The sequence below is a fragment of the Prevotella sp. P3-122 genome (assembly GCF_002251365.1).
GTDB lineage: Bacteria > Bacteroidota > Bacteroidia > Bacteroidales > Bacteroidaceae > Prevotella.
Genome location: NZ_NPJH01000002.1, coordinates 1 through 115,343 on the forward strand (window position 1 = coordinate 1; position 115,343 = coordinate 115,343).

General features: G+C 46.9%; 103 protein-coding genes, 2 tRNA genes, 1 other RNA gene and 2 pseudogenes (1 of these 108 running past the window's edge). 81 read left to right on the plus strand and 27 right to left on the minus strand.

What is annotated here, in order from left to right; genetic code table 11:
- The coding region (locus CIL02_RS00010) for a transposase (RefSeq protein ID WP_094398443.1) at positions 1–239 on the plus strand (239 nt) is incomplete at its 5' end.
- A gap of 265 nt (positions 240–504) precedes the next feature.
- Here CIL02_RS00010 and thiL read toward each other — a convergent pair.
- The 4 genes from thiL to sppA form a co-directional block, all read right to left on the minus strand.
- Positions 505–1,626, minus strand: coding sequence for a thiamine-phosphate kinase (thiL, locus tag CIL02_RS00015; protein WP_094398444.1), 1,122 nt, complete (start codon positions 1,624–1,626; stop codon positions 505–507).
- Between the two features lie 61 nt (positions 1,627–1,687).
- Positions 1,688–2,497 carry a purine-nucleoside phosphorylase gene (locus CIL02_RS00020; RefSeq protein WP_094398445.1) on the minus strand — a complete coding sequence of 270 codons (810 nt, stop codon included), beginning with the start codon at positions 2,495–2,497 and terminating at the stop codon, positions 1,688–1,690.
- Positions 2,382–3,572: a tetraacyldisaccharide 4'-kinase gene (lpxK, locus tag CIL02_RS00025; protein ID WP_094398446.1), complete on the minus strand. Its 1,191-nt coding sequence runs from the start codon at positions 3,570–3,572 to the stop codon at positions 2,382–2,384. Before lpxK ends, CIL02_RS00020 begins: the two co-directional genes overlap by 116 nt.
- Positions 3,573–3,674: 102 nt before the next feature.
- Positions 3,675–5,444 (minus strand): signal peptide peptidase SppA, encoded by a 1,770-nt coding sequence (gene sppA / locus CIL02_RS00030; protein WP_094398447.1) that lies wholly within the window; start codon positions 5,442–5,444, stop codon positions 3,675–3,677.
- A gap of 1,491 nt (positions 5,445–6,935) precedes the next feature.
- On the opposite strand from sppA, the gene CIL02_RS00035 reads away from it, so the two are divergent.
- From CIL02_RS00035 to CIL02_RS00105, 15 genes are all read left to right on the plus strand, one after another.
- Positions 6,936–8,042 (plus strand): DegT/DnrJ/EryC1/StrS aminotransferase family protein, encoded by a 1,107-nt coding sequence (locus tag CIL02_RS00035; protein ID WP_094398448.1) that lies wholly within the window; start codon positions 6,936–6,938, stop codon positions 8,040–8,042.
- A gap of 5 nt (positions 8,043–8,047) precedes the next feature.
- Positions 8,048–8,701: a transferase gene (locus CIL02_RS00040; protein ID WP_170934961.1), complete on the plus strand. Its 654-nt coding sequence runs from the start codon at positions 8,048–8,050 to the stop codon at positions 8,699–8,701.
- A 61-nt stretch (positions 8,702–8,762) separates the two neighbouring features.
- Positions 8,763–9,428 (plus strand): hypothetical protein, encoded by a 666-nt coding sequence (locus CIL02_RS00045; protein ID WP_094398450.1) that lies wholly within the window; start codon positions 8,763–8,765, stop codon positions 9,426–9,428.
- Between the two features lie 21 nt (positions 9,429–9,449).
- A complete protein-coding gene (locus CIL02_RS00050) occupies positions 9,450–10,412 on the plus strand; it encodes a hypothetical protein (protein WP_094398451.1) in 963 nt (320 codons plus the stop codon).
- A gap of 44 nt (positions 10,413–10,456) precedes the next feature.
- Positions 10,457–10,681, plus strand: coding sequence for a hypothetical protein (locus CIL02_RS00055; RefSeq protein WP_094398452.1), 225 nt, complete (start codon positions 10,457–10,459; stop codon positions 10,679–10,681).
- Between the two features lie 50 nt (positions 10,682–10,731).
- Complete coding sequence (locus CIL02_RS00060) at positions 10,732–11,133, plus strand: hypothetical protein (RefSeq protein ID WP_094398453.1); 402 nt, start codon at positions 10,732–10,734, stop codon at positions 11,131–11,133.
- A gap of 156 nt (positions 11,134–11,289) precedes the next feature.
- Positions 11,290–12,348 (plus strand): glycosyltransferase, encoded by a 1,059-nt coding sequence (locus tag CIL02_RS00065; RefSeq protein ID WP_141210060.1) that lies wholly within the window; start codon positions 11,290–11,292, stop codon positions 12,346–12,348.
- Positions 12,349–13,333: 985 nt separating this feature from the next.
- A complete protein-coding gene (locus CIL02_RS16915; RefSeq protein WP_141210061.1) occupies positions 13,334–13,687 on the plus strand; it encodes a capsular polysaccharide synthesis protein in 354 nt (117 codons plus the stop codon).
- An 11-nt stretch (positions 13,688–13,698) separates the two neighbouring features.
- Positions 13,699–14,676: a glycosyltransferase family 2 protein gene (locus CIL02_RS00075; protein WP_094398456.1), complete on the plus strand. Its 978-nt coding sequence runs from the start codon at positions 13,699–13,701 to the stop codon at positions 14,674–14,676.
- Positions 14,677–15,124: 448 nt separating this feature from the next.
- Positions 15,125–15,814 (plus strand): glycosyltransferase, encoded by a 690-nt coding sequence (locus CIL02_RS16495; protein WP_256387539.1) that lies wholly within the window; start codon positions 15,125–15,127, stop codon positions 15,812–15,814.
- 243 nt (positions 15,815–16,057) lie between these two features.
- Positions 16,058–17,479, plus strand: coding sequence for a lipopolysaccharide biosynthesis protein (locus CIL02_RS00085; protein WP_240513466.1), 1,422 nt, complete (start codon positions 16,058–16,060; stop codon positions 17,477–17,479).
- Complete coding sequence (locus CIL02_RS00090; RefSeq protein ID WP_094398459.1) at positions 17,476–18,273, plus strand: glycosyltransferase family 2 protein; 798 nt, start codon at positions 17,476–17,478, stop codon at positions 18,271–18,273. The genes CIL02_RS00085 and CIL02_RS00090 overlap by 4 nt, the downstream gene beginning before the upstream one ends.
- 32 nt (positions 18,274–18,305) lie before the next feature.
- Positions 18,306–19,244, plus strand: coding sequence for a glycosyltransferase family 2 protein (locus CIL02_RS00095; protein WP_094398460.1), 939 nt, complete (start codon positions 18,306–18,308; stop codon positions 19,242–19,244).
- A gap of 105 nt (positions 19,245–19,349) precedes the next feature.
- On the plus strand, positions 19,350–19,907 hold the full coding sequence (locus CIL02_RS00100) for an acyltransferase (protein ID WP_170934962.1): 558 nt from the start codon (positions 19,350–19,352) through the stop codon (positions 19,905–19,907).
- A gap of 35 nt (positions 19,908–19,942) precedes the next feature.
- On the plus strand, positions 19,943–20,158 hold the full coding sequence (locus CIL02_RS00105; protein WP_141210062.1) for a glycosyltransferase family 4 protein: 216 nt from the start codon (positions 19,943–19,945) through the stop codon (positions 20,156–20,158).
- Between the two features lie 44 nt (positions 20,159–20,202).
- Here the strand turns inward: CIL02_RS00105 and CIL02_RS00110 are convergent, their stop codons facing one another.
- Positions 20,203–21,339 carry an IS630 family transposase gene (locus tag CIL02_RS00110; RefSeq protein WP_094398463.1) on the minus strand — a complete coding sequence of 379 codons (1,137 nt, stop codon included), beginning with the start codon at positions 21,337–21,339 and terminating at the stop codon, positions 20,203–20,205.
- 199 nt (positions 21,340–21,538) lie between these two features.
- On the opposite strand from CIL02_RS00110, the gene CIL02_RS00115 reads away from it, so the two are divergent.
- The 14 genes from CIL02_RS00115 (at position 21,539) to CIL02_RS00180 (ending at position 38,755) form a co-directional block, all read left to right on the plus strand.
- Positions 21,539–22,498: a glycosyltransferase gene (locus CIL02_RS00115; protein ID WP_094398464.1), complete on the plus strand. Its 960-nt coding sequence runs from the start codon at positions 21,539–21,541 to the stop codon at positions 22,496–22,498.
- Between the two features lie 254 nt (positions 22,499–22,752).
- Positions 22,753–23,937 carry a glycosyltransferase gene (locus tag CIL02_RS00120; RefSeq protein WP_094398465.1) on the plus strand — a complete coding sequence of 395 codons (1,185 nt, stop codon included), beginning with the start codon at positions 22,753–22,755 and terminating at the stop codon, positions 23,935–23,937.
- An 867-nt stretch (positions 23,938–24,804) separates the two neighbouring features.
- A complete protein-coding gene (locus CIL02_RS00125) occupies positions 24,805–25,176 on the plus strand; it encodes a GxxExxY protein (RefSeq protein WP_094398466.1) in 372 nt (123 codons plus the stop codon).
- Between the two features lie 287 nt (positions 25,177–25,463).
- Complete coding sequence (locus tag CIL02_RS00130; protein WP_240513467.1) at positions 25,464–26,357, plus strand: hypothetical protein; 894 nt, start codon at positions 25,464–25,466, stop codon at positions 26,355–26,357.
- Between the two features lie 136 nt (positions 26,358–26,493).
- A complete protein-coding gene (locus tag CIL02_RS00135; RefSeq protein WP_094398467.1) occupies positions 26,494–27,639 on the plus strand; it encodes an EpsG family protein in 1,146 nt (381 codons plus the stop codon).
- Between the two features lie 49 nt (positions 27,640–27,688).
- The gene (locus CIL02_RS00140; protein ID WP_094398544.1) at positions 27,689–28,552 is read left to right on the plus strand and encodes a glycosyltransferase family A protein; all 864 of its coding nucleotides are present in this window, start codon (positions 27,689–27,691) and stop codon (positions 28,550–28,552) included.
- Positions 28,553–29,038: 486 nt separating this feature from the next.
- Positions 29,039–30,142 carry a glycosyltransferase gene (locus CIL02_RS00145; protein WP_094398468.1) on the plus strand — a complete coding sequence of 368 codons (1,104 nt, stop codon included), beginning with the start codon at positions 29,039–29,041 and terminating at the stop codon, positions 30,140–30,142.
- A gap of 47 nt (positions 30,143–30,189) precedes the next feature.
- Positions 30,190–31,332, plus strand: a complete 1,143-nt coding sequence (locus CIL02_RS00150) for a glycosyltransferase family 4 protein (RefSeq protein ID WP_094398469.1) — start codon at positions 30,190–30,192, stop codon at positions 31,330–31,332.
- A gap of 9 nt (positions 31,333–31,341) precedes the next feature.
- Positions 31,342–32,016 (plus strand): hypothetical protein, encoded by a 675-nt coding sequence (locus CIL02_RS00155; protein ID WP_094398470.1) that lies wholly within the window; start codon positions 31,342–31,344, stop codon positions 32,014–32,016.
- Between the two features lie 342 nt (positions 32,017–32,358).
- The gene (locus tag CIL02_RS00160; protein ID WP_094398471.1) at positions 32,359–32,997 is read left to right on the plus strand and encodes a sugar transferase; all 639 of its coding nucleotides are present in this window, start codon (positions 32,359–32,361) and stop codon (positions 32,995–32,997) included.
- Positions 32,998–33,096: 99 nt separating this feature from the next.
- On the plus strand, positions 33,097–34,080 hold the full coding sequence (locus CIL02_RS00165) for an Rpn family recombination-promoting nuclease/putative transposase (protein ID WP_094398472.1): 984 nt from the start codon (positions 33,097–33,099) through the stop codon (positions 34,078–34,080).
- A 173-nt stretch (positions 34,081–34,253) separates the two neighbouring features.
- The gene (locus CIL02_RS00170; RefSeq protein WP_094398473.1) at positions 34,254–35,507 is read left to right on the plus strand and encodes a DegT/DnrJ/EryC1/StrS aminotransferase family protein; all 1,254 of its coding nucleotides are present in this window, start codon (positions 34,254–34,256) and stop codon (positions 35,505–35,507) included.
- 198 nt (positions 35,508–35,705) lie between these two features.
- On the plus strand, positions 35,706–37,652 hold the full coding sequence (locus tag CIL02_RS00175) for a nucleoside-diphosphate sugar epimerase/dehydratase (RefSeq protein WP_094398474.1): 1,947 nt from the start codon (positions 35,706–35,708) through the stop codon (positions 37,650–37,652).
- 8 nt (positions 37,653–37,660) lie between these two features.
- On the plus strand, positions 37,661–38,755 hold the full coding sequence (locus CIL02_RS00180; protein ID WP_094398475.1) for a nucleotidyltransferase family protein: 1,095 nt from the start codon (positions 37,661–37,663) through the stop codon (positions 38,753–38,755).
- On the opposite strand, the gene CIL02_RS00185 is transcribed toward CIL02_RS00180, so the two are convergent.
- Together CIL02_RS00185 and pflA are read right to left on the minus strand one after the other, a co-directional pair.
- Positions 38,746–39,009 carry a hypothetical protein gene (locus CIL02_RS00185; RefSeq protein WP_094398476.1) on the minus strand — a complete coding sequence of 88 codons (264 nt, stop codon included), beginning with the start codon at positions 39,007–39,009 and terminating at the stop codon, positions 38,746–38,748. The genes CIL02_RS00180 and CIL02_RS00185 overlap by 10 nt on opposite strands.
- 299 nt (positions 39,010–39,308) lie before the next feature.
- Complete coding sequence (gene pflA, locus CIL02_RS00190) at positions 39,309–40,043, minus strand: pyruvate formate-lyase-activating protein (RefSeq protein ID WP_094398477.1); 735 nt, start codon at positions 40,041–40,043, stop codon at positions 39,309–39,311.
- A gap of 204 nt (positions 40,044–40,247) precedes the next feature.
- On the opposite strand from pflA, the gene CIL02_RS00195 reads away from it, so the two are divergent.
- A complete protein-coding gene (locus tag CIL02_RS00195; RefSeq protein ID WP_094398478.1) occupies positions 40,248–42,800 on the plus strand; it encodes an endonuclease MutS2 in 2,553 nt (850 codons plus the stop codon).
- Positions 42,801–43,302: 502 nt separating this feature from the next.
- Here the strand turns inward: CIL02_RS00195 and CIL02_RS00200 are convergent.
- Positions 43,303–43,376, minus strand: a tRNA-Thr gene (locus CIL02_RS00200).
- 1 nt (position 43,377) lies between these two features.
- An RNA gene (gene ffs, locus CIL02_RS00205) (signal recognition particle sRNA small type) lies at positions 43,378–43,476 on the minus strand.
- A 170-nt stretch (positions 43,477–43,646) separates the two neighbouring features.
- Here ffs and CIL02_RS00210 point away from each other — a divergent pair.
- The 10 genes from CIL02_RS00210 (at position 43,647) to CIL02_RS00255 (ending at position 52,895) form a co-directional block, all read left to right on the plus strand.
- The gene (locus tag CIL02_RS00210; RefSeq protein ID WP_094398479.1) at positions 43,647–44,171 is read left to right on the plus strand and encodes a DUF4199 domain-containing protein; all 525 of its coding nucleotides are present in this window, start codon (positions 43,647–43,649) and stop codon (positions 44,169–44,171) included.
- Positions 44,172–44,255: 84 nt separating this feature from the next.
- Entirely contained in the window at positions 44,256–45,212 is a 957-nt protein-coding gene (locus CIL02_RS00215; protein WP_094398480.1) for a glycosyltransferase family 2 protein, read from the plus strand.
- 14 nt (positions 45,213–45,226) lie between these two features.
- Positions 45,227–45,709, plus strand: a complete 483-nt coding sequence (locus CIL02_RS00220; RefSeq protein WP_094398481.1) for a DUF6452 family protein — start codon at positions 45,227–45,229, stop codon at positions 45,707–45,709.
- Positions 45,657–46,352 (plus strand): DUF6048 family protein, encoded by a 696-nt coding sequence (locus CIL02_RS00225; RefSeq protein ID WP_240513468.1) that lies wholly within the window; start codon positions 45,657–45,659, stop codon positions 46,350–46,352. The genes CIL02_RS00220 and CIL02_RS00225 overlap by 53 nt, the downstream gene beginning before the upstream one ends.
- Positions 46,353–46,356: 4 nt before the next feature.
- Entirely contained in the window at positions 46,357–47,373 is a 1,017-nt protein-coding gene (locus CIL02_RS00230; RefSeq protein ID WP_094398482.1) for an FAD:protein FMN transferase, read from the plus strand.
- On the plus strand, positions 47,370–48,041 hold the full coding sequence (locus CIL02_RS00235) for a Crp/Fnr family transcriptional regulator (RefSeq protein WP_094398483.1): 672 nt from the start codon (positions 47,370–47,372) through the stop codon (positions 48,039–48,041). Before CIL02_RS00230 ends, CIL02_RS00235 begins: the two co-directional genes overlap by 4 nt.
- Positions 48,042–48,131: 90 nt before the next feature.
- Positions 48,132–50,222 carry a M3 family metallopeptidase gene (locus CIL02_RS00240; protein ID WP_094398484.1) on the plus strand — a complete coding sequence of 697 codons (2,091 nt, stop codon included), beginning with the start codon at positions 48,132–48,134 and terminating at the stop codon, positions 50,220–50,222.
- A gap of 48 nt (positions 50,223–50,270) precedes the next feature.
- The gene (locus CIL02_RS00245; RefSeq protein ID WP_094398485.1) at positions 50,271–50,729 is read left to right on the plus strand and encodes a dCMP deaminase family protein; all 459 of its coding nucleotides are present in this window, start codon (positions 50,271–50,273) and stop codon (positions 50,727–50,729) included.
- Positions 50,716–52,368 carry a S41 family peptidase gene (locus CIL02_RS00250; protein WP_094398486.1) on the plus strand — a complete coding sequence of 551 codons (1,653 nt, stop codon included), beginning with the start codon at positions 50,716–50,718 and terminating at the stop codon, positions 52,366–52,368. The genes CIL02_RS00245 and CIL02_RS00250 overlap by 14 nt, the downstream gene beginning before the upstream one ends.
- Positions 52,365–52,895 (plus strand): 5-formyltetrahydrofolate cyclo-ligase, encoded by a 531-nt coding sequence (locus CIL02_RS00255; protein ID WP_094398487.1) that lies wholly within the window; start codon positions 52,365–52,367, stop codon positions 52,893–52,895. Before CIL02_RS00250 ends, CIL02_RS00255 begins: the two co-directional genes overlap by 4 nt.
- 16 nt (positions 52,896–52,911) lie before the next feature.
- Here the strand turns inward: CIL02_RS00255 and CIL02_RS00260 are convergent, their stop codons facing one another.
- Positions 52,912–53,202: a DciA family protein gene (locus tag CIL02_RS00260; RefSeq protein WP_094398488.1), complete on the minus strand. Its 291-nt coding sequence runs from the start codon at positions 53,200–53,202 to the stop codon at positions 52,912–52,914.
- Entirely contained in the window at positions 53,189–54,313 is a 1,125-nt protein-coding gene (locus CIL02_RS00265; protein ID WP_094398489.1) for a DNA replication/repair protein RecF, read from the minus strand. Before CIL02_RS00265 ends, CIL02_RS00260 begins: the two co-directional genes overlap by 14 nt.
- A gap of 130 nt (positions 54,314–54,443) precedes the next feature.
- Between CIL02_RS00265 and CIL02_RS00270 the strand changes: the two genes are divergently transcribed.
- Both CIL02_RS00270 and ribH read left to right on the plus strand, forming a co-directional pair.
- Positions 54,444–55,139, plus strand: a complete 696-nt coding sequence (locus CIL02_RS00270) for a tetratricopeptide repeat protein (protein WP_094398490.1) — start codon at positions 54,444–54,446, stop codon at positions 55,137–55,139.
- Positions 55,139–55,615 (plus strand): 6,7-dimethyl-8-ribityllumazine synthase, encoded by a 477-nt coding sequence (ribH, locus tag CIL02_RS00275; protein WP_094398491.1) that lies wholly within the window; start codon positions 55,139–55,141, stop codon positions 55,613–55,615. Before CIL02_RS00270 ends, ribH begins: the two co-directional genes overlap by 1 nt.
- A 129-nt stretch (positions 55,616–55,744) precedes the next feature.
- Here the strand turns inward: ribH and CIL02_RS00280 are convergent, their stop codons facing one another.
- From CIL02_RS00280 to CIL02_RS00290, 3 genes are all read right to left on the minus strand, one after another.
- Complete coding sequence (locus CIL02_RS00280; RefSeq protein WP_094398492.1) at positions 55,745–56,302, minus strand: DUF4738 domain-containing protein; 558 nt, start codon at positions 56,300–56,302, stop codon at positions 55,745–55,747.
- A 178-nt stretch (positions 56,303–56,480) separates the two neighbouring features.
- A complete protein-coding gene (locus tag CIL02_RS00285; RefSeq protein WP_170934964.1) occupies positions 56,481–57,023 on the minus strand; it encodes a DUF4738 domain-containing protein in 543 nt (180 codons plus the stop codon).
- A 225-nt stretch (positions 57,024–57,248) separates the two neighbouring features.
- Positions 57,249–57,713 (minus strand): DUF4890 domain-containing protein, encoded by a 465-nt coding sequence (locus tag CIL02_RS00290; protein WP_094398494.1) that lies wholly within the window; start codon positions 57,711–57,713, stop codon positions 57,249–57,251.
- A 166-nt stretch (positions 57,714–57,879) separates the two neighbouring features.
- On the opposite strand from CIL02_RS00290, the gene CIL02_RS00295 reads away from it, so the two are divergent.
- The 4 genes from CIL02_RS00295 to CIL02_RS00310 all read left to right on the plus strand — a co-directional run bounded on the left by CIL02_RS00295 (position 57,880) and on the right by CIL02_RS00310 (position 62,657).
- The gene (locus CIL02_RS00295; RefSeq protein WP_094398495.1) at positions 57,880–58,548 is read left to right on the plus strand and encodes a DUF4230 domain-containing protein; all 669 of its coding nucleotides are present in this window, start codon (positions 57,880–57,882) and stop codon (positions 58,546–58,548) included.
- Entirely contained in the window at positions 58,532–59,176 is a 645-nt protein-coding gene (locus CIL02_RS00300) for a DUF4230 domain-containing protein (protein WP_094398496.1), read from the plus strand. Before CIL02_RS00295 ends, CIL02_RS00300 begins: the two co-directional genes overlap by 17 nt.
- Positions 59,177–59,180: 4 nt before the next feature.
- Positions 59,181–60,530: a sodium:alanine symporter family protein gene (locus tag CIL02_RS00305; RefSeq protein ID WP_094398497.1), complete on the plus strand. Its 1,350-nt coding sequence runs from the start codon at positions 59,181–59,183 to the stop codon at positions 60,528–60,530.
- 105 nt (positions 60,531–60,635) lie between these two features.
- Complete coding sequence (locus tag CIL02_RS00310) at positions 60,636–62,657, plus strand: M13 family metallopeptidase (RefSeq protein ID WP_094398498.1); 2,022 nt, start codon at positions 60,636–60,638, stop codon at positions 62,655–62,657.
- A gap of 146 nt (positions 62,658–62,803) precedes the next feature.
- Here the strand turns inward: CIL02_RS00310 and CIL02_RS00315 are convergent, their stop codons facing one another.
- The 10 genes from CIL02_RS00315 to CIL02_RS00365 all read right to left on the minus strand — a co-directional run bounded on the left by CIL02_RS00315 (position 62,804) and on the right by CIL02_RS00365 (position 75,926).
- A complete protein-coding gene (locus CIL02_RS00315) occupies positions 62,804–63,820 on the minus strand; it encodes a LacI family DNA-binding transcriptional regulator (RefSeq protein WP_094398546.1) in 1,017 nt (338 codons plus the stop codon).
- Between the two features lie 340 nt (positions 63,821–64,160).
- On the minus strand, positions 64,161–64,796 hold the full coding sequence (locus CIL02_RS00320) for a response regulator transcription factor (protein WP_094398499.1): 636 nt from the start codon (positions 64,794–64,796) through the stop codon (positions 64,161–64,163).
- A 280-nt stretch (positions 64,797–65,076) separates the two neighbouring features.
- A complete protein-coding gene (locus CIL02_RS00325; RefSeq protein ID WP_371588750.1) occupies positions 65,077–67,557 on the minus strand; it encodes a DUF5686 family protein in 2,481 nt (826 codons plus the stop codon).
- Between the two features lie 94 nt (positions 67,558–67,651).
- Positions 67,652–68,350, minus strand: coding sequence for an HAD family hydrolase (locus CIL02_RS00330; protein WP_094398501.1), 699 nt, complete (start codon positions 68,348–68,350; stop codon positions 67,652–67,654).
- Complete coding sequence (locus CIL02_RS00335) at positions 68,347–69,300, minus strand: CDP-alcohol phosphatidyltransferase family protein (RefSeq protein WP_094398502.1); 954 nt, start codon at positions 69,298–69,300, stop codon at positions 68,347–68,349. Before CIL02_RS00335 ends, CIL02_RS00330 begins: the two co-directional genes overlap by 4 nt.
- 30 nt (positions 69,301–69,330) lie before the next feature.
- Positions 69,331–70,155, minus strand: a complete 825-nt coding sequence (locus CIL02_RS00340; RefSeq protein ID WP_094398503.1) for a hypothetical protein — start codon at positions 70,153–70,155, stop codon at positions 69,331–69,333.
- A 2-nt stretch (positions 70,156–70,157) separates the two neighbouring features.
- Positions 70,158–70,880: an NTP transferase domain-containing protein gene (locus CIL02_RS00345; protein ID WP_094398504.1), complete on the minus strand. Its 723-nt coding sequence runs from the start codon at positions 70,878–70,880 to the stop codon at positions 70,158–70,160.
- Positions 70,881–71,097: 217 nt separating this feature from the next.
- Positions 71,098–71,730, minus strand: a complete 633-nt coding sequence (locus tag CIL02_RS00350) for a GIN domain-containing protein (RefSeq protein ID WP_170934965.1) — start codon at positions 71,728–71,730, stop codon at positions 71,098–71,100.
- Between the two features lie 386 nt (positions 71,731–72,116).
- The gene (locus CIL02_RS00355) at positions 72,117–72,587 is read right to left on the minus strand and encodes an HU family DNA-binding protein (RefSeq protein WP_094398506.1); all 471 of its coding nucleotides are present in this window, start codon (positions 72,585–72,587) and stop codon (positions 72,117–72,119) included.
- Positions 72,588–73,667: 1,080 nt separating this feature from the next.
- Positions 73,668–75,926, minus strand: a complete 2,259-nt coding sequence (locus CIL02_RS00365) for an inorganic phosphate transporter (RefSeq protein ID WP_094398508.1) — start codon at positions 75,924–75,926, stop codon at positions 73,668–73,670.
- Between the two features lie 199 nt (positions 75,927–76,125).
- On the opposite strand from CIL02_RS00365, the gene CIL02_RS00370 reads away from it, so the two are divergent.
- The 16 genes and pseudogenes from CIL02_RS00370 to CIL02_RS00440 all read left to right on the plus strand — a co-directional run bounded on the left by CIL02_RS00370 (position 76,126) and on the right by CIL02_RS00440 (position 95,154).
- Positions 76,126–77,019, plus strand: coding sequence for a serine O-acetyltransferase (locus CIL02_RS00370; protein ID WP_094398509.1), 894 nt, complete (start codon positions 76,126–76,128; stop codon positions 77,017–77,019).
- A gap of 38 nt (positions 77,020–77,057) precedes the next feature.
- Positions 77,058–78,602 (plus strand): class I SAM-dependent RNA methyltransferase, encoded by a 1,545-nt coding sequence (locus CIL02_RS00375; RefSeq protein ID WP_094398510.1) that lies wholly within the window; start codon positions 77,058–77,060, stop codon positions 78,600–78,602.
- A complete protein-coding gene (locus CIL02_RS00380; protein ID WP_094398511.1) occupies positions 78,592–80,748 on the plus strand; it encodes a DPP IV N-terminal domain-containing protein in 2,157 nt (718 codons plus the stop codon). Before CIL02_RS00375 ends, CIL02_RS00380 begins: the two co-directional genes overlap by 11 nt.
- A gap of 54 nt (positions 80,749–80,802) precedes the next feature.
- Positions 80,803–82,110 carry a S28 family serine protease gene (locus CIL02_RS00385; RefSeq protein ID WP_094398512.1) on the plus strand — a complete coding sequence of 436 codons (1,308 nt, stop codon included), beginning with the start codon at positions 80,803–80,805 and terminating at the stop codon, positions 82,108–82,110.
- A 308-nt stretch (positions 82,111–82,418) separates the two neighbouring features.
- Positions 82,419–83,687 (plus strand): phosphoribosylamine--glycine ligase, encoded by a 1,269-nt coding sequence (purD, locus tag CIL02_RS00390; RefSeq protein WP_094398513.1) that lies wholly within the window; start codon positions 82,419–82,421, stop codon positions 83,685–83,687.
- 107 nt (positions 83,688–83,794) lie between these two features.
- The gene (locus CIL02_RS00395) at positions 83,795–84,733 is read left to right on the plus strand and encodes a hypothetical protein (RefSeq protein ID WP_094398514.1); all 939 of its coding nucleotides are present in this window, start codon (positions 83,795–83,797) and stop codon (positions 84,731–84,733) included.
- A complete protein-coding gene (locus CIL02_RS16585) occupies positions 84,709–85,173 on the plus strand; it encodes a YqaA family protein (RefSeq protein ID WP_240513469.1) in 465 nt (154 codons plus the stop codon). Before CIL02_RS00395 ends, CIL02_RS16585 begins: the two co-directional genes overlap by 25 nt.
- Positions 85,174–85,203: 30 nt before the next feature.
- On the plus strand, positions 85,204–86,037 hold the full coding sequence (locus CIL02_RS16590) for a metal ABC transporter solute-binding protein, Zn/Mn family (RefSeq protein ID WP_240513471.1): 834 nt from the start codon (positions 85,204–85,206) through the stop codon (positions 86,035–86,037).
- The gene (locus CIL02_RS00405) at positions 86,034–86,741 is read left to right on the plus strand and encodes a metal ABC transporter ATP-binding protein (RefSeq protein WP_094398515.1); all 708 of its coding nucleotides are present in this window, start codon (positions 86,034–86,036) and stop codon (positions 86,739–86,741) included. The genes CIL02_RS16590 and CIL02_RS00405 overlap by 4 nt, the downstream gene beginning before the upstream one ends.
- 136 nt (positions 86,742–86,877) lie before the next feature.
- Positions 86,878–90,210: a protein O-mannosyl-transferase family gene (locus tag CIL02_RS00410; protein ID WP_094398516.1), complete on the plus strand. Its 3,333-nt coding sequence runs from the start codon at positions 86,878–86,880 to the stop codon at positions 90,208–90,210.
- Positions 90,210–90,821, plus strand: coding sequence for a polysaccharide deacetylase family protein (locus tag CIL02_RS00415; protein WP_094398517.1), 612 nt, complete (start codon positions 90,210–90,212; stop codon positions 90,819–90,821). The genes CIL02_RS00410 and CIL02_RS00415 overlap by 1 nt, the downstream gene beginning before the upstream one ends.
- Positions 90,799–91,770 carry a tRNA epoxyqueuosine(34) reductase QueG gene (gene queG / locus CIL02_RS00420; protein WP_094398518.1) on the plus strand — a complete coding sequence of 324 codons (972 nt, stop codon included), beginning with the start codon at positions 90,799–90,801 and terminating at the stop codon, positions 91,768–91,770. Before CIL02_RS00415 ends, queG begins: the two co-directional genes overlap by 23 nt.
- 3 nt (positions 91,771–91,773) lie before the next feature.
- Positions 91,774–92,112 carry a hypothetical protein gene (locus CIL02_RS00425; protein ID WP_240513472.1) on the plus strand — a complete coding sequence of 113 codons (339 nt, stop codon included), beginning with the start codon at positions 91,774–91,776 and terminating at the stop codon, positions 92,110–92,112.
- Positions 92,109–93,050 (plus strand): DMT family transporter, encoded by a 942-nt coding sequence (locus tag CIL02_RS00430; protein WP_094398519.1) that lies wholly within the window; start codon positions 92,109–92,111, stop codon positions 93,048–93,050. Before CIL02_RS00425 ends, CIL02_RS00430 begins: the two co-directional genes overlap by 4 nt.
- Before the next feature lie 267 nt (positions 93,051–93,317).
- Positions 93,318–93,656, plus strand: a pseudogene (locus CIL02_RS00435) (phosphoglucosamine mutase); the annotation flags it as partial.
- Between the two features lie 79 nt (positions 93,657–93,735).
- Positions 93,736–95,154: a glycosyl hydrolase family 28 protein gene (locus tag CIL02_RS00440; RefSeq protein ID WP_094398520.1), complete on the plus strand. Its 1,419-nt coding sequence runs from the start codon at positions 93,736–93,738 to the stop codon at positions 95,152–95,154.
- An 80-nt stretch (positions 95,155–95,234) separates the two neighbouring features.
- On the opposite strand, the gene CIL02_RS00445 is transcribed toward CIL02_RS00440, so the two are convergent.
- Entirely contained in the window at positions 95,235–95,681 is a 447-nt protein-coding gene (locus CIL02_RS00445) for an SDR family NAD(P)-dependent oxidoreductase (protein ID WP_240513473.1), read from the minus strand.
- A gap of 39 nt (positions 95,682–95,720) precedes the next feature.
- A tRNA-Met gene (locus CIL02_RS00450) sits at positions 95,721–95,793 on the minus strand.
- A gap of 199 nt (positions 95,794–95,992) precedes the next feature.
- Between CIL02_RS00450 and CIL02_RS00455 the strand changes: the two genes are divergently transcribed.
- The 7 genes from CIL02_RS00455 (at position 95,993) to CIL02_RS00485 (ending at position 107,258) form a co-directional block, all read left to right on the plus strand.
- Positions 95,993–96,589 carry a TetR/AcrR family transcriptional regulator gene (locus tag CIL02_RS00455; protein ID WP_094398522.1) on the plus strand — a complete coding sequence of 199 codons (597 nt, stop codon included), beginning with the start codon at positions 95,993–95,995 and terminating at the stop codon, positions 96,587–96,589.
- 65 nt (positions 96,590–96,654) lie between these two features.
- Positions 96,655–97,413, plus strand: a complete 759-nt coding sequence (gene fabG, locus CIL02_RS00460; protein ID WP_094398523.1) for a 3-oxoacyl-[acyl-carrier-protein] reductase — start codon at positions 96,655–96,657, stop codon at positions 97,411–97,413.
- 86 nt (positions 97,414–97,499) lie between these two features.
- On the plus strand, positions 97,500–98,195 hold the full coding sequence (locus CIL02_RS00465; RefSeq protein WP_094398524.1) for an RluA family pseudouridine synthase: 696 nt from the start codon (positions 97,500–97,502) through the stop codon (positions 98,193–98,195).
- The gene (locus CIL02_RS00470; RefSeq protein ID WP_094398525.1) at positions 98,192–102,805 is read left to right on the plus strand and encodes a translocation/assembly module TamB domain-containing protein; all 4,614 of its coding nucleotides are present in this window, start codon (positions 98,192–98,194) and stop codon (positions 102,803–102,805) included. The genes CIL02_RS00465 and CIL02_RS00470 overlap by 4 nt, the downstream gene beginning before the upstream one ends.
- Positions 102,802–105,102: a BamA/TamA family outer membrane protein gene (locus CIL02_RS00475; RefSeq protein WP_094398526.1), complete on the plus strand. Its 2,301-nt coding sequence runs from the start codon at positions 102,802–102,804 to the stop codon at positions 105,100–105,102. Before CIL02_RS00470 ends, CIL02_RS00475 begins: the two co-directional genes overlap by 4 nt.
- 195 nt (positions 105,103–105,297) lie before the next feature.
- The gene (locus CIL02_RS00480) at positions 105,298–106,218 is read left to right on the plus strand and encodes a nucleotidyltransferase (RefSeq protein WP_094398527.1); all 921 of its coding nucleotides are present in this window, start codon (positions 105,298–105,300) and stop codon (positions 106,216–106,218) included.
- On the plus strand, positions 106,218–107,258 hold the full coding sequence (locus CIL02_RS00485; RefSeq protein WP_094398528.1) for a bifunctional oligoribonuclease/PAP phosphatase NrnA: 1,041 nt from the start codon (positions 106,218–106,220) through the stop codon (positions 107,256–107,258). Before CIL02_RS00480 ends, CIL02_RS00485 begins: the two co-directional genes overlap by 1 nt.
- Positions 107,259–107,401: 143 nt before the next feature.
- Here CIL02_RS00485 and CIL02_RS00490 read toward each other — a convergent pair whose 3' ends face one another.
- Positions 107,402–108,343, minus strand: coding sequence for a hypothetical protein (locus CIL02_RS00490; RefSeq protein WP_094398529.1), 942 nt, complete (start codon positions 108,341–108,343; stop codon positions 107,402–107,404).
- Positions 108,344–108,915: 572 nt separating this feature from the next.
- On the opposite strand from CIL02_RS00490, the gene CIL02_RS00495 reads away from it, so the two are divergent.
- The 11 genes and pseudogenes from CIL02_RS00495 to CIL02_RS00545 all read left to right on the plus strand — a co-directional run.
- The gene (locus CIL02_RS00495) at positions 108,916–109,353 is read left to right on the plus strand and encodes a DNA-binding domain-containing protein (protein ID WP_094398530.1); all 438 of its coding nucleotides are present in this window, start codon (positions 108,916–108,918) and stop codon (positions 109,351–109,353) included.
- Positions 109,354–109,506: 153 nt separating this feature from the next.
- Positions 109,507–110,262, plus strand: a pseudogene (locus tag CIL02_RS00500) (IS4 family transposase); the annotation flags it as partial.
- Between the two features lie 72 nt (positions 110,263–110,334).
- Positions 110,335–110,754, plus strand: coding sequence for a nitroreductase family protein (locus tag CIL02_RS00505; protein WP_240513475.1), 420 nt, complete (start codon positions 110,335–110,337; stop codon positions 110,752–110,754).
- Positions 110,684–111,055, plus strand: a complete 372-nt coding sequence (locus CIL02_RS00510; RefSeq protein WP_094398531.1) for an MmcQ/YjbR family DNA-binding protein — start codon at positions 110,684–110,686, stop codon at positions 111,053–111,055. The genes CIL02_RS00505 and CIL02_RS00510 overlap by 71 nt, the downstream gene beginning before the upstream one ends.
- Positions 111,056–111,100: 45 nt before the next feature.
- On the plus strand, positions 111,101–111,850 hold the full coding sequence (locus CIL02_RS00515; protein ID WP_094398532.1) for a YbjQ family protein: 750 nt from the start codon (positions 111,101–111,103) through the stop codon (positions 111,848–111,850).
- A 51-nt stretch (positions 111,851–111,901) separates the two neighbouring features.
- The gene (locus tag CIL02_RS00520; RefSeq protein WP_094398533.1) at positions 111,902–112,336 is read left to right on the plus strand and encodes a LexA family transcriptional regulator; all 435 of its coding nucleotides are present in this window, start codon (positions 111,902–111,904) and stop codon (positions 112,334–112,336) included.
- Between the two features lie 12 nt (positions 112,337–112,348).
- Positions 112,349–113,644, plus strand: a complete 1,296-nt coding sequence (locus CIL02_RS00525) for a Y-family DNA polymerase (protein ID WP_094398534.1) — start codon at positions 112,349–112,351, stop codon at positions 113,642–113,644.
- Positions 113,641–114,141: a hypothetical protein gene (locus CIL02_RS00530; RefSeq protein ID WP_094398535.1), complete on the plus strand. Its 501-nt coding sequence runs from the start codon at positions 113,641–113,643 to the stop codon at positions 114,139–114,141. Before CIL02_RS00525 ends, CIL02_RS00530 begins: the two co-directional genes overlap by 4 nt.
- Positions 114,138–114,716 (plus strand): hypothetical protein, encoded by a 579-nt coding sequence (locus CIL02_RS00535; protein ID WP_094398536.1) that lies wholly within the window; start codon positions 114,138–114,140, stop codon positions 114,714–114,716. Before CIL02_RS00530 ends, CIL02_RS00535 begins: the two co-directional genes overlap by 4 nt.
- 88 nt (positions 114,717–114,804) lie before the next feature.
- The gene (locus tag CIL02_RS00540) at positions 114,805–115,296 is read left to right on the plus strand and encodes a GNAT family N-acetyltransferase (RefSeq protein WP_094398537.1); all 492 of its coding nucleotides are present in this window, start codon (positions 114,805–114,807) and stop codon (positions 115,294–115,296) included.
- A gap of 19 nt (positions 115,297–115,315) precedes the next feature.
- Positions 115,316–115,343, plus strand: the 5' end (the start) of a protein-coding gene (locus CIL02_RS00545) for a CidA/LrgA family protein (RefSeq protein WP_094398538.1). The gene runs 350 nt beyond the window's last position; the window shows 28 of its 378 coding nt (coding positions 1–28); it begins with the start codon at positions 115,316–115,318; its stop codon lies off the right edge, out of view.

Here is a 115,343-nt window from a genome sequence, read left to right on the forward strand (position 1 = left end):
CTATGGCTCGATGGTACAACAAGGTTGAGGAGGCGGGACTGCACTCGTTCAACGTTATTGCCGCTACCTTCTACGAACATTATGATGAGATCCTTAACTTTTACAACAATCGTTCTTCAAACGCATTAGCGGAATCATTCAATGCTAAAATCAAACTTTTTAGAGCCAATCTGAGAGGCGTCGTTGATAAGAAGTTCTTCCTCTTTCGCATTGCTAAACTTTACGCCTACCCACACTAAATAGCTACTGAGCCGTTATTTGTCCTGCTGTTATCTACGCTTTTGCGCTTACAGCGCGACCATCACTTACATGAAATAACCCAGGGTGTCACTACGCTCTACCCTGGGCTATGCGCTTTTGCGCTTACAGCGCGACAATTACCGACATGAGCTTCAGAATTAGGATATTCATTTTTTGCACATCAAACTGTACACCCTAGTTAATAACCTTAGTTGTGATACCACGAGACGCAATTCAACGCAGCTCCATTCTTGTCAATTCCGGCTATTCTCCATTGCCATCTCTCAGTGGGTTCCAGCCCTGCGCAGTGATGTCGTACTCCGCTCCATCCCTTGCCACAAGCTGTTTTCCGAGTTCTTTTCTTGTGATATGTCCTATCATTCTCACGCCCTCTATCGCAGCCACCTTCTCATGGTCGCCAATTGGAACAGTAAAAAGCAGTTCATAGTCCTCGCCTCCATTCATGGCACACGTAGTGACATTCATGTTCATCTCCTCAGCCATGACAGCAGTCTGATAGTCTATAGGGAGCTGTTTCTCGAAAATCCTGCATCCGCAACCACTCTGCTCACAGATATGCAGCAACTCCGAGCTTAGTCCGTCAGAGATGTCTATCATTGCCGTCGGATGTACATTAGCCCCGCGCAATTTCTCCCTAATGTCACCACGGGCTTCCGGACTAAGCTGTCGCTGCAACAGGTATTCCTTGCCAGAGAAATCAGGCTGGAAGTCATTAAGTTCCTGTGCCTGCTTCTGCAGTTTCGCCACCAGTGCGTCATCACCAGCAGCCTTTGCAGCCTTTATTCGTCTGTTCATATCATCAATCCGCCCATAGTACACAGCCTTCTCCCTCTCCAGGAGCTGTAGCCCCATATAGGCAGCGCCCAGGTCACCGCTGACACATATCAGGTCAGTATCTTTCGCACCATTACGGTAAACAATCTCCTCCTCAGCGGCCTCACCGATGCACGTTATGCTTATGGCCAATCCGGTGAATGACGATGTGGTATCCCCGCCAACGACATCCACATTCCACTTGTTGCATGCGGCACGTAGTCCATAGTAGAACTCGTCAAGGTCTTCAACCTTAAACTTCTTGCTCACCGCTATGCTGACCGTCATCTGCCGAGGCGTTCCGTTCATGGCGAATATGTCACTGATGTTCACCATTGCGGCCTTATATCCCAGGTGCCTCATATCAATATATGTAAGGTCGAAATGTACACCCTCCATCAGCATGTCGGTAGTCACCAGCACATGCTTGTCAGGATAATGCAGGACGGCACAGTCATCACCCACGCCGTACTTTGTTGAGTTATTCTTTCTTTCTATATTATCCGTGAGCCGGTGTATCAGTCCGAACTCACCAAGTTTGGAAATTTCCATTTAAGAATTATCCTTTCTATTATTCACCTGTCATTTGGGTTGTGAGGCGTTCCCTTTGCCCTCACGATCTCCTAATAATCTCTCTCATTATCTCTGTCATCACCGGTTGTGCTGCGTTGGCGGCCTTCTGCACCTCCTCATGGCTAACCTCAACAGGAGTATCAAATCCACCGAGGTCAGTTATTATGCTCACTCCAAACACCTTTATGCCACAATGTCTTGCAACGATTACCTCAGGTACGGTGCTCATGCCCACAGCATCACCACCCAGCAGACGGTACATCCTGTACTCAGCCGGTGTCTCGAAAGTCGGGCCCTGCACACCTACGTACACACCATGTTGTACGCTAATGCCTTTTTCCTCAGCAATCTTGTCGGCCAACGCTATCAGCTCATGGTCGTAAGCCTCGTGCATGTCTGGGAAGCGCGGTCCGGGAGGACAGTTCTTGCCACGCAGAGGATGCTCAGGGAAGAAATTTATGTGGTCATTGATAATCATCAGGTCACCAATCTTGAACTTCGGGTTCATACCACCAGCCGCATTCGACACAAATAGCGTCCTGATACCCAGCTCATACATCACCCTCTCAGGGAAAGTGACCTCCTTCATGCTATATCCCTCATAGAAATGGAATCGTCCCTCCATCGCCATGATATCCTTTCCTCCAAGCTTACCGAATATCAGTTTGCCCGCATGTCCCTCAACTGTAGACACAGGGAAATTAGGTATCTGCTCATATGGGAACTCGTACGTATCAGTTATCTCGGAAGCTAATTGTCCCAGGCCTGTGCCCAGTATTATCGCTGTCTTTGGGCTTGTGGTCATTCTTTCCCTTAGCCAGGATGCTGTTTCTTGAATTTTTGTGTACATAGCTTATAATTTTATTGTTGAAATCTTCTTCCTGCCCCAACATGAACCTCACACATATAGGTTGCACGTAAAGGGCGTTTCTGACCTCTTCAGCCAGTCCGTCCGTCTCCTCCAGCCTCACCGCGTCCTTCTCCGTTGTAATGATGATGCGTGGCAGCGGCATGGTTGCGAACATCTCGTTGATGCGGTCGGCATCCTTTCTGCAGAAGGCGTGATGGTCGCCGAAGGCCATCATAGTTATCGACTTGCACAATGGAGACAGGTCGTTTACCATCTGCTTTGGCGAGGCAATGCCAGTGAGCAACATCACGTTCATGTCCTTCAGCTGCTCATTAGTCATTGTTCCGCCATTATCGCTATCAGTCTTCCATACCTTCACTAGCTCTCCATACTCTATAGTTGTGAAGAACAGGTCCTGATACGGATACAGGTCCATGGCCTTGGTGAGAACCCTGAACTCCATTGGCTTAAGGTCCTTCGGACACTTCGTGATAATCACCATGTCCGCCCTGGCCTTTCCGTTCATAGGCTCGCGCAGCCTGCCTGCAGGCAGCAGTTTGTCGTATATAATCAGCCGGTGATAGTCAACCAGCAGGATATTTATTCCAGGCTTCACATACCGGTGCTGGAAAGCATCATCAAGCAGGATCACGTCTACATCACTTGTCTCACTGTCGCCCGTCAGTCTATTGATGCCATTCCTTCTATCCCTATCGACGGCCACGTACACATTGTCAAATTTCCGAGCCATCTGGAATGGTTCATCACCAATATCACTCATCGTCACCGTACGGTCTGCCAGGATATACCCCTTAGACTTCCTCTTATATCCCCTTGAGAGCACGGCCGTCTTCACCCTGTCCTTAAGCAGGTTCACGAGATACTCCACATGAGGTGTCTTTCCCGAGCCGCCAACAGTAATGTTGCCTACCGAAATCACCGGTATGCTATACGACTTCTGTTTGAGCACCCCCAGGTCGAAGAGCTTGTTTCTTACAAGCACCCCCACCCCATATAGCCAGCTCAACGGCATCAGCCATTCATTTACCTTTATAAAGTCACCTTCTGTCCTCACTCAGATTTATAATTTTTCACAAACACGAACCTCCGACCTTAGCCTTTAGTCCTTAGACCTCCGACCTTTGACCTTAGCCCTTCGTCCTTCGACCTTCGACCCCTACTTCACATTAATCCAGTATGGCAACCGTGCCTGCAGTCTATCAGAATTATTGACATTTTGCAGCATCATCACCGGCTCATAGAGCACACCAAGTGCAGCACGCATCTTTCCGTCCAGATACGATCCGGAAGTCTCGTTCATCAGCTGGTCCCAGAAGTCAGTCTGTTCGGGATAGTTGCGTGTATAGTAGCTCTTGGCCTTGGCAAGCTGTGCAGCCTTGGCAACAGCCTTGTCCAGACCGCCAAGCTCGTCCACGAGTTTTATCTTCAAGGCATCCTCGCCCGTAAACACATGTCCTTGGGCTATAGCCTCCACCTGGTCAACAGTCATCTTCCTGCCGTCAGCAACACGCTTGCGGAACAGCTCGTAACCGCGGCCTATAGATGCAGTGAGATAGCCTATTTCCTCGTCGTTCATCGGACGCGAGGACGTTCCGAAGAGGCTGTTCCTGTTGGTCTTCACAGCATCAAATTTCAGGCCGAGCTTCTGCGTCAGCAACTCGCTATTGTCAGGAACGATACCGAAGATGCCTATACTGCCCGTCAGCGTAGTAGGCTCTGCGAATATATAGTTTGCATTGCAGCTCATGTAGTAGCCACCCGAGGCAGCCTTGCCGCCCATGGAGACAACAACAGGCTTCTCCTTGCGGAGCAGCTCCACCTGGTGCCAAATCTGCTCAGATGCATATGCCGAGCCACCACCGGAGTTCACCCTTATGACGACAGCCTTCACGTCATCATCCTTGGCCAGCTTCTCCAGGTCACGGCACACGTCAGCGCCTACAATGGCAGTCGTATTTGACAAACTGCCACCAACCGACGTCTGTACGATGTCACCATAAGCATAGTATACGGCAATCTCATCGTCACCTCGCTCGCTCTCGTCCTTCACGTTCACCATGTCGGCAACGCTAAGCTGGCAGATATCCTCATCATCCTCTACCTCGAGCATCTTCTTTACCTCAGCCTTTACCTGCTCGGCATAGCGCAGGCCGTCGACCATCTTCTCCTTGACAAGCGTCTGCGCATCGGCCGTCACCAGCGAGTTGTCGGCCAGCTGATTGAGCTTCTCCACACTAATCTTCCTGCTTTCCGACACACCCTTGCACACATTAGCCCACAAGCCGTCAACATACCTCTGGGTCTGCTCACGGTTGGCCTCACTCATCTCTGAGCCAGTGAACATTTCTGTAGCGCTCTTATACTTACCAACCTTTATCACCTGCATCTTTATACCGAACTTGGCCAGCAAGTCCTTCACGAATATTGGCTCCACGCCGATACCGTGCCAGTCGATGCTGCCCTGCGGGTTGACATACAGCTTGTTGGCTGTCGTAGAAACATAGTACGCACCCTGAGTGTATATATCACCATATGCCACAATCCACTTGCCGCTCTTCTTGAAGTCAAGCAACTGGTCGCGTAGCTCCTGTATCTGAGCCATATCTGCCGACAGGGCGCCGCACTCGATGTAGATACCCTTGATGTTTTCATTTGCCTTAGCCTTCTTGATGGCGCTAAGCGTCTCTTCCAGCCCAAGATTGTTGAATGCATTTCCAGTGAACTGGCCGAAGACGTTCTCCGAAGCCCTCTCCTCCATCACTCCGCTGAGATTGACCACCAGCACGGAGTTCTCCTTCACATTCTTCGTAGCCTCACCAGATGCAACCATACCGACAAGACTCATCACGCCGAAAATGACGAAAACGACAAGAAAAAGGAGCAAACCAACGAAGGTTGCCAGCACATACTTGATGAAATCTTTCATATTAATATCATAATTAAATTGTTTTGAGCGCAAATATACGTAAATATATTGATATTTCAACCTTTTTCCGTCAAAAAAAACATTCGCTCTACGTTTTCTCCCCTTTTTCTCCTCATTATGCTCCTCATTTTGCCCTTCGCAAAATGTCAACCCTTCCTCTAACGTCCCGATTTTCCATTCATTCACGATAAATAATCAGGAAAACTATTTGATGTTTCCGAAAAAAGAACTACCTTTGCAACAAATTCACATCATAGCTAATAAAGACTCTGCGAAAACGAAGCCAAATAAACAGGATGACCATGTATGTCAAGACATCCATTCTGGGCAAAACGGGTAAGACTCAATAAACGTAGGCTAATACAAACGGAACAGGCAATCCATTGCCTCACCTTTTCCCATATTTGTCAGGACTTATGTTTTCTACAGCTGGAGAATTAGGTTAGTTATCCGGACACCCCACCCTACCGCAACCCACAAGGATGACGGGAGGAAAAGTCTTGTCCCTAACCATGCCCCACACCAGAGTCTTAAAAACACACATTCCTCACATATCCATCCGTCAAGGACAACTCCAGTCCTGCACATACCGATTCCCAGGCAAAAGCCCCATCCGCCTGCGGACATCCGTGTCATCCGTGTTATCCGTGGATAAAAAGCATCAGCAATCAGTCATCAACAATAATCCACGTCCGCCTGCGGACATCCGTGCCATCCGTGTAATCTGTGGGCTTTAATGCCCCCCAACAGCCTTCATGTCCCACGGATTCCACAGATTCCACAGATTTTATCTGAGCACATCCCATGTCCTGACTATCCGTGCCATCCGTGTAATCCGTGGATAAATAGCAATCAGCAATCAGTCATCAACAATAATCCCCGTCCGCCTGCGGACATCCGTGTCATCCGTGGATAAACAACATCAGCAATCAGCAATCAGTCATCAATAATCAGTCATCAGTCATCAACAATAATCCCCGTCCGCCTGCGGACATCTGTGTCATCCGTGTTATCCGTGGATAAATAGCAATCAGCAATCAATAATCAATCATCAGTCATCAATAATCAATAATCAGGTTCATCCGAAATATGGAGTGATGTCTTATATATTTATGGAGAGTCTAATATATATGTCATAGTCTACGAATACGTTTGCACCATCGATAAGGTTAATAACCTTACGCATGAAAGGTTATTAACCTTACGGCCTTAAGGTTATTAACCTTATCAGCAATGAAAACAATATCCCCTGGCCATGCAACAATAAGTGGTAATCATTCTAAACGTATGATGAGCCGTTATTTTCGCGTTCCACATATAACTATGAAGCCGTTGATTAAGTCTATCCGCAGTATTTTTACAGAAACTCTTCTGTTATTATTCTGTGAGTCATCTACGGACGTTCATGATTAAGAACGGCAAAGTACGTTGTCTGCTAACAGCTCAATTTCGGAGCGACCCTTCGAAATAAAAGAAAAAACATTATATAAAATGGATAAATCATTGATAACAGTAACATCCCCCTTACTTCCAAATCTTGACGAGTTCCATGAAGAACTCAAGAAAATTTGGGATTGTAAGTGGATAACAAACAACGGCAGCTACCACAAGAAGCTGGAAGCAGCTTTGGCAGAATACTTAGGAGTGCCTTACGTAAGCCTATTTACTAATGGCACTTTGCCATTGCTCACCGCCCTTCAGGCTTTGAGAATCACTGGAGAAGTAATTACCACACCTTATTCTTTCGTTGCGACAACCCACTCTATATGGTGGAACGGTTGTAAACCAGTGTTCGTGGATATCGACCCAGCAACTGGTAACATCAATCCCGACCTGATTGAGGCTGCTATTACTCCAAAGACCACAGCCATTATGCCTGTGCATGTGTATGGCAAACCTTGCGACACCAAGCGCATTCAGGAGATTGCCGATACATACGGACTGAAGGTGATATATGATGCCGCCCATGCCTTCGGTGTAAAGGTAAATGATGAGAGCATTCTCAATGCCGGAGATATGTCAACATTGTCGTTCCATGCCACCAAGGTGTTTAATACCATCGAGGGTGGAGCGATGATAATGCATGATGAAAAGACAAAGAAACGCATAGATGACTTGAAGAACTTCGGCATTCACGATGAAGTAACCGTTGTAGGCCCTGGTATCAATTCCAAGATGGACGAGATGCGTTCAGCCTACGGACTTCTCAATCTCCGTCAGGTGGATGCCGCCATTGCTGCCCGTCAGCAGGTAGCAATCAAATATCGCGAAGCCCTTCTCGATGTGGAAGGCATCACCTTCTTCGATGACATGCCTGGAGTAAGGCATAACTACAGTTACTTCCCCATCTTTATCGATGAGAAAGCCTTCGGCATGAGTCGCGATGCACTGTATGCAAAGATGAGAGCAGCCAATGTCCTTGGCCGCAGATACTTCTATCCGTTAATCAGTGAATTCTCCACCTACAGAGGCTTAGAGTCTGCACGACCAGAGAACCTGCCAAACGCCCATAAGATGGCATATAGTGTGTTGTGCTTGCCCATGCACCACGCATTAAGTGATGATGATATTCAGAGAATAATAGATTTAATTCGATGAAGAATATGCCAAAGGAAATATATTTACTAGGAGTTGGTCATAGCACGCCATTCTTTGCAGAATTAGCAGAAGCATGCGGATATAGAGTGGCAGGTCTTTATCATTACAATGACGATAGAACAGGTCAGACTGATCATGGATTCCCAATACTAGGGTCCTTCAATGATTTGTACTCTTCAAATATAGAGGGTAAGAACTTTATGCTTACAATGGGTAATATGGAAATTAAAAGGGAAGTAAGTCGGGAATTATTACATAGGAAGGGTGTAATACCTTCTCTTGTTCATCCTAATGCAGTTATTTCTCGTTTTGCTAAAATATCTGATTGTGGAGTGTTAGTATGTTCTTCTTGTGAAATACACTCAGATGCTATAGTTGGTGAGGGATGTGTCTTATGGCCACAAGTAGTGATAGGACATAATACACAACTACATGAGTATGTATTTTGTGGTCCTAAAGCATATGTGGGTGCTTATATTGAAGTCTATGACCAAGCCTTTATAGGACAATGTTCTGTTTGTATTTCAGGTAAAATCGATTCTATAGGAGAGTCTGCAATTATTGGTGCAGGTGCTGTAGTAACAAAAAGCGTACCACCCAATGTTATAGTCAAGGGAAATCCTGCAAAGATAACAAAAGTACAGCGGGGGGAGGGGTAAAATGTATTAGTGTAATGTGCTTGATGTCTTCTATAGATTTTAATGAACACAGGAGGGCATCATGATGAAAGAATTATATGCACTAGGTATTGGTTTCACAACGCCTGTATTTATAGAGATAGCAATTGATTGCGGATATACAATAGCTGGCTTATATCATTATAATAATGATAGAACTGGAGAAATGGATCATGGATATAAGATACTAGGATCATTTGAAGATCTATTTAGTCAAGATATAACTGGCAAGTTGTTCCTCCTGACCATGGGAGATATGAGAATCAGAAAAGATCTTACAGACCGAATTTATAGTAGAGGTGGAATTATTCCAACTCTTATACATCCAACAGCTCGGGTTTCAAAATTTGCACATGTATCTCAGAATGGAGTTTTGATAGCCCCCAACTGTATTGTACAGGCTGACGTAACGATCGCAGATGGAGTTGTGATGCGCGATCAGGCGTTAATTTGCCACACTACAAATATTGAATCATTTGTTTTCATTGGACCTCAAGCATTAGTAGGAGCCCTTCTCAATATTAAAGAATTTGTCTTTATAGGTCAGAAATCGCTGCTAATATCAAAAAAAGCAAAAATAATTGGTCCAAATAGTATTGTGGGTGCAGGTTCTGTCGTCACAAAATCATTCGAAAGCGGGACTACTGTAATAGGTAATCCAGCAAAATTGTTAGAAACTAAAGGAACGAGTACTGAAGTGAATCCATAAAGTTAGATATAACACAACCAGATGGCAAAGCATATTTCAGCAAATCGTGTAGCCGAATCGAAAGAACTTGTCTTATGGAAGAAGATTAAGAAACCTTTCGAAAAAGCCAAGGGCCTTGCAGGAAATAAAGATGTGGTTGATGTCTTCAAATACTGCTATCCTAATCTGTGGAAAGAAGTGTGTGAAATTCATAAAGAGATGGTTTTATGGAATTCTTCACGGAAGAAAAAGCATCTTGGCTCTGTTTATTCTTTCGCGTCTCCTGAGTTGTTCCTAAAAAGTCATTTATCTGTCAAGGCAGATACAAGCCTTATTAGAGGCAAATCTATAAAAGAAGCTGAAGCATGCATTGAATCCGTCAGGAAGCAGTCCTTGTCAAAGCTCCGTAGCCGAGAACAAAGTGAAGCGAAAAGAGAGCGATATAAACAGCACACTCAACCTCGTTATGTTTACCAACATATAAAGGCGTATTACAATACTCGCAAGTTGAATCCTGAAGATATTGACACTAGATATCTCATTGTTCACGAATTGGCAAAATATAAGTGTGAAGGTACAATACAGTTCCTAACAAAGCTTGTAAGATGCGAAAAGAACTTGCCTCTCCAGCACTATGCATGGCTGAAATTAAATGAACTTGGGGTTACTGGTGTTCACAAGGGACGCAGGAAGGGGAAAAAGAAATTGACCCATACCAAAAGATTCGTTCCCATACTTTCTCCGCAGGATTTGTTAAAGGCTATATATAATTCACCACTCGAACAAATGAAACATTACGATCTATTTTTATCTCACTCATACAAAGACAAGGATAAATTGATAGAATTGAAAGACTCCTTGAATGCTATGGGTCTCAATGTTTATATGGATTGGGTAAACGACAAAGATGAACTATTGCGGGATTTGACATGCGCAGAAACGGCAAAGGTTATCACAGAGAGAATAAAAGCAAGTAAGGCTATTCTCTATGTACATACCAATTAAAGAAGGGACTAAGGTCAACAGCAACTTGGCCTTTGTATTCCACATTGGCAGCAATCAGCATAGTTCTTTGCTTTGTCTTTGCCAATTCCCCAAAAGAGAACAATAATGTGCAGGAACCGGAAGAGCCATTGCGTCAGCTTGTAGTAAAGCAAGACTCTATTGCTCATGCCGTAAAAGCTTTTATCGAGAAGTATGAACCAGTGACTGTCGAAAACAAGTCATACAACAACTCCTCCTTCTTTAGAGCAAACAATGTTGATTCTTTTTGAAATTAAAGTTGGGGCAATAGCGTCACTCAATATTTCGGATGAAATAAATCATGGACATAGAATATAAAGATAAAGGATATTGCTCATTTAAATTGGGTGATAATTTAAAAAAGAATACTGATTGTATACCTGATGGATATGGGGTCTATATCTTCCGTAAAAATACAAAAGGTGGAGATATCCTATATATTGGAAAGAGCGGTACTATATTACAATGTGGAGTTTTTAAGGCGCAAAATTTAAGAAATAGGTTAAATAACAAACAAGCAGGGATACGAAGGCAAGATTTTTTCACCCAAATGATAAATAAAGATATAGAAATAAAGCAAATAATCATTGAATGGTATATTATAGATGAGCAGAAATATCTTCCTGGATTAATAGAAGCTCTATTGTTACAGGATTATTTTACGCATCACTCTTGTTTGCCGATATGGAATAATGAATTCTAAACAGCTAAATTCTCATTTATGTAACAGCAAATAGAATATAAATTAGGAGATAACAGACTCCGAATCTTTAACTCATTCCATTGTAGGCACTGGAAAAGTGCACATAAAGGTGATAGGCCCTAAATTGAGTATTTTTAAATCAAATAGTAAGAAACTATGTTGGAAACAAATATTAAAACATGCGTATACTGCATAACATACAACCATTCACAGTATATTACGGATACGATGAAGGGATTTGCTATGCAGGAGACAGACAGTCCATATATATGCTGTATTATCGATGACGCCTCAACAGATGGCGAACAAGATGTAATATTGGAATTCATAAACAGCAATTTCGCTGTTGACAAGCAAGACGAAACATACAGAAGCGAGACAGACAAAGCAATCAAACTACTCGCTCAACACAATACAAACAAGAACTGCTTCTTCTACGCCATACTTCTAAAGGAAAACCATTACTCCAAAGGCCTGCCGAAAAGACAATACGTTCAGGAATGGTTAGACAAATCAACATACTTATCACTCTGCGAGGGCGATGACTTCTGGACAGACCCGACTAAGCTGCAACAGCAAACCGATTTTCTCGACACGCACATTGAGTACACAATGTGTTTCCACGACGTGGACATTGTTGCAGAAAAAGGCAGGACAAAATATGACGTATTCGGAAAGCTGGAAGACAGAGACTACACCATAGAGGAAACAATAAAATACTGGAAAGTTCCTACCTGCTCAATGGTTCTAAGAACATCTATATGGAATAAGGTTCCAACGAACCCGAAATTTAGAATGGGAGACAACTTGGTGGTTTACACTTGCCTTACATACGGAAAAATCCGTTGCATTCCAAACAAGATGGGAGTATACCGTCTTACTCCTACCAGTTGGATTGGCGGCCAAAGCAGTAAGAAGCAACGCTACCTCTACATATCCCACTACAAGGGGCTACTTGAGTCACTCCCTATATGTAGATGTCAAGCCATGTACGAGAATATGGAGAGTCAGTACTTTCAGCTAATGACAATATTAAAAATGGAAGGCAACAACGAGGAGTTCAACCGCATAAAAGACGAATACCTCAACTACCCAGGCGAATGCCACATTGACAGTTTTACCAAATACTACCAAAAGGAAAAACTCAGAGTATTGGCAAAGAAATTATTAGGAAACAAGCTTAGCCTGATAATTGCCAAACTGAAAAGAATATAATAGCAGGAAACACAGGACCTTGCAAGGAATATTTAATTAACCCACAAAGATGCAAAAAGAGTCCAGGGTATACAAAAGCCTCCTAAATGCCAGGATAAGCTTAATATTCTACTTTATCAGCATAGCCATATCATTCTTCTCAATTTAGACATAAGAATTATGTGCAGCAGTGAAAATTTAGAAATAAAGTAAAAACCGAATACCATGAAGCTCGCTTCTTTTGTTGAGAAGCAACGCTATGCCATAAATAGAGTACTTACATCCGTGTCATCTAAGTAATCTGTTGACACTATTCGATAACAAGTTATATTCGTGGCTCCACACAAAACCCGTCCTCTTGCGGACAACCATGTTCATCCATGTAATCTATGGGAAAATAGCATCAGCTATCAACAATCAGAAATCAGTCATCAGCAATCAATAATCAATCATCAATCATCAGTCATCAACTTTGCGACCTTGGCGCCTTGGCGAGAAAAAAATCACGCAATAAACATCTAAGAAAGAACTCTCGCAAATGCACAGAGGACGCTAAGAAGTGCACAATCAAAGTTTGAAAATGTTGTTTAAATAAAAAAGAGATGAAGTTAACGTGCATTATCATGCATTGGCTACGCAGAGGACGCTAAGGCCTCGTTGTAAAAGTCTCGTTCCTTGCCTTGCCATCAGCTCTTAAAAATCTTCGAGTTAAAGTCTATATGAAATGTTCTATGCGGTTTTAGCTTGAAAACAAGAAAGTTATGTTTAAATAAAAATCAATCCTTTGATATCTATACCTGTATCCACAGTGCAGTGAAACCAAGGGACTGGATTTAAAAATAGTCCACATAACTGGTTGATATGACGTGGCGGGGTATTGACGTTTTCACTATAGCACATACACGACTATCATAATGTTCCTGTTCATGCAAATTAACACAATAAAAATATCGAGGTTGATGTAGAATTGGGTGAAACCGATAGTAAAAGATTTAAACTATATATTATGTTTCAAGAATTCAATAAAATAAGGTCTTGTACATCCATATGGCTTGCATTAAGACTAAGCTTTTTATCTCATATTATAAGAGATAAAGACACGCGTACGGTTTATATTCAGAATCTGAGGTTATCTTTTTTGAAGCATCAGTATTCGTCTCTGCTCTCAGAGCTGGAATCGGATATGCGGAATTATTCGCCTTCTGCCGATATGACATTATCAACTATATGGATATTTTGGTGGCAGGGTGAGGATTCGATGCCTCCTTTAGTCAAGGCATGTTATCTGCAGGCAAAAAAGGTCTTTCATGATAAGAAGGTTGTGCTTCTAAACCATGCTTACAAAATAACATTGGAATAAGTTAAGTCAAAATGAATGAGACAACAAACTATAGATCAACTTCTTTAGATGACCCAATAGTCTCTGTAATTATACCAATCTATAATGCAGAGAAAACGCTGCAGCGTACCGTGGATAGCATTCTTAAACAGACATTTCATGATTTCGAATTGATTCTTGTCAATGATGGCAGTAATGATGGTTCCTTGTCAATCTGTTATCTTTATGCAAGTAAAGACGTTCGAATTAAAGTCGTTAATCATAAGAACATGGGATTGAGTCTTGCACGTTCATCTGGCATCAAGGCTTCAATTGGACACTATATTCTTTTTGTTGATGCAGACGATTGTATAGAACCGGACACGTTAGAGGCCCTTTATGGAGAAGCTAAGAAAACAGACGCAGATATGGTCATTTGTGATTATTTCGAACATTTGGACAATGCGGTCAAGGAAGTGAAACAACGTCCAAATTATTTTAGCGCAGATAATGTCCTTGGTGAAATCATACGCGGCGAAATGTGGGGGCTGATGTGGAATAAGCTGATACGCAGAAGTATTTTTCAACAATTTCACGTGCAATTTTCGGCAGACATTATCCTCTTGGAAGATATGTATATTAATGCTCAACTTCTTTTACACCCTTTGAAACTCGCTTATGTGGATAAAGCTTTGTATCATTATGACCGTACTGCTAATCCAAACAGTATTACAATGAGCAAGGAACCGAATTTCAATAAGACGGCAAATGGGCTTGTTACCCTTTTCCGTGAATTATTTATAAACACAAAGTTCTGGCCATTGTGGGTGGAACACCAGTTGCCTTGGATATCTTATCTCTGTTTATATTATCAGTCTTTTTCAAGTACCAAGTACCAAAAGGAGTTTCATTATCTGATAGATTATAAAGTAACAGGAGTAAATAGATTTGTATTATTGGGACTTAATCATTATCGGTTGGCAATTATCGCTATAAGGTTGCGCAAAATGATAGGCAGGCTACTTCATTAAATAATAGAGTTCTCAATCAAACACTAGTATGAAGATTCTATATTTACAAGACAAATTTGGTACAGGAGGTATCAATAAGATAACTTCTTTAAAAGAGAACTACCTTGTTGACAAGGGCTTTGACATTCACAATTTGAATGTCTTGGATAAGGAATGTGTGCCTCGCAAGGGGGTGTATTCTGACAAGATAAATTTTCATTCTATAAGTATAGATCGATTGACGCGGTTAAGAAACATCCCTGTCATTGGAAGGATCCTCCGTTTCGTTTATTTATGTTTTAGGTTGTTGAAGTTGTACAGGGAGATCCGTCCGGATATTATAGTGAGTACTATGCCTCGTTTAGAGCCAATGCTTGTCGTTTGGCTGACAAATCATATTGCTCGCATTCAAGAGTTCCATGGGTGGTATAATAGTGTGAATCAATTATCTTTGTCAGAAGAGAAGGAGATGCAAAGGAGGACGAAATATTACCACCTGGTAGCCTTGACACAGCGAGAAGCCAACCATATAGAGCAATTGCTTCAACATAAATGTTTGAATATTCCCAATGCAACATTTTTGCATCCTTCGACTGTCTCTACATGTACAAATAAGCAAGTCTTGATATTAGCAAGATTTGATCCTATAAAGGGCATAGCCACTTTCCTAAGAAATTGGCTCAAGGTTCAAGATATTCACCCTGACTGGGAACTATACCTTGTAGGCGATGGGCCTGAGAAAGAAAAGATAAAACACGAGATAAAAAAATATAACTTACGGACTGTTCATATACTTCCATATACACTTCATCCGTCTGAGGAGTATCTAAAATCTTCAATCTTTCTACTGCCATCAGTTTCTGAGGGTTGGCCGTTGGTCATTATTGAAAGTATGGCCTACGGCGTACCTGTTATTGCGTACGATTGTCCGTGCGGTCCCTCTGAGATTATCCAATCAGGGATAGACGGCTTTGTAACTGAATATGGAAATCCTGAAGCAATGATAGAGAAAATATTGTACCTCATTGAACATCCTGATGTTAGAATATCGATGGGGAATAATGCAAAAGAGAATATTCAACGTTTCAACATAGATGATATTATGGAGAGATGGATAAAACTGTTCAAACAATTATCTTGTGAGGCTGGTCATCGATAGATACAAGCTATAGTTAAATTCATTCATCTGCTTGTCTTAAGATTCAGCTTAATCATCCGCATAATCAATTAAAGCCTTTTTGAAGAAAGGTATTACATCCATAATCTGATATTAATGGTTCAACAGTCACGCATATATAAGAGTCTGCTCAATGCGAGGGTAAACCTATTTTACTATTTCGTTTTTATCCTCCTTTCTTTCTTTTCCAGGAAAATATTCCTTAACTGTCTGGGGGCAGACTTCATGGGCTTGGGTGGGACATTGTCCAACATTCTTGGGTTTCTCAGTCTGGCAGAAATGGGCGTAGGAGCCGCCGTGAGTTACAATCTCTATAAACCCATAGAACAAGGAGATAGGAAAAAAGTAGAAGAATTGGTTTCCGTCTTTGGCTATCTTTACAGGAAAATAGGGTTATTGATATTAGTTGCTGGCTGTATTCTTAGTTTGTTTATACCTCTAATTTTCAAAAAGACTGTCTTTGATTTTGGACTTATCTACTTTGCTTTCTTTTGCATCCTGGGGTCTTCCTTGTTGGGTTATTTCATCAATTATCGGCAGATCCTTTTGACTGCAGATCAGAAGCAATATGTGGTCTCGATCTATATACAGGGAGCCTCAGTGGTAAAATGCTTATTACAAATGTTTTTTGCATATAAATTGGGCAACTATTATGTATGGATTATCTTAGAGTTTCTTTTTTCTTTTATAGGCTGTGCGGTTCTCAACTATAAAATTAATAAGACATATCCATGGTTGCACGCTTCGGTTGCTAAAGGGAAAAAAGTTTTTTCTCAGTATCGATATTTGATTGGATTTACGAAGCAGGTGTTTATTCATAAAATCAAGGATTTCTTGTTAAACCAGAGTGACCAAATCTTGATTTTCGCTTTTGTCTCGTTGAAGATGGTAGCCTACTACGGCAACTACACTTTGGTTGTAACAAGGGTTTCTTCCATGTTTGACTCTGCTTTAGGTAGTTTTACGGCAGGTGTTGGCAATTTAGTGGCAGAAGGTAATAATAAGAGATCACAAGAAGTTTTTTGGGAAATAGTTGCTCTACGCTTCTTTGTAGCTGGATTTCTTATTTTTTCAGTTTACAATCTTTTAGAACCCTTTATATCTCTCTGGTTGGGCAAACGATATTTGTTGGATCATACTATTCTCATTTTATTACTTGTAACAGTGTTCATCTCTCAAACACGTGGAGCCGTTGATATGTTTAATACAGCTTTTGGACATTACGCCGATACGTGGGCAGCTTGGGCAGAACTCATACTTAATATTGCAACAACGCTTGCAACTGCTCCTTTTTTAGGTATTGCAGGTATTCTGTTGGGGAAAATAGTGAGCACGTTTATTATAATCATTGTTTGGAAACCATATTATCTTTTTAAGGTGGGTTTTCGTAGTAAAATGTCTGTTTATTGGATGCAGGAGATGAAATTCTATATTTCATTGATGGCATCAATTATTATTTCAACTATGTTGTTCAATCTAATTACAATTAATGCTGGAGATTCTTTTCTTAATTTGATTAAAAAAGGAGTTATTACAGTTCCTATGTTTTGCATTATTTATCTGGTTCTTCTATATTCGTTGACTCAGGGAACCAGAGATTTGACGCATAGGATCATGGGTATGGTTACTAAAAAAATATCAAAATGAAGTTGTCTATTATAACTGTTAACTTCAATCATAAAGAAGGTCTTAAAGATACGATTCTCAGTGTGATAAATCAAAAATATTTTGATGATTACGAGTTTATCGTTATTGACGGAGGTTCTTTTGATGGAAGTAAGGAACTTATAGAAGAATATGCCAGCCATATAGACTATTGGGTTTCGGAGAAGGATGGAGGCATATACAATGGGATGAATAAAGGTATACGAGTTGCTAAGGGCGACTATCTCATTTTTATGAATTCCGGCGACACATTCTATAATGACCATGTCTTGAAAGATGTTTTCTGTGTTGACCGTAATGCAGACTTTATCACAGGAAATCATGCTGTGGGTTCTGATATCCATACCTCTCCTCGAAATGTGACTTGCCGTTATATGTTCATTACGGCTCTTTATCATCAAGCAACCTTTATAAAGGCAAAGACCTTTAAGGATCAGCTTTATGATGAGCATCTGAAGATAGTAGCTGATTGGGCACATATGTTCAAATGCTTGATTCTTGAAAATGCCACTTACCAGCATATTGATGTCGTCGTTTGTCTATGCGAGGAAGGTGGGGTCTCTTCCACTCAATGGGAGAAGGTGTTGAGTGAGCGTAAGAAGTTCTTACAAGATACTCTGCCTTCGCGTATCTACAACGATTACGAATCATTTTTTTCAAATCAGCAATTTAGCACGTGTCCCACAGATATAGTTAAAAGTGTGTCCGCAGTTTGTAATGGTGGCCTAAAAGAAATTATATTGCGTAGACTTCTCAGACTTTTGGTTAGACTGTAGTAAATGAATATTGATTAAATAAAATATAAATCATGATTTCTGTTATTATCCCTGTCTATAATGCTGAAAGCACATTGCGAAGGTGTTTGGATAGCATACTAAATCAGCTGTACAGTTCTTTGGAAATCATTTTAGTAGATGACGGGAGCAAGGATAATAGTGGTCGCATATGCGATGAGTATGGAGAACAAGATGATAGAATTATTGTCATTCATCAAGGAAACAAAGGCGTTTGTTTAGCGAGAAACAGAGGATTGGATATCGCAAAAGGAGAGTATGTGGGATTTGTAGATTCTGACGATTATATCGATCCGGATTATTTTAAAATACTCCTTGATAATATGGGGAAAAGTAAAACTGATATTTGTTTTTCAGCATTAGAGGAGGTTCCTAACATTGCTCCATCAACCTTTATATCAAATAAAAATGACTTAGTCTCTCTCATCATAGGACAGAAGTTCGGTAACAATGCTGGGCCTTTCAATAAGCTGTTTAAGAATTCTATTATCGGTTCTCTCAGATTTGATAAAGATATATTTGTGGGAGAAGATACGCTCTTCGACGTAGAATATGCCAAAAAGTGTAGAAATGGTGTATTCGTAAATAAGGTAATGTACCATTATGACCAGCGTACATCAAGTAGTTCTTACATGAGCGATCCTTCGAAATTATTTAAGTACCTGACTTATGCAGAGTCCAGAAAAAAAATGCTTCTTGATACATCCACGCTATCTGATAAGTGTCGTGAGATGTTAATACATTCTTATTTGAATAGTATCCTTAATTGTTATTACCAGTCTCGCTATTTTCACAATCAGAAAGAAGAAAGAAGAATGTGTCATGTTATGAAAGAGGCATTGAAAACTTATCGACATGATAATTTGCCGATAAGACAGAAATTTACCTACTGGATGATGGGATATTTTCCTTCCATTTTCCCTGTTTGGAATGCTATCAATACAAGGCTATAAGAAAAGATGAATCGATTAATTTATTATCTTCGTATTTACCCCAAGTCTCTTCTCTTCTGTCTCCGATATCTACCTTTTCGTCAGGCGTTTCGGATTCCGATCCTTGTGAGCAAACTGAAGGTTGGGACGTTACACAGGGGCGACATCGTCTTTACCTCGGAACCACGGCGGGCAAGGGTCGTATTGGGGTTCACTGGGACAGAGCGAAGAGATAGTCGTGCAGCTTATCTCTCTGTTCATGAAGGTGGAAAACTCGTGCTGGGAGAGCATATAACGATAGAGAGGGGTACGGCTATCGTCATCAACGGAGCGCGGCTGGCGATAGGCAACAACTTCTTCTGCAATGGCGACTGCTTCTTCACATGTGACCGCGACATCACTATCGGTAACGACAATCTTTATGGCTGGCGGGTCGAGATGAATACCACTGACGGGCACGACATCTTCGAAAATGGTCAGAGGAAGGAGCGGAGCAAGCCGATCACCATTGGCAATCATGTATGGATCTGCTCTGGCAGTCATATCGGCAAAGGGGTGGTGATAGCCGACGACTGTGTCGTGGCACAACGGTCACTGGTCATCAAAAAACACCTCACGCCACACACACTCATCGGCGGTATGCCGGCAAAGGATATTAAGAGTGGGATAGCATGGAAGGGTTAGACAGCAGAGGTTCGGCTGAAGAATCTAAATGCACAATGAATGTACGAATGATGAACATTGCTTTTATCATCGAGTCGGACTATAACTCCGGTGGTATGGAACGGATGCTCAGCACCATGGCCAACAGGCTAACGGAGTGGTTTGACATCACTACCATCACGGCGTTCAACGAGGGGAGAGCACTCTGTGATTACACCTTTGCTATGGGAAAATTAGACAAACAGAAAGGTAGAGTCGCTAATTTTTTGTAAACTTCGTATTTGTGTTATCTTTGCGAACTATTAGTCTGTAAAGTCTAAAAAGTGACAATAGGATACAAATGTTTGAGTTTGATTCTGGCATCGTCTGTTGTGAATTGCCAGTCCACCCCTTTCTGCATAGCATTCCTATCAGTGTGCCATTTCTCGAGTTCAGAGTTCAAGTCTTCCAAATTATCAATTCTCCGTTTCCCGAGGCATTGTTTAGATAACGCAGACAACTCAATCTCTGCTATGTCGAGCCAACTTCCATGCTTGGGTGTATAATGGAATTCGAATCTTTTGGCGAGTCTTAGTGCTTCTGCTGGCGGAAATGTCTCATAGAAAGAACTTTTGTCATGGGTGTCGAGATTGTCACACACCATGATAATCTTTTCAGCATTAGGATAAACTTCGTTAGCAAGCCATTTCATCTGTTTGGCCCAGTCAGTCTTTGTTCTATGCTCTAATGCTTTAGCATGGCGAAATCCTGCAAGAGGCTCTGTAAAAAGGAATATACTACAAGTACAATTGCGGACGTATTCACTATCTTGGATGAGAGCACCATTCTTCTTACGACGTCCTTGGCGCGCATCTGCCAGCAATTGTAGAGGCTTTTCGTCCATGCAGACAACAGGAAACCGTTCGTCATACGGACGGCTATATACTTCCAGCACATCCTCCATGCAAGCGGCAAAATCAGCGCTTTGTTCCTTTGGTATACACCATTCCTCAACAAGGTGTGGCTTGAGACTATTCTCTTTCAATATCTTTCCCACTGTTGTATGGCTTATCTTGTCTATGTAATTCATCTGTACCATCCTTTCTGACAACAGGCGTAGTGTCCATCTGCAATATCCTTCAGGAGGATTGTGACAAGCCATGGCTATCACGTGTGCTTCCACTTCGCCTGTAATCTTGCTCTCCACCGGAGGCGTCTTACGTGTCTTGCGATATATGCATTCTATACCACTGACTTCATATTCTTTCAAAACCCGGCTGACAGTCTGCTTTTTTGTGCTCAACAAGTCTGCCAACTCTTCTGTTGTATATTGTTTCTTGCCTTTTCTGTTGCTATTGAGTAGAATTTGTGCGCGCCGTATCGTTCGAGCTGGGGATGTACCCTTGGAAAGTAATTGTTCCAGGAACTTTTGATCTTTCAGGGAGAGTGTTATGATGATTTTCTGTCTTGACATAGTTGAGTGTAACCCTTTGGGCATCAACTATAAATGTACGGAAAATAATTGACATAGACAAATTTAATGCTCTAAAATTTAGCGCGTTAGACAACATTCTCCTTCCGCTGATAAACGTCCAGTTTGATTGCTGGTTAAGTAACTTGTTTTGTCACTTTTTAGACTTTACAGACTACTAGTGATTCAAAATAATAACAAAATGAAAATAAGTATCATTGTACCTGTATATAACGTTGAGAAATATCTCAAAAGATGTGTGTATTCACTTCTCTGTCAAGACCTACCGTCATCTGAGTACGAGATTATACTTGTTAACGACGGTTCTACAGACAACAGTGTATCTATAGCTAAGTCCTTCGCTAACAAGTATGACAACATCAGGCTTATTTCACAAGAAAACCAAGGGCTTAGTGGTGCTCGTAATACAGGATTAGCCTATGCTTCTGGAGAATATATTTTTTTTGTTGACTCAGATGACTTTGTAAAGCCAAATATCATCGGCAAGGTATATAACAAATGTATAGAAAACAACTTAGATATCTGTTTCTATGGATATGAGCTTTTGGACTCGGACCTAAATGTTATTAAATTATCTAAGCCATTACGCAAAACAGACAGAGTTTATACGGGATTTGAACTACTTCATCACACAAATGACATAGGTTCCGTGTGGAAATGTTTTTATTCTCGAAAACTTATTAAAGAGTACAAATTATCATTTTACCCGAAAATCACACATGAAGATTCAGACTTCAATTATGCCGCCTACGCAGTAGCGAAAAGAGTTATGGGTATAAACCTTATAGGGTATTCATATTATTGGAACGACAAATCATTATCTCACGAACGGGTTGTACCAAAAATTGCACATAACATTAAAAGCGATATAGTTGTTGCAAAAAGACTAAAAAACATAAGCAATAGAATCCCGACTTCAAAACGCATCATCAAGGACTACCTTCAAAGATCAAACTCTTTGGTTTTCTCTATTATTATACAACTATACAGGGAGAAATTACTATCAAAAGAAACAAAAAAGGAAATCTTTTCGTTCATGATCGAACAAGGACTCTTCCCAATAAAAGGCAGAACAGCATCTGTTAAGACTACACTTCTGGTGCCATTTGTCAACGCTTATTTTAGTATAATATGGAAGTAATTTATATGCTGTTTTTCCTTCAAAGCATTTGAAGACAACAGTAAACAACTTAACTTTACAGATATATAGTTATCCACAGAAACAAAGAGCGACTAACTTGAAGACAATATGCATAAACAACATCAAGACGGCTTCGAATAAGATGTTCTGTAAGGTATACCAAAAGGAATAGCGCAAGGCATAGACTAAAAAATGTTACATTCAAGGCTATTCTCGCATTAAGATTGCGGACAACCTTAAGACAAAAACAATAAATGAAAACAATACTGATTTCGATACATACACCGTACAAAGAGAATGTACGCGGCATATCGGCCCTACCCTACCACATGATGGTGAAAAGGGAAAAGGGCATGAAGGTGGAGGTGTATTCGTTCAACTGCAACAACCTCAGCAGGGAACAGATTGCTGTGGCAGAAAAGGAACTGGACGTTAAGATACACCTTATACCACAGCCAGCATGGTTCAAGTGGATATTCAAGCTGCATCTGCTGTTCGTAAGGGTGTTTCTGAAATATCCGTTGCACAACTATATCACATTGCCAAAGAACTATGAAACGGAGATAAGGTCGAAGAAGCCGGACATGATATGGGTGTACGGCGAGGAGTTGTCGAGGATTTCAAGGATGTTCCCCGACACAGAGGTGGTACATACCCTGCCCGACTCAGAGGCTCTATACTACCACAGGATGCTGGGATGCCGTTTCGTGATGAACGACTGGAAGAAATACTGGCGGTGCGCCATAATGTACAGGAAGTTCAGAAGGATGGAACGGGACTTTGCAAACAGGGCAAACATTACATACCATCTGGTTGGAGAGGAGGATGCCAGGTTCCTGAGGGATATGAACCCAGGCATAAGGGCGAGGTTTATCCGCCATCCACACTACGAGGTTCATGACCCAGAGCATGAAATATCATTCCATAAGGGCCAGACAAGGCTGCTCGTTGCCGGACAGTACAACTACTACATGCAGCAGGATGCGGACGAGATGGTGGCGGCATTGGTATCGGCCAACAACAGGGAGATGTTGCAAGAGCACTTCGTCATCACCTTCCTGGGCCGTGGCTGGGAACAGCACGCTGTAACGCTGAAAGAGGCGGGATGGACCGTCAACCACGTGACGTTTGCACCAGACTATATCGAAGAGGTGCGCAAGCACGACATACAGATTACGCCAATCAGCATCGGCACAGGAACCAAGGGAAAGGTGCTGGATGCTCTGGCCAACGGATTGTTGGTCATCGGCTCATGGTATGCCATGGAGAATATCGCAGTGGTGAACGGCGTGTCGTGCGTGGTGTATGACTGCCCTGCAGACATGCCAGGAATACTCTCTGATATTGTTGACAACAGAGAAAAATATGAGGAGATGGCGAGAAAGGGGCGTGAAGCTGTGCTGAGGGAGCATAAGAGGGGAATGAGATTACCCAGATAACCAAACCAGGGGTTGCATGCAGACGAAATCTGTGGAAATCTGTGAAATCTGTGGGACAAGAATAAGTGGAGGTAATTAGGTCCACAGATGACACGGATGTCCGCAGGCGGACGGGGATTATTATTGATGACTGATTGCTGATGCTATTTATCCACAGATGACACGGATGACACGGATTGGTTAGGACAAGGGATGTATGGAGACGAAATCTGTGGAAATCTGTGAAATCCGTGGGACAAGAATAATTGGAGGTAATAAGGCCCACAGATAACACAGATTACACAGATAAGTAGGACAAAAGCATGCCAACAGACGAAATCTGTGAAATCTGTGGGACAAGAATAAGTGGAAGGAATAAAGCCCACGGATGACACAGATTACACAGATAAGTAGGACAAAGGATGCCAAGAGACGAAATCTGTGAAATCTGTGGGACAAGAATAAGTGGAAGGAATAAAGCCCACAGATGACACAGATTACACAGATAAGTAGGACAAAAGCATGCCAAGAGACGAAATCTGTGAAATCTGTGGGACAAGAATAAGTGGAAGGAATAAAGCCCACGGATGACACAGATTACACAGATAAGTAGGAAAAAGGATGCCAGGTGACGAAATCCGTGGAAATCTGTAAATCCATGGGACAAGAATAATTGGAGGTAATAAGGCCCACAGATGACACAGATGACACGGATTAGTTAGGACAAGGAATGCCAGGTGACGAAATCCGTGGAAGCTGTAAATCTTTGGGACAAGAATAATTGGAGGTAATAAGGCCCACAGATTACACAGATTACACAGATAAGTAGGAAAAAGGCTGCACGGAGACAAAACGCGTGGAATCCGTGGAACAAGAATTATATTACTGATGACAGACAACGAAATAACATTCAGAATACGTGGAGCAATATTTGACGTATATAACGAGTTAGGCCCTGGCCTACTTGAATCTATATACGAAGAAGCATTAATAGTTGCCTTAAAAAATCGGGGGCTAAACGTAGAACAACAGGTATCTGTGCCTGTAATATTTCAAGGCAAAAGATTACCATGTGATTACAGAATAGACATTCTTGTTGAAAAGAGAGTAATTATTGAACTAAAGTCAGTACAAGAAGTTAAGAATGTATTCCATCTGCAATTGCTTACATATATGAAAATATCTAAGATTCACATAGGTATACTTGTAAATTTCAATTGTGACAACATCAATAACAATATATTCCGTAAAATCATCTGATTAAGCTTATTTTCAAGCTCATCACTTGACGGAATAACAAAGCCCACAGATTACACAGATGACACGGATTAGTTAGGACAATGAATGCCAGATGACGAAATCTGTGGAAATCTGTGAAATCCGTGGGACAAGAATAATTGGAGGCAATTAGGTCCAGGGATGACACAGATAATCAAATTGAGAGATATTTGTAGAATTGGTGGAATACTTGGGATAGGCAAGAATAAAAAGGAAATGAGAAACTGTATGGCAAAATAATTGTTTTAAAGAACGAATAATTCAGAAAAATGAGAGACAGATTATTAAGATACTTTTTATCATGGTTATATTGGTTTCCTATTATCAGGCACAATATTGCCTGTAGGAAATCACTACTTAAGCCTTTATATAAAAAGAGATGTGAAGATGGTTTATCTTGCAATGAAGGAGACAGAAAGATAATATACATGGTATTACCAGAGACCACGTTCTCTGGAGGTCTATCAGACAGGCTAAGGGCTACAGTTGCAATATACAAACAATGCAATACTAAGAACTTACCATTCAGAATTGTCTTTGAGCCGCTGCACCTTCAGGACTACCTGGTTCCAAACAAATATGACTGGAGGATATCATCAAAGGATATATGTTTCGACACTAACAAAGTTTATCCATGCACTCTCCTCACATATCACGCAAGCACACGAAACAGATACCAGCAGTTTGTACAAAACACCATACTCAGTTACTATCTGAAGCAACCTTATCAGCAGATACATGTTTACTCAAACATGATTTGCAAGGATGAGGAATACGGAGCGTTGTTCAATGATCTATTCAAGCCGTCAGCAGAGTTGCAGGAACTTATCGATTATCATCTGAACAAAATAGGAGGCAGCAATACGTATGTATCATTGACTTTCCGTTTCCGACAACTTCTCGGAGATTTCAAGGAGGGAGGAGAAACTCTTCCCGAAGCTCAAAGAGAACCATACATAGCAAGATGTCTGAAGTGCATAGAAAAATCACGACAGATATCCAGAAAAAAAGATTCTCGTTACACCCGACTCCTCCACATTCCTCACAAGGGTAGTGGAAGACGAAAGGATATCGGAATATACCTATCTAATTCCAGGCAAAGTGGTACATATAGGATTCACATCAGACGCAAGCAAGCAAACTTACATGAAGTCATTTGTTGACTACTTTATGCTTGCTAATGCCGAAGAAATATTTCTCGTAAGAGACAAGAAGATGTATCATAGCGGCTTCCCATATAGAGCTGCATTACTTAAAAGAAAGAAATACTCAGAAATAAGTCTTTAGAAAAGCAATAACATGGTTTTATACTTATTATTCTATATAGTTGCTTTATACGCATACTTAACGACTGTAAAGTCGAAGCAGAAGAATGTAAACTTCCTGTTTTACTATTTCGTATGCTCTACCATATTCGTGGGTATCTCCGACATGCTTGGAGGATATGACAGGTATATATATGCGGATTTGTTCAATGATGTGACAAACAACATAGACAACGGAGGCAACATATTCCAAAGTTTTATCTTTGAGTTGTACGACAAGGAAATAGGCTATGACTTCCTGAATGTTGCAATAGCTATCATTACAAAAAACAGGTATATCTTTATTTTTATCGTAACAGTAATGATATACACCCTGCTATACAGGTCTTTCAAGCAGTATGTGGAGAACTACCCGTTTGGGGTGATGTTATTCTTGGCGTTGATGTTCTTCTTTACATTCACCTACCTGAGGCAGATGTTAGGGGTGGGCATAGCATGGTTATCCATTAAATATATCATACAGAGACGGCCTTGGCCATTTGTAGGTGTAATGGCACTGGCATTCCTGTTCCATAACTCGGCGTTGATATTCTTCCCAATGTACTTCATACCGGTAAGGAAGTTCACTAAGAATACAATCATTACTGTAATGGGATTGTGCCTGCTTATTGGATTAACTCCATTACCTTCAGCTATGTTTGCCGCATATGGAGATGTTTCTGACTCTGGCGAACGTGCTGCAGGGTATGTTGAGGACACGAGCGGCTTCCGTATAGCCTACCTCATAGAGGCATGCTTCTTCCTGTTCTTTATATTATCAAAATACAGGACCATCCCCAATGAGCCTAAAAGAGTTGTGCTGCTGAATATGGCTCTGGCTTTCTGCGGAATTCTATTATTCTTCATCAAATCAGAGAACGGTGGACGCTTGGGATGGTATTATCTTATGGGACTATTCGCAACATTGAGTTACATAGCATCAAGATGCAAAAAGACCGCCATACATAACGTCGGCTTAATAGTTGTATGCTTCTTCCTGTTCGTTAGAATTCTTGTGGCATGGGGAATACAATTGTACCCATACAAGACCTTCTTCACAAACGGACACAGAGAAGGTGACTTCATATATGAAAAATATGAATATGACCAAAATTACGACAAAGACAAATTCTACAAATAAAATGGTTCACCAGAGTTATCCTGAATCAGCTGGGGAAAAAACAGAAACAATGATAACAATATTCACACCTACATACAACAGGGCAAATTTCTTGGCTCCGCTATACGACAGCATCAAGAATCAAAGCAGCAAGAACCTTGAATGGGTAATCGTAGACGACGGGAGCACGGACAACACTCACAGCGCTGTTGCGGAGATAATCAGCTCGCATGACGGTTCCTTTCCTATCAGATACTTCAAGAAGCCGAACGGAGGCAAGCATACGGCAATCAACATGGGAGTGAATGTAGCAGAGGGTGAATTGTTTCTGATTCTAGACAGCGATGACGAGTTGCCTCCTACTGCGATAGAGACGATTGAAAAGAGATACAAGATGATAATGGCCAACAAGACCTTGTCAGGGGTCTGCGGATACATGGCACATAGAAACGGAGACATAATAGGTAAGCCTATAATAAATACTACAGCATCATCTCTTGAGTTGAGATACAAACACAATATTACGGGGGACATGTGCGAAGTATTCAGAACGTCTGTTCTGAAGGAGTTTCCGTTCCCTGAAATAAGCGGGGAGAAATTCTGTCCCGAGGCATTGGTATGGAACAGGATAGCGCAGAAATACAGGCTACTGGTGTTCCCGGATGTTATATACCTACGCGACTATATTGACGGAGGGCTAACGGACAATATAGTAAGAATACGCATGAACAGTCCAATAGCAAGCATGATGACGTATGCGGAACTGAACGGGTATGACGTGCCGCTAAAGGAAAAGGCGAAGGCTGCGATAAACTTCTGGCGGTTCAGGTTGTGCTGCAAGGGACATAGTAACGGCCAACGGATAGGTGCCGCGTGGAATGTGCTTGCCCCAATAGGTATAATAATGCATTTGCGGGACAAGTGGGTTCATTAGAGGAATACTGGTATTTGTAATTCGTAACTCAACTTTCGGAAGTTATTTTAAACCACAGAGTTTAAGAGATATAGAGTATTTATACTAATGAAAGAGGGTGAATGCCAAGGCATTTAGAGCTCATAGAGAGCTGCGCATAATGTTTGCCGCATGGAAACTCTGTGTCCTCTGTCGCTTGCGACCTACTCTATAAAACCACAAATCTCTTTTTACCTTACCCTTCGGACGGTGACCGTTGGTTCTCTTAAACTCTGTGGTTTAAATAAAACCCTTATACATAGAGAATTATCACATACGAAACTAAAATTCGTAACTGACAAAGGGGGGTACTGGTGACCCAAGATATGATGCAACAAGGGGTAACAGAATTGCAAAAGAAATAAAAAAGCGGAATAAACATTTGGTTATGTGAAATACAATATGTATTTTAGCGTAAATAAACATAAAAGGAGTAATATCAGAACATAGGTAGCAGAATCTACAATCATGAGAATACTACAAGTTGTCACATCACTACATATCGGCGGTGCTGAGCACTTGGTCACCCAGATGGCGATAGCGATGACAGAGTTGGGGCACACCGTAGACGTCTGTGTATTGGACGGCGAAGAAACCATATTCACCAAGGAACTACGCGAAAAGGCAATCAGGGTGATAAGCCTCGGTACATCGGTATACAACCCTCTCCATATTCTGAAACTTGCCAAGCTTATGAGGAATTATGACCTGGTACATACCCACAACTCTTCTCCCCAGCTGTTTGTGGCTATAGCGAGCATGATTTCGAAACCAGGTCTGTGCACCACAGAACATACTACGTCGAACAGGAAACGCAACTGGAAATGGTACGCACCGATAGAGAGCTGGATGTACGGGCGGTATGACCATGCCGTATGCATCAGCAAGATTGCGGAGGACAAGCTGCGCGAATACATGGGCGGCAAATGGACACGCCCAGACTCTGACATATATAATAAGGTGTCGACAATAAATAATGGCGTAGACGTGAATGCCATCTACAAAGCAGAAGCGGACAAAGAACTCACAAGACTGAAGGGCAACAGGACAGCGATAGTTATGGTGGCAGGGTTTAGAGAGGCCAAAGACCAAGACACCGTCGTAAAAGCAATGGCTCTCCTGGACAAAGAACAATACGAGGTATGGTTCGCTGGTATCGGCGTAAGAGAGAATGAGGTAAGGAAACTGGCAGAGGAAACAGGAGTAAAAGAACGTGTCCGTTTTCTTGGACTTCGGTCGGATGTGCCAAACGTGCTCAAGGCTGCCGACATTGTCGTAATGTCATCACACTGGGAAGGACTGAGCCTCAGCAATGTAGAGGGTATGAGCGCCGGGAAACCGTTTGTTGCCTCTGATGTGAACGGGCTAAGGGAAGTAACGAAAGGATATGGAATGATGTTCAGGCACGAGGACTACAAAGAACTGGCAGAAATAATAATGTCATTGGGCAAGAGCAACGAGCTATATTACACGACTGCCAGGAATTGCCTTAATAGGGCTATGGAATTTGACCTGAGCAGGATGGTAAGGGAATACGAGAATGTGTACTACAGAATAATCAACTCGAAATAGGAAGAAACGGGAACAGAGGTGTCCCATGTGGTTTTCAAGTTACAAGTATGAAAAGAGAGAAAAAAATTATAAGAGCGGTAACAGTATCCATGTCGGTGGACTTTTTCGCATCCATGATACCAGACTTACAAAAAAAGGGATTCGAAATAGTAACAGTCTCTTCAGATGGGCCAGAACTGGAACACATAAGGTCGTTAGGGGCTAAAACCACCATAGTTGACATGTACAGAAGGATGTCGCCTGTCAAAGACTTCCTGTCTTTAGTAAAGCTAATTAGAGTTTTTGCAAAAGAAAAGCCCTTAATCGTTCATTCCATGACGCCCAAAGCAGGACTTCTCTGTATGGTGGCTTCCTGGATTACAAGGGTACCTCTACGCATTCACACTTTTACAGGATTGGTATGGCCAACCGCAAGTGGTATAAGTAAGAAAATACTTATGTTTACAGATTGGCTGACATGCACTTGCGCTACTCACATCATACCTGAAGGACAGGGCGTAAAGAATGATCTTCAGAGCCACATCACCAAGAAACCAATGAAGGTACTTGGATATGGCAATGTTAGAGGCGTTGACATGGAGAGATTCTCCGAAAGGAAAGAGATAACAGAACTTGCATCTCACATCAGGGACAAAGAAGCCTTCACTTTCCTGTTTGTTGGAAGAATAGTTGGCGACAAGGGTATTAACGAACTTGTTGAGGCTTTTGTGAGATTAAACCAAGAGCACCACAATACAAGACTTGTGCTTACAGGAAACTACGAGAGGAACTTGGACCCTATACGGCACGACACTCAAGAATTCATTGACTGCCACGATGCCATAATAACAACAGGCCCAAAATCGGGTGACGACTTGGTTGCGCAGTATGCGGCATGTGACTGCTTTGTATTCCCAAGCTACAGAGAGGGATTCCCCAACACCGTACTTGAGGCAGGAGCCATGGGACTGCCATGTATTGTGACGGACATAAACGGTTCACGAGAAATAATTGAGAACGGCAATAACGGCATCATTATTCCTCCACGTGACGCGGAGTCACTGTATCTTGCTATGAAAAGCATCTACGAAAACAGTTCTTTACGAGAGACTCTGGCAGGTAACGCACGCCCCATGATAGCATCACGGTTCGACAAGGACTTTGTAAAACGTTGCCTATTGGACTTCTACGATATGATACTGGAGAAATAAATAACGGTTATGGCAATAGGTTACAAAATAGCACATGTCATTAGGGACAAATTCCCGTGGTTGTGGGACCTTACAGAAAGATTTAATTCAATTCTCTTCAGCATAAGGTATGGGGAAACAGTAAGTCGCTTTCGTTTCAGTGCAATCCCTGACGGATACAAGATTATGAGAATGGAAGATGTTTCTACTGAGGACATCGTGAATTTCTTCGCAAAACAACCTGCTGAGGCATTCACATTCTTCAAGCCTCATGGGTTCGACTATAAGTCTATACAGAGTCTTCAAAAGAACAAGGCTTTCCTTGCATTCTTTCTTATAGACTGCACTCAAGATGACGCTGAAAGACCATGCGACGATAAGCAACCTACTATCGCAGGCTACTTCTTCATTCGCTCATTCTTTCATGGTAAAGGATTTAGAGGTAGAATGGTAGACATAGACTATCGCAACAAAGGCCTTGGCACGGCCATGAACAAACTGCTTAACGAGATAGGTTTTTCCATCGGTTTAAGACTGTACGAAACAATTTCCATGGACAATATTGCATCTTACAGAAGCGCCATAAAAGCAAGCAATATTAAAATAATAAATGAAGATTTTGAAAAACGAGAATATTTTATCGAAATCATAGACGAACCTATATCTCCAAAGGCCAATGACCAAAGGAGTGAAAACATTTCGTAATCATCGAACTCAGGTTGTTCATATATATATTAAGACTTTAGGGGCTTGAAGAGTTCGAGAGGTTCGAGGGTTTGAGGAGTTTGAAGGGTTCGAGGGTTTGAGGAGTTTGAGGAGTTTGAAGGGTTCGAATGGTTCGAGTATTTCGAAAGGTTAAATAACAATAATAAAAGTCATGCTTAAACATACGTCATTTATCTCCTCTAGTCTCCTCTTAACTTCTCTTGTCTTCTCTTGTCTTCTCTTATCTCCTTTCTTCTCCCTTTATCTTCGTCATTGTTTTCGTTTTCCTGGTGAACCACAATTATAGGCGGGTTATAAAAAGACAGTTAACTGCTATACAAGATGATAATAAAAATTATATTTGACAAGTTATTCGCTCTGTTAGGACTGATAATGCTTAGTCCAGTACTGCTGATTGTTGCCATACTGATAAAAGTCAAGATGCCTGGACCAATACTGTTCTGTCAGAAAAGAGTAGGACAACACGGGAGACTGTTTACTGTGTACAAGTTCAGGTCAATGACGGTCAGCAAGCAGGCGGAGACCGTAGACAAGTCATCAAAGGATGGCACTTCCATTGCTGCAGAAGAGCTGAACAGGATTACTCCTCTTGGTGAGAAGTTGAGGAGATACAAACTGGACGAACTGCCGGAATTATGGAATGTGCTGATTGGTGACATGAGTTTTGTCGGGCCACGTCCCGATGTTCCTGGATATGCAGACAAGCTTGATGGTAAAGATAGGGATATCCTGAAACTGAAGCCAGGTATTACTGGACCAGCCAGCCTGAAATACAGAAACGAGGAGGAGTTGCTCGCAAATGTCGATAATCCGAAGCAATACAATGATGAGGTTATTTATCCAGACAAGGTAAGGATAAACTTATATTACCTAAGCCATTACTCTTTCATCAAGGATATCCAGATGATAATTTGCACGGTGTTAGGCAAAAAGATGGAATATAACGACGAGATAATATGATGAAAATCGTAGCAATTTGTTTTTCACCATCACTAATGTTTTGCAGATTGAAACTTTTTTACTACATTTGCAACAAATAACCATATAGGAGGAACTGACATGTTGGAAGATAACAAATATGTAAGATTTGACTGGGCGGCAAAACGAATGCTCAGAGACAAAGCCAACTTTGCTGTTCTGGAAGGACTGATAACGGTTCTTCTGAACGAAGAAGTACACATAGTGGAAATACTGGAAAGCGAGGGTAATCAGGAAAACTACTATGATAAATTCAACAGGGTAGACATAAAAGCAAAGAACAGCCTTGGAGAGATTATCATCGTAGAGATACAATTGACAAGGGAGAGATTCTACCTTGAGCGCATTCTATATGGTGTCTCGAAGGCCATTACTGAACACATATCGCTCGGCGACAAATACGACAAGGTAAAGAAGGTGTACTCCATAAGCATCCTTTATTTTGACTTGGGTATTGGCGCAGATTATCTGTATCACGGCAAGACAGTGTTTGTAGGTGTCCATACTGGTGACACTCTGAAGATTAGCGACAAGGAGGAGAATGTACTGAAGATGAAAACTCCAGACAAGTTATTCCCCGAATATTTCATTATCAGAGTCAACGAGTTCAACCAAGTGGCAAAGACTCCATTGGAGGAATGGATTGAATATCTGAAAAGTGGAAAGATTTCAGATTCCACTGATGCGCCTGGCCTGAAAGAGGCCAAACAGAAATTGCAGTATCTGAAAATGACCAAGGAGGAACGCACTGCATACGATAAACACATCGATGACATAATGATTCAAAATGACGTGCTGGATACTGCGAAAATTGAGGGGCTTGCGGAAGGAAGAGCTATAGGATTAGCCGAAGGAAGAGCCGAAGGAAGAGCTATAGGATTACAAGAAGGAAGAGCAGAAGGATTAGCCGAAGGAAGAGCCGAAGGAAGAGCCGAAGGAAGAGCCGAAGGAAATAATGAGGGTAAGACGGAAGTTGCCATAAATCTCAAGAGGATGGGAATGACGGATGATGACATATCAAAAGTTACGGGACTGCCGGTGGAACTGATAGCTACTCTTGTGTAAAGGGCTGCCGGATAAGCAGCGAAACCTAAATCAACTCAACTTTCGGAAATCGGGGAGATTGTTGGTAGTTCAGAAACTTAAATAAATTAATCATTTTTTTGTGGGAGGATTGTCCCCCAGGCCCCACTGACCAAAGGGAAGTAATCAACAAAAACCACATAAGGTATATTTCTATGAAAAGAAGTGAGAAAAGAATTTTGCTATGCCTTGCCCACATGTCGGGCAATGAGATGAAATACATACAGGAGGCTTTCGCCACCAACTGGGTGGTGCCTTTGGGTCCAAACGTAAATGGCTTTGAGGAAGACTTGGCACAGTTCTGCTCTAATGGAGAGAAAAGAGTTGTGGCATTGAGTGCAGGCACTGCAGCCGTGCATCTTGCCCTGCTTGCCTGCGGTGTCAAGGCTGGCGACGAGGTCTTGGTTCAGTCGTTCACGTTCTGCGCATCTGCCAATCCTGTGACATACATTGGGGCAAAGCCCGTGTTTGTAGACTCAGAGAAAGATACTTGGAACATGGATCCTGAGCTGCTGGAGGCTGCCATCATTGACCGGACGGAGAAGACTGGGCAGAAGCCCAAGGCTATTGTGCTCGTATATCTTTATGGCATGCCTGCAAAGATAAACGAGATTGTAGCCGTGGCAAAGAAATACGACATACCGCTGATTGAAGATGCGGCCGAGGGACTTGGCTCGGAATACGATGGCCGTGTTGTAGGCACATTTGGACAATATGGCGTTCTGAGCTTCAACGGCAACAAGATGATAACAACAAGCGGAGGTGGTGCCCTGATTTGTCCTGACGACGACGCCAAGGGCCACATAATGTACCTTGCTACGCAGGCAAGAGAGTCGTACCCCTATTATCAGCACACGGAGATAGGCTTCAACTACAGGATGAGCAATATCTGTGCAGGAATAGGCCGCGGACAGATGACAGTGCTGAAAGAACATATTGAACATCACAGACATATAGCTGATATATACCGAGAGGGATTTAAGGATATTGACGGTATAACATTCCACGACGAGACTGATGACTGCATGAGGAGCAACTTCTGGCTTAACACCATCACTCTTGACGAGCATCTTGCCGTAGTAGGACAAGAAGATGTGTATCAGGAAATGGTAAAGGGAGCCGTTGGTGGTGCAGCCGGTTTCGTACATGAGTCGGATAATGTCCATACGGACTGCGAGCCCAATGCGAACGTAGAGGCCATGAGGATATTTCTGGACAAGGCCAACATTGAGAGCCGTCCACTATGGAAGCCCATGCACAAGCAGCCGGTTTACAAGTCATCCCCAGCATATACCAACGGGGTTAGCGAGGAACTGTTCCGGTGCGGCCTATGCCTTCCAAGCGGTCCCTGCGTTACAGAAGAAGACGCACGATTTATAATAGCGATGGTGAAGGAAGCCATCAGATAGATACTCAATTTTCAACTCAACTTTACCTTACCCTTCGGACGATGGCCGTTGGTTCGCAAGTAGTAAATAGGAGATAAGAGGAGATAAAGGAGATAAGAGGAGATAAAGGAAGATAAGAGGAGATAAAAGGAGATAAGAGGAGATAAGAGGGATTAACTGACAAATAAAACTAAAATTTCTTTTCCAACCAAATAACACATGAACATTATTGACAAACTTCTAAACTGGTACTTTACCAAGAATGCGCTGCCCTACTGGGTGGTGTTCATACTTGACTGCCTGATATGCTATCTCGCAGGTATCTTTGTGTTCTGGCTGTATTATCACGGAGCCGTCACGCTGGGAAATATCGTACTGTTGAGCAAGACGATATTCATGTACATGATTTTCAATATCATTGGTTTCAGGATTTTCAAAACATATACTGGCATCATCCGCTATTCGTCTTTTGTTGACCTACAGCGCATTGGTGCCGCCATGGGACTATCGTGGGTGATAGCCGAGATAATGCACTACCTGATATACTGGTGGGACATGGAGTTCATCAGACTGCAGGGCCGCCAGATTGCTGCCATGTACCTTATGGCCACCGCAGGCATTGTCTCCGTGCGTGTAATTATCAAGACCATTTACGACGTGATGTTCAGTTCCAAGAAGGGCGTGCGCGCCCTCATCTACGGAGTAAAGGACGGAGGCATAAGCCTTGCCAAGAGCATCAGGAACGAGAAACCCGAACGGTTCCATCTGAGAGGTTTCATCGCCCATGAGAGCCATTACGGTGGCCGTGTGCTGATGGGCGTAAAGGTATATAACGCAGACGACAGCCTCGCAGAGACTATCAAGGAAATGAACATCGGGGCTGTTCTTGTAAGTCCTCTGCAGAACTCGAGGTTCCGTGAAAACGAGAAATTGCAGGAAATACTCATCAATGCAGGCATACACATATACATGATGTCAGTGACGGAAGAGCAAGGGGGTATCGAGGAATTCGAGGCTGAAAGCCTGCGCGAGATTTCTGTTGAGGACTTGCTGCCCCGCAACGAGATACATGTTGACATGGATGCTGTAGGAGCCATGCTTACAGGCAAGAAGATTATGATTACGGGCTCGGCAGGTTCGATAGGTAGCGAGATGGTTAGGCAGATTGCTGTGTACAAGCCTGCTGAGATGATACTGGTGGACCAAGCCGAGACTCCGCAGCACAGCATACGTCTGATGATGCTACACAGCTTCCCGTCGGTGAAGGCTCATACCATCGTTACGAGCATCACGCATACAAAGCACATGGAGAAGATATTCAACAAGTACAGACCCGACTATGTGTTCCATGCAGCAGCCTACAAGCATGTTCCGATGATGGAGGACAATCCAGGAGAGAGCATCATCAACAACGTATACGGAACAAAAATCATAGCAGACCTGTCCGAGAAATACGGCGTCAGGAAGTTTGTAATGATTTCCACAGACAAGGCTGTTAACCCGACAAACGTCATGGGATGCTCCAAGCGTATCTGCGAGATATACGTTCAGTCGCTCAACGCCAAACTAAGGGAGCAGAGTAATGGCACGGTGGAACAACATTGTCAGTATGTGACAACGAGATTTGGTAACGTCCTTGGTTCCAACGGCTCCGTAATACCACTGTTCGAGAAGCAGATAAAGGAGGGAGGTCCCGTGACGGTTACCGATCCAAACATCATCAGGTATTTCATGCTCATCCCCGAGGCCTGCAAGCTGGTACTCGAAGCCGGTACGCACGGAAAGGGAGGAGAGATATTCGTCTTCGATATGGGCAAGCCAGTAAAGATTGCCGACCTAGCCAAGAAGATGATAAAGCTGTCGGGAGCCAAGAACGTGAAGATAGAGTATACGGGACTCAGGGCTGGCGAGAAACTCTACGAGGAAGTGCTGTCAAACCATGAGGATACCCTGCCGTCGTTCCACGATAAGATTAGGATAGCCAAGGTTAGGGAATACGACTTTACAACTGTCAACAACAGCATAGAAGAGCTTATCCAGCTATCTACGGGATATGACGACATGCAGATTGTCGCCAAGATGAAGGAGATTGTACCCGAATACAAGTCCAACAACTCCATCTATACGGTGCTGGATGACAAGCAGGAGGCTCACACAGAAGCTTAGTATTACAGATGACCATCAACGACTTTCTATTTATCGTTCTACGGTCTGCGCTGTGGGGCCATAAGACCGATGGTTTCGAGTTGCCATCGAAACCCTACAAGCAGCTCTACCGTCTGTCTCAGCGGCAGACGGTATCGGGATTGCTATGTTCAGCCCTGATGGAGAACCAAGACGTGAGGCTCAACCGCTACGATGCTGCAAATACGTACACCTCTCTGAACGATACCATTCAGACAAACGGACACATGAACAGCATGGTGTGCGAGTTGTCCGAGCTGCTATCGTCAGCGGGCATCAGACACCTCATCGTCAAAGGCCAGATAACGGCATCCATGTACAGACAGCCAGAGGTACGCGAGAGCGGTGACATAGACTTCTATTGCCCTACGTCATGCTTCTCACAGGCACGGGAGCTCATTGCCCAGAGGTGGAATGTGACATTCGAGGAAGAGAGCGAGAGCGAGCAGCATCTTGCATTCACGTACAAGGATGTGCTGTTCGAGATGCATTTCAACCTATTCAAATTCTACAACAAGGCCAATCAGCGCTATTGGGACTCACTGATGGACGAGGAGGTGAAGGCCAACCATACTGTTACGGTTGGGAACCACCAGATACCTACCCTGTCGCCCGAGACCAACATTCTGTACACGTTCCTGCACTTGTTCCATCATCTCGTCGAGCTTGGCGTTGGACTCCGCCAGTTCTGTGACCTTGCTATGATGCTCCACCATTATCACGGCACATATTCCGCTGCGAGGCTAAAGGAGCATTTACGCCGTTTGGGCTTCGAGGCTGGCTTTAAGGCTGTGGGAGCAATCCTCACCGACCGCCTTGGCCTGCCAGCATCCGAGTTTCCCTATGAGCTCACGGAAAAGGACCATGCAGCCGATCAGCTGATGCTTGATATTATATTCACGGGCGGCGACTTTGGCAAGTATGGCCGCAAGACCGCAGTGCGCTCGGGCTGGAAGTATTACTTTGAGGCACTAACACACAAGATTGGCAACTACCAGAAATTTTACAGGCTGGCACCGAAAGAAATTCGAGCCAGCCTTATAAATCAAATACCAAGAAAAATCCTTTTGGCCTTTCAGCCATAATATCTGTTAGCCATGTTACGTATGGCCAACGAGTTTGGCTTCAGGTTACCGTTCATATCCTTCGTTACCAGCATCTTCAGGTCGTAGAAGTCGCAATGCTTGCACTGGTCGGGACTATCAATGACTGTCTCCATCAGTTCTGGTTGCACGGCCAACAAAGCATTCGAGGGATAGGAATCGCGGTTAAGGATAAAGTTCCAAATCAGTTCTGTGACGTTCTTGATGTACGTCGCTATGTCATTTATAATTCTCATATTGTTACCTCCATTTGTTATTAGTTATTGCAAATATAGTGAATTATAACGACATTCTGTCATTTCCCACTACTATTTAATGATGTTTTGTATTCATTAAGGAATAGGGGCATAAAGAATATTAAAACAGTTAACAAAATAAGAAAAATATCGGGCAGAAAACGATAACGATTACGAAGATAAAGGGAGATAAAGAGAAGATAAGAGAAGATAAAGGGAGATAAGAGAAGATAAAGGGAGATAAGAGGAGATAAGAAGTGAGGGTGTGTCAGCTACTTGACACACCCTCACTTCTGTTTTCAGCCTATGGTGCCTTCCAGTATGTTCCTTGCCCTGGCTACGCTCTCGGGTGTTGGCGTTGGAGTATCCCGAAGCGGATAGGCAATGCCAAGCTTCTCATACTTGAATGTTCCGAGGGTATGGTATGGCAACACGTCTATGCGCTCAATATTGCTGAGTGAGCAGAGGAAATCATGCAAGCGCACGAGGCTCGCCTCGTCGTCCGTAATACCCGGCACAAGAACATGGCGAATCCATACAGGCTTGCCAATATCGGAAAGATAGCGTGCGCAGTCAAGGATATTTGCATTTCCGAAGCGGGTAAGGCGGCGGTGAGCCTCATCGTCGATATGCTTGATGTCGAGAAGCACGGTATCAGTAACGGCCATCAGCTTGGCGAAATCACCGAACCATGGCTCCTCACGGGTGAAGGGCTGTGCAGAGGTGTCGAGACAAGTGGTCACTCCCATGGCGTGAGCCTTCTCAAACAGCTCTGTCACAAACTCCATCTGCATCAGCGCCTCGCCTCCACTGACCGTTATGCCGCCCTTGTCGCCCCAGTAGGCACGGTAGCGCAGGGCCTTGTCAAGAAGCTCATCGGCAGTCAGCTCCTCACCGGTGCGCATTTTCCACGAGTCAGGATTGTGGCAGTACTGGCAACGCATGGGACATCCCTGCATGAAAACAATGAACCTCACGCCCGGTCCGTCTACCGACCCGAAAGTCTCTATACTATGAATGTATCCTTTTGTCATACAAATCGCAATTTCTTTTCCGTTAACATTGAATAAACGCTCGTATAATATATAAAATTGTGTGTCAAAGCCTGTTTTTCGGCCTTGCTGCTTCCAATTTCCCTCTATCAGGCATGCGGAATTGGTTTTTTATGTGTAATTTTGCAGTCCATACGGCGCACAACCGCCAGTATGCGACGAATATAAAAACAAGACAGACAACAGATGACATACCCACAGAACTTCGAGACCAAGATTGGGTTCGACAATATAAGGAAACTGCTGAAGGAGAAATGCCTCTCCACACTGGGCAAGAGCATGGTTGACGACATGACCGTCAGCAGCAAGCATGCCACCATAGGCGAGTGGCTGGAGCAGACGCACGAGTTCAGGCGCATTCAGGAGGAGAGCGACGACTTCCCGCTTCAGTACTTCTTCGACGTAAGAGACGCCATCAGGCGCATAAGACTTGAGAACACCCATCTCGAGGAAGACGAGATATTCGACCTCAGACGCTCGTTGCAGACCATAAACGACATCGTGAGGTATCTGCAACGTGGCATCGATACCGACGATAGCGTGTCGACGCCCACCCCACTCTACCCCGCTCTCTACAGACTTACGGACAACGTGGCTACCTATCCGCAGCTGGTGCAGGCCATAGACCAGATACTCGACAAGTTCGGACATATCAAGGACAACGCCTCAGCCGAGCTGCTTGCCATTAGGAAGGAACTGGCACGGGCGGAGAGCAGCGTGTCGAAGACCCTGTATGGCATACTGCGTGCCGCACAGAGCGAGGGTCTCGTCGACAAGGACGTGACACCCACACTGCGCGACGGGCGCCTTGTTATCCCCGTAGCACCTGGACTAAAGAGAAGAATTGGCGGCATCGTCCATGACGAGAGCGCAACGGGCAAGACGGTATTCATAGAGCCTGCAGAGGTGGTGGAGGCAAATAACAGAATCAGGGAGCTGGAAAGCCAGGAACGGCAGGAGATAATACGCATCCTGACAGCCTTCACCAACAAGGTGAGACCTCACTCGGCAGACATACTCAACTCCTACACCTTCCTGGCAACAATAGACTTCATCAGAGCCAAGGCCGAGCTGGCTAAGATGACCAAGGCCATTGAGCCACAATTATCGGAGCATCCGCACATAGACTGGATTCAGGCACGCCATCCTCTGCTGGAGCTGTCGCTGGCCAAGCAGGAGAAGAAGATCGTGCCGCTCGACATCATACTAAACAGCGAGAAGCACATCCTGATAATCTCCGGTCCGAACGCCGGCGGAAAGTCTGTGTGCCTGAAGACTGTAGGGCTGCTGCAATACATGCTACAGTGTGGACTCAGCATACCTGTTGGCGACCGCTCTACAGCCGGTATCTTCGACAATATAATGATAGACATCGGCGATGAGCAAAGCCTTGAGAATGACCTGTCGACATACTCCAGCCATCTGCTCAACATGAAGAACATGATGAGACAGGCCGACGGACGGACACTCATCCTCATAGATGAGTTCGGAACAGGTACCGAGCCGCAGATAGGTGGCGCCATTGCCGAGGCTGTGCTCGAACAGCTGCAGAAGAAAGGCGCATGGGGAGTGATTACTACACACTATCAGAACCTGAAACACTTTGCTGACTCTCACGAGGGAGTGGCCAACGGTGCCATGCTATACGACCGCCACGAGATGAAAGCCCTGTTCCAGCTGGCCATAGGTCGCCCGGGCAGCTCGTTTGCCATAGAGATAGCACGGAAGACCGGACTGCCAGAGGAGGTCATAAGGCAGGCTTCAGACATCGTTGGCAGCGACTATATACAAAGTGACAAATACCTGCAGGACATAGTGCGGGACAAACGCTACTGGGAAGCCAAGAGGCAGACCGTACACCAGAGGGAGAAGGAACTGGAGAGGCAGATAGAGAAATATGAGAGCGACATAGCCGAACTGGACAAGAAACGCAAGGAAATCCTGGCCAAGGCAAAGGCGCAGGCCGAGGAGTTGCTCAAGGAAAGCAACAGGAGAATAGAAAACGCCATCAGGGAAATACGCGAGCAGCAGGCCGAGAAGGAAGAGACGCGGAAGATACGCGAGGACCTCAACGAGTTCAAGGCGCAGGTTGCCGACATGGACACTAAGGACATGGACGAGAAGATTGCCCGGAAGATGGAGCAGATAAAGCAGCGCAAGGAACGCCACCAAAAATACAAAGACCAGAAGGAAGAGAAAGCACGCAAAGCTGCCGAGAGCCTGAAGCAGGCCGCGCTGAGGGAAGACAAGAAGAGCGGCAAGGCACAGCTGGAAGTTGGCGATACCGTCCGCATAAAAGGACTGAAGACCACGGGAAAGATAGAGTCCGTGGACACAAAGATGGCCACCGTCATCTTCGGCGACATGCGCACCAAGATGCGTACCGACCGGTTGGAGTACGTGGAGCAGCAGGAGAAGCCTGCCGATCTGGCCACATCACTCAAGGCCTATTCCGTGAGCAAGGCTACAAGGGAGACCATAGACAGCCACAAGTCGAACTTCAAGCAGGACCTTGACGTTCGCGGCATGCGAGGCGACGAGGCCCTGACGGCCGTACAGTATTTCGTCGACGATGCCATACTGGTAGGCATGGCACGTGTCCGCATCCTCCATGGCAAGGGCAACGGCATCCTACGGCAGCTCATCCGTCAGTATCTGTCCACCGTACCGAACGTCACCCACTATGCCGACGAGCACGTGCAGTTTGGTGGTGCCGGCATAACGGTAGTTGACTTCTGACGGCTCAGTGCAAATAACTAGGATGTACAGTTTGATGTTCAAAAATTGAATATCCTAATTCTGAAGTTCATGTCTGTAATTGTCGCGCTGTAGGCGCAAAAGAACATAGCCCAGGGGAGAGCGTAGCGGCACCCTGGGTTATTTCATGTAGGTGATGATCGCGCTGTAAGCGCAAAAGATAACAGCAGGACAAAACGCAAAGCTTTGCGTGGGCCAATGCAATGCTTTGCGTGAGCCAATGCAAAGCTTTGCGTGAGCCAATGCAAAGCTTTGCGTGAGCTAATGCAATGCTTTGCGTGAGCCAATGCAATGCTTTGCGTGAGTGTTGGACTGAACTGGCACAGAAATGTCTGTCCTATCCTGAATAAGATAAAAGGGGGAAAAGACTCACCCTACGGGGCACTTAGCCCCCAGGAAATTTCTACTGAACCGTTATGAGAGCATTTTTCAAGCCAAAGATATAGAAAAAGAGTTCCACAAAAATGTGAAACTCTCTTTCTTGAGCCTCTTGTCGGATTCGAACCAACGACCCCGAGATTACAAATCACGTGCTCTGGCCAACTGAGCTAAAGAGGCGGGTGGGCAAGCTGTTCATATCGCGCCGCTACAACCTAATACCCTTGCTATGTTCCCATCCTGGGGGATTCTCAGGGAGCTGGCCGTATGAGACTTGCCCATATTCTTAAGCGAGTGCAAAGGTAATGTATTTAATCGTAAAGAGGAAGCGCAAGATGGAAAAAGTTTTTGCGGTTAACATCTTTTGACAAATTGAAATATCAAAAAAATCAAATTTTTCAATACATATACCTTATATTAAAGATAAATTGAGTAATTTTGCAACCATATATGATAGACGCAACAGCATTGGTACAATTAAAGGCATTTGCACGTCAGGATGGTGCCATCCTGGCTTTGGCGTGGACTGCCAGCTTTGCCCTTATCGTCTACAGCCCTCAATACTCTCTTGGCAATCTTCTCGCATTGGCAACACCGTTTATTGTAGGCTGGCGACTCTCTCGTTTCCGCGATTACGCTCTTGGCGGGCTTATTTCCTTCCGTCGCGGTTTTGCCTTTTCGTGCTACACTTTCTTCTATGCCTCCCTTGCATTTGCCCTGGTACAGTATCTGTACTTTACGTTTCTTGACAACGGGCGGATGGAAGACATGCTTGACAACACGATAAGGATCATGACCCCAATCTACAAGGAACAGGGCATCTCTCCGAAAGAGCTCAATGCCGCCGCAGAGGTGCTCACCAGCCTAAGCCCCATTTATATCGCCATAACATTCATGATGCAGAACCTCTTCATCGGCCTGTTGCTGAGCCTGCCCGTTGCCTTGTTTGGAAGAAGAAGCAAGCCAAGACTTTAGGCACATCGGACAGACAGTACATGGACTCTACGCCATAAGGAAGGCTGAGACAGATAAAAGAATTATAAAAAAACAAATACAGATATGGATATTTCGGTTATAGTGCCTCTTTTTAACGAGGAGGAGTCGATACCAGAACTCTACGCATGGATAGAGCGTGTAATGAACTCCCATAACTATGAGTTTGAAGTGATATTCGTCAACGACGGCTCTACAGACTCGTCATGGGACATCATCGAAGGACTGGCAAAGAAATCAGAACACGTCAAGGGTATAAAGTTCCGCCGCAACTACGGCAAGAGCCCTGCCCTGTACTGCGGCTTCAAGGAGGCGCAGGGTGACGTGGTGATAACCATGGATGCCGACCTGCAGGACTCGCCCGACGAGATACCAGAGCTTTACCGCATGATCACCGAGGAGAAATACGACCTCGTGTCGGGATATAAGCAGAAACGCTACGACCCGATATCAAAAACCATTCCCACTAAGCTCTTCAACGCCACGGCAAGAAAAATTAGCGGCATTAAGAACCTGCACGACTTCAACTGTGGTCTGAAGGCTTACCGCCGAGACGTCATAAAGAACATCGAGGTGTACGGAGAGATGCACCGCTACATACCCTACCTGGCCAAGAATGCGGGCTTCGACAAGATTGGCGAGAAGGTGGTGCAGCATCAGGCACGCAAGTACGGAAAGTCTAAGTTCATGGGACTGAACAGGTTTGTCAACGGCTATCTGGACCTGCTCACGCTTTGGTTCCTGAGCACGTTCGGCAAGAAGCCTATGCACGTATTCGGCTTCCTCGGCTCGATAATGTTTTTCATAGGCTTCATCTCGGTAGTCTTCATCGGTGCAGACAAGATGTACGCCCTGCTCAACGGCATCCCCCAGAGACTCATCACCGACACGCCATGGTTCTACATAGCCCTGACAACCATGCTCATCGGTACGCAGCTGTTCCTGGCGGGCTTCCTCGGTGACCTTATCAGCCGCTCGTCACAAAACCGCAACGACTACCAGATAGAGAAAATAATTAAATAACCGGAACGTAAAGGGTGAGACATATTATATATATAATAGGTGTAGTACTGGCCCTGACGGCTTGCTCATCGGTAGACTGCCCGCTCAACAACGTTGTCTACGCCAAGTACAAGCTCATGGGCGATGTCACGAAACTGAGCGATGTGCTGACCATTACTACGGTAAGGGCAGACGGCACGGACACCATACTGCTGAACCAGCAACAGAACGCCGACAGCTTCGAGCTGCCAATGAGCTTCGGACAGACGGTTGACGAGCTGTGCCTGACCAGAGACCGGCAGGACGGAAGCGAGGTGAGGCGCGACACCATATGGATAGAGAAAACCAATGAGCCGCACTTCGAGTCGGTAGACTGCGGAGTGAACTATTTCCACACCATCACAGGCGTAAGACACACGTCGCACACCATAGACTCGGTGACGATAAACAAAAGAAACGTAAACTATGACGCAAGCGTATCACATCTGTACATATACTTCCGCAAAGAGGCTTATTAGCCTGATCTGTCTGATGATGCTGACGCTTGCTGCCACTGCACAGAAGCGGACGCTGCCCGAACCTAAGGATACGCTGCCGACATTCAGGGGCATACAGGTCATGGGCGACGTCGTAGGACTGATAATGCTGGGTGTAAGCGACTACGGACAATACGAGGGAGGAGTCAGGGTTAACCTGAAAGACAAGTATTTCCCCGTTATCGAACTGGGACTCGGCAAGGCAGACCATCATAACGACATCACGCAAACCGACTATCAGACATCAGCTCCCTACGGAAAAGTGGGCATCGACTTCAACGTGCTGAAGAACAAGCACGACGACTACAAGGTGTACGTCGGTGTGAGATATGCCTTCACCTCGTTTAAGTTCGACATCGCCCACCCTGATGTCAGCGACCCCGTATGGGGAGGAACCGTCCCTTATGGTGGTCAGGACGTGAAAGGCAAATACCACTGGGCGGAAGCCGTGTTCGGTGTTGACGCAAAGATATTAGGACCGTTGCATCTCGGATGGAGCGTCAGATATAAGAGGCGTCTGTCGTACGACATAGCAGAGATGGGCAACTGCTGGTATGTGCCAGGCTACGGCAAAGCCGGCAGCACACGTCTCGGCGGAACGTTCAACATAATGCTAAATTTCTGATTATATGAACAGGAAGAAACTTATGTGGCAGTTGCCGTTCCTCATTCTCCTGATTGTAGGAACGGTTCTCGTCATAGGCCAACAGCGCAACACGCCATACCAGCACGACTCAGGAATGGTATTCGGGACCGAATACCATATCACATACCAGCACGGCAGCAACCTGCATAAGAAGATAGAGGCAGAGCTACGCAAGGTGGACATGTCGCTGTCGCCATTCAACAGGCAGTCGACAATATCGAAGGTCAACAACAACGAGCCAGCGGAACTTGGCCATATGTTCACAGACGTGTTCAGCATGGCCATGAGAATATCAGAAGATACTGATGGAGCTTTCGACATTACCGTTGCACCGCTCGTCAATGCATGGGGATTCGGCTTCCGCAAGGGCATATCACCCGACCGCCACACCATAGACAGCCTCAAGGCTATCGTTGGATACCGGAAGGTGAGGCTGAAGGACGGGAAAATCATAAAGCAGGACCGTCGCATGATGCTCGACTGCAGCTCCATAGCAAAGGGGTATGGCAGCGATGTAGTAGCGAGGATGCTTGAGCGTGAGGGTGTAGAGAACTACATGGTTGAGATTGGCGGAGAGATTGTCACCAAGGGCATCAGCGAGAAAAGGCTGCCCTGGCGCATAGGGGTGACAAAGCCCACAGATGACTCGCTCGGTGTGAGCAGGGAATACCAGACCATACTGAACGTCACCAACAAAGCCATGGCAACAAGCGGCAACTACCGTAACTTCTACTACAAGAACGGAAAGAAATACGCTCACACCATAGACCCGAAAACAGGCTACCCCGTACAGCACAACATACTCTCGGCAACCGTACTGGCCGATAATTGCGCAACGGCAGACGCATACGCGACGGCATTCATGGTGCTGGGACTCAACAAGGCGACATCTGTCCTTGACAAGCACCCGGAGCTGATGGCGTACTTCATATATTCTGACGAGAAAGGCAACAACCAAGTATGGTTCTCTAACAGCCTAAAAGACAAAATTGCCAAATGAAGGAAGCAGACTTACACCTATATGATCAGTTGCTGGAGCTGTCACTGTTCCAGGGCATGAGCAGAAGCGACCTTGCCCAGATAGCAGGACACTCCAAGATAAGGTTCGACAAGCATCTCAATGGCGATACCATCGCCAAGGCTGGCGAACCTTGCCACGACATGGTGTTCCTGACCAACGGCAGGGCACAAGTCGTGACAACAGCCTACGACAACTCATATATGGTGGAGGAATACGTCTCGGCTCCATACATCATCGAGCCAGAACATCTGTTCGGGCTGTCACAAGTATTTGCCAGCACGTACACAGCCATGGAAGCCTGCAATATCATGGCACTCAGCAAAGAGGAAATCCTGAAACTCGCCGACACGCACCTCATATTCCGTCTGAACCTGCTCAACAACTACACAACCATCATACACAAAAAGGAAAACGCCACATGGCGCACGGCACCGGAAAGCATGGAGCAGCGCATAGGACAATGGATATTGGCACACTGCAAGAGACCGGCTGGCGAGAAACACATCAAGATAAAGATGGAGACCCTCGCCAAGGAGCTCAACGACAGCCGCCTCGACGTGTCGAAAGCACTCAACAACATGAAGGCCGAAGGCAAGATAATGCTCACCAGAGGTATGATACATGTGCCTCACGCAGAGAGGATTTAGGCTTCAGAAAGCCGGCATTATGTTAAATTTGCTTATCCAATACGTGAGTCCAATCTTTTTTTGTACTTTTGCATGAAATTATAATGAGATATGAACGATACTGCAAGAGAGAAAGCAAATCCATTCTTCGCTCCCTATGACACCCTACACGATACCGTCCCCTTCGACAGGATAACGATTTCTGACTACGAGGAGGCTTTTATGGAAGGTATCAGGCGTGACGACGAGGAAATAGACAAGATAATAAACGACCCAGAAGAACCCACTTTCGAAAATACCATCGCACGTGTAGATGTCTCCAAGGGAGTAGGCTACTACTCGCTGCTCGACAGAGTATCTACCGTGTTCTACTGTATGCTCAGCGCAGAGAGCAACGACGAGATGGATGCCCTGGCACAGAAGATGAGCCCCATACTGACCAAGCACAGCAACGATGTCACTCTCAACAAGAAGCTGTTCGAGAGAATAAAATACGTTTACGAGCACCACAGGGAGCTGAACCCAGAGGAGCAGATGTTGCTTGAGAACAGCTACGACGGCTTCGTCAGAAGTGGTGCACTGCTGGACGAGGATGGGAAGGAGCGACTGCGTGCACTGACAGAAGAGGCAAGCCTGCTCTCGCTACAGTTCTCGCAGAACCTGCTGAAAGAGACCAAAGCATTTGAGTTGCACATTACTGACGAGAGTCAGCTCGACGGACTGCCCGACACTGCAAGGGATGCCGCCGCACACACGGCTAAGGAGAAAGGCAAGGAGGGATGGGTGTTCACACTCGATTTCCCCAGCTTCGCTCCCTTCATGACATATTCCACGCAGAGGGAGCTGCGGAAGAAGATGTACATGGCAAAAAACACCCTTTGCACGCATGATAACTCAGAGAATAACATAGACATCTGCAAACGCCTCGTAAACCTCAGACGGGAGATGGCGCAGCTGCTCGGCTTCGAGACATTCGCCGACTATGTGCTCAAACGCCGCATGGCAACAAATACGGCAAACGTCTACAAGTTGCTCGACGACCTGATAGAGGCATACAAGCCAAAGGCTATCGAGGAGTTTGCCGAGATAGAGGCCATGGCAAGGAAGATGGAGGGAGACGGCTTCGAGCTTCAGCCATGGGACTTCAGCTTCTACAGCCACAAGCTGCAGATGGAGAGATACAACCTCGACTCAGAGATGCTCCGCCCGTACTTCCGTCTCGACAGGGTTATAGACGGCATCTTCGGACTGGCCAACAGACTCTACGGCATAACATTCAAGGAGAACAAGGACATACAGGTATATGCGCCAGACGTTAAGGCCTACGAGGTATTCGACAAGGACGGAAGCTATCTGGCCGTATTCTATGCCGACTTCTTCCCACGCAAGGGAAAGCAAGGCGGAGCGTGGATGACGGAGTATCAGGGACAATGGATAGACTACAAGGGCCGCAATGTGAGACCGCACGTCAGCGTGGTAATGAACCTCAGCAAGCCTACCGACACAAAGCCGTCGCTGCTCACACTCGGCGAGGTGGAGACATTCCTGCATGAGTTCGGACACTCGCTCCACGGGATGTTCGCCAATACCAAATACGAGAGCCTCTCTGGAACCAACGTCTGGTGGGACTTTGTAGAGCTGCCGTCGCAGTTCATGGAGAACTACTCTGTGGAAAAGGAGTTCCTACGCACATTCGCCTTCCATTACCAGACCGACGAGCCAATACCCGACGAATACATAGAGCGGATTGTAAAGAGCCGCAACTACAATATAGGCTACTCCTGCCTCAGACAGGTGAGCTTCGGTCTGCTCGATATGGCCTACTACACCAAGAAGAACGAGTTCACCGACGACATAGTGGCTTTCGAGAAGGAGGCATGGAGCAAAGCTATGGTGATGAGGCAGCTGCCAGACACCTGCATGACCACGCAGTTCTCACACATCATGTCGGGCGGCTATGCAGCAGGATATTACAGCTATAAATGGGCTGAGGTGCTCGACGCCGATGCCTTCAGCGTATTCAAGAAAAACGGCATCTTCGACCAGCAGACAGCCCAGCGCTTCAGGGACGAGGTGCTGTCCAAAGGAGGCACCGAGCATCCGATGACTCTATACAAGCGGTTCCGCGGACAAGAACCAACGATAGACGCCCTGTTGGAAAGAAACGGAATAAAGGCAGACACTGACAACTCCCAACAATAATCAAAAACAGCCGGAACTAAAGACTGGCAAACAAGATACCCCAGGCATATGACAACGACAGAACCATCAACAGAAAAACAGAGCCTGCTTGACGCACGCTATCTGCGCATGGCCCGCATATGGGCTGAGAACAGCTATTGTGAGCGACGCAAGGTTGGAGCACTGGTAGTCAAGGACAAGACGATTATCAGTGACGGCTACAACGGCACACCAAGCGGGTTTGAGAACAAATGCGAGGACAGCAACAACGTCACACACCCATACGTTTTGCATGCCGAGGCCAACGCCATAACAAAATTGGCACGAAGCTCCAACAACAGCGACGGTTCTACACTCTACGTAACGGCATCGCCATGCATAGAGTGCGCGAAACTCATTATCCAGGCTGGTATAAAGAAGGTTGTGTACGCAGAGAAATACAGACTCACCGACGGCATCGACCTGCTTAGGCAGGCCGGAGTTGAGGTGATATACTTAAATCCAGACAACAACGATGAAGCAGAATAAATCCTACCGATACATGCCCCTCATCATGGCCACATGCGTGGTCGTGGGAATTGTCATAGGCAGCTTCTTTGCCAACAGGTTTTCAGGCAACAGACTCAATGTCATCAACAGCGGAAGCAACAGGCTTACCAACCTGCTGCGTATTGTCGATGACTTGTATGTAGACAAGGTGGATATCGACTCGCTGGTCGAGAAGGCCATTCCACAGATACTTAGCGAACTCGACCCACACTCGGCATATATCAGCGCAAAGGACGTAGAGTTGACAACAGACGACCTGAAAGGTTCATTTTCTGGTGTGGGCATAGAGTTCACCATCAGACAGGATACCATCCACGTGCAGAATGTCATAAAGAACGGACCGGCCGAAAGGGCGGGCGTGCTTGCAGGCGACAAGATTGTGAGCATCGACGACAAGCCATTTGTAGGCAAGGAGGTTACCAACGAGGAGGCCATGCACAGGCTTAAGGGGCCCAAGGACACGAAGGTGAAGATTGGCGTGGTAAGGTATGGTCACAAGAAACCTGTATTCATGACCGTCACACGCGGCGAGATACCGACAAAGAGCGTCACATCAGTATACATGCTTGATGATGATACGGGATATATAAGGATAAAGAACTTCGGCGAGAAGACGTACACCGAGCTGCTCATAGCACTGGCCCAGTTGTCGCAGGAGAATTTCAGCAATCTTGTCATTGACCTGCGCTTCAACAAAGGCGGCTACCTGCAGAGTGCCGTGCAGATGGCCAATGAGTTCCTGCCCAAGGGAAAGATTATTGTCTATACAGAGGGACGTAAGTCTCCAAGGCAGGACTACATTTCCAACGGACATGGCAGCTATCAGGACATACCACTGATAGTTCTGATAAACGAAGGCTCGGCATCGGCATCAGAGATATTCGCCGGAGCCATACAGGACAACGACCGTGGCACCATTATCGGCCGCCGCTCTTTCGGAAAAGGCCTCGTGCAACAGCAGATTGGTTTCCCTGACGGCAGTCTGATTAGGCTTACAATCGCCAGATATTACACTCCGTCTGGCAGGTGCATACAGAAACCTTATACGATGGGCGGTGACAGGGAGTATGAGCAGGACCTGATAACACGCTACCAGCACGGAGAGTACTTCTATCAGGACAGCATCAAGCATACAGGCCCAGCCTATCACACTGCGCTTGGACGCTCTGTCTATGGCGGAGGCGGCATCACTCCCGACATCTTCATCCCCGAGGACACGCTCGGCATAACCTCTTACTATAAGGAGGCCGCCATGAGCGGACTGATCCTTCAGTTTGCATATACCTATACAGATGACAACAGGCAGAAGATGCAGAAGTTCGAGGAGATGCTTGAGCTGGTCAACTATCTTAAGAAGCAGAATACCGTTGACCAATTTGCCAACTACGCCAACAGTCATGGCCTGCAGCGACGTAACCTGATGATACAGAAGTCGCACAGCCTGCTGGAGAGAGACATCAACAGCAGCATCATCTACAACATGTTCGACGAGCAGGCATGGACGGAATACGTCAATCAGGAAGACCGCGTGATAAAGACAGCCCTGGAGGTGTTCCGAAAGGGAGAGGCTTTCCCGAAAGCACCAGAGAAGGCGAAAGAAGACAAGAAAGTGAAATGAACAAAAAAGAACTTAGGGATATTATCAGACAGCGCAAGCGGCAATTCTCAAGCGACGAGCTTAGGGAATTGTCGCTTGCGGTATGTCAGCGGCTGCTCGCACATCCACGTGTCGCCGCCGCAAAAACCATATTGCTCTATTACTCCCTGCCCGATGAGGTTTGCACCCACAACCTTGTGGACGAGCTTGTGGACATGGGCAAGAAGGTGCTGTTACCCGCCGTAGTAAGCGATACAGATATGGAGGCAAGGGTTTACAGGAATGCAGACGACTTGAAGCTTGGAGCTTTCGGCATTGCCGAGCCTGTAGGTGAGAAATACGCAGACCTTAAGACCATAGACCTGGCGATAGTTCCGGGAATGTCTTTCGACAACGATGGCAACCGGCTGGGAAGAGGAAAGGGATATTACGACCGCTTCCTGTCCGCCATACCATACATATATAAAATAGGTGTATGCTTCGACTTTCAGAAAGTTGACCATGTTCCGCATTCAACTCACGACATAGCCATGGACGAGGTACTATAAAAGCATAATCTGCAGGTCAGAATATTTTTATATCGCTAATGACAAACGAGCCAACCTGCTCGTTAAGTCTTTTTACTAATTGTGTGCGCATCATGCTAAGGTCCTGTCTGAGCGCAGGATTGGTAATCTTGACAAAAAGTGTCTGGTTGCGGATGTATTTCTCAGCAGTATATCTGGACACCACATTACCCGTAACGACTTCCCACGCATCGACAAGGCGCTTCTGCAGGAGCGGCATCTCAAGTCCCTCTTCACGAAGCAACTTCTTGAGGACCTCATCTAAAGGAAGGACATCACGCTTGAACATCTTCCACCTCCTTCTTTTCCGTTACCTCACCATTGCTAACATAAAATAGCTTGTAGTCAGATACTGAATGTTGAAGTATCTTGTCAAGATGGTCACGGTTGGTGTCCGTGATGAATATCTGGCCATAGCTGTCACCCGACACCAGCTTTACGATCTGCTCCACCCTACCCGAGTCGAGTTTGTCGAAAATATCGTCAAGCAAAAGCAAGGGCGTCGTGCGCGATACCGTGCGCTTGAGGAAGTTGAACTGCGCAAGTTTCAGGGCTATGACAAAGGTTTTGTTCTGTCCCTGCGAGCCTTCCCGCTTCATCATATAGTCGCCAAGCATCATCTCCAAATCGTCACGATGCACTCCATGAAGACTGTAGCCTACTGCACGGTCCTTGTGACGGTCACGCCTGATGACATCGAGCAGCGGCCCACGCTGGCAATGAGACACATAACGGAGGCTTACTGTTTCCTTGTGTTCGGCTATATGATTGTAGACATCCTGAAATACAGGTATCAGTTCCTCAACAAATTTCATTCTCTTACCGTATACTATCTCACCTTGACACGACATCTCCTCCTCCAGCACCTCCATAAGAGTCATGTCTGGCTCATCGTCTTGTTTCAGCATGGCGTTGCGCTGCTGCAATGCCCTGTTATATCTTGTCAGAGCCTCTATATAAGAATAGTCATACTGGGATATGACAATATCCATCAGCCTGCGGCGTTCCTCGCTGCCTCCCTCAATAAGCAGTGTATCAGACGGGGAAACAAAAACCAGCGGAACAAGTCCTATATGCTGAGAAAACCTTTTATATTCCTTCTTGTTTCTCTTGATATGTTTCTTTGTTCCGCGTTTCATTCCTGCATATACCACGTTCGACTCGCCATTCTCGTCAACATACAATCCTTCGATAGCAAAGAAGTCGGTGTCATGACAGATAACTTGCGAGTCCATAGAGCTGAAAGCACTCTTGCAGAATGACAGATAATATATGGCATCGAGCAGATTGGTCTTTCCCTCACCATTATGCCCGACAAAACAATTAATATTGGCAGAGAACTCCAGCTCTGCCTCCCTGATATTCTTGTAATTGAGTATAGAAATCTTTTGAAGTACCATATTTATCATGCAAAGTTACACCATTTATCATTGAAAAACGAAAAAAGTATTGGATAAATTTCCATAAGTGAAAGAAATTCAGTAATTTTGCCACGCTTAAACACGCATAAAATAAAAAACATCAACAATAATGGCAAAAATGAATGAGCAGACAGCCCCAGAGGCAGTCACAAAGACAGAGGTTTTCTTTGACAAGAACAAGAAGACCATCGCTATTGCCGTAGTGGCAATTCTCGTAATCATCGCAGGCTTCTTCGGTTACAACGAATTTATCGGAGGTCCGCGTCAGGAAAAGGCAAGCACCGCTATCGCACGTGGTCAGGAATACTTCGGAATGGAGCAGTATGACAAGGCTCTTAATGGCGATGGCGCTGGCTACGTTGGCTTCGTAAAGATAGCAAGCGACTATAGCAGCACTGATGCCGGTAACCTTGCCAAGCTGTATGCCGGTCTGAGCTATGCCTTCCTCGGCAAGAACGACGAGGCTCTGAAATATCTCAACGACTACTCTCCTGCAAGCGACGCAATGGTTAGCCCTGCTGCCATCGCTGCACGCGGCAACGTATATGCAAAGCTCGGCAAGCTCGACGAGGCTGTTAAGGATCTGCAGAAAGCTGCGGACATGGCTGACTCAAAGGCCAAGAACGGACGCAACTACAGCCTTGCACCAACATTCCTGCTCCAGGCTGGACAGATTCTTGAGTCACAGGGCAAGAAGGAAGAGGCTGCGAAGATATACAAGGACATCAAGGCTAACTACGTCAACGCAATGGTTGTTCAGAGCCAGGAAATTGACAAGTATATCGAAAGGGCTACACTCAAATAATGGCAACCGCACTCCACAACCTGTCGGACTACGACTTGTCTAAAGTTCCCGACGCAAGCAACATGTGCTTCGGCATCGTTGTCGCAGAATGGAACCCGGAAATAACGGGTGCCCTGCTCAATGGTGCGGTAAGCACACTCGAGAAGCATGGCGCACTGCCTGAGAACATCCACGTAAAGACCGTACCAGGCAGCTTCGAGCTTATCTATGGTGCACGCCAGATGGTTCTCAATGGCGGTTACGATGCCGTAATAATCCTTGGCAGCGTTATCCGTGGAGAGACACCGCACTTCGACTACATCTGCCAGGGTGTAACCTTTGGCATCTCACGCCTCAACGCCACACAAGGCACTCCCGTAATATATGGCTTGCTCACAACAGACACTCTGGAGCAGGCTCAGAAGCGTAGCGGAGGCAAGCTTGGCAACAAGGGCGACGAATGTGCCATTGACGCCATAAAAATGGCAAAATTCTAAGGAACGAAATTAGTGTCAGAAAGCTGACAAGACAAAATACAAGAATAATAAAAAACATCCGCAACACTTTTCAACAGGTGTTGCGGATGTTTTTTATTCTTTCAATCTCTTACTTATCGAGAACGCCCCTTACACTTCATCTTCCTCCTCACCATCAGCAGTATCGAGCATGGTGTCCATCTCTACAGAGATGTTTCCAAGACGATGCACCTTCAGTACAAGAGGGATATATTCGTCACTCGACTTGTCGGGCGAACCCACACTGGCGGCAAAATACAAATAGTCGCTGTCAGACTTCACATAGACAATACCAAGCAAGGCACCATTCTTACGATAGTTGTCGGTCAGGCATTTGTCGAAATCCCTTTTCGTAAACTTGTGCGAATAGAACACCGAGCCATCAGGCCTAACTATCCTGAGCACAATGACATTGTCGAAATACTGGTTTGCTCCGTCATTGATCATAGGCAGTGAGTCACAGGCAGTGAGTTTTGTCTCAACAGTGTAGGGGTTACCCATCCACTCCACCTTTACAGACTGCTCATAGTCACCCATCTTCTGCGGTTTCTTGGGTGTCACCGGCTTAGGTTTCTCCGTTATAATAATGTTACTCTTCTTTTCCTCCTTGCACCCTGTCGTCATGCCAACGACAAGAGCCAAGGACAATATAGGCAATATTTTTCTCATTGTAAAAAATATATTATTGTTTCATAACCGTTCTCATGAAATGTGTTCCTTGCGGTTTCAGCCAACATTTCATCTGCAAAGATACAAATAATAATCGAAACGGCAAAACATAATCGGGCATACAAAAAAAGAAGCATCCTCTATTCACATAGAAGATACTTTCCCCCAAATACGATACCTATTGAGTTATCACACGATATAATAAACTTGGTTCCTCATAGCAGTGACTCCCTAAACGATGCACCTTCAGAACAAGTGGTATGTAGTCGTAGCTCGACTTGTCGGGCGAGCCCACACTGGCAGTAAAATACAGAAATTGGCTGTCGGACTTCACATAGACGATGCCAAGCAAGGCACCATTCTTACGGTAGTTGTCGGGCAGGTATTGGTCGAAATTCCTCTTCGTAAACTTGTGTGAATAGAACTCTACGCCGTCTTGCCTTACAATCCTTAGCACTATGACATTGTCGAAATACAGGTTTGCGCCATCCTTGACCATAGGGAGCGAGTCACAGGCCGTGAGCTTCATCTCAACAGTGTACTTGATACCCCTCCACTCCACCTTTAAAGACTGCTCATAGTCACCAATCTTCTGCGGTTTCTTTGGAGTCACCGGCTTAGGTTTCTCTGTTATAATAATGTTACTCTTCTTTTCCTCCTTACACCCTGTCGTCATGCCAAGGACAAGAGCCAAGGACAGTATAGACAATATTTTTCTCATGGTCAAACGATTTTTATGTTTCCTTAATGTTATTATCATACACTGTCTGTGTGGTTGCAGCCAGATTTTCATGTGCAAAGATACATATAATAATTGAAACTACAAAACACAAAAAAGCATCCCCTATTCACATAGAAGATGCCTCAACCCAAATACGATACCTATTGAGTTATCACACGATATAATAAACTTGCTATCTATTAAAAAACACTATTTGTTTAGAATTCATTTGTCAGTTCTGTTGCCATCCTGTCCGCGTGTGCCTCCCTGACGGTTGCCACCACGCTGAGCTCTGCTTTTCTGCATTTCGGTGTACTTTGCCATCTGCTCCTCCGTAAGGATGGTTTTCAGTTTGGTGTTATATGCTACCATTGCAGCTTTGCTTTCCTGCATTTTCTTCTGCATCTCCTCGCTCGACGGACGCTCACCGCCTTGTCCACGGTTGCCGCGTTGTCCACGATTGCCCCTCATTCCCGGCAACTTGTCTGCATACTCTGTATTGAGAGCCAACAATTTTTCTGCCTGTGCCTCATTGAGTCCAAGTTGCTTTACCATAGCTTCGGTACGCATCTTGATAAGCTGTGTCTTGTCAACGGCCTTACGTTCCTGAACTTTTTCGTTCTGCGACTGTGCGAATGTTGTCGTGCAAGCCATTAAGGCTGCAACCAAAAACATGAAAATTCTCTTCATAATAAAATCTCCTTTTTTGTATAGTAATAAAACATTTAATCACATCAACGTGACTATTATATAGACACCCGAAGCGAACAATTGTTTAATCATAAACAACAAAAAACATGAATTAAATGTGAATTTGACATTTTTTTGCTAACTTTGCCAACAAAAATCAATTGTTATGCCAAACAAGTTGCTGATACTTATGCTCTTTTGCCTGTCGTTCATAGCATGCTCACACGACAAGCAGACGATAAACGAAGAGCAGATTTACATAGACACCATTCCAACCATGGTGATGCAGATACAGAAATGCTCACGTCTCTACACCACTGAATACCAGATGCACAGGATAATAACCCACAGCGACACCAAGCAGCTGACGGGCTCCATCATGAACAGGAAGTTCACCATTGACCTGCCCGTCGGACAACGTCAGGTAGCCATACCCGTAAACGCAACTCTGAAGGCATACGTTGACCTTTCCAATTTCTCGGAAGACAACATCAGGCGCAGCGGAGACCAGATTGAGATTATCCTTCCCGACCCTCAAATAGTACTTACCAGTACAAAGGTAGACCACAAGGAGGTAAAGCAATATGTCGCGCTGTTGCGAAGCAATTTCACCGATGCCGAGCTGACACGCTACCAACGTGAGGGACGCGACAGCATCATCAGCGACATTCCACGCCTTGGCATCGTTGAGGGAGCAAGGCAAAGCTCCGCACGTACCATCATCCCCATCATTGAGCAGTTGGGATACAAGAAAGAGAACATAACCGTGACTTTCCGCAAGAAATTCACTTTGTCTGACATTCCTAAACTTATAAAGGATGAAAACCTGCATTAAGAAAAAGATATTGTCTCTATTCTCGTTGATGTTCGGCAACTACCGTCTCATTCTACCTATATTAATATGTGTAGCTGTCATCATCGGTGTGATTGCATGGCTCAACAGAAACAACACCATAGGCATACAGACGAGCGACCAGGGCATAAGCATCAGCAAGGCACAGATAGAGAGCGTCAGGAACATAGGCGAATGGGAGTTTCTCTCAGTCAGCGACGAGGAACTCGTAGACACCACGCGCACCGGTTTCTTTGGCGACGACCACCTTGTGCGCATATACTTTGGCACCCTACGCCTCGGCATCGACATGCGTGACACACGTGAAGGCTGGCTAAGTGCCGACAACGACACCGTGGTGGCAATACTTCCTGCCATAAAACTGCTCGACGAGAACTTCATTGACGAGACCCGCACGCGCTCTTTCTTCGAGGTGGGCAAATGGAGTCCTGCCGACCACGAGGCTCTATACAAAAAAGCATACACCAAGATGAGGCAGAGATGCGTTACGCCTGCAAACATCAGAAGCGCAGAGCGCAACGCTGCCGACCAGATAGACAACCTTCTTCGCTCTATGGGCTTCGAGAACGTGAAGGTACGCTTCGACGACACACAAACACAAGACCAATAACAACATGGAAACAATCAACGACTTCTTTGCTGCCGCAAGTAGCCTGCTATGGGGATGGCCAATGATAATCCTTCTGCTGGGAACGCACGTCTTCCTCACCATCAGGCTCCGCTGTCCGCAGCTGCGGCTCCTTACAGCCATCAGGCTGAGCATACGGCGCGACAAGGACGCATCGGGCGACGTATCACAATTTGGCGCTCTCGCTACAGCCCTCGCCGCAACCATAGGTACCGGCAACATCATCGGCGTGGCAACGGCTATTGCCCTTGGTGGCCCTGGAGCAGTATTCTGGTGCTGGCTGACTGGAGTCTTCGGAATGTCCACAAAGTATGCCGAGGGCCTTCTCGCCATCAAATACCGCCAGCAGACAACTAACGGCAACATGCTTGGCGGTCCGATGTATGCACTTGAGAAAGGACTGGGATGGAAGAAGCTCGCCATAATGTTCGCCATATTCACTGCCATAGCCTCATTCGGCATCGGCAATACCGTTCAGGCCAACGCCATAGCGACAATAGCCAACAGCACCTACGGCATATCGCCCTGGATAATGGGCTCCATCGTCTGCGCCCTAACGGCAGCCGTTATACTTGGCGGCGTGAAGAGCATTGCCAAGGTCTGCGGCATGCTCGTGCCTTTTATGGCCCTGTTCTATGTCATTGGCTGCATATACATACTGATTGTGAACCACAACTACCTATGGCCAGCCCTGTCGCTGATCGTGAACTCAGCATTCTCTCCCCAGGCGGCAGGCGGAGGATTTGTCGGAACAAGCGTCATGATGGCGGCACGCTACGGCATTGCCCGAGGCCTGTTCTCAAACGAGTCAGGACTGGGCAGCGCGCCAATAGTTGCCGCAGCAGCCCAGACACGCAATCCCGTACGCCAGGCGCTTGTATCATCTACTGGCACATTCTGGGACACCGTGGTCATCTGCGCCCTTACCGGCATTGTCATCGTGAGCAGCGTCATAGCCTATCCTGACATCAACTACAGCGACGGTGCCGCACTGACCAAGATGGCTTTCAACAAGATACCCTACGTCGGTGCGCCGCTGCTAAGCTTCGGGCTGCTGACCTTTGCCTTCAGCACGATACTTGGCTGGTGCTACTATGGCGATAGTGCCGTGGAGTACCTGAAGGGCAAACGCTGGACATACGTCTACCGCATACTCTACATTGCGGCAGTATTCATTGGCAGCGTGGCAAGCCTGAACATTGTATGGAACATTGCCGACTGCATGAACGCCCTGATGGCAATACCCAACCTGCTGTCGCTACTGTTCCTCAACGGCGTCCTTGTTCACGAAACCCGCAAATACCTATGGCGTGACAGACTCGACAAAGAGATGTAATCGGAGAAAAAATGTCCTGTTGCTTGTAGCATTTGCCACATGAGCATCGTCTAAGATTACGAATTCCATTACAGGAATATGATTACAATAAACATATAAACAACTATGATTAAGAAAACAATGCTTACGATGCTGGCACTTTCTATATGGAACTTCTCCGCCAGCGCACAGAACCTTAAAGGTTTTGACAAGTCCAACATGGACACCAGCGTAAAGCCTGGTACCGACTTCGTTCAGTACTCTACAGGAACATGGCTGAAAAGTCATCCTCTTGACAACGAGCATGTCACCAACGGTGCCTTCTCGGACCTCTACGACCAGAACCAGCTGCAGATACAGGAGCTGATACTCCAGTTTGCCAATACGCCCCAGCAGCGCGGCACCCTGGGCTACAAGATTGGCACGCTCTACAACCTCATGATGGACAGCGTGCGGCTCAACAAGGAAGGCTTCAACCCAATAAAGGCAAACCTGGAGAAGATTAAAGCCATCAAGGACCGCAAGGAATACCAGCGTGTTACGGCAGAGCTCGACCGCAAGGGTGAGTCTACCATGATGTACGCATGGGGTGTGGGAGCAGACCAGCGGAACGCCGGCAACAACATCGTAGCCATATCGCAAGCCGGACTGGGACTGGGCACACCGGAATATTATCTCAATGAGGACCCGCAGTCGAAGGCCGTTGTCGGAGCCTACAAGACCTACATGACCAAGCTCTTCCAGCTTGTCGGCTATGACGCCGAGACGGCTGCAAAGAAGGTGGAGGCCGTCATGGAAATCGAGAACCGCATTGCCAAGGTAAGCTACGACCAGGTGAAGCGCCGCGACATCAACGCCAACTATCATAAACTTACCTACGCAGAGCTCATCGAGCAGTACCCAGGCATTGACTGGCCAACAGTATTCTGGGTAAGCGGTTTCCCTGTATTCAATGAGGTAGACCTCGGGCAGCCCGAGCCTATACACGAGGTAGAGAAGATACTTGCCGACACAGACCTCGACAATCTGAAGTCCTACGCCGAGATACGCATCATAGCAGGAGCCTCAAGCTGCATGTCCGACGAGTTCCGCAAGGCGCAGTTCGAGTTCAGCCAGACACTGAACGGCCAACCGGCAGACCTTCCCCGCTGGAAGCGTGCCAACTCTCTCGTAAACTCCGTCCTCAGCGATGCCATCGGACAGATGTACTGCGAGAAATACTTCCCTGCAAGCAGCAAGAAGCGCATGCTGGAGATTGTCGGCAACCTGCAGACAGCATTGGCCCAGCGCATCAGCGAGGCTACATGGATGAGCGAGCCCACCAAGGCACAGGCCAAGGACAAGCTTGAGCACTTCATCGTCAAGATTGGCTACCCCGACAAGTGGAAGGACTACACCAACCTCGTCATCAACGACTCTCTGTCACTATACGAGAACCTCGCCAATATCAAGGAATATTTCTGGATTGACGATCTGAACAGGAAAGTGGGCAAGCCCGTGGACAAGACGGAATGGCTCATGTCACCGCAGACCATCAACGCCTACTACAATCCCACAACCAACGAGATTTGCTTCCCTGCCGGCATCCTACAGCCACCGTTCTTCGACCCCGAGTCAGACGATGCCATCAACTATGGTGCCATAGGAGCTGTCATCGGCCACGAGATGACACACGGCTTTGACGACCAGGGATGTCAGTTCGACAAGACAGGCAACCAGCGCAACTGGTGGACAGAGGCCGACAAAACAGCCTACGACAAGCGCACGAAGGTTCTGGAGGACTATTTCTCCAACATCGAAGTAGTGAACGGCAAGAAGATTAACGGCAAACAGACTCTCGGTGAGAACATCGGCGACAATGGCGGACTGAACGTTGCCCTTAGAGCCATGCACAACGCAGGTACAGCAGCTGCCGAGATAGACGGTCTTAAAGCCGACCAGCGCTTCTTCCTTGGCTGGGCACGTATATGGGCAAGCAACAACCGTCCAGAGTATATGGACATGCTGCTTACTAATGACGTTCACTCACCCAACATAGCAAGAGTAAACGGCGCTCTGCCACACATAGATGAGTGGTACACGGCCTTCGGCATCAAGAAATCAGACAAGCTCTACATTCCCAAGAACAAGAGGGCACACATCTGGTAATAAATCACGAGGGCAGCACGCGCTTTCAGCGCGACCATTACCCACATGACATAGCCCAGGGTGTCGCTACGCTCTACCCTGGGCTATGTTCTTTTGCGCTTACAGCGCGATAGATAATAGTTATAAGGATGTGAAACTTTAGCTAATTACAAATTCTTCTCCGAGCTTTCCCTTATTTTGAGTATCATCGGCACTACTTCCCTGTATATTCTTGTATCGCCGTTGATATTCTTCATCAGCAGTTCGCAAGCCTTCATTCCCTGCACACTGGCCTGGTCCATGATTGCCGACAGGCGCGGAGTAACGAAAGCCGCAGTGTCGCCATCGGTAAAGCCTATGATGGCAACATCCTCAGGAATGCTCATGCCAAGAGACTTGATAGCGTCAAAGGCTGCATAAGTGACGATATCATTAAATGCCAGTATGGCATCGGGCCGGTCTTCTGACTGCAGCAGCTGTATCGTGGCGTTGCGTGCAACCTCAAAGTCTATCTTGTCGCACACCACCAGTCTACGGTCAATGGGTATGCGTGCCTCCTTCAATGCCTGCAGATAGCCATGCTTACGTCTCTTCACCATATCCAGGTGGTTTGGTCCTCCAATAAACGCTATCCGCTTCGATCCAGTCTCTATGAGATGCATGGTAGCCTCAAAAGCCGCCTCGTCACCATTGGCCACAACCTGTGAGAACTTGTCCGGCATGCATGTACGGGCAAAAAACACCGTCGGTACGCCCATGTCGTGCAATTGCTCGAAATGACTGTAGTCAATGGTGTCCTGCGCCAGGCAGGCAATGATGCCCTCCACATGCAGTGCAAGGAAGTTCTCTATTGCACGTTTCTCCAGCTCACAGCTCTCATGGCTGTTTGCACTAAAGACCGAATATCCCAGTTTGGAGGCATATTGTTCAATACCGTCAAGAACGGCAGCATAGTAATGCGTAACGAGATTGGGTACAATTACTCCTATAATATGAGGCGACTCCTTGCGAAGGCTCTGAGCGAAAGGGTTTGGTCTGTAGTTCCGCAGCTTGGCAAGTTCCACAACTTTTTTCCTCATATCATCGCCAACCTCATGGCTACCATGCAACGCCCTCGACACGGTCGCGATGCTGACACCCAGTTCCTCGGCAAGGTCCTTTAATGATACTCTATGTCTTTTCATATTTCTTAGGCTATAGGTTACTTCGTATTTGATGCCAATCACTGCATATTTTCAGAAAGGTCAAAGGCCATGCAATGACTGTCATGCTGCAAATATAGGAAATATATTTGAAAGCGCAAACGTTTACGTGATATTTTTTCAAAATTTCCTTGTAGCTACAGAAAAAAGGGTGTATATTTGCAACGAGATTAAGAAATGAGTAATGAATAGTTGATAATAAGTTAGTTAGAAAACAGGACCAATTTTGTCGGGAGACAATTTGGTCTTTTTTTTGTCCTTACCCAAAACATATTAATAAAGGAATATCCTGACCCACGTACCCCTAATTGTCCGTTTCTTATTAAATATAGTATTCCGCAGAGTCTACCAATCCTGCTCTTAAAGCATATTTGGTTGCCTCATGCACATTGTTCACCCCGAGTTTCCGGAAAATATTCTTGCGGTGGGTATTGACAGTATGGAAACTGGAAAAACGCTTCTCTGCTATTTCCTTAGTTGTCATACCAAGGGCTATGTCTTTCAGTATGTCAGTCTCTGTGGCAGTGAGTTTGACAATCTCCTCTTTCCTCTCAGGTCTGAGCAGTAGCTCCGTCACCCTTTGGCATATATACCTCTGTCCAGAAAGGGCTGTACTAATCGCCATTCGTATTTCAGATAGTGGGCTATCCTTGAGCACAATACCAAATCGTGTGCTTGACGCTAAGACCAGTCGGATGAAATCGGTGCTCAGATCATCACTGAACAGCAGCCAACAGGCTGTAGGAAATCTGTCACCAAGAACCAGCAGTTCGGCAGCATCGTTGATGTCGAACAAAGTATAGTCTACAATGACAACGCCATTCGGACAGGACTTTAGTTCTTCTATTAGTCCTGCCTTGTCAGCAACACACCTGCTTTCCACCTCATTGACGGATTGCAGTATGTACATCAATCCTGCCCGGGTGATACCCTGATTGTCTGCTATGAGCACATTCATTTCCTATCCCTCCAACCAAAACACCTCCCACCCGCAATGCCAAGTAGAGAGGTAAATTCGTATTGACTGTACAAAAGTACAAAAAAGAATGGAAACAAATGACTTTTTGGTACGAAATCAGAAAAAATAATAGCAATAGTCAAAAGCGAAAAACGTGAGGGCATGTCAAAATCGAAGTGACATGCCCTCTATGTATTAAGGTGAAAGTTCCGGTAAATTCCTACGGTCACCGACCGTCGGCACTATTCGTTGGAGTCTCTCAGAGGTCCTGCGTGATGCGTCAGAATGTCATTCTGACCATAAACCTTATGCCGTCCTTATGTGCTGTCGGCAGATATTTGTAGTTCAGTCGCCTTACATATTCTACATGCAACAGCTTGAAGATGTTGTGAACACCGGCAATAAGCTCCACGTACGGCCGCTTGGGATCCATGACATAGCTGCCCTGCGGGAACTGCCACAGTTCCGGGTCACCGACATTCTCCGGCAACATGGGGTTGTTCTTGTCAGTAAGGTCACCCCACAGGCACTTCACGCCTATGTATTCTCTCCACTTCAGCTTCTTGAGCAGTGGTATACGGTTGAGGATTTTTCCATTGAGGTCCCAGCTTACGTCCAGGCTTGCATAGCGGTCGTTGAGGAACTCCATGTTGTTGATAAGGTTGAATGTTCCGTCCTCTACAATATACGAGAGGTTAGCCGCAGGCATGATGAGCAGCGGGAATGGCACCTTGTTCCATTGTGCCCCGGCCTTCAGATATGTGTCTATCTTACCCCATGAGCCTACCCAGAACCGCTTGTATATGCTTGCCTCGGTGAGGTTGTAGCGATAGTCACCGCCAAGAAATCCCTTTATACCGAGGGTGTGTCCGAGTCCGAACACGGGAGCATCGAGGTTGATGGGCAGCCTGCGCTGCTTGGTATTGATATATGTACGGCCCGGAGCGAGCTGCAATTGTAGTGACAGCTCCGTGGTGTTTAGTTTCTGGCGTCCGAACTCAATGTTACCGGCGGCCTCGTTGACCTCCCTCTTGATGTATGCCAATGTCTTCAGGCCCCATTCCTGCTCGTACTCGAAGGCCAGCTTCTGCCTGTTGTAGAACATCATCTTGTCGACAGTAGTCCACTTGAATGCCGTGAAGACATTGTCCTTGTCCGTAGGCATGTACTTGTCCGACGGTGCCATCACGTCATATGACGACGAGAATGTAATGGTGCGCTTAGGAAATTCCCTGGGCAGATATTCCTTCTTGTTGAAGGAGTAAGTGAGCTGTCCGTCGTAATATGTCTTCTTCGAGTCTATGCCACGTGCTATATAGCCGCTTGCGAACCAGTGTTTGTTGAGGTTTGCCGTGGTCTGTCCCGACAGTCGGAAACGGTAACCGTCAATGAAGTTCTTGGAAATCATGGTATTCACCGGTCCTATGTCGAACTTGCTTGGATGGTTCACGTCACCTGTCTCGACAAAGTTCTCAATGAGAGCCTTGCCGGCAAAAATGAAATACTTGAATCCCTTAAGCTGCTCTATGCGGTGAATGAATGCGTCCATCGACGACTCGCTCTTGGTAAGCTCCACCGAGCGGTACTGGTTCCAGAACGCCTCGTCGCGCATCATGGCGTCGGCCTCCTTGCGTTCCTTGGCCTTGCCCTTGAAGAGCTGTCGCGGTATCTCGTCGAAGGCGTAGTCGCTCAGACGGGTCACCCTGGTGACAAGGAAGTTGCCGAATGCCCTTGCAAGCTTCATCTCCACAATCATGTCGTCGACGGTCAATGCCCACTCACCGTTGGCAAGCTTCGTATACTGCTGTGAGACATGCAGGTTTTCGACAAAGTTGACATCGCTGCGCCTGGGTATTGTCAGGTCGCACCGCTTTACGTGGAGTGAGGAGTCGGCAAGGATATACAGCTCGCCACGAAATCCGAAGTCCTGCTGGTTGTTCGGAAGGAACTCCAGATGGTAGCACAGGTCACGGTCTACGTAGACGGTGTCCTGGATATAGTATCTGTAGAATCCGATGGCATTCTTGCCAATAGGGCTCACGAAAGGATACTGTAGCAAGCGTACGTAGTCGTCGTAAATATCCACGTCGGTAAACACGTCCTTCAGGGCAACGTTCAGGATGTCGCCAGTCTGGATGAGCTGGTTTACGCCCGTAGAGCTTTGTCCCTTGATGATACTCTTCTCCGTCTTTGGGTCCTTGCGGTATATGTGCTGCGTTACGGTCTCGTCAACAGATACCGGCAGTATGAGCTTATGATTGAACGGGCTTGTCTCTATCTGGTCGATGAGCCACTGCTTCTTTGCGAAGAAGCCGCTGTCGAGGTCAGATGGCTTGATGTCGTTGACGGCAAGGGTAATCTTCTGGTACTTGCTGTATTGCAGGAAGTCGTGGTTCTCAAGGTCTGTCTTCTTCTTTGCCTCGATGACCCTTCTCATAAGCTCCACGGCGGGATTGTCCTTCCGGCTGTATTTTCCTCTCTTCGACTTCACCACCACCTCGCTGAGCTGCTTTGTGTCAGGCTTTAGCTTCACGTTGAGCACGGAAGGCGTGGAGGCCGTCACGTTGACAGTCTTCGACTTATATCCCACGGCACTGAACGTCAGTTGCCAGCCATTGTGGCGCTGTATGGTGTATGCTCCCATGGCGTTGCCGCTCACGGCGACATGGTGCCCCTTGTACGACGCACTCGGATAGAGCAGCGTGTCGCCAGTCTCAGCATCGACAACAACACCGCTAATCTTCTGAGCGTTCACCGTCATGGTTACAGCCAGAAGGAAAAATGCGAATAACGTCCTGATCATATACTCTCCTTAAAGGTTGGTAATAACGAATGGATAACGGCCCTCAGCAGCATTACAGCAACTGATTTAAGTCCGTGATAATCTTGTCGGGCAAAGTCTCGTCATACTGCTGCTCCGTCCATCCCTCGCCCTTGAACCATACGGCCTGGCATCCTGCTTTCTTTGCAGGCTCTATGTCCTTGTAGAAGCTGTCGCCAACTACTATGCACTCCTCCGGCTTAAGTCCAAGAGCCTCAACGCCAAGGAGGAAGATGCGGTGGTCGGGCTTCCTGACTCCAACAACAGCCGACTCTACGATGTCCTTGAAGAACTCCGACAGGTGGAACTCCTCCAGCACGTGCGATATGTTTCCATAGAAATTGCTCACCAGCACCATCGGGTAACTGGCAGCAAGCTGTGACAGCACCTCACGGCTATGGGATGTCACCTCTACTACCTTGGAATAGACATCCTCCAGCACCGCCTTGTGGCCCCGTGTGAACTCGGCCTCGTCGGCCTGCCACGCACCCGACGTGCACAGATACTCCATCTCAATGCGTATCTTCACCTCAAGGGTCTTATGGAACGAGTAGTCGCTCTGTATGATGGGCGTGCGCCCCAAAGTGCGCTCGGCATAGACGTATGCCTCTCTGAACTGCTCCTCGCTGACTGGTATCTGCTGGCGCTGGTAGGCGTGCCATAGCATCTGTCCCCAATGGCATCCCGCCGTATCGAGCGTTCCGCCAAAATCGAAAATATATCCTTTAATCATTGTCTGTTTATTTTTTCAAGTGTAATCTCACAAAGTTTCTCATGCCGACGGCGCATGTACACATACAGGGCCTGCATAACGGTAATCTCAAAGAGCATATACAGCTCCGGCAATCCCGTGAGGGCCGTGACATATATGCAGATGGCCCTGGTGTTGAAGGTCAGTATGTTTGTGTACTTCATCAGCGGCCTGCTTCCAGCCAGGAACTCCTGCCTGAGCCCGTCTGGCATAGCCTCGGCACCCTTGTATGTCGAGCATACAGCCGCAAAGAACTTCTGGAACACCGGTGTACGCTTTTCCTGGCTCTTGCAATAGTTGGAGTAGTTGAAGTAGAACGTCCGTGCGAGCAGCTGCGACTTGGGCAGCGACTCGTATATGGCGCGCTGCTGGGCATAGTTGTCAAGCTCGCTCCCTTCCTTTCCCTTGAGGAAGAAAAGGTGTATCTGCCTGTAGTAGTCGCTCAACGAGCTTTGGGGCGAATGGCAAATCAGTCCTGCAACCACTGCAAGCACCCAGCTCATCAGCCCCCACGTGCAGTCGCTGAAGGGTATTGTCTCGTCCATGAGCCTGTAGGCGAAGGCTGCATAGATGCAGAAGAACCACACATCGCCCGAGAAGCCGTCGAGCATACGTCCGATGAGTGTTTTCTTCCCCGTGAGCCTGGCCATCTGTCCGTCGGTGGAGTCGCAGAAGTTGGCGAACATCAGCAGCACCACGCCAGCAAGGTTATGCCACAGGTCGGTGAAGACAAACATATATCCCGCTGCTATGCCAAGGAAGATGGACAATATTGTTATGACATTGGGATGTACCCCAAACCTGTTCCAGAACAGTGCGAAGACAAGTCCTATAGGGCGCGTAAAGTGCACGTCGAGCCACTCCTCGGTATCGTTTGACTTGAACGATGCCTGCAGAAGTTCCCTGAACGTAGTTCCATTACTGCTATTCATCTCTTAAAATCGTTATTCCTTTTATTATTGCTAAATACTCTTCTGTCTGTTGTAATTCCTCATCACGAATGCCGCTATGGCATCGGCTGCCTCATCCCTGCACCGTGAGAAACTGGGCCAGTCGTTGAAGTCGATGATGCAGAACGAGCCGTCCGCCCTGACTATCGCATCCCCTCCGTAGGCAACGATGCCTGTCTCACGCGCCACAGCGTCGACAGCCTCGTGCAGCGCCGCGGCTTCGAAGGCATAATGGTGTGCCTGTCCATTGAGGCTCTCGTCTCCAAACTTGGAACGTCCGTCGTCCGAGGGATAGAAGTATCTGAAGAAGCCACCTTTTACGGCATACCATTTTATCAGATCGCCAACGACATGTGCGGAAACAGTATAATCGGTTATGTTCCTCGTGGCGAAGTCACGCCTCGCAGCCTCCAGCTCATCCCTGTCACGGCAATAGCGCACGTCGCTACTCGTTTGCGCCGCCATGTCGCCACGCTTTATCCAGTAGCCATCCTCCCCATGCCGTGGCGGCAACGGGACGCCAAGGTTGCTCATCACCGCCTCTATTGCCGAGCGGCGGCATGCCCTGACGCTGTCAGGACTGTTCACTACCACCAGCCCACGCTGCTCCATGCCTGCAAGGATGTCGAGCGTAGCGCTGTTGCGTGCCATCGACAGGCAGATGTCACATTCCATATCAGGCTCCAGCCTGTTCTCGTCAACGACGACGTAATCGGCAGCAAGCCTACTGGCCACAGCCTGCAAGATGGCCATGTCCTTGTCAACGCTGTTTGGCGAGAACCTCACGTCACGGCTGACAGCTATTATCCTCTTGTCTGATAAAGCCCCTGTAGACATACTTACTCCGCAAGGAATTGTTCGGCCTTCGCTATATCAGACGCATGGTCTATATCGAGCACCTTCGTGAAGGGGAATGCCAACAGGCGGCGGTCGTCAACGACAAGTGCCCGTTGGAAGTTGCGCATACGGCTCACTCCTTTCTCCATACAGTCGGCAAGCGTCTTCAGACAGTCGGTATTGAGACCATAGATGCCGCCAGAGACATACCTGCACCCGTCTACACACAGGTCATGGAAGCCAGTGATGGAGTTGCCACTGTCAACGCTTACGTACAGGGGTTTCTCGTCATCGACATAATCAGTCACTCCCATCATCCCATCGTAGCCCTTGGCAAGCGCCTTTTCCAACGCCGCTATGTACTTGGCAAAATCGTCAGGACGGAAAATGGTATCTACTGTTGTCAGCACGACAGGCCCCTCGCCTATCAGCTTGCTTAGCTCGAAGAAACTGTGCATGGAGCTGGGCGTGCTCTTCACAATGTGCCTCAAGGGTATCCGCTGGCCGTCAAGGCCCTCGCGCTCAAGCCTTTCCAGATGGCTTGCCACGTCTGTATATTGCTCGTTGCAAATCACAAAGATGTCATCAGCACCGTTGCTTGCAAATATCCGCAGCAGCCTGTCCACCAGGCATTCTCCATGGACTCTCACCAGAGGCTTGTGCTCCGCCACCCCCTCGGCAGCAAGACGGGAACCTTCTCCCGCAGCTATAATGGCATATTTCATATAAAAAAAATACCTTTGTACTTAAAATTTGGTACAAAGGTAATTATATTTGGTGGAATAAGAAAACTTTTTAGCAGTTTTTTGGTTTTCCACATATGACCTCAGCCCTCAGACCTCCGAACCTCTCGATAATGGTATCATCAATCATCAATAATCAATAATCAATAATCAATCATCAATCATCAATCATCAATAATCAATCATCAATCCTCCGACCTCAGCCCCCTACCCTGAGCTTGTCTGCATCTATGCTTCCCGTTCCCGACACACTCTTGGTGAACGTGCGGACATCACCCTCTACGTCGATGTTGCCGACACCTCTCAGCACGCATTTCAGATTGCCGGAGTTCACGAAGTTGACATCAGCCTCGCCGACCCCCATGAGCTGTATCTCGGTATTCTGTGACGTAATGTTGTCAACCTCAATGTTGCCGGCTCCACGCAGAAAGAAATAAGCGTTATCGCAGATGATGTTGTCGAACTCTACGTTGCCTGCACCGAGCAGCTGAATGTCGAGCGTGTCGGTATCAACAGTTCCCTTGGCCTCAAAATCGCCTGCGCCTCGCATCACAACACCTACCAGGTCGGGCGACGACACATATACCGAAGCTACCTGTGAGCGGTTCAGACGCAGCAAATCCTTGTTGGACAGGCTGATGTCGAGTGTCTCGTTCTCTACCTTCACGACAACATTCCTCCCAACCTCCTTGCTGCCACGCACCTCAACGTTCAGCGAATCAGACTGTTCATAGCATACCTCGAAGGCGCCATTTAGGATTACCCTCTTGAAATACGGCAGTTCCTTTACCTGACGTGAAGCCACGGCCTTATCGCCACTATTGTTTTTCATTTTTTCTCCCGATGAGCAGGAGACCATAACAACCGCCAAAAGAATGGCCAGGAGTTTAAACGTCATTTTATTCATAATCATATTTGTTTGATTATCTGTTTGACGTAAGCTCCCAGCCCAAAGTTGCAATACCGAAACTTTTTTTCTTAACCCTCCACCCCTCAAACCTCTCGCACCCCTTCGATAATGGTATCATCAATCATCAATCATCAATAATCAACCATCAATAATCAACCATCAATAATCAATCATCAATCATCAATCCTCCGACCTCACAGCGCATGCGCTACGCACGATGATGCTGTGATGGCGCATAGCACGGACGATATGAACGTCAGGATGGCCTGTATAATGCTATGCTTCTGTTCGCTCGACATCTTCATGGCTTATTTGTTTTTAGCGGCGTCAATGTCGACAGTTCCTTCACCCTTCTTCTCGGCAGCGAGAACGGCAGCCTGCACCTTGCGGGACGATACCTGTGTGAAGGTGGCATCCTTGATAAGGTTCTGCAGTTCCTCGGCAGGCTTAAACACAAGGTTTACGGACTTGATGTTGCTGGCGGTGAACTTATCCATGCTCTCCGCACCTACGCTCGAAAGCGAGATGCTGAACTCGCCAAGCCCGTCAATAATCACCTTGTTGCCAGCCACGAGCATCTCGCGCAGGCAGCTTACCATGTCGGTGGTCACGCCCTTCACGGTACCCTTCGAGAATACGCCGTTGTGCTCGCTGATGTGGTTGATGAACCTCTGGGTGGAAATTATCTCGTTGAGCTGCACCCTCGCATACGCCTTGTCTGGCTCCTCGGGGTTCGTAGGGTTCCCCTGCATTGCTAAAGAATACTTGATTGTGTTCATAGTTTTAATGATTTAATAGTTTAACATTTAGTTGGTTGTTGTGTTTTTCGTAACGTTACAGGTGCAAAGATACAACATTTTCATTCGTTTTGCAATAGGTTTTCGGGGCCGTTTTTGCGATTTTTGCGAGTTAAGCTTATTTAACAAAACACTTATCGGCATAATATATTGAGGTTCAGAGCATTAACCACTATTACGATAACGTGGAAAAACCACGAAAACTGCTCACACACCAATAAAACAGTACTAGATATCGCTCCTGTCACACAACGGTGAGAGGAGAATCTTACCTGTATGATATTCTTATCACACGCATCTGCGGAGGCTCCCACAGCTACGTGTGCTATTATTTTGTCTCAGCCTGCTAAAACAGGCTGTTTTCGTAAGAGTACCCCATTATTATAGCCATACTGTACGGCTTTCACATTTGAAAATACCATTTTAATTTAGTTAACGTTTTTTTTGTTTGCAATTAAGGTCGTATATTTGCAGCCGAAAGAGTTCTTTGACTAAATGAAGGTATATGCCGCTATGTAACGCTGAAGTGAAATATGAAAAATGAAAAATGAAATATTAAGCGTTTTTGCAATCTGCGAGAAAATATATATATTATAATATATATAATATATTATAATATATATAAAGTAGTTTCTACTCATGATGGTCTTAATATTTCATTTTTCATTTTTCATTTTTCGGTTGCACATTCATTGAGGCATAATAATACATATGGAACTAACAGTACGCATTGTCAGCGTCAGTGAGCTGAAGGAGAGTACGTTTGTAATACCGCGGGCCAACTTTTTCCAAATGTTTATTGTCCGTTTCCAAAAAAAACGTTATATTTGCAGTGCCAATACTGAAACACTACAAGAACCAAAATCCGAAGTAACTGAAAATAAGACACATAAAAAAGTTAGTAACAGAAAATTCCTAATTTAAGTACTTGTATTATTACAGGTTGTCGGTATATGCCGTTCACCAGAAGCAGGAGTGTAGTCAGCGGTATGCCGGGAAACTGTAACGCCCTAAGCCAAAGGCCCAGGGCGTTGTTCCAACCATAAAGGTTGAATTGTTTTATCAGTCGTCCATGAACTTCTTTGCAGCCCTGAGCTGATGTCGCATGTTGCTGAGCAGCTGCTGGCTCTCCTGCAGGAGATTAAGGTATACGAGTGATATCTGGAGGTTGGCGTTGTGGGCCGACTGCATTCTGTCGATATGCTTCTTGCGCACAACCGACAGCTCGTTCTTGAGCTTGTCAGCCTCGGCAAGAACGTCGCGGTACTCGTCGAAACGGCTGGTGGCGATACACGAGCTGGTATCGGTGAGCAATGCGTTGATGCGTGCCTGCAGCGGCTTGTACTCTGCAGCCAGCTCCTCTGGCAGAGGATTGAAATTGTTGTCGACATGCTCCTTTATGGGGTCGAGCATACGTATGAGCCCATAGATGTACTGCATGGAAGCGTTGACACCGACATGGAACCACGTGTTACGCTCGATGGCCATGTCAGCAGGTATGCGTCTCAGTGCGAGAGTCTCCTGCCTGCGCAGCTTCTTCAGCATCTCACGGTTCTTTCGCAAGTCGCGCGACACACGGCGCAGCGAGCTTGGCTTGTTGTCTACCAGTCCGCTGATGATTTCATTATACTGGGCGAGAGTAAAGTCTGCCATCTGAGTCTGTACCCTGGAGACATGCTTGCGCAGCAAGTCCCAAACGATTTCCGGGTCGCGGCTTCTCATCATCAGCCTGTAGGTGTCATCGCTGTCGGCAGTAGAGCTTTTCTTCTTGAAAGCCTTGTTGGAGCGCACGAGCACGAATACCACAAGGGCTATGAAGGCAAGCTGAACGAAAATTCCACCAAATCTCATGGCAAAGGCAACGACACCACCAACAGCAAAGGCCACACCGGCTGTGATGAACCATCCGCCAATGACGGATATCACTCCCGTAACACGGAACACGGCACTCTCACGGCTCCAGGCATGGTCGGCAAGGCTGGTACCCATGGCAACCATGAATGTGACGTAGGTCGTAGACAGCGGCAACTTGTAGTTTGTACCGATGGTGATAAGCATTGAGGCCAGCACAAGGTTGACGGCGGCACGGACCACGTCGAAGGCGGCGCCATTGTCGAGCACCACATCCTGCTGGTTGAAACGTCCGTCCACCCAACGGGAGACAGCTTTCAGAACTGGCACGCGAGAGGTAATGGAGCTTGTCCAGTCGGCAGTCTCCTGGCAGAACCTGACGATGCTTCGTGCAGCCTTGCTGCTTCCGAACATCTCGTCGCCCTCATCCTGACGGCTCAGGTCCACGCTGGTCTTGATGACGTTCTGCGCCTTCTTGGACGTAACCATGGCAAGAATCATTATCAGGCCCGCGCCAAGCAGGTAGAAAGGCGGTGTCTTGGCACTCTCCATGAGCGACGACATGAGGAAGGTGTCAGGCGTCATGCCTCCACCATTGGTTGTATAGTCAACGTATGAGTCGAGACCAGCGAGAGGCACGCCGATGAAGTTGACGAGGTCGTTGCCCGCAAAAGCCATTGCAAGGGCAAAGGTTCCCATAAGGACAATGAAACGGAAAATGTTCACACGCATGAGGTGAAGGAGCTGCATCACAAGGGTGCTGGCAACAAAGGTGCCCAGCAGCAGCAGGCTCATGTTGGCGCTAATCCACTCACGCACGTCATCCGAGATATATGGCGACTTGCCAAGACCCTTCAGGAATATGAAATAGGCCAGGGCCGTGAAGGCTATGCCTCCGAATACGGCTATAGAATAGCGTGAGTGCCTGCCATAATTAAAGGTAAAGACAACTCGCGATATCCACTGCACGATAACGCCAAAGAAGAAGGCCACGGCAACAGACACGAAGATAGCGATGATTACAGACAAGGCCTTGTCGGTGTTCAGAAGGTCGGCGAATGCCAGCGACGGGTCGGCCGACATCTTCAGCAGGGCAATGGCAAACGTTCCGCCAAGGAGCTCGAATACCAGAGACACCGTCGTGGAAGTAGGCATGCCAAGAGTGTTGAACATGTCAAGGACAATAACGTCGGTAACCATCACGGCAAGGAAGATTACCATCACCTCGTGGAACGAGTAATGCAGGGGGAGCATGATGCCATGACGCGTCACGTCCATCATGCCCGAGGACATCACGGCTCCGATAACGACACCGAGCGAAGCTACAATCATCACCTTGCGGAAGGATGCCACCTTGGCACCGATGGCCGACTGGAGGAAATTGACGGCGTCGTTGCTCACACCGACGAAAAGGTCGAATACTGCCAGACATAGCAGGAAGACCACAATGATTAGATAAATTGTTTCCATCAAACTGTTTTAATGATACTTAATTATTTTGCATGCAAAATTATCACCGCCATGTTACACGGAGTTTAAACAAGTATTACAATTGTGTTACAAGTCTTTTTTTTGCACGCGAAATGAATATTAACACTTATTATCTTCCATAATCCAACAATTATTAGTAATTTTGTGCGCAATTATAATCGCGAGCAACATTACATAGATGAGTACTCAGCAGCTGACTCACATACTGACACAAACAGTAGACACCCTTTCGGAAGAGAAATCGCTGAAAGGCCTGTTTCACCAACACACGGACGGAGACCCGCTTCCTTCAGGCAAGATGCTTGAAGATATCATTGATTTGTCAAGGGCAATATTGTTCCCTGGATATTATGGCAAATCATCAGTAAATCTCAGTACAATAAAATACCAGATAGGCGTCAACGTGGAGAAACTCCACAAGTTGCTTACCGAACAGGTGCTGGCCGGACTGTGCTTCGGCGAGGAAGATAACGGCCTGCGAAAAGATGCCACCGGAAGGCGGGAGGCAGCCGAGCAGATAGCCACGCGCCTTGTGGAAAAGCTCCCGGAGATAAGGAAGACGCTCGCCACGGACGTCACGGCAGCCTATTGCGGAGACCCCGCGGCAGAGAGCTACGCAGAGATTATAGCCTGCTATCCCGTCATCAAGGCTCTTACCAACTACCGTATAGCCCACGAGCTGCACCTGCTCGGCGTACCGCTCATTCCACGCATCATCACGGAGATGGCGCACTCGGAAACAGGTATAGACATCCATCCGCAGGCTACGATAGGTGAGTATTTCACCATTGACCACGGCACGGGAGTGGTTATCGGGGCGACCTGTATCATCGGCAACAACGTAAAGCTATACCAGGGAGTGACGCTCGGTGCCAAGAGCTTCCCCCTCGACGGCTACGGCAACCCGATAAAGGGCATACCACGCCACCCGATACTGCAGGACAACGTGATAGTCTATGCCAACGCTACCATCCTCGGACGGGTAACCATCGGCGAGGGATGTGTGGTTGGAGCCAACGTGTGGGTGACAGAGGACATGGAGCCTCAGACAACTAAGATAAACAAGAAATAACACTTCAGAAACAACATTATTAAAACATATACAATAATATGGAATTCGAACTCATTGCCAAGACATTCATGGGCTTAGAGCCTGTCCTGGCGCAGGAGCTCACCCAACTGGGTGCAAACAACGTGCAAATAGGAAGGAGAATGGTCTCGTTCTCCGGTGACAAGGAAATGATGTATCGTGCCAACTTCCAGTTGCACACGGCTATCCGCATCCTGAAACCAATACGCCACTTCAAGGCCAACTCGGCTGACGACGTGTACAACGAGGTACAGACCATTGACTGGGCTGAGTATATTCCCGAGGGGAAGACATTCTCCGTAGACTCTGTGGTATACTCTGAGGAGTTCCGCAACTCACGCTTCGTCACATACAAGGTCAAGGACGCCATAGTTGACCAGTTCAGACAGAAAACCGGGACAAGACCCAACATATCAATAACAAACCCCGACATCAGGCTGCACATACACATTGCCGAGGACAAGGCCACCCTGTGCCTTGACTCGAGCGGAGAGAGCCTGCACCGCAGGGGCTACAGGCAGGAGAGCGTGGAGGCCCCGCTCAACGAGGTGCTCGCGGCAGGAATGATACTAATGTCGGGCTGGAAGGGAGACACTGACTTCATCGACCCTATGTGCGGCTCGGGAACACTGCTCATTGAGGCCGCACTGATAGCCAGGAATATCTCGCCGGGAGTGTTCCGCAAGGAATTCGCATTCGAGAAGTGGCCCGATTTCGACCAGGAACTTTTCGACACCATCTATAACGACGACTCGCAGGAAAGGGAGTTCGCACACCACATTTACGGCTACGATGTAGACATGAAGGCCGTGAACACGGCAAGGCTCAACGTCAGGGCAGCAGGACTTACCAAGGACATAACCGTTGACCAGCAGGACTTCAAGGACTTCACGCAACCGGCCGAGAAGTCGATAATCATTACCAACCCTCCTTACGGCGAGCGCATCTCCACCCCCAACCTCCTTGCCACATACAAGATGATTGGCGAGAGGCTGAAGCACGCCTTCACTGGCAACGACGCCTGGATATTGAGCTACCGCGAGGAATGTTTCGAGCAGATAGGACTAAAGCCTTCTATAAAGATACCTGTCTTCAACGGCTCACTGGAATGCGAGTTCAGAAGATACTCCATGTTTGACGGCAAGTTCAAGGAGTTCCGCTCTGAGGGCGGCATCGTCAAGACGGAGAGGGACAAGGCCGAGATGGCGCAGAAGCACAGGTTCAAGAAAAACCGGGAGTTCAAGGAGAGGATTACTGCCGAGGAGGAGAACGAGGGCAGCGACATCAGGTCGTTCAAGTTCCTGTCCTTGGAGAGGCAGAAGGAGCGCAAGGAAGACAAGGCTCCACGCTTTGGACGCCGCCAGCATGACAGCGAGGACAGAGGCGAGGGACGCCGCTTCGGCAAGGGACGCGACGAGAAAACGTTCGGCAAAGGCGACCGCAAGGGCGGAAAGGACAACAAATGGGGTGCCAAGGGCGACCGCAAGTTTGGCCAGGACGACAGAAAGGGCCGCAAGGGAGGAAAGAAGAACTTTAAAGATAACGGTTTCGACTATGACGACTAAGACTCTGAGACTGTTGGCCAAGATACTGTTTCTGACCATGATACCGATTAGCGCATCAGCACAGACAAGGCAATTCACACTGGAGGACCTGAACTATGGCGGCAACAACTACCGCAACATGGTTCCAAAGAACAAGTTCACGACATGGTGGGGCGACGAGCTGATACACCTGGATGTTGAGGAATGTCTCATCGTTGACAAGAAAAGCGGCCGGGAGAAGACGCTGCTCACTCTTGAGAACGCCAAGGCCTGGTCGGGACTGAAGGTCAGGAGCCTGCTCTATGCCCAATTCCCCTATGCCGACCGGCCTCTCGTATTGCTCTCTGACGGCAAGGAGAGGGCACTCGTAGACTGGAAGACCGGCAAGACCACATGGAAAGGCAGCGTGAGCGGCAGCGACACCGAGGAATGGAACAGGGCATCGAAGGCATCGGCATTTGTCAAGGACAACCAGCTCTATGTTTGCGACGGAAGCGGCAACACCCGCCAGCTGACCACAGACGGAAGCAGGGACATAGTATATGGGCAAAGCGTACACCGCAACGAGTTCGGCATAGAGGGAGGGCTCTTCTGGAGTCCGGACGGCAACAGGCTCGCCTTCTACCGCATGGACCAGAGCATGGTAACCGACTATCCGCTGGTAGACATTGACACAAGAGTGGCCGAACAGGCACCGGAGAAATACCCCATGGCAGGAATGGCATCCCACAAAGTAACGGTAGGTGTCTACGACCTGACTACGGGGAACACCGTTTACCTGAAAGCAGGAGACCCTACGGACAGGTATTTCACGAACATCAGCTGGAGCCCGGACAGCAAGACCATATACATGTTCGAGCTAAACCGCGACCAAAACGACTGCCGTCTCGTCAGCTACGATGCCAGCAACGGAGAGAAGAAGGCCGAGCTGTACAGGGAGCAGGACGACAAATATGTAGAGCCACAGCATCCCATAGCCTTCCTGCCCTGGGACTGCACTAAGTTCGTGATGCAAAGCCAGAAGGACGGCTACAACCATCTGTATCTCCTCGACGCCAATGGCAAGGAGATTAGGCAGATAACAAAAGGCAACTGGGTGGTGATGGACATGCTTGGCTTCAATACTAAGGAAAAGACAATAGTGTACTCGTCAAACCAGATAAGCCCCATCCAGCGAAACACCTTCGCCATAACCGTTGACGGAGCCAAGACCAGGCAGCTTGACAACGGCAAGGGCTACCACTATGCCTCGCTGAGCGGCAAGAGCGGGTATATTCTCGACAGATATTCAGAGCCGGATGTGCCACGTGCCATCGACATAGCACCGACAACCATAAAGGCGAAGAACAAGCCACTGGCCTACTTCAGGGCTGACAATCCATGGAAAGACTATGCGGTACCAGAATATTCATGCGGAAGCATCAAGGCTGCTGACGGCACAACAGACCTGTTCTACAGGATGGTGAAGCCCGTGAATTTTGACGAGACTAAGAAATATCCCACCATTATATATGTATATGGCGGACCGCACGCACACAATGTAGATGCCACCTGGCACTATGGCAGCAGGGGATGGGAAACCTACATGGCACAGAAGGGCTACCTGCTGTTCATCCTCGACAACAGAGGAAGCGAGAACAGGGGCAAGGACTTCGAGCAGGCTACTTTCAGGCATCTCGGACAGGAGGAGATGAAAGACCAGATGAAGGGTGTGGAATATCTGAAATCTCTTCCCTACGTCGACGAGGCGCGTATTGGCGTGCACGGCTGGAGCTTTGGAGGTTTCATGACAACATCCCTCATGACCAACTACCCGGACGTGTTCAAGGTAGGAGTAGCCGGAGGCCCTGTGATAGACTGGAAATGGTACGAGGTGATGTATGGTGAGCGATATATGGACACACCGGAAAGCAATCCGGAGGGATATGCCCAGACAAGCCTCATCAGCAAGGCCAAGAACCTAAAGGGCAAACTGCAGATAATCATTGGACTAAACGACCCCGTAGTGGTTCCCCAGCATGCTCTTTCGTTCATCAAGGAGTGCATACTGCAAGGCACACAACCCGACTTCTTCGTCTATCCCGGTGAGCCACACAACATGCGAGGCCACCAGAGCACACACCTGCACGAGCGCATATCGCAGTATTTCGATGACTACCTGAAGTAAGGTTTTTTTTCAGAAGACTATAATTTCACAGCAAGACCATAATCAGACAAAGATATGACGAACAGCTTACGTAAGACAGCATGGCTTCTGCTATTCCTGCTGCTGCCATTGCAATCCATAGCATTCGACAAGGCCGTAATGGACCGGCTTGCCGCCCTGCCCGGTATCAGCAAGGTGGAACCTCTTGAGAGCGAGGCTTATCAGGACAAATACGTGATGTTCATAAAACAGCAGGTTGCCCATGACGATGCCTCTGTGGGGACCTTCGACCAGCGGCTCATAGTATGCCACGTGGGCTTCGACCGTCCGACCATCCTTGTCACGGAAGGCTACTATGCCCACTACGCACTCCGGAAGGGATATCAGGAGGAGCTGTCAAAAATACTCAACGCCAATGTCATTACTGTTGAGTACAGATACTTTGCCGAGTCGGTGCCGCAGCCATGCAACTGGGACTACCTCACGGTAGAGAACTCACTTTACGACCTGCACAACGTCAACATGACATTCAGGCAGGCCTACAGCGGCAAGTGGATAGCCTCCGGTATCAGCAAGGGCGGACAGACCACGATGTTCTACAGGGCTTTCTTCCCTGACGACGTGGATGTCTCCGTGCCATACGTCGCTCCCCTGAACAAGAGCACCGAGGACGGACGCCACGAGCCTTTCCTGTCGAAGACTGTGGGAACGAAAGCTGACAGAAAACAGATTGCCGACTTCCAGACAGAGCTGTGCAAGCGGAAGCATGCGCTCATGCCTATGCTCCGCAGCCACTGCGAGAAGCGTGGCTACACATTCCGCGTACCCGTAGAGGACATCTTCGACTATATGGTCTTGGAATATCCGTTTGCCATCTGGCAATGGGGCACGCCGTTGAGCGACATCCCGTCAGTAACGGCAGACGACAAGACCCTCTTCGACCACCTGCTGAAAATCAACGAGCCAGACTACTTCGCCGAGCAGTCGCCGTTCCTTCCCTTTAACGTGCAGGCAGCAAGAGAACTGGGCTACTATGGCTATGACATGAAACCTTTCAGGAAATATTTCTCCATAAAGACTACGGAGGACTACCTGCACAGGATAATGCTTCCGGCAGAGTTTGCCAACGTGAGGTTTGACAAGACCCTGTACAACAGGACTATGAAGTTCCTTAAGGAGAACGACCCAAGGATGATATACATCTACGGAAGCATAGACCCCTGGAGCGCATCGGGCGTTGCAGGGCTGAAATTCCTGAAGAACAAACATAATATTAAGGTATATATGCTTGAAGGCGGAAGCCACAGGACAAGAATAAACTCCTTTGCCGAGCCCGAAAGAGAAGAGATAATCTCTACGCTGAAAGCCTGGCTCGGGATGTGAGCAAGTACAGAAGGATGATAAGAGACAATTCTTTTGCAAACGAGAGCAGAGCCAAACTTGTTTGAGCTATGCCGAGTGCAGCTAAAGAATCGACGAAGACAATTCCTTTGCAAACGAGAGCAGAGCCAAACTTGTTTGAGCTATGCCGAGTGCAGCTAAAGAATCGACGAAGTCAATAGTAAAAGCCTGGCTTAAACATACGTCATTTATCTCCCTTTATCTCCTCTTTATCTCCTCTTAACTACTTGCTAAAATCAATAATCAGTAATCAATCATCAGTAATCAATCATCACAACAACATAGAAATCATGAGAATACTATTGTTAGGAAGTGGCGGCAGGGAGCACGCCCTGGCATGGAAGATTGCACAAAGCAAGAAAGTGGAGAAGCTCTTCATTGCCCCTGGTAACGCTGGCACAGGCAACTGCGGAGAGAATGTTGCCATTGGAGTAAACGACTTCGACAAGCTGAAGGACTTTGCGTTGGAAAACAAAGTCGACATGGTTGTCGTGGGACCTGAAGACCCACTGGTGAACGGCATCTACGATGCCTTCAAGACCGACGGGCGCACTAACGGAATACCCGTAATAGGCCCATCAAAACAGGGTGCCGTGCTTGAGGGCAGCAAGGACTTCGCCAAAGCATTCATGGCACGACACAACATTCCGACAGCACGCTATCAGACATTCAACGGTACGAACATTGAGGAGGGACTAAAGTTTCTTGAGACACTCAAGGCACCATACGTGCTCAAGGCCGACGGACTGTGCGCAGGCAAGGGAGTGCTAATTGTACCAACCCTCGACGAGGCCAAGAAGGAGTTTAGGGAGATGCTCGGCGGAATGTTCGGCAACGCCTCTGCCAATGTCGTAATCGAGGAGTTCCTTAGCGGCATCGAGTGCTCGGTATTCGTCCTCACCGATGGCAAGAACTACAAGATACTGCCAGAGGCAAAAGACTACAAGAGAATAGGTGAGCACGATACCGGACTCAACACTGGCGGCATGGGCAGCGTAACGCCTGTACCATTTGCGACGCCGGAATGGATGAGGAAGGTTGAGGACAGGATAATCCGCCCTACCGTCGACGGACTGGCAGAAGAAGGTATCGACTACAAGGGATTCATATTCTTCGGACTGATTAATGTAGACGGAGAGCCAATGGTTATCGAATACAACTGCCGAATGGGCGACCCGGAGACAGAAAGTGTCATGCTGAGACTGAAAAGCGACATCGTCGACCTGTTCGAGGGTGTTGCCAATGGCGACCTTGCCGACCGTACCATAGAATTTGACGAGCGCGCAGCAGTATGCGTGATGCTTGTCAGCGGCGGATATCCAGAGGCTTACAAGAAGGGCTATGCCATAAGTGGGCTTGACAAAGTGGAAGGCAGCATCGTTTTCCACAGCGGTACCGCGCTAAAGGATGGCACCGTTGTCACGAATGGTGGAAGGGTTATTGCAGTAAGCTCATACGGCAAAGACAAGGAAGAGGCTCTGCGGAAAAGTTTCGAAGAGGCACAGAAGATAGAGTTCACCGACAAATACTTCCGTCGGGACATCGGACAGGACTTGTAACATCAGCCTCGCCGAAGACTTCATACTCACGCCCTCCTGCCCCAGCTCGCTCGTGGCAGGAGGGTGTGGCAACATGACAAACAAGGACTTACACTTTGGTAGGACACATGCAGAAAAGACTACAAAACAGGATAGCTGAGAGCAGATGGGCACTAACGGTATGCCTGATTTATGCCGCGGGAATAATGCTGCTGGAAGGCGTTATAGAGAAAGGCTTATGGCTACAGACTGCCTGCCTCGCCATATCTACGCTGATGATGGTTGAGCTGAACAACAGCAACTCGCTCATACGCATATACAGCCGCATGGTGTCATGCTCGTTTCTCTTACTAAACGTAATGCTTCCACAGCAGGCCGAGTCTGCCGAGGGAGCAATAGTACAGTTGTGCATCATTGGTTTCTATCTGTCTCTGTTCCATGCCTATCAGGACAAGCGGGCTCCCGGATGGGTGTTCTATGCCTTCATGTCTGTAAGTCTCGCAAGTATTGTATGGGTACAGATGCTCTATTACGTTCCACTGCTTTGGATACTCCTTGCCACCAATATCCTTGCTTTCAGCGGACGTACTTTCTGGGCATCAGTGCTTGGCCTCGCTCTACCCTACTGGTGTCTCTTGGCTTTCCACCTGCTAAACGGAGACCTGCAACCTCTTGCCGACCACTTCAGCAAACTTGCGGTATTTGGCCCTATCGCACGCATAGACAGCCTAAACGGCAATGAATGTCTTGCCATGGCCTTTGTTGCCGTACTGTCTCTCACAGGGATAATCCATTTCGTACGCAACAGCTACAAGGACAAGATACGCACGAGGATGCTGTACGAGATGTTCATCACCATGGTGGTGGTGACCATGGTATTCATAGTGCTGCAACCACAGCATAGTGAGAAGATTATGGGTATTCTGATAGTATCGGCGGCACCACTGACAGGCCACTTCCTCGCCCTGACATCCACGAAGGTGACCAATATAGCTTTCATTGTCATACTTGCAACCACGTTAATCATCACAGCAATAAACATATGGGTGCCCTTATCGACATTCTGATAGATTTCGGCTATTGGGGTATGCTTGCCGCAGCTTTCCTTGCCGGCAGCTTCTTCCCCTTCAGCAGCGAGGCCGTAATGACAGCGCTCGTTGCCGTAGGATTAGACCCTGTACAGCTCACCATTTATGCCACCATTGGCAATGTGGCCGGGGGACTGTTTAATTATGGTGTAGGCCGTATGGGAAGGCTCGACTGGATAGAGAAATACCTGCACGTAAGCAAGGAAAGCCTTGACAAGGCCACAAAGTTTATGGGCGGTCATGGCGCATGGATGGGATTCTTCGCATTCGTCCCAATACTGGGCAGCGCCATCACGATATGCCTTGGACTTATGAGGGCAAACATAATAATATCGGTCATCAGCATAACACTGGGAAAGTTCATCAGGTATGCCATCCTCGCATATATCCTTATGTGCGGACAAACCATGCTGGCATGACGACAGAGTAAAGACAAATATATTCCGGACATGAGAAAACTCACATACATTATTATATTGGCACTGTCCCTGATAGCGGCATCCTGCAAGGACAAGGCAGGCACGCGTCAACGGACAATAACCGTAAGCATAGAGCCCCTGCGCTTCCTCACTGAGCAGATTGCAGGCGACAGGTTCAGCGTAGCAGTTCTGGTAAGACAGGGAGGGAGCCCAGAGACCTACGAGCCTACGGCCAAGCAGCTTACGGAGCTTGCCCACAGCGACCTTTACATCAAGGTTGGAGAACTGGGCTTTGAGCGCACGTGGCTCAAGAGGATAATGCAGAATGCGCCACACACCATCATCGTGGACGCAAGCGAGGGTATCAAAAGGGAATTGTCCATCAACGGCATTCCCGACCCGCATGTGTGGATGAGCGCCTCAAATGCCATAGCCATGGCGAACAACATTTACAACAAGCTGATAGAAATAGACCAGAAGGACAGCGCACTATTCAAGGAAAACCTACGGGCGCTTACAGAAAGGCTCAGGAAGGCCGATACCGCCGTACGGGCAAACATTACCCGCGACAAGACCAAGGCTTTCATTATCTATCACCCTGCCCTTACATACTTCGCACGTGACTACGGGCTGACGCAGATACCCATTGAGGAGGAAGGCCGCGAGCCGTCTGCCGCACAGCTTAAAGACGTGATCAGCAAGGGAAAGGAAGAGAACGTCAAGATACTGTTTGTGCAAGAGGAATTTTCCAACAGGAACATTGATATCATCAAGAATAGCCTCAACGTGGAAGCTGTAGCAATAAATCCTCTCAGCTACCATCTGGACGAGGAAATGATAAGAATATCCAAGCTGCTGAAATGAAACCAATCATAAAACTCGACAACATATCGGCAAGCTACGATGGCAAGCAGGTGCTCTCTGATGTGTCATTGACCATCTTCGACGATGACTACCTTGGCATCATCGGCCCCAACGGAGGAGGCAAGACCACACTGGTGAAGGTCATGCTCGGACTGAAGAAGGCAGACAAAGGGCACGTAGGCTATTTCAAGGACGGACAGCCCGTGGAGAATATCAACATAGGCTATCTGCCACAATACTCGTCCATAGACCGCAACTTCCCCATATCTGTCTACGACGTGGTCCTCTCCGGGCTTAGCTCACAGAAACACTTCCTCTTGCCGTTCACCAGCAGCCAGCACCAACAGGTCAGGGACACACTGAGCCGCATGGAGCTTGACTCTTTCGCCCAGCGCCACATAGGCTCGCTTAGCGGCGGACAGCTGCAGAGGGTTCTGCTGGCAAGGGCCATAGTGTCACGTCCGGACGTGGTGATACTCGACGAGCCAGACACCTACGTTGACAACAGGTTCCGGGAACAGATGTACCAGATGCTTGAGGCCACAAACAAGGAATGTGCTGTGGTGATAGTCAGTCACGACATCGCCGAGATACTGCAATACACCAAGCATGTGGCGTGCGTAAACCATACGCTTCACTACCATTCCCACGCCGACATGCCAAAGGAGAAACTTGAGCAGCACTTCCTGAAAATGACACTGTAGGACATTGGCAATAAGCGAGAGCAGAAACTGCACGAAGTCTGAAAATAACTAAATATTTTATCGTGTTTTCTTCATTCTAAGCTAAATATGCTATCTTTGCAAAATCTTTGAAATAATAATTTATCAACGATAAGAAATGAAACAGTACAGATTAGTGGACAATGTACTGGGATGGTTGGCATTCCTGATATCCGCATTCGTATATTGCTCCACCATTGAACCGACAGCCAGCTTCTGGGACTGTCCGGAATTTATCACGACAGGCTACAAACTGGAAATCGGACACCCGCCCGGAGCACCGTTCTTCATGCTTACAGCAAACCTGTTCTCGCAGTTTGCCAGCGACCCGTCTGATGTTGCCCGCATGGTCAACACCATGAGCGCGTTGCTAAGTGCGACAACCATCTTGTTCCTGTTCTGGACTATCACTCACCTGACAAGGAAGCTCATTCTCAAGGACTGGGCAGACCTGACGCTCTCAAAGCTCATTGCCATCGAGGCAAGCGGTATGGTGGGCGCGCTAATCTATACTTTCAGCGATACTTTCTGGTTCTCGGCTGTCGAGGGAGAGGTTTACGCTTATTCATCGGCCTTTACAGCCGTAGTATTCTGGCTTATCCTGAAATGGGAAGACCATGCTGACGAGCCTCATGCCGACCGCTGGCTTGTGCTCATAATGTACATGACAGGCCTGAGTATCGGTGTCCACCTGCTCAACCTGCTCTGTATACCGGCCATCGTGCTCGTATACTGCTACAGGAAATTCCCCAATATTGAGACCAAAGGCTCGCTGGTAGCTCTTGTCATCTCATTCGTTGTCGTCGCAGCAGTTCTGTATGGTGTCGTTCCCGGCATCATAACTGTTGGCGGATGGTTCGAGCTGTTCTTCGTCAATGTGCTCGGAATGCCATTCAACACCGGCGAGATTGTCTATATATTCCTACTTGTGGCATCAGTAATATGGGCCATCTACGAGAGCTATACAGCCAAGAACATCCGACGTGAGAACATCTCCTTCCTATTGGCATTTGCCATGCTTGGAGTTCCATTCTATGGCTACGGATGGTCTGCCGTCGTCATTGGCGTCATAGTACTTGCCGTACTGTGGTTTATACTTAACCACAAGAAGATTGTCGAGAAGAAGCCCATCTATACTATCAGCTCCCGCCTGAAGAACACTGTTCTGCTGTGCATGCTGATGCTTATGATTGGTTATTCAAGCTATGCCGTAATAGTGATTCGCTCTGATGCCAATCCTCCTATGGACCAGAACTCTCCAGAGGACATCTTTACACTGGGCAGCTACCTGAGCCGTGACCAGTATGGTGACCGTCCTTTGCTTTACGGTCAGGCATACACATCACAGGTTGCTCTTGATGTTGAGGGCAATATGTGCAAGCCAAGGGTAGAGGAAGGAGCACCGATATACTCCCGTGTTGAGAAAAAGTCGGCCGACGAGAAAGACCGCTACTTCGTTGTTAGCCACAAGAACAAGTACATCTACGCACAGAACATGCTGTTCCCAAGAATGCACGACCAAGCCCATACGGCTTCTTACGAGCAGTGGATGGGCGGTGTCGACGGCACGGAAGTTCCATACGACCGCTGTGGGGAGCCGATGACGGTGAAGATGCCCTCACAGTTAGAGAACATCAGGTTCTTCCTCTCATACCAGTGCAACTTCATGTACTGGCGCTACTTCATGTGGAACTTCGCAGGAAGACAGAACGACATCCAGGGACATGGCGAGCTGGAGCATGGCAACTGGATTACTGGAATACCATTGATTGACAACGCAAGACTCGGAGACCAGAGCAAGCTGCCCGATGACCTGAAGAACAACAAGGGACACAATGTCTTCTACTGCCTGCCACTCATACTTGGTCTGATAGGACTCTTCTGGCAGTCATTCCGTGGCCGCAGGGGCATACGCCAGTTCTGGGTTGTATTCTTCCTGTTCTTCATGACCGGTCTGGCCATAGTTGTTTACCTCAACCAGACTCCAGTACAGCCACGTGAGCGTGACTATGCATACGCAGGATCATTCTATGCCTACGCCATCTGGTGCGGTATGGGTGTGGCCGCTATTATCGACTTGCTGAAGAAGTGGCTGAAACGAGACAACGTCGTGACAACGGCCGTAGTATCGCTCGCATGTCTGCTCGTACCAATACAGATGGCAAGCCAGACATGGGACGACCACGACCGCTCTGGCAGATATACTTGCCGTGACTTCGGCCAGAACTATCTGATGACGCTGCAGGACAAGGGCAACCCCATCATCTTCACCAATGGCGACAACGACACCTTCCCACTCTGGTACAACCAAGATACCGAGGGTGTACGCACCGACGCACGTGTCTGCAACCTCAGCTACTTGCAGACTGACTGGTACATAGACCAGATGAAACGTCCGGCATACGACTCTCCGGCCGTGCCTATCACATGGCCCCGACTTGACTATTGCTCAGGTACCAACGAATATGTGCAGGTAGAGCCAAGACTGAAGAGCCAGATATTGGACTTCTACAAATCAAATCCCGAGCAGGCAGAACAGCAGTTCGGCAAAGAGCCTTTTGAGCTTTCGAACATCATGAAGTACTGGGTACGCTCCAACGATGCCGACATGCATGTCATTCCTACCGATACCCTCTACGTAACCATCGACAAGGAGGCGGTACGCAAGAGCGGTATGATGATGGCATGCGACTCCATTCCCGACAAGATGGTCATCTCACTTGCCAAGAAGAACGCTCTCTACAAGGGCGACCTGATGATGCTTGAGATGATTGCCAACTGCAACTGGACAAGGCCTATATATGTTGCCCTGACCGTGGGAGCAGAGAACTACATGAACCTTGGCGACAACTTCATACAGGAAGGTCTCGCAAACCGTATATCGCCATTCACCACAAATGCTCCCGGAGCGAAGAACTTCGACTCGGAGAAGACTTACAACAACCTGATGAACAGGTATAAGTACGGCGGTCTGAGCACTAAGGGACTGTACATCGACGAGACCGTTATGCGCATGTGCTATACCCACAGAAGACTGTTCGGCCAGCTCGCGCTCAACCTTATCGCCGAGCACAAGGACGACAAGGCACTGAAAGTGCTGCAGAAAGCGGAGAAGGAAATTCCCGACTACAACGTACCGTACAACTACATCAGCGGTGGTCTGGACTTCGCAAGAGCCTATGCCCTTCTCGGACAGAAGAAGAGAGCCAACGAGATACTCAACAAGGTATGGAACCATTCAGCACAGTATGCCCAGTGGTACCTCGGACTTGCCCAAAGCCGCTTCACACAGAGCCAGCGCGACTGCATGATGCACCTGTCCATAATGAATCAGGCGAGCGAGCTCTATGGTCTCATCGACAAGAAACAGGCCGACGAGAAGGCCAAGACTCTCAACACTCTCTATAACATGTACGTAGGCAAAGGCGGAAACAATTACTACGAGCAATAATGTTCATAGAACAGCCTGCTAAATGGTTGAGATGGCTATACCCCAGGGCGACTTGGAGAATGGACAAGAACAAGCGTTCGGTTTATCTGACGTTTGATGACGGGCCTATCCCCGAGTCGACCCCTTTCATTCTTGACACGCTGAAGGAATTCGGAATAAAGGCCACTTTCTTCATGGTTGGCGAGAACGTGCTCAGACACCATGACCTGTACAACAGGATTGTGGCCGAGGGACACGTCGTGGGCAACCACACTTTCAATCACCTTGGAGCGTTTAAGCACTGGACCATTACCTACGTCCTTAACGTGCAACAGGCCAATGACATCATCCACGCACGCCTGTTCCGGCCGCCTCACGGATGGATGAGGCACAGCGTATACTGGTGGCTGTCGAGGAGCTACCGTATAGTAATGTGGGATGTCGTAACCCGCGACTACTCTAAGTGGCTCACAGCTGATGATGTGGTGAACAATGTCAAGAGATATACACGGAACGGTTCCATCATTACCTTCCATGACTCGCTGAAGAGCATAGACAAGCTGCATAAGGCTTTGCCAGAAGCTCTGAAATGGCTTAAGGAGCAAGGATATGAATTCAAGACTTTCGAATAGTGTCATTAAGGCTGAGGCGCAACGTCTCGGCTTTTTTGCATGCGGAATGGCAAGAGCACAGAAGGTAGACTCCACTGAGGAACGAAACCTTGAACAGTGGCTCGAACACAAAGGGCATGCCGACATGCAATACATGGCAAAACATAAAGAAGTGAGACTTGATCCCCGCCTGCTGCTGAACGGGGCTAAGACCATTGTATCTGTAGCTCTCAACTACTGCCCGAAGGTCACAATACCACAAGACGAGCCACAGATGGCATACTACGCCTACGGGCTCGACTATCACGACATCGTGAAACAGAAGCTTTATGCTCTTGCAGGCAATTTAGGACTTCATACAGACCCCCAAGCGGCAAGACCTGAAGAACAGCCCTTCCGTGTGGTGGTAGATACCGCTCCCATACTTGAACGCTATTGGGCAAGACAGGCAGGACTGGGATGGCAGGGAAAAAACAGACAACTCATCATACCCAATGCAGGAAGCATGTTCTTTCTTGGCGAACTGCTGCTCACAGATGAAGTTGACATATATGACCAGCCTATGGCAGACCGATGCGGAGCATGCAGGAAGTGTCTTGACGCATGCCCGACAAATGCGCTCGGTGACGGAACCATGTTAGATTCAGCAAAATGCCTGTCGTATATCACCATAGAAAACCGTAATGACAAGATAAGCACGCATGATGCAAGTGCTATGGGAAATTGTTTCTATGGATGCGACAGATGTCAGAAGGCATGCCCACACAACCGCTACGCTTCTCCCAACAACACTCCAGAGCTTCAACCCAGCAGGCAACTGCTCGACATGACATGGGAGAAATGGGAAACAATCACAGAAGAGCAATATCAGACACTCTTCAAAGGGTGTGCGGCAAAACGAGCCAAATACAAAGGTTTACAAAGAAACATAGAAGCCATAAAAGGAAACCGAGAGAACAGCATTAAGTGAAGGATGAAGACTCATTCTGTTTTTGATCGAAAGAAGACAACAAGAGCCACGGGCATCCGACTCTTCACTCTTATCTTTAATAACTACAAATTCATCATGGAAAAGGAAATAGCAACTTTCTTCCGCAATTTCGCACTCAGGACAATGCTTGCAGAGCATGCCGACCCCAATAATCCAAAAGACGTGAAACAGGCTATGCTGAACCACTACGAAGACATCTACCCGGCTTTTTCACAGACGGATATCTTCAAGAGATGCTACAACAAGCATGAACACGAAAGAATGGTGGCTGCATATAAAGAAAACTTCACATTGTTGCTTAACGGGAGGATACCACAATGAGCAGAAAGATTAAAGGCTACACCCTCGGAGCGATAGCGGCAGCATCATACGGCACAAATCCCCTCTTTACATTACCCTTGTATGCAGAAGGCATAAGTCCTGACTCTGTGCTTTTCTTCCGCTATCTCTTTGCATTGCCTATTCTTGCCATTATGCTGAAGTCGCGTGGACGGTCATTTGCCGTGTCCTTCGCCGACATACTGCCTCTTGCTATTCTCGGAATAGTCTTTGCCATGTCGTCGCTCACACTTTTCCAGAGCTACAACTATATGGATGCAGGAATAGCCTCAACAATATTGTTTGTCTACCCGATAATGGTGGCGCTGATAATGGCATTGTTCTTCCATGAGAAACTTACCATACAGACTGTTGTATGTCTGCTCATGGCAGTCGGAGGAATAGGACTCCTTTACAAGAATGAGAATGGTGCGACATTGTCGCTTATGGGAACATTGCTTGTTTTCGCTTCATCACTGTCGTATGCAATATATATAGTATCAATCAACCAGACACGCCTTCGTGACATGGCAACGCTCAAGGTGACTTTCTACGTCATTCTCTTCGGATGGCTGATGTTTGTTTGCCGCACCCTTGCAGCAGGAGGAATACAGACTCCACCCGCAGATAAGCCTTGGCTGTGGTGTTGTCTTGTCGCCTTGGCGCTTATGCCTACCGCCATATCACTGCTCTGCACTACAGGTGCCATACAATATATCGGTTCTACTCCAACAGCCATTCTTGGAGCCTTGGAACCAGTTACTGCCGTATTCTTCGGTGTTACCGTGTTCCATGAGTCACTAACCCCACGTATCATATTAGGCTTCATTCTTATAATAAGCGCTGTAAGCATAGTGGTCGCAGGAGGTAACATAACAAGACATCTGACAAGATTCAGAAAGATGTTCCCTAAGTTGAAAAGAACAAAGAGTAAAGAATGAAAATCAAGTAACCGTATGGCTGTGGCTATTAATTGTAGAGGGAACCTTCTTCCTGAAAAGCTGTACCTGCACAAGTCTATCAAAGTCAATAAAAAAAGTTATTTATTTTGTTATTCCGTCCATTTACATTACCTTTACAAAGAATTTCATACAACACTTGACGACAATGAGGAAACTTGCATATTTTATGATGCTCGTCATCGGAGTTGTAACAATAATCTCATGTAATTATGACGAAACATACGCAGAACAGAAAGAACGTGAACGCTTGTCGGCATAGCACTTTTCCTTACCGGTCTGGCAAAAAAGAAATGTAAGGTAAGCGAGCTACGTGCTACATTCCCCAACTATACCATAGCAAAGAACCGCATAGACCTTACACCCGATACCGATATTGATGCCATACTACACAACATCAAAGACATATATGCCAACGACAGCAATGCTACAGTAAACGATATAGACGGAGTAAAAATCGACTTCCCCGACTCTTGGGTACACCTTCGCAAGAGCAATACCGAACCAATAATTCGTGTATATAGCGAAGCGGCTACCATAGAACAGGCCGATGCACTTGCAAAAAAGATAACCGATATCGTTAACTGAAATTCTTTTCTGCATATCAATATCCTCATGCGTATTAATAATAAAATACACAATCAACAAAAAAACAAATTCTGATATTATGAGGATAAACAAGCATCTATTGGCTATAGCCTTACTTGCAGCATCAATTCCTGCATTGGCACAGACTATCCCCTCGTACCCTGACGACAGGGAAAGTCTTAAGGAAATGCACGATTTCAGTGTATGGGTAAACAATAAGAAAGCACCGACTTACCAATGTCAGGTTAACCCCAACAGAAGGGTACAGGACGCTTCATGGTGCCAGTTCGGCATTGATGATAAAGCAACCGTACGGGTAGTTTATCACAAAGAAAAAATTGAACATGCCATAGTACGCCCGCTGTCAAAGGACATCAGGCATACTATGATTAACGATTCTACACTACAGTTCGACATACCAAAGGTCTGCAACAATCGTGGCTACAGCCTTTCTGTAGAAATAAATGGCGACCGGCAACATAATCTTCACGTCTTTGTTGATGGTCCAGAACTGTATGTTCCCGCAAAACCAAGTCCCGACTCTAAGGACTCCATACTATGGGAAACAATAAACAATCATGACGTATTTGTACAAAATCCGAAACTCATATATTTCGGACCTGGCATACACAAGCCAAAGGACCTGCCAAGTGGTGAGATAAAGATTCCAAGCAATTCTACAGTATATATTGCACCCGGTGCTATAGTCAGAGCACGTCTTATTGTTGACCATGCAGAAAATGTTCGCATCATTGGTCGCGGTGTGTTGCTCAACCCACTTCGCGGCGTAGAGATAACCTACTCTAAAAATGTTATTGTAGACGGTCTTACCGTAATCAACCCACTCCACTATACAGTCTTCGGAGGACAGTCTGATGGCATAGTGATACGCAATGTACGTAGCTTCTCACGTCATCCATGGAGCGACGGCATAGACATGATGTGCTGCCGCAATGTCACCGTGGAGGATGTCTTCCTTCGCAACAACGACGATGCCTTTGCACTCTATAACCATCGTTGGTGGTATTGGGGAGGTAGCGAGAACTACCAGATAAGGCGTGCCACCATATTCAGCGACCTTGCCCGTCCGTTCAATCTTGGTGGACATGGCGACGACAGGGCTGATGTAGGAGAAGTGCTGAAAAATGTCAGGGTCGAAGACTGCGATGTGCTTTCAGCAGACGGCAACGGCATATTCCAGATAAACACAGGTGACCAGAATATCGTTGAAGACATACATTTCGACAATATACGCATCGAAGATGTCATTACTGCACGGTTGTTCAATTTGCAGCCTGTATTCTCAAGTAAGTACAACAGGTGTCCTGGAGGCTGCATCAGGAACATATCGTTCAGTAACATCACATTCACAGGAGACGAGTCGAAGCTGAAGGAGAGTATCTTCCACAATTACGACGCCGAACGTACCGTGAGCAACGTAAAATTCAGAAACATTGTCGTTAACGGGAAAAAAGTAAAGTTCAAGGATATCGACTGACTTTCCACAGTATCTTAAGGTGGGTTCTATAAATTCCCACCTTAAGATAGTTTAGTTGACGACCTACGAACAAGCGATATCTACCTATAGCTATATCCGCCACTTACCTCTATTACAGCACCATTGACAAACGGGTTGTTTATACAGAAGTTTACGGCATCAGCCACTTCTTCTACTGTTGCGAACCGATGGATGGCTGTCTTGCCACATATACTGTCGCGGATGGCTTGCGGTTTGCCTGCCTGCCACGGTGTTTCGACAAAGCCGGGTGCAACGGTATTTACCGTTGTACCTGTTCCTTCAAAGAACTTTACGAGATTTTGCGATAGAGCGTGCACAGCACTCTTTGTTACTCCATAAGCCAATGATGTGCCATGAGGATGGATAGCCATTTCCGAACCGATGAACACTATACGCGACCCTGAAGGAATAATATTATAAAGGTCACGGACAAGGTAAGTCGGCGCATTGACATTGACCTGCATCACCCTCTCCCACTCTTCATCAGTGAAAATAATGTGTAGCAAGAAAAAAAAAGTCGTAGCACATGGCATACGACTTAATAGTTGCGGAGGCAGGACTCGAACATGCGACCTCCAGGTTATGAGCCTGGCGAGCTACCAACTGCTCCACTCCGCGATGTTAAATGCATCATTTCTGAATTGCGAGTGCAAAGGTACATCATTATTTTGACATGAGCAAATATATCATTGATTTTTTTGTGAAAATGGTATAATTAGTCTGATTTTCCATGATTTTATTTGCACATATCAAAGAAATAGTCTACTTTTGCACATATTTGTATGATGTGCAATAAAAAAGAAGATAGGAGGCCGACATGTCAATCTCAAAAACTCGCCAGACGCTTGTGGACGTAGCCCGTCAGCTGTTTGCCAAAAATGGTGTGGCAAACACGACCATGAACGATATAGCTCAAGCATCGGGCAAAGGACGCAGGACGCTATATACATATTTCAACCGAAAAGAAGATGTCTACAACGCAGTAATCGAGTCAGAGCTTGAGCGCCTGAGCGACAAGCTTGATGAGGTTGCGGCTAAGAAGATACGTCCTCAGGACAAGATTATCGAACTGATATACACTCATCTGAGCATGATACGTGAGACCGTTGTCCGCAACGGCAATCTCCGTGCCGAGTTCTTCCGTAATATATGGACGGTAGAGAAAGTGCGTAAGAATTTCGACGAGGACGAAATAGAGCTTTTCCGCAAGGTGTATGCCGAGGGAGTAGCCGATGGAGAATTCGACCTTGACAATGTGGACCTCGTTGCCGACATCACCCATTACTGTATCAAGGGGCTTGAGGTTCCATTCATCTACGGTCGTCTCGGCCACGGGCTCACCGAGGAGTCAAGCAAGCCGCTTGTTGCCAAGGTTGTATATGGTGCGCTGGGCAAGCGGGGTGTGATAAAATAGCTTTGACGGACAATACACATATTTATATATATAACAATTCACTAACATTTAAATAACAATTTCAAATGGGATTATTAACAGGTAAGACAGCACTGATTACTGGTGCTGCAAGAGGAATTGGCAAGGCCATCGCATTGAAGTATGCCTCAGAAGGCGCAAACATCGCCTTCACCGACCTTGTTCTCAACGATGACATGAAGGCAGGTCTTGAGGCTACACGCCAGGAGATTGAGGCTTTGGGCGTAAAGTGTCTGGCTTATGCCGGCAACGCTGCAGATTTTGCCGAGACAGAGGCTGTAGTAAAGCAGATACATGCTGACTTCGGCTCCATCGACATTCTCGTAAACAATGCCGGTATCACCAAGGATGGCCTTATGCTCCGTATGAGCGAGGCTCAGTGGGATGCCGTTCTGAACGTGAACCTGAAGAGCGCATTCAACTTCATCCACGCGTGTGCTCCGATAATGCTCCGTCAGCGTGGTGGTTCCATCATCAACATGTCGAGCGTTGTAGGTGTTCACGGCAATGCCGGACAGTGCAACTACTCAGCTTCCAAGGCTGGTATGATAGGTCTTGCAAAGTCTATTGCCCAGGAGCTTGGTCCAAAGGGTGTTCGCGCCAATGCCGTTGCTCCAGGTTTCATCGAGACTGCCATGACAGCCCAGCTGCCTGAGGATATCCGCAAGGACTGGATGAAGAAGATACCTCTCCGTCGCGGAGGTCAGGTTGAGGACATTGCTAACGTATGCCTCTTCCTTGCATCAGACATGTCCAGCTACGTTACCGGACAGGTTATCCAGATCGATGGCGGTATGAACATGTAGTTTTAAAGTTGAGGAAGCCTCACCCCCTGCCCCATCTCCAAGAGAGAGCAAGGGGATGAGGCTTAGTCAACTAAAAAAGAGGATTTATGACAGTAGTCTACGAGGATAACCACATAATCATAGTCTTCAAGGAAAGCGGTGAAATTGTCCAGGGAGACAAGACGGGCGACAAGCCGTTGTCTGAGACGGTTAAGGAATATATTAAGGAAAAGTACAACAAGCCAGGGAACGTGTTCCTCGGTGTGGTACACCGTCTGGACCGTCCCGTATCAGGGCTTGTGGTATTTGCAAAGACGTCAAAAGCCCTTACCCGTCTGAACGAGATGTTCCGCAATGGCGATGTTCACAAAACCTATTGGGCAATAACCCAGCAGGCACCTGAGCAGACTGAGGGGCGGCTTGCCAACTGGCTCGTTCGCAACGAGAAGCAGAACAAGACCTACGTCTACAACCGTGAGGTTCCCAACTCCAAGAAGGCCCTTCTCGACTACCGACTTTTAAGTTCCACAGCCAACTACAGTCTTCTGGAGGTGCGGCTGCTCACCGGACGCCATCATCAGATAAGAAGCCAGCTGGCTCACATGGGGTGCCCGATAAAAGGTGACCTGAAATACGGAGCGAAACGCTCTAATCCAGATGGCGGGATAAGCCTTCTTGCACATCACGTGGCTTTCACACACCCCGTATCAAAAGAACCCATCTCCGTCTACTCGCCTCTTCCCACAGACAACCTGTGGACGGCACTTGCCGACGGAGTATCGCAAAAACAGCATAGCTCATGAAGAAAATTTTCAGACGCATAGGTATAGTCATACTGATACCGGTGCTGCTGCTTGTCATATTGTTCTCATTGTTTTACTTCCCTCCGTTCCAGAATTGGGCTGTAAGACAAGTAGCTGTATATGCGTCTGAAAAAACAGGCATGGAGATTTCCGTTGAGCGCGTGCGCCTTGCCTTTCCACTCGACCTTAGCGTTGTCGGTGTGAAAGTAATAAAGCCCGACAGCACCAACAACCGCCGCGATACTATTGCAAGCATCGGCAATACCATTGTCGATATACAATTGCTTCCACTACTCAGCCAGAACATTGTTATTGACGAGCTGTCGTTTGAGGAAATGCATGTCAACACCGATGGTTTCATACCACAGGCAATAATAAAAGGCAATATTGGCAACCTTGCCCTACAGTCGCACGGCATAAACCTCGCAGCCGAGACTGTGGCACTTGACAACATCTCGATAAAAGATGCCATAGTAGACATTGCAATGACCGACAGCGTAGTTGAGGACACCTCGACGAGCGAGAATTTCTGGAAGATTGATGTCGGACAGCTTGCCGTCAGCCATTCTGATATTACGTTCCGCACATTTGGCGACAGCATGGTCGTAAGCTCAGGCATAGAACGTCTCTTGGTCAAGGAAGGGCACTTCGACCTTCATAAGTCGCTTTACCAGATAGGCAAAGCTGAATGGAACGGCGGAACGCTGTGCTACGACAACACATATTCACCAAAGACAGTGGGCTTTGACCCCAGTCATCTGACACTTACCAACATAGCGATATCCATTAGCGATATTTACTACTGCGATCCGAAGCTCTCGGCCAGCATCCACGGTTGCTCATTCAACGAGAAAAGTGGCCTGACACTTAAAGAGATTGCAGGAAACATAAGTCTTGACTCCACAAGAATGAAGTTGCCAGACCTCAGCGTCAAGACCGAGCATTCCTCACTCACGGCAAAGCTGGCCATGGACCTCAACACCTTCGACAGCATAGCCCCAGGCAAGCTGCACGCCACCATGCAAGGTTCGTTCGGCAAGTCCGACCTCATGCTGTTCCTGGCAGACATGCCTTCCGACTTCATCCGCCGGTGGCCCGAGCAGCCTCTTGCCATAGACGCCATTCTAAGCGGCAACATGGAGAGGATGAACATTGACGAGATTATTGTAAAACTTCCTACTGCCTTCAATGCCAAGGCCAGAGGCTTTGCCGCCAACATAAGCGACATGAGCAAGCTTGCAGCACAAGCAGACATCGAGGCGTCAACACAGAACATGGGGTTCGTCACAGCTTTGCTCGATAAGAACGTAGCGGCAAAGATACGAATACCATCGGGCATAGGACTAAAAGCCCGTGTAAACGCTGACGGAAGTAAGTATTCCACTAATTTCAAACTGAGTGAGGGTGGTGGCAACATCAGCGGAAAGGCATCCATTGACCTCAGCTCAGACAGGTACATGGCAAAGATTTCTGCCAACAGGCTCCCACTCCAGCACTTTGTAACTGGTATGGGACTGTCCTCACTCACCGCCAAAGCCGACATCAGTGGCCGCGGCTTCGACTTCCTGTCACCAAAGACAAGCTTGGATGCAGATATCGACCTCACCCACTTCTCCATCGCTGGCTACAGTCTCGACGGCATCAGGGGCAACGCACAGATGAGCAACGGACTGGCACACGCAACCATCAACAGCGACAACAAGATGCTGAACGGCAATATCGGCATCGACGCCATGACAAACGGCAACAAGCTCAGCGCTACTCTGGCCTGCCAGTTCTCCGAGCTTGACCTATACAAGCTTGGTGTTGTGGAAAGCCCGCTCAACGTATCAATGTGCACACACCTTGACATGAGCACCAATCTCAACGACACCCACGCCATACAAGGCTCCATTGGCGACATCGTACTTCAGGACAACGACGGCATCTATCGTCCAGAAGACATCGACATGGATGTCATACTGCGTCCCGATACCACACACGCCATAGTCAGCTGTGGTGATTTCTACCTCAACATGGATGCCAGCGGCAGCTATGAAGACCTGCTTTCCGCCATTGGCAACGTCAGCGACGAGGTAATCAGGCAGATGGACGAGAGATACATTGATCAGCCAATGTTGCGCAAGCGTCTGCCCTTGGCCAGTATCAAGCTGAACTCCGGCTCAGAGAATGTTGTTGCCCGAATGCTTAAGCGGTACAGTATTGGCTGCGGCTCATTGGCTATGGACATGACGTCATCGCCAACCAGCGGACTCAACGGCTACATGAGAGCCAATGCCATGACGGTAAGCGACATTCTTGTTGACACGGCAAGCTTAGTCATATTCTCCGACAGCTCCAACGTTAGCTACCGCATGCAGGTACACAACAACAAGGACAACCCCGACTACATCTTCAATGCCATTGTCGAAGGTACACTGACCGAGAAGGGAACAACCATAAAGACAAGGTTATACGACTGGAAAGACCGTTTGGGACTGGCTACCGACATGTCGGCAGCCATGGAGGATAACGGAGTAAAGGTGACATTCATTGGTGATGGCCCCGTACTGGGCTACAAGAAGTTCGCCGTCAACAAGGACAACTACCTGTTCCTGAGCGAGGACAAGCGCGTATCAGCAAACCTGAAGCTCAGGGCTTCCGACGGCACGGGACTACAGGTGTACACCAACGACGAGAATGCCGATGCCCTGCAGGACATAACGCTCAGCGTCAACAAACTTGACCTTGACGACATATTCGCAATACTTCCCTTCACACCAAACATGACGGGCATTCTCGATGGCGACTTCCACGCCATCCAGACTCCCGACGAGCTGACAGTCTCATCATCCCTGACCGTATCGAACATGATTTACGAGGGATGCAAAATGGGCGATGTGGGAACAGAATTCACATACATGCCTCTGAGCAACGGCAGTCATTCCGTTGACGGCATAATGATACACAACGGACAAGAGATAGGAACACTTAGCGGAACATACGCCTCCGAAGGCGACGGCTTCCTCGATGCCACACTATCGCTTGCACACACTCCACTTTCGCTAGTCAACGGCTTCATCCCCGATCAGCTCTTCGGATTAAATGGTTATTGCGAGGGAGATCTGAGCGTTAAAGGCCCTTTGTCACAGCCGCAGGTAAATGGCGAGCTGTATCTCGACTCTGCCTACATCTTCAGCCTGCCTTACGGCGTGGAGATGCGCTTCGACAACGACCCGGTAACCATAAGCGGCAGCAGACTCCTGCTGGAGAACTTCGAGATGTACTCGCACAACGACAAACCGCTTACCACGTCGGGATATATTGACTTCTCCAACCTCGACAACATGTATGCAGACATACGCATGAGAGCAGACAACTTCCTAATCATTGACGCAAAGGAGAACAGCCGCTCTGAGGCATTCGGAAAGGCATACGTCAACTTCTACGGGCGCATGCAGGGACCGGTAGAGAACCTCAGACTGCGTGGAAAGCTCGACGTTCTCGGTTCTACCGACATGACATACATCCTTCGCGACAGCCCTATCACCACGGACAACCAGCTCGACGACCTTGTGAAATTCACCAACTTTGCCGACTCTGTGGAGATGTCTGTAACACGTCCACCGCTTTCCGGATTCAACATGGACCTCACAATGAGTGTCAATGAGAGCGCTCATATTCTCTGCGCCCTCAACGCCAATAAGTCAAACTACATCGACCTCATTGGTGGCGGTGACCTGCGTATGCAGTATGATGCCATTGACGGACTGTCACTACGTGGCCGCTACACGCTGAACAACGGAGAGATGAAATACTCACTGCCTGTGATACCGCTCAAGACATTTGTAATACAGGATGGCAGCTACGTTGAGTTCACTGGCGACCCCATGAACCCAAGGCTAAACATCACGGCACTTGAGACCACAAAGGCGGCCGTTTCCGATGACGGAGGCGGCACGCGCTCAGTAGAGTTCAACTGTGGTGTGATAATAACAAAGACGCTTAACGACATGGGACTGGAGTTTGTAATCTACGCTCCACAGGACATGACTATCAGCAACCAGCTCAACACAATGAGCATAGAGGAGCGGGGCAAGCTGGCCGTGACCATGCTGACAACAGGAATGTATCTTGCCGACGGCAACACCAACAGTTTCTCCATGAACTCCGCACTCAGCGCATTCCTCCAGAACCAGATTAACGGCATAGCAGGCAATGCCCTGCGCACGCTCGACTTGAGCTTCGGACTCGACAACACCACCGATGCCAGCGGCAACACACGCACTGACTACTCGTTCAAGTTCTCGAAACGTTTCTGGAACAACAGACTGCGCATCATCGTTGGAGGCAAGCTGTCTACAGGCTCCGACATGTCCAACCAGAACGAGTCGTTCTTCAACAACGTGCAGTTCGAATACAGGCTAAACGAAAACTCCACCCAATATCTTAACCTCTTCTACAACCGCGACAGCTACGACTGGCTCGAAGGCAACATCGGCGAATATGGAGGAGGTTTCATCTGGAGACGCAAGCTGCGTACCTTCGGCGACATATTCCGCCTAAAGGAGACATCAAGCATACCGCCACTGACACAGCCCGCCGACACCACTAAAGCTAAAACAGAATGAGACATCCCCACCAACCGCTTATCATATCGCTGATTTTCTGCTGCATACTTCTAACGGCATGCTCCACAACCAGCGACATACCCGAGGGTGACAGGCTGTACACAGGCCTGAAAACCATCGAGTACAAGGATTACGAACGCAACTCCCACTTCCTGTCCACACAGGAGGAGATAGAGGCTGCACTGGCCTGTGCACCAAATGGAGCCCTGCTCGGAAGCAGCTACTACCGCACCCCATTCCCCTACAGTCTATGGATATGGAACGCATTCCATGATTCTCAATCGGTATTGGGACAATGGTTGTCAAAGACATTTGGTAACGAGCCAGTGCTGATGAGCTGGGTAAATCCCGAGCTGCGCGCATCTGTAGCACAGTCACAGCTGCGCAATCACGGCTACTTCCGCGGCAGCGTTGGCTATGACGAGATTGTAAGCAAGAACGGCAAGGAGTCAAAGATAGCATACACCGTAAACTGCGGGCACCTGTTCACCATAGATAGCGTAAAGTACTCAAACTTCCCATACGACGCCGACACATTGATAGACGCACACTCAGACGAGAGCAAGCTCAAGAAAGGTGTGGCCTTCGACGTAGCATCGCTCGACGCTGAGCGCACGCGCATCAGCAATCTGTTCCGCAACAACGGATACTACTATTATCAGCCAAGCTACGTATCATACCTGGCCGACACGGTAAACGTCCCCGGAAAGGTGCTTCTCGACATGCAGCTTGCTGATGACCTGCCAGACAAGGCCATGCACAAATGGTACATTGGCAACATCCGCATAAACCTCCAGCGAAGCTATATGGAAGAACTCAAGGACTCGATAAACCGCCGCCGCTTCACCGCATACTACAACGGCAAGAGGGTGCCTGTACGTCCCAGGGTAATACTCAACGACCTGAAGCTGCGTCCCAAACAGCCATACAGTTACGCCAACCATCTGGAATCGAACAACAAGATTACCGGTACGGGAGTATTCTCGTCGGTAGACTTCCAGTTCACCCCTCGCGACACGTCAGCACTATGCGACACCCTCGACCTTACGCTGAACTGCGTCTTCGACAAGCCATACGACTTCTATGTGGAGACCAACTTCAAGGGTAAGACCAACGGACGAATGGGTCCGCAGATGGTAGTGGGTTTCACCAAGCGCAACGCATTCAGGGGAGGCGAGAAACTCGACATCAACCTCAATGGTTCCTTCGACTGGCAAACAGGACATGCAGCATCGGGCTCGGCAGACAACGTACACTCCTATCAGTACGGTATCGATGCCTCTGTGGAGTTCCCCCGCCTGCTCATACCCTTCCTGCCACGCCGACGCTACAAGGTTACTCCATCGACTCTCGTCAAGGCATCGTCAAGTGTCATCAACCGTGCAAGCTACTTCAAGAGACATGTGGTATCGGGTGAGCTTACCTACACTTTCCAGACGTCAGAACAGTCGTTGCACCAGTTCTCACCACTCATACTGCAATACGACTATATGTCGAGCCACACGGCAAAGTTCGACTCGGTGCTCAACACCAGCGCCTACCTGCAGGTGTCCATGAAAGACCAGTTTGTTCCAAAGATGAGGTATTCATATATCTACACCAGTCCACTGAGCTACCGCAACCCCATCTTCTGGCAGACAACCATTAGCGAGGCCGGCAACATCCTGTCGGCAGGTTACGCAGCTTTCGGACACAAATGGAGCACAAAAGACAAGAAGATGTTCAAGAACCCATACGCGCAGTTTCTAAAGATTGAAACAGAATGGCGTAAGACATGGCAGCTGAATGAGCACGACCAGTTTGTAGCACATGCCAGCGCAGGAGCCATATGGAGCTACGGCAATTCCACAACGGCACCATATAACGAACAGCTATACGTGGGAGGAGCCAACAGCATACGCGCATTCACCATTAGGTCTGTAGGACCGGGAGCATATCTGCCAACCGAGGCTACATCATCATATCTCGACCAGACAGGCGACCTGAAACTGCTCTTCAACCTTGAATACCGTCCAAGGCTGTTCGACAACCTCTATGGTGCCATATTCCTCGATGCAGGAAACGTATGGTCGCTAAAGGAGGACGACTATCGCCCCGACAGCAAGTTCAAGTTTAAGAACATGTTCCAGCAGATGGCTGTAGGCACAGGCGTAGGACTGAGATACGACCTTGACTACTTCGTCATACGCGTAGACTGGGGAATAGGCCTGCACCTGCCATATAAGCATGGGTTCTACAACCTTCCGAACTTCAAGGACAGCCAGAGTCTGCACCTCGCAATCGGGTACCCATTCTGACGAAACACTAATCCAACATTAGTAATTCGTCACACCAAACAAAAATTATTCTTTCTTTATTTATTGTTTAACGAAAAAAGTGTTATCTTTGCATTGTCATTATATGACAGAGGAAACAGAGAGCCTTTGGGGATGCTGTTAACCTACCCGCCTTTATATGGATTTTCAAACTAACATTATTAAACATAACGTATTATGAAACCAACACTATTTCTCCTTGCTGCAGGAATGGGAAGCCGTTACGGTGGCCTTAAGCAGCTTGACGGTCTCGGCCCTAACGGCGAGACAATTATGGACTATTCAATCTACGACGCTATCCAGGCCGGATTTGGCAAGATTGTATGGGTAATCCGCAAAGACTTCGAAGAGCAGTTCCGCACACAGATTCTCTCCAAGTACGAGGGCGTTGTGCCATGCGAGCTCTGCTTCCAAAGCATAGACAGCCTCCCAGAAGGTTTCAAGTGTCCAGAGGGTCGTGTAAAACCTTGGGGTACCAACCACGCCGTTCTTATGGGTAAGGATGTAATCAAGGAACCATTCGCCGTCATCAACTGCGACGACTTCTACGGACGCGACGCTTTCATGTCTGTAGGCAAGTTCCTCTCCTCTCTTCCAGAAGGCTCAACCAACAAGTATGCCATGGTTGGCTTCCGCTGCTGCAACACACTGTCTGAGAACGGCTCTGTAGCTCGCGGCGTATGCGAGTACGATGACAACCGTCACCTTACCGACGTAGTTGAGCGCACGGAAATCATGCGTCAGGCAGACAAGGACAACGCCATCTGCTTCAAGGACGAGAACGGCGAGTGGATACCACTGGAGGAGAACGTACCGGTATCAATGAACATGTGGGGCTTCACACCAGACTATTTCGAGCATAGCGAGGCTTACTTCAAGGAGTTCCTCTCCGACCCGAAGAACATGGAGAACCTCAAGGCTGAGTTCTTCATACCTCTGATGGTCAACAAGCTCATCAACGAGGGTACAGCAACAGTAGAGGTACTCGACACCACTTCTGTATGGTTTGGCGTAACCTACGCTGCCGACCGTCAGGCTACCGTTGAGCGTATAGCCAAGCTCGTGGCTGATGGTGTTTATCCAAACAAACTGTTCTAATGCTTAACAACATACTGAATGAACAAGAAGTCGCTACCTTACGAGAGTTGATAGCGACTTCTTCTCGTATTGTTCTCTGCGCCCACAAGTCACCCGACGGCGACGCTGTTGGCGCAGTACTCTCCATGGCGGAATATCTGCACACCATCTGGAACAAGGAAGCTTTCATCGCCCTACCCGATGCCTATCCCGACTTCCTGCAATGGATGCCGGGAAGCGAGCGCATCGTACGCTACGACAAGCACCCCGAGCAAGTGAGCGAGGCTTTCGACAAAGCAGACCTTGTGATATGCCTCGACTTCAACAAGGCAGACAGACTGCATGCCATGCAGGAGCCTTTCGACAACTGCAAGGCACCGAAGATTCTCATCGACCACCATCTGCAACCGGACATTCAGGCCAAGGTGACAGCATCGCATACAGAAATGTGCTCCACGTGCGAGCTGGTGTTTCGCATCGTATGGCAGCTCGGGGGCTTCGACACGCTCGACCGCAAGTTTGCCAGCACTATCTATTGCGGAATGATGACCGACACGGGAGGCTTTACCTACAACTCTACAAGACCGGAAATTTTCTTCATTATCTGCCAACTGCTCACCAAGAAGATAGACAAGGACAAGATATACCGCAACGTATTCAACAACTACAGCTCATGGGCCATCAGGCTAAGAGGCTACCTCATGAGCCAGAAGCTGAACGTCTTTGAGGACCTGCATGCCTCATACTTCACCATCACGCGACAGGACATGAAGGACTTCCGCTTCATCAAGGGCGACGCAGAAGGACTCGTCAACGAGCCTTTGAGAATTAAAGGCATGAAAATGTCCATCTCCCTGCGCGAGGACGACCGCAAGGACAACTGCGTATGGGTGAGCCTTCGCTCCGTCGATGACTTCTCCGTGGCAGAGGTGGCAGAGAAATTCTTCAATGGTGGCGGACACCTCAACGCCAGCGGCGGACACCTTGACTGCAGCATGGAAGAGGCTGTGCGCATCACACGCAATGCCATCACATACTTTGCCGACAAGCTGAGGAAATAGCAAGATAAACTCTCCAACACATACACTAATAGTTGAGGGCTGTAATAAACAATATTCCGCATACTACTTTTGATGGGTAGTATGCGGAATAATAATATACATACAGACTGCTTCAGTTAATTATCTGTTTATAGCATCCAAAGTTATTTCACCTCATTGAAATAATATACCATAGACATTTCGTATGATTCGCCATCTTCCTCTTCCTTGTCAGTCTCTGTAATTACCAGCTGGCTGCCCTTGTAGCTTACAGATGCAAAACCATTCAAATAAGAATCCTCAAAGTCGTTTTCCCAAGAATACTGCAGCATAGTCTCGCTGTCATTTACCCATCTCCATGTAGAAACAGCCAGCTCGCTATTGCTGTATTTCACCATATAGGTGCCAGTCTTGGTAAAGACAACCTGCTCAGGATTGGCTATGTCCAGATACTCCCAATCAGACGGGTCAAACTCTTCGTCATTTGACTCAGCCCATTTCTGCAACTTCTTTATCAACTCTCCCATTGTGCTTGCAGTTACGTCAAGCAGTACCTTGCCATTGATTTTGGCAACTATCTGGAAAGAAGCCGTATTCCAAGTTCTGCACAAACGATTTGTGTTTTCACTATCCAAGTCACGGTTCTGCTTTGAAGCCGTATAAGTGAAAGAAGCGCCTGATGACGGCATGAATTCCAGACTATAAGCATTACCGGCACCATCCTCTACGACCTTCACCTTGCCATATCCGGCAAGAACGTATGTACCGTCAGCATCAACAGTATACTTGCCATACAGGATAGGCGAGTACACAGACTCGCTCCTCGTCGCGGCCTTACGAAGCAAATTGCCAAACATCATATGGGCAGGAGATTTCTTTGCTGCAAGCGAAGACAACGACTTTGCACCAGTTGTTGGAAGGTCATTCGATACCATTATGTAGTTACCGCTTTCCGTAAACTCTACTGACGAGAATGCAGCACCGGCATCGGCTATCTGATACTTGGCAGCATAAGCTTCAAAAGCAGCGGGCGCAACATCACCGCCATCGTCATCATCATCGTCACTACTGCAAGACACAAGCGATAGACTGCAAACTGTCATCATAAAAAGGAGTACATAACTCCAAACTCTTTTTGTTGTTTCCATGAATTAAAACTATTAGTACTGTTTGTTATTAAAAAAAGACATGCAAAGATAAAAAGTTTTTTCGGTACAAAAAAATAATAAGCCTCATTATTATCATAATCTCACTGACTGAACAAGTCATTAGCTGCCTTTTGTCCTCAGCATTGGCACTTTGTTAACGCATATGGACACTTCTGCTAAATTTCACCTTCAACTATATCAAAACCTATCAATGCCACAAAAAACACTTGCCCACAACAGGTTATCATTAAAACAATAAAGGCGATTGCCAAATATGCACAACCATCAATAATTATAGCTTACAACGAGTCCGCTATCGGGTTAAATCATGCAATGCAGATATGTTCGTCGCAAACAAGGTTATTAACCTTACAGCCGTAAGGTTATTAACCTTTCGGGCGTAAGGTTAATAACCTTATCGCCAATGCAACCTATTGCACTTTTCTCTTCAATTGCTTGCATTTCGCCTTTTAATTTATTATATTTGCACACATAATTATATATATGTCACAATTTAAACATCAGACAATATGAAATACACACTAGTAATGCGTGGCAACCCACGCTACCCTGAGCGCAGCAAAAAGGCATACGCCTGCGCTCAATACGAGAAGACGTTGTCGGTTGACGAGCTCATCGACCACATCGTAAGCCATGGTTCATCATTCAGAAAAGGCGACTACAAGGCCATCATCTCAACTCTTGCCGAAGCCATGGCGGAAATGATGGCGGAAGGCTACAAGATTGACCTCGCCGAGATGGGCAAGTTCTACCCTACTCTCGATTGCAATGGCGCCGACACCATGGCGGAATTCAATCCCGACAAGCACATCAAGTCCGTAAAAGTGAACTGGGAGCCTGGCGACGACTTCAAGAACCTGAAAGACAAGATTACGTTCCGCGAGGACCTCACCAGACGCCTGCAGAAGGACGCATTGAAGGCAGACATGGAAAAATGGGATAAATAATTCACTACACTACTGTCCCGTAAAAGTGGACTATTCGGTCTTTGAAATTATTGAAATATAGTCTATTAGAAGTAATCTTTCATGTGCGACGATTTGAATTTGTAATTTTGCAGTCCATAAAGGAACTGCTCTATGAACAAAGACAAATATGTGTATGCATTTGATTCAACAACGATTCCGCTTTGCTTGTCCGTGTTTTGGTGGGCAAAGTTCCGCAAGAAGAAAGGAGGCGTTAAGGCGCATGTCCTTTACAATCTAGAGTCTCAGGTCCCAGCTTTCTTCCATATTACGACTGCATCGGTACACGATTCAAAGGCAATGAAGGAGATTCCCTATGAATCAGGCTCATACTATGTATTTGACCGAGGCTACAATGCATTCAAGGAACTCTACAAGATTTGTCTGAATGAATCATACTTCGTGGTTCGGGCGAAGAAGAACTTGCAGTACAAGTGTACGAAATGGAAACGTAGATTGCCTAAGGATGTGCTTTCTGATCCCGTTATTAAACTCACGGATGTGAACACACAGAAGAAGTATCCTGAGAAGCTTCGACTTGTGAGATTCCACGATGACGAGCAAGATAGAGACTTCGCATTTTTGACGAATGCATTCCATCTTACCGCTCTCGAAATTGCCAATCTCTACAAGAACCGATGGCAGATTGAGTTGTTCTTCAAGTGGCTCAAGCAGCATCTCAAAATTAAGAAATTCTGGGGCACTACAGAAAACGCTGTCAGAATACAAATTTGCTCTGCAATCATAACTTACTGCCTTGTCGCCATCGTCCAACACGACATGCAACTAAAGCGGTCAACCTATGAGGTCCTGCAGATTTTGAGCATCTCACTAACGGATAAGACTCCACAGAGAGATCTCTTCGAAAAGACTAATTTCAACGATGTCTAAGAACTCGATTATCCCCTCTTTGAGGGACTATTTGATTAAATTTAACTTCGTCCCATTTTTAACGGGACACTAATGATTCCCGACACCTATGTACTGGAAGAAGGTGAGGTTATCAAGGCATATATTGCCATCGGTTATGGTGAGACACAAGGTAGTGGCCACAAGATCAAGACCGTTGAGCAAGTGAGTAATGCCAGTGACATCACCCCATCGTGGTTTAAGAAAGGCGTTGAAGCAGCATTGCTTGCTCCTACAGCCGTAAACCAACAGAAATTTTCGTTTGAACACGTTGGAGTGAAAAACAATCGCCATCAAATAAGAGCAAAGAAGATTTTTTCCATGATTGGGTATACCAAGATGGATTTAGGGATTGCCAGATACCACTTTGAGATTGGTGCAGGAAAGTCAACTTTGATTTGGTATGAATATAGAAGAGGTCAGAGAGTACACGTTGTCACTTCCAGGAGTGACCGAAGACCATGCGTTTGGTGAAGACATCCTTAATTTCCGCTTGGAAGGAAAGATATTCGTCTGCCTATGGTTAGGCGGTGGCAGGTATGATATGAAGGACGGAGTTTCAAGAATCGCCTTGAAGTTACCTCCAGACAGAAATATCGAACTTAGAGAACAATTCTCTACTGTGACACCTGCCTATCATTGGAACAAGACGCACTGGAGCGACGTTTATTACGAAGAAATGGACGAAGCATTAGTAGAGGGGTTAATTAGAGAGTCCTATCAGCTCATAGCATCAAAGCTCCCTAAAGCCATTCGTCAGAAGTATATCAAATAAGAATGTAACATTAGAAGAAATATTTGGACACTAATAACATAAACTATGGGAGTTATAATTACAACAACTAATAATATCTCATGCTATTCTATTAAGGAATACAGAGGTGCTGTTTGTGCCAATCAAGTGCTTGGTGCAAATGTTTTTGCAGATTTTCTGGCAAGTTGGACAGACTTTTTGGGAGGTAAGTCTGGCGCATATCGCGACGTACTCGACGAATTGTTTGCAGACGTTAGAAAGCAAATGATAGATAAGGCAACAGATGTAGGAGCGAATGCAATTTTGGGATTCCGTCTTAGCTTTAATGAACTATCAGGAAAACAAAAAAGTATGCTCATGTTGTCTGGCTATGGCACATTAGCTTTAGTTGAACCGAACAAGTTTGAGCGTTTGGAAAAAATACAGAAACTCAAATCATTTTTATCTGAGGGTTTGCTAACCCAAGAAGAATACGATGAAGAAGAAAAGAAAATATCTTCAATGTACGAAAACTTCATATTTGATGATACAACCCAGAGTATTGAAGATTTCATTGACATGAATGTTTCTACTGAACAAGACGATTCAGAACAAATTTTCGACAATATTTGGAAACTTTCTGTTGAAGGAATTCAGGAAGCCGAATTGCCTTTTGTCTTAAAGGGTAATACCAGTAAAGAAGTCTTAGGCAATCTGCTTAAAGAAGAACGCTATAATGAGGCAGGGAAATACTACATGGAAAAATCCAAAGCAGATGCTAATGCGGCATATGAGTTTATTTTCAATATTATCTCTCAAGGCAGTCAATCTTTATAGCAAGCAGAGGCGAAACCTCGTGACGAATCGAAAGTAAGATATATCAAATAAATGGCCAACATACAAATTATACAGGGAGACTTCAAAGAGAAACTGGAGTTACCTCTTGCCGAAGGGCTAAAGGCAGGTTTCCCATCACCTGCCGAAGATTATAGTCATGAGACCATAGATTTCAACCGTGACATGATCCACAATCCTGAAGCCACGTTTTACGGCAAGGTTGAAGGAGATTCTATGATGGAGGTTGGCATCTGTGATGGCGATATAGCCGTGATAGACCGTTCTAACGAGGCAAATAGCGGTGCTGTTGTTGTGGGATGTCTGAATGGTGAGTTCACCATCAAGTTCCTTGAACTGCGTCACAAGAAAGACGGATACATTGAACTGCGTCTAGCCAACAAGGACTTTAAGCCCATCAAGATTACTCCTGAGGATGACTTTTTTGTTTGGGGCGTTGTTGTCTGGACTATTAAGCACTGGAGATAAAACAAGAAAATTATGTACGGCATCATTGACTGTGATAATTGCTACGTCTCATGTGAGCGTGTCTTTCGGCCAGACCTGAGAGATAAGCCAGTCGTTGTTCTATCGAACAATGACGGCTGTGTAGTTGCACGGTCGAATGAAGCCAAGAAAACGGGCATTAAGGCCGGAACACCTTATTTCCAGTTGGCAGAGCAATTTCCCAATCAGAAGATAGCCGTATTCTCATCGAACAACGAACTGTACGGCGAATTAACAGGTCGTGTAGTTTCTATCATTCGCAAGGAGGCACCGGCTTACTTCCGTTATAGCATCGACGAGTGCTTTGTCTATCTCGACGGCATGGAGCATCTGAACTTAAAAGCTTGGGGCGAGGAACTTCACAAGAAAATCAAACGTAATGTTGGTATGCCTGTCAGCATTGGGCTTGCTCCCAATAATACTCTTGCAAAGATGGCAAGCCTCTTTGCCAAGAAATACCAAGGCTACCGCCATTGCTGCATGATAGATACTAACGAAAAACGTATCAAGGCTCTGAAGCTCTATCCCATAGATGAAGTTTGGGGCATTGGGCGACGCTATGCTGCAAAACTCGAAGCTCTTGGCGTGAAGACAGTCTATGATTTTGCTGAACACAACCAGACTTGGGTTAAAGCCACCTTCAACAATATTGAGATAGAACGTACATGGCGCGAACTGAATGGCGAAGACTGTGTACCCAATGAAGAAATGGCCAAGAAGAGATCTATCTGCACAAGCCATTCCTTCAATGGAATGATAACAGACCTCGACGGACTCCGTACCCATGTATCGAACTATGCGGCTCGATGTGCTGAGAAACTACGTCAGCAAGGTACTGTAGCGTCCATCGTAGGCGTATTTCTCAAGACAAATGCTTTCCGTGAAGACCTGCCTCAATACTGGAACTTTCAGGAAATGCGTCTTCTTACGCCATCCAGTTCGACAGTTACCATCGTCAAAGCTGCCAATAAAGTTCTCCAGAAGCTCTACCGTCAGGGCTATCACTATAAGAAAGCTGGTGTCATCGTCATGGGAATTGGGCCTAACAGTCCAATTCAGCAGGACTTGTTTGACACAAATGCTGAACAGTTTGAAAAGACGAAGCGACTTGATGCAGTCATTGATCGCATCAACAAGGTCAATGGAACCGAGACCATTGTGCTTGGCAGTCAGCAATACACTCAAAAGGACGGTAAGGGAAAGGCTAACGTCTTTGCCAATGCCATCAAACATGATTTCAAGAGCAAAAATCCAACCACGAGGTGGTCAGATATAATTAAGTTAAAATGAGAAATAGTAAGAAAGCGCAAGCATTAGCGGATAAATGCGCCAAAGAGCATGGCTTCTTCTGTGCATCCTATCGAGGGTGCTCAGCCGAAGAATTGGTTTATGTACCATTGAACAGCAACAGTGAGAACAATCCAACGATTCCTACATATATACTCATTCACGATAATGAAACAGAGTATGTACAAGGAATAGAGTATGTGGATGTTTTAGATGGTGTCAAGATAAGAAACTTCAAAAACGGGCATAGAATATTTAATACACTTTATCGCAGGTTCCAAGAGAAAAACTTTGAATGTGATAATGAAGAAAGTGAAGAATATTCTATCGTAGTTTCGCAATTAGGGCCAAAGAAACCATGGATAAACAAAAGCATTTTATACGACTACTTGGAAATTGCAGAACGATTAGGAATGAAAGTCGAACTCAATCCTAATAGGAAAGAAAGTATTGACGATGAAGGGAATTGGATGTATCATGTAGAATTGAGGAACTTATGAAAGAGACTAAAACCATTAAGTATGAACTTAGAGAAGGACTAAAGTTCACAGGAAGGCAAATTTCTTCCAAACTTGCAATATCAAAGAATAAAAGTCCTAATGGGAAAAGCGTTACCTATATTTTTGTAAGGAGAAATAACATGTATTTCTTCATCCCAGTAACTGATATATACTTTGATGCAAACAACAGAGAACTTATCATGCCGAAGGGACGGCCTGTTCAAGTTGCAAAAGGATTATATACGGACATTATACCTTCCTCGAAATATAAAGGCTATTACGTGTTATCACCGGATTCTGATTATAACCCGATATTTAAGGAAGTTGAATTATCTGATGGTAGGAAAGTTTGGGTAATGGCATACGACGAATTAGTTCTACACCTTTATTCTTGGTCGCTTGAATATGGCGATGAAAAAGAATGGAAGGAAGGTTATCTCTCGACACACCAAATAAAAGTCCATGAACGAATCGAAGAAGAAAAAGTACGTGAGCAGAACGAAGAATTATATCGGATGGCCAAAGAGATGACAGATGAACTATTTGAAGAAGCAGGATATGATTTTATGGATTGATATCATAACATCTTCCATGCAGTAACGTGAGGTGTTATAATATCACTTGCCATAAGCCCCCAGCTGAAGGCGTGATATATTTCTAAGAATGACAAAAAGACAGAAAACAGCAGCCAATGCTGATGAAAAGATAAAACAGCTGTATGAAACGGCATTCCCTGAAGACGAGCAAATCCCTTGGAAGGACTTGATGCGTCTGGTTGAGGAAATGCCGTTGGATTTCACTGCATACTACGATGTAGAAACCTTCATAGGCTTCACCATCGTTTATCCGCGCAAGCAGTTTAACTGGTTCTGGTACTTCGCCGTGTGCGAAGAGCTAAGGAGCAAAGGCTATGGTCAGCAGATACTGAATCAGCTGATTGAACGATATAATGGGCAGCCTTTCGTTCTTGACATGGAGAGTACCACTCAAGTTTGCGATAACCTGGAAGAACGTAGAAAACGTCAGTCGTTCTACTTGCGTAACGGGTTTAGGGACACGAATGAATTCACTAATCAACGACGTACATTCCAAAATTTATCGTGTGAGATATTCGTTATCTGCCAATTATTCACTACCTTTGCACCCGGAAAATGAATATCAGACTCAGGATAATATGGTAAGACAATGTTTCATTCTTTTCG

Excerpts from the sequence above, each read along its gene's own strand:
- thiL (WP_094398444.1), bottom strand. The coding sequence starts at position 1,626 with ATGGAAATTTCCAAACTTGGTGAGTTCGGACTGATACACCGGCTCACG.
- CIL02_RS00020 (WP_094398445.1), bottom strand. The coding sequence starts at position 2,497 with ATGTACACAAAAATTCAAGAAACAGCATCCTGGCTAAGGGAAAGAATG.
- sppA (WP_094398447.1), bottom strand. The coding sequence starts at position 5,444 with ATGAAAGATTTCATCAAGTATGTGCTGGCAACCTTCGTTGGTTTGCTC.
- CIL02_RS00035 (WP_094398448.1), top strand. The coding sequence starts at position 6,936 with ATGGATAAATCATTGATAACAGTAACATCCCCCTTACTTCCAAATCTT.
- CIL02_RS00040 (WP_170934961.1), top strand. The coding sequence starts at position 8,048 with ATGCCAAAGGAAATATATTTACTAGGAGTTGGTCATAGCACGCCATTC.
- CIL02_RS00045 (WP_094398450.1), top strand. The coding sequence starts at position 8,763 with ATGATGAAAGAATTATATGCACTAGGTATTGGTTTCACAACGCCTGTA.
- CIL02_RS00050 (WP_094398451.1), top strand. The coding sequence starts at position 9,450 with ATGGCAAAGCATATTTCAGCAAATCGTGTAGCCGAATCGAAAGAACTT.
- CIL02_RS00060 (WP_094398453.1), top strand. The coding sequence starts at position 10,732 with ATGGACATAGAATATAAAGATAAAGGATATTGCTCATTTAAATTGGGT.
- CIL02_RS00065 (WP_141210060.1), top strand. The coding sequence starts at position 11,290 with ATGTTGGAAACAAATATTAAAACATGCGTATACTGCATAACATACAAC.
- CIL02_RS16915 (WP_141210061.1), top strand. The coding sequence starts at position 13,334 with ATGTTTCAAGAATTCAATAAAATAAGGTCTTGTACATCCATATGGCTT.
- CIL02_RS00075 (WP_094398456.1), top strand. The coding sequence starts at position 13,699 with ATGAATGAGACAACAAACTATAGATCAACTTCTTTAGATGACCCAATA.
- CIL02_RS16495 (WP_256387539.1), top strand. The coding sequence starts at position 15,125 with ATGCAAAGGAGGACGAAATATTACCACCTGGTAGCCTTGACACAGCGA.
- CIL02_RS00085 (WP_240513466.1), top strand. The coding sequence starts at position 16,058 with ATGGGCTTGGGTGGGACATTGTCCAACATTCTTGGGTTTCTCAGTCTG.
- CIL02_RS00090 (WP_094398459.1), top strand. The coding sequence starts at position 17,476 with ATGAAGTTGTCTATTATAACTGTTAACTTCAATCATAAAGAAGGTCTT.
- CIL02_RS00095 (WP_094398460.1), top strand. The coding sequence starts at position 18,306 with ATGATTTCTGTTATTATCCCTGTCTATAATGCTGAAAGCACATTGCGA.
- CIL02_RS00105 (WP_141210062.1), top strand. The coding sequence starts at position 19,943 with ATGAATGTACGAATGATGAACATTGCTTTTATCATCGAGTCGGACTAT.
- CIL02_RS00110 (WP_094398463.1), bottom strand. The coding sequence starts at position 21,339 with ATGTCAAGACAGAAAATCATCATAACACTCTCCCTGAAAGATCAAAAG.
- CIL02_RS00115 (WP_094398464.1), top strand. The coding sequence starts at position 21,539 with ATGAAAATAAGTATCATTGTACCTGTATATAACGTTGAGAAATATCTC.
- CIL02_RS00120 (WP_094398465.1), top strand. The coding sequence starts at position 22,753 with ATGAAAACAATACTGATTTCGATACATACACCGTACAAAGAGAATGTA.
- CIL02_RS00125 (WP_094398466.1), top strand. The coding sequence starts at position 24,805 with ATGACAGACAACGAAATAACATTCAGAATACGTGGAGCAATATTTGAC.
- CIL02_RS00130 (WP_240513467.1), top strand. The coding sequence starts at position 25,464 with ATGAGAGACAGATTATTAAGATACTTTTTATCATGGTTATATTGGTTT.
- CIL02_RS00135 (WP_094398467.1), top strand. The coding sequence starts at position 26,494 with ATGGTTTTATACTTATTATTCTATATAGTTGCTTTATACGCATACTTA.
- CIL02_RS00140 (WP_094398544.1), top strand. The coding sequence starts at position 27,689 with ATGATAACAATATTCACACCTACATACAACAGGGCAAATTTCTTGGCT.
- CIL02_RS00145 (WP_094398468.1), top strand. The coding sequence starts at position 29,039 with ATGAGAATACTACAAGTTGTCACATCACTACATATCGGCGGTGCTGAG.
- CIL02_RS00150 (WP_094398469.1), top strand. The coding sequence starts at position 30,190 with ATGAAAAGAGAGAAAAAAATTATAAGAGCGGTAACAGTATCCATGTCG.
- CIL02_RS00155 (WP_094398470.1), top strand. The coding sequence starts at position 31,342 with ATGGCAATAGGTTACAAAATAGCACATGTCATTAGGGACAAATTCCCG.
- CIL02_RS00160 (WP_094398471.1), top strand. The coding sequence starts at position 32,359 with ATGATAATAAAAATTATATTTGACAAGTTATTCGCTCTGTTAGGACTG.
- CIL02_RS00165 (WP_094398472.1), top strand. The coding sequence starts at position 33,097 with ATGTTGGAAGATAACAAATATGTAAGATTTGACTGGGCGGCAAAACGA.
- CIL02_RS00170 (WP_094398473.1), top strand. The coding sequence starts at position 34,254 with ATGAAAAGAAGTGAGAAAAGAATTTTGCTATGCCTTGCCCACATGTCG.
- CIL02_RS00175 (WP_094398474.1), top strand. The coding sequence starts at position 35,706 with ATGAACATTATTGACAAACTTCTAAACTGGTACTTTACCAAGAATGCG.
- CIL02_RS00180 (WP_094398475.1), top strand. The coding sequence starts at position 37,661 with ATGACCATCAACGACTTTCTATTTATCGTTCTACGGTCTGCGCTGTGG.
- CIL02_RS00185 (WP_094398476.1), bottom strand. The coding sequence starts at position 39,009 with ATGAGAATTATAAATGACATAGCGACGTACATCAAGAACGTCACAGAA.
- pflA (WP_094398477.1), bottom strand. The coding sequence starts at position 40,043 with ATGACAAAAGGATACATTCATAGTATAGAGACTTTCGGGTCGGTAGAC.
- CIL02_RS00195 (WP_094398478.1), top strand. The coding sequence starts at position 40,248 with ATGACATACCCACAGAACTTCGAGACCAAGATTGGGTTCGACAATATA.
- CIL02_RS00210 (WP_094398479.1), top strand. The coding sequence starts at position 43,647 with ATGATAGACGCAACAGCATTGGTACAATTAAAGGCATTTGCACGTCAG.
- CIL02_RS00215 (WP_094398480.1), top strand. The coding sequence starts at position 44,256 with ATGGATATTTCGGTTATAGTGCCTCTTTTTAACGAGGAGGAGTCGATA.
- CIL02_RS00225 (WP_240513468.1), top strand. The coding sequence starts at position 45,657 with ATGACGCAAGCGTATCACATCTGTACATATACTTCCGCAAAGAGGCTT.
- CIL02_RS00230 (WP_094398482.1), top strand. The coding sequence starts at position 46,357 with ATGAACAGGAAGAAACTTATGTGGCAGTTGCCGTTCCTCATTCTCCTG.
- CIL02_RS00235 (WP_094398483.1), top strand. The coding sequence starts at position 47,370 with ATGAAGGAAGCAGACTTACACCTATATGATCAGTTGCTGGAGCTGTCA.
- CIL02_RS00240 (WP_094398484.1), top strand. The coding sequence starts at position 48,132 with ATGAACGATACTGCAAGAGAGAAAGCAAATCCATTCTTCGCTCCCTAT.
- CIL02_RS00245 (WP_094398485.1), top strand. The coding sequence starts at position 50,271 with ATGACAACGACAGAACCATCAACAGAAAAACAGAGCCTGCTTGACGCA.
- CIL02_RS00250 (WP_094398486.1), top strand. The coding sequence starts at position 50,716 with ATGAAGCAGAATAAATCCTACCGATACATGCCCCTCATCATGGCCACA.
- CIL02_RS00255 (WP_094398487.1), top strand. The coding sequence starts at position 52,365 with ATGAACAAAAAAGAACTTAGGGATATTATCAGACAGCGCAAGCGGCAA.
- CIL02_RS00260 (WP_094398488.1), bottom strand. The coding sequence starts at position 53,202 with ATGTTCAAGCGTGATGTCCTTCCTTTAGATGAGGTCCTCAAGAAGTTG.
- CIL02_RS00265 (WP_094398489.1), bottom strand. The coding sequence starts at position 54,313 with ATGGTACTTCAAAAGATTTCTATACTCAATTACAAGAATATCAGGGAG.
- CIL02_RS00270 (WP_094398490.1), top strand. The coding sequence starts at position 54,444 with ATGGCAAAAATGAATGAGCAGACAGCCCCAGAGGCAGTCACAAAGACA.
- ribH (WP_094398491.1), top strand. The coding sequence starts at position 55,139 with ATGGCAACCGCACTCCACAACCTGTCGGACTACGACTTGTCTAAAGTT.
- CIL02_RS00280 (WP_094398492.1), bottom strand. The coding sequence starts at position 56,302 with ATGAGAAAAATATTGCCTATATTGTCCTTGGCTCTTGTCGTTGGCATG.
- CIL02_RS00285 (WP_170934964.1), bottom strand. The coding sequence starts at position 57,023 with ATGAGAAAAATATTGTCTATACTGTCCTTGGCTCTTGTCCTTGGCATG.
- CIL02_RS00290 (WP_094398494.1), bottom strand. The coding sequence starts at position 57,713 with ATGAAGAGAATTTTCATGTTTTTGGTTGCAGCCTTAATGGCTTGCACG.
- CIL02_RS00295 (WP_094398495.1), top strand. The coding sequence starts at position 57,880 with ATGCCAAACAAGTTGCTGATACTTATGCTCTTTTGCCTGTCGTTCATA.
- CIL02_RS00300 (WP_094398496.1), top strand. The coding sequence starts at position 58,532 with ATGAAAACCTGCATTAAGAAAAAGATATTGTCTCTATTCTCGTTGATG.
- CIL02_RS00305 (WP_094398497.1), top strand. The coding sequence starts at position 59,181 with ATGGAAACAATCAACGACTTCTTTGCTGCCGCAAGTAGCCTGCTATGG.
- CIL02_RS00310 (WP_094398498.1), top strand. The coding sequence starts at position 60,636 with ATGATTAAGAAAACAATGCTTACGATGCTGGCACTTTCTATATGGAAC.
- CIL02_RS00315 (WP_094398546.1), bottom strand. The coding sequence starts at position 63,820 with ATGAAAAGACATAGAGTATCATTAAAGGACCTTGCCGAGGAACTGGGT.
- CIL02_RS00320 (WP_094398499.1), bottom strand. The coding sequence starts at position 64,796 with ATGAATGTGCTCATAGCAGACAATCAGGGTATCACCCGGGCAGGATTG.
- CIL02_RS00325 (WP_371588750.1), bottom strand. The coding sequence starts at position 67,557 with ATGACGGTGAACGCTCAGAAGATTAGCGGTGTTGTTGTCGATGCTGAG.
- CIL02_RS00330 (WP_094398501.1), bottom strand. The coding sequence starts at position 68,350 with ATGATTAAAGGATATATTTTCGATTTTGGCGGAACGCTCGATACGGCG.
- CIL02_RS00335 (WP_094398502.1), bottom strand. The coding sequence starts at position 69,300 with ATGAATAGCAGTAATGGAACTACGTTCAGGGAACTTCTGCAGGCATCG.
- CIL02_RS00340 (WP_094398503.1), bottom strand. The coding sequence starts at position 70,155 with ATGTCTACAGGGGCTTTATCAGACAAGAGGATAATAGCTGTCAGCCGT.
- CIL02_RS00345 (WP_094398504.1), bottom strand. The coding sequence starts at position 70,880 with ATGAAATATGCCATTATAGCTGCGGGAGAAGGTTCCCGTCTTGCTGCC.
- CIL02_RS00350 (WP_170934965.1), bottom strand. The coding sequence starts at position 71,730 with ATGAAAAACAATAGTGGCGATAAGGCCGTGGCTTCACGTCAGGTAAAG.
- CIL02_RS00355 (WP_094398506.1), bottom strand. The coding sequence starts at position 72,587 with ATGAACACAATCAAGTATTCTTTAGCAATGCAGGGGAACCCTACGAAC.
- CIL02_RS00365 (WP_094398508.1), bottom strand. The coding sequence starts at position 75,926 with ATGGAAACAATTTATCTAATCATTGTGGTCTTCCTGCTATGTCTGGCA.
- CIL02_RS00370 (WP_094398509.1), top strand. The coding sequence starts at position 76,126 with ATGAGTACTCAGCAGCTGACTCACATACTGACACAAACAGTAGACACC.
- CIL02_RS00375 (WP_094398510.1), top strand. The coding sequence starts at position 77,058 with ATGGAATTCGAACTCATTGCCAAGACATTCATGGGCTTAGAGCCTGTC.
- CIL02_RS00380 (WP_094398511.1), top strand. The coding sequence starts at position 78,592 with ATGACGACTAAGACTCTGAGACTGTTGGCCAAGATACTGTTTCTGACC.
- CIL02_RS00385 (WP_094398512.1), top strand. The coding sequence starts at position 80,803 with ATGACGAACAGCTTACGTAAGACAGCATGGCTTCTGCTATTCCTGCTG.
- purD (WP_094398513.1), top strand. The coding sequence starts at position 82,419 with ATGAGAATACTATTGTTAGGAAGTGGCGGCAGGGAGCACGCCCTGGCA.
- CIL02_RS00395 (WP_094398514.1), top strand. The coding sequence starts at position 83,795 with ATGCAGAAAAGACTACAAAACAGGATAGCTGAGAGCAGATGGGCACTA.
- CIL02_RS16585 (WP_240513469.1), top strand. The coding sequence starts at position 84,709 with ATGGGTGCCCTTATCGACATTCTGATAGATTTCGGCTATTGGGGTATG.
- CIL02_RS16590 (WP_240513471.1), top strand. The coding sequence starts at position 85,204 with ATGAGAAAACTCACATACATTATTATATTGGCACTGTCCCTGATAGCG.
- CIL02_RS00405 (WP_094398515.1), top strand. The coding sequence starts at position 86,034 with ATGAAACCAATCATAAAACTCGACAACATATCGGCAAGCTACGATGGC.
- CIL02_RS00410 (WP_094398516.1), top strand. The coding sequence starts at position 86,878 with ATGAAACAGTACAGATTAGTGGACAATGTACTGGGATGGTTGGCATTC.
- CIL02_RS00415 (WP_094398517.1), top strand. The coding sequence starts at position 90,210 with ATGTTCATAGAACAGCCTGCTAAATGGTTGAGATGGCTATACCCCAGG.
- queG (WP_094398518.1), top strand. The coding sequence starts at position 90,799 with ATGAATTCAAGACTTTCGAATAGTGTCATTAAGGCTGAGGCGCAACGT.
- CIL02_RS00425 (WP_240513472.1), top strand. The coding sequence starts at position 91,774 with ATGAAGACTCATTCTGTTTTTGATCGAAAGAAGACAACAAGAGCCACG.
- CIL02_RS00430 (WP_094398519.1), top strand. The coding sequence starts at position 92,109 with ATGAGCAGAAAGATTAAAGGCTACACCCTCGGAGCGATAGCGGCAGCA.
- CIL02_RS00440 (WP_094398520.1), top strand. The coding sequence starts at position 93,736 with ATGAGGATAAACAAGCATCTATTGGCTATAGCCTTACTTGCAGCATCA.
- CIL02_RS00455 (WP_094398522.1), top strand. The coding sequence starts at position 95,993 with ATGTCAATCTCAAAAACTCGCCAGACGCTTGTGGACGTAGCCCGTCAG.
- fabG (WP_094398523.1), top strand. The coding sequence starts at position 96,655 with ATGGGATTATTAACAGGTAAGACAGCACTGATTACTGGTGCTGCAAGA.
- CIL02_RS00465 (WP_094398524.1), top strand. The coding sequence starts at position 97,500 with ATGACAGTAGTCTACGAGGATAACCACATAATCATAGTCTTCAAGGAA.
- CIL02_RS00470 (WP_094398525.1), top strand. The coding sequence starts at position 98,192 with ATGAAGAAAATTTTCAGACGCATAGGTATAGTCATACTGATACCGGTG.
- CIL02_RS00475 (WP_094398526.1), top strand. The coding sequence starts at position 102,802 with ATGAGACATCCCCACCAACCGCTTATCATATCGCTGATTTTCTGCTGC.
- CIL02_RS00480 (WP_094398527.1), top strand. The coding sequence starts at position 105,298 with ATGAAACCAACACTATTTCTCCTTGCTGCAGGAATGGGAAGCCGTTAC.
- CIL02_RS00485 (WP_094398528.1), top strand. The coding sequence starts at position 106,218 with ATGCTTAACAACATACTGAATGAACAAGAAGTCGCTACCTTACGAGAG.
- CIL02_RS00490 (WP_094398529.1), bottom strand. The coding sequence starts at position 108,343 with ATGATGACAGTTTGCAGTCTATCGCTTGTGTCTTGCAGTAGTGACGAT.
- CIL02_RS00495 (WP_094398530.1), top strand. The coding sequence starts at position 108,916 with ATGAAATACACACTAGTAATGCGTGGCAACCCACGCTACCCTGAGCGC.
- CIL02_RS00505 (WP_240513475.1), top strand. The coding sequence starts at position 110,335 with ATGATTCCCGACACCTATGTACTGGAAGAAGGTGAGGTTATCAAGGCA.
- CIL02_RS00510 (WP_094398531.1), top strand. The coding sequence starts at position 110,684 with ATGAATATAGAAGAGGTCAGAGAGTACACGTTGTCACTTCCAGGAGTG.
- CIL02_RS00515 (WP_094398532.1), top strand. The coding sequence starts at position 111,101 with ATGGGAGTTATAATTACAACAACTAATAATATCTCATGCTATTCTATT.
- CIL02_RS00520 (WP_094398533.1), top strand. The coding sequence starts at position 111,902 with ATGGCCAACATACAAATTATACAGGGAGACTTCAAAGAGAAACTGGAG.
- CIL02_RS00525 (WP_094398534.1), top strand. The coding sequence starts at position 112,349 with ATGTACGGCATCATTGACTGTGATAATTGCTACGTCTCATGTGAGCGT.
- CIL02_RS00530 (WP_094398535.1), top strand. The coding sequence starts at position 113,641 with ATGAGAAATAGTAAGAAAGCGCAAGCATTAGCGGATAAATGCGCCAAA.
- CIL02_RS00535 (WP_094398536.1), top strand. The coding sequence starts at position 114,138 with ATGAAAGAGACTAAAACCATTAAGTATGAACTTAGAGAAGGACTAAAG.
- CIL02_RS00540 (WP_094398537.1), top strand. The coding sequence starts at position 114,805 with ATGACAAAAAGACAGAAAACAGCAGCCAATGCTGATGAAAAGATAAAA.